This window comes from Mesorhizobium jarvisii, from assembly GCF_003601985.1.
GTDB lineage: Bacteria > Pseudomonadota > Alphaproteobacteria > Rhizobiales > Rhizobiaceae > Mesorhizobium > Mesorhizobium jarvisii.
On sequence record NZ_QZXA01000007.1, the window covers coordinates 279,442 to 392,958 of the forward strand.

111 protein-coding genes and 1 tRNA gene (2 of these 112 cut by a window edge) are annotated in these 113,517 nt (G+C 62.6%); 57 read left to right on the forward strand and 55 right to left on the reverse strand.

The features are described 5' to 3' along the window. From D3242_RS19610 to D3242_RS19630, 5 genes are all read left to right on the forward strand, one after another. Positions 1-2,281, forward strand: partial view of an LPS-assembly protein LptD gene (locus D3242_RS19610; RefSeq protein ID WP_064984958.1) — the 3' portion only. The gene continues 146 nt to the left of window position 1, outside the view; only the last 2,281 of its 2,427 coding nucleotides appear in the window; the start codon falls outside the window, past its left edge; its stop codon occupies positions 2,279-2,281. A gap of 90 nt (positions 2,282-2,371) precedes the next feature. Further along, positions 2,372-3,304 carry a peptidylprolyl isomerase gene (locus tag D3242_RS19615; RefSeq protein ID WP_064984960.1) on the forward strand — a complete coding sequence of 311 codons (933 nt, stop codon included), beginning with the start codon at positions 2,372-2,374 and terminating at the stop codon, positions 3,302-3,304. A gap of 13 nt (positions 3,305-3,317) precedes the next feature. Continuing rightward, complete coding sequence (gene pdxA, locus D3242_RS19620) at positions 3,318-4,334, forward strand: 4-hydroxythreonine-4-phosphate dehydrogenase PdxA (RefSeq protein WP_171880394.1); 1,017 nt, start codon at positions 3,318-3,320, stop codon at positions 4,332-4,334. A gap of 25 nt (positions 4,335-4,359) precedes the next feature. Beyond that, the gene (gene rsmA / locus D3242_RS19625) at positions 4,360-5,199 is read left to right on the forward strand and encodes a 16S rRNA (adenine(1518)-N(6)/adenine(1519)-N(6))-dimethyltransferase RsmA (protein ID WP_019857274.1); all 840 of its coding nucleotides are present in this window, start codon (positions 4,360-4,362) and stop codon (positions 5,197-5,199) included. A 64-nt stretch (positions 5,200-5,263) separates the two neighbouring features. Beyond that, complete coding sequence (locus D3242_RS19630; RefSeq protein WP_038645734.1) at positions 5,264-5,557, forward strand: DUF1330 domain-containing protein; 294 nt, start codon at positions 5,264-5,266, stop codon at positions 5,555-5,557. Between the two features lie 6 nt (positions 5,558-5,563). Here D3242_RS19630 and gmk read toward each other — a convergent pair whose 3' ends face one another. The 3 genes from gmk to mltG form a co-directional block, all read right to left on the reverse strand. Continuing rightward, a complete protein-coding gene (gene gmk, locus D3242_RS19635; RefSeq protein ID WP_027053294.1) occupies positions 5,564-6,220 on the reverse strand; it encodes a guanylate kinase in 657 nt (218 codons plus the stop codon). Positions 6,221-6,241: 21 nt separating this feature from the next. Continuing rightward, positions 6,242-7,132, reverse strand: a complete 891-nt coding sequence (locus tag D3242_RS19640; RefSeq protein ID WP_064984962.1) for a YicC/YloC family endoribonuclease — start codon at positions 7,130-7,132, stop codon at positions 6,242-6,244. Between the two features lie 155 nt (positions 7,133-7,287). Then, entirely contained in the window at positions 7,288-8,394 is a 1,107-nt protein-coding gene (mltG, locus tag D3242_RS19645; protein ID WP_223217758.1) for an endolytic transglycosylase MltG, read from the reverse strand. Between mltG and D3242_RS33990 the strand changes: the two genes are divergently transcribed. Next, positions 8,393-8,668, forward strand: coding sequence for a hypothetical protein (locus D3242_RS33990; protein WP_223217759.1), 276 nt, complete (start codon positions 8,393-8,395; stop codon positions 8,666-8,668). The two genes, mltG and D3242_RS33990, sit on opposite strands and share 2 nt — an antisense overlap. Here the strand turns inward: D3242_RS33990 and fabF are convergent. The 4 genes from fabF to fabD form a co-directional block, all read right to left on the reverse strand. Then, entirely contained in the window at positions 8,656-9,918 is a 1,263-nt protein-coding gene (gene fabF / locus D3242_RS19650; RefSeq protein WP_064984964.1) for a beta-ketoacyl-ACP synthase II, read from the reverse strand. The genes D3242_RS33990 and fabF overlap by 13 nt on opposite strands. Before the next feature lie 34 nt (positions 9,919-9,952). Beyond that, positions 9,953-10,189, reverse strand: coding sequence for an acyl carrier protein (locus D3242_RS19655; protein WP_006203723.1), 237 nt, complete (start codon positions 10,187-10,189; stop codon positions 9,953-9,955). A gap of 199 nt (positions 10,190-10,388) precedes the next feature. Continuing rightward, on the reverse strand, positions 10,389-11,126 hold the full coding sequence (gene fabG / locus D3242_RS19660; protein WP_064984966.1) for a 3-oxoacyl-[acyl-carrier-protein] reductase: 738 nt from the start codon (positions 11,124-11,126) through the stop codon (positions 10,389-10,391). A 59-nt stretch (positions 11,127-11,185) separates the two neighbouring features. After that, a complete protein-coding gene (gene fabD / locus D3242_RS19665) occupies positions 11,186-12,133 on the reverse strand; it encodes an ACP S-malonyltransferase (RefSeq protein ID WP_064984968.1) in 948 nt (315 codons plus the stop codon). 246 nt (positions 12,134-12,379) lie between these two features. Between fabD and D3242_RS19670 the strand changes: the two genes are divergently transcribed. After that, the gene (locus D3242_RS19670; protein WP_081296146.1) at positions 12,380-14,341 is read left to right on the forward strand and encodes an LTA synthase family protein; all 1,962 of its coding nucleotides are present in this window, start codon (positions 12,380-12,382) and stop codon (positions 14,339-14,341) included. A 45-nt stretch (positions 14,342-14,386) separates the two neighbouring features. Here the strand turns inward: D3242_RS19670 and D3242_RS19675 are convergent, their stop codons facing one another. Next, positions 14,387-16,033 (reverse strand): pilus assembly protein, encoded by a 1,647-nt coding sequence (locus D3242_RS19675; protein ID WP_064984971.1) that lies wholly within the window; start codon positions 16,031-16,033, stop codon positions 14,387-14,389. 464 nt (positions 16,034-16,497) lie between these two features. On the opposite strand from D3242_RS19675, the gene rpsF reads away from it, so the two are divergent. The 16 genes from rpsF to D3242_RS19755 all read left to right on the forward strand — a co-directional run bounded on the left by rpsF (position 16,498) and on the right by D3242_RS19755 (position 30,765). Further along, positions 16,498-16,998, forward strand: a complete 501-nt coding sequence (gene rpsF / locus D3242_RS19680; protein ID WP_010915168.1) for a 30S ribosomal protein S6 — start codon at positions 16,498-16,500, stop codon at positions 16,996-16,998. Further along, entirely contained in the window at positions 16,998-17,246 is a 249-nt protein-coding gene (gene rpsR, locus D3242_RS19685) for a 30S ribosomal protein S18 (RefSeq protein ID WP_006203718.1), read from the forward strand. Before rpsF ends, rpsR begins: the two co-directional genes overlap by 1 nt. A 217-nt stretch (positions 17,247-17,463) precedes the next feature. Beyond that, complete coding sequence (gene rplI, locus D3242_RS19690; RefSeq protein WP_010915167.1) at positions 17,464-18,048, forward strand: 50S ribosomal protein L9; 585 nt, start codon at positions 17,464-17,466, stop codon at positions 18,046-18,048. A 175-nt stretch (positions 18,049-18,223) separates the two neighbouring features. Continuing rightward, positions 18,224-19,516, forward strand: coding sequence for a cyclopropane fatty acid synthase (locus tag D3242_RS19695; protein WP_038645716.1), 1,293 nt, complete (start codon positions 18,224-18,226; stop codon positions 19,514-19,516). Between the two features lie 80 nt (positions 19,517-19,596). Continuing rightward, positions 19,597-19,920: a YnfA family protein gene (locus D3242_RS19700; RefSeq protein ID WP_064984973.1), complete on the forward strand. Its 324-nt coding sequence runs from the start codon at positions 19,597-19,599 to the stop codon at positions 19,918-19,920. Between the two features lies 1 nt (position 19,921). Then, a complete protein-coding gene (locus D3242_RS19705; protein WP_064984974.1) occupies positions 19,922-20,893 on the forward strand; it encodes a small ribosomal subunit Rsm22 family protein in 972 nt (323 codons plus the stop codon). A 142-nt stretch (positions 20,894-21,035) separates the two neighbouring features. After that, positions 21,036-21,749 carry a DUF1428 domain-containing protein gene (locus D3242_RS19710; protein WP_064984976.1) on the forward strand — a complete coding sequence of 238 codons (714 nt, stop codon included), beginning with the start codon at positions 21,036-21,038 and terminating at the stop codon, positions 21,747-21,749. 28 nt (positions 21,750-21,777) lie between these two features. Next, positions 21,778-22,143: a YciI family protein gene (locus tag D3242_RS19715; protein WP_027046676.1), complete on the forward strand. Its 366-nt coding sequence runs from the start codon at positions 21,778-21,780 to the stop codon at positions 22,141-22,143. Continuing rightward, the gene (locus D3242_RS19720; RefSeq protein WP_064984978.1) at positions 22,140-23,393 is read left to right on the forward strand and encodes an RNA polymerase sigma factor; all 1,254 of its coding nucleotides are present in this window, start codon (positions 22,140-22,142) and stop codon (positions 23,391-23,393) included. The genes D3242_RS19715 and D3242_RS19720 overlap by 4 nt, the downstream gene beginning before the upstream one ends. Before the next feature lie 199 nt (positions 23,394-23,592). Next, positions 23,593-25,083, forward strand: a complete 1,491-nt coding sequence (locus D3242_RS19725) for a replicative DNA helicase (protein ID WP_019857258.1) — start codon at positions 23,593-23,595, stop codon at positions 25,081-25,083. 66 nt (positions 25,084-25,149) lie between these two features. Next, positions 25,150-26,553, forward strand: coding sequence for a DNA repair protein RadA (radA, locus tag D3242_RS19730; RefSeq protein WP_019857257.1), 1,404 nt, complete (start codon positions 25,150-25,152; stop codon positions 26,551-26,553). 47 nt (positions 26,554-26,600) lie between these two features. Next, on the forward strand, positions 26,601-27,269 hold the full coding sequence (locus D3242_RS19735) for a CvpA family protein (protein ID WP_019857256.1): 669 nt from the start codon (positions 26,601-26,603) through the stop codon (positions 27,267-27,269). A 104-nt stretch (positions 27,270-27,373) separates the two neighbouring features. Then, complete coding sequence (gene purF / locus D3242_RS19740; protein WP_019857255.1) at positions 27,374-28,843, forward strand: amidophosphoribosyltransferase; 1,470 nt, start codon at positions 27,374-27,376, stop codon at positions 28,841-28,843. 24 nt (positions 28,844-28,867) lie between these two features. Beyond that, on the forward strand, positions 28,868-29,608 hold the full coding sequence (locus tag D3242_RS19745; RefSeq protein WP_064984980.1) for an SDR family NAD(P)-dependent oxidoreductase: 741 nt from the start codon (positions 28,868-28,870) through the stop codon (positions 29,606-29,608). Positions 29,609-29,732: 124 nt separating this feature from the next. Then, positions 29,733-30,374, forward strand: a complete 642-nt coding sequence (locus D3242_RS19750; protein ID WP_019857253.1) for a hypothetical protein — start codon at positions 29,733-29,735, stop codon at positions 30,372-30,374. 172 nt (positions 30,375-30,546) lie between these two features. After that, positions 30,547-30,765: a hypothetical protein gene (locus tag D3242_RS19755; RefSeq protein ID WP_015318519.1), complete on the forward strand. Its 219-nt coding sequence runs from the start codon at positions 30,547-30,549 to the stop codon at positions 30,763-30,765. Positions 30,766-30,815: 50 nt separating this feature from the next. Here D3242_RS19755 and D3242_RS19760 read toward each other — a convergent pair whose 3' ends face one another. Then, complete coding sequence (locus tag D3242_RS19760; RefSeq protein WP_027046675.1) at positions 30,816-31,322, reverse strand: OsmC family protein; 507 nt, start codon at positions 31,320-31,322, stop codon at positions 30,816-30,818. 147 nt (positions 31,323-31,469) lie between these two features. Here D3242_RS19760 and D3242_RS19765 point away from each other — a divergent pair, with 147 nt between their 5' ends. From D3242_RS19765 to D3242_RS19775, 3 genes are all read left to right on the forward strand, one after another. Next, positions 31,470-33,341, forward strand: a complete 1,872-nt coding sequence (locus D3242_RS19765) for a WG repeat-containing protein (RefSeq protein WP_081296147.1) — start codon at positions 31,470-31,472, stop codon at positions 33,339-33,341. Positions 33,342-33,551: 210 nt separating this feature from the next. Continuing rightward, positions 33,552-34,439 carry a DMT family transporter gene (locus D3242_RS19770; protein WP_064984982.1) on the forward strand — a complete coding sequence of 296 codons (888 nt, stop codon included), beginning with the start codon at positions 33,552-33,554 and terminating at the stop codon, positions 34,437-34,439. A 60-nt stretch (positions 34,440-34,499) separates the two neighbouring features. Continuing rightward, positions 34,500-35,408, forward strand: coding sequence for a DMT family transporter (locus tag D3242_RS19775; protein ID WP_064984985.1), 909 nt, complete (start codon positions 34,500-34,502; stop codon positions 35,406-35,408). Between the two features lie 217 nt (positions 35,409-35,625). Here D3242_RS19775 and D3242_RS19780 read toward each other — a convergent pair whose 3' ends face one another. Then, positions 35,626-36,489: a LysR substrate-binding domain-containing protein gene (locus D3242_RS19780; protein WP_064984987.1), complete on the reverse strand. Its 864-nt coding sequence runs from the start codon at positions 36,487-36,489 to the stop codon at positions 35,626-35,628. Between the two features lie 114 nt (positions 36,490-36,603). Between D3242_RS19780 and D3242_RS19785 the strand changes: the two genes are divergently transcribed. Beyond that, a complete protein-coding gene (locus tag D3242_RS19785; RefSeq protein ID WP_019857248.1) occupies positions 36,604-37,011 on the forward strand; it encodes a tautomerase family protein in 408 nt (135 codons plus the stop codon). Between the two features lie 138 nt (positions 37,012-37,149). Further along, the gene (locus tag D3242_RS19790; protein WP_064984989.1) at positions 37,150-39,372 is read left to right on the forward strand and encodes an AMP-binding protein; all 2,223 of its coding nucleotides are present in this window, start codon (positions 37,150-37,152) and stop codon (positions 39,370-39,372) included. 27 nt (positions 39,373-39,399) lie between these two features. Here D3242_RS19790 and D3242_RS19795 read toward each other — a convergent pair whose 3' ends face one another. After that, positions 39,400-40,218 (reverse strand): CDP-alcohol phosphatidyltransferase family protein, encoded by an 819-nt coding sequence (locus D3242_RS19795; RefSeq protein ID WP_019857246.1) that lies wholly within the window; start codon positions 40,216-40,218, stop codon positions 39,400-39,402. A 3-nt stretch (positions 40,219-40,221) separates the two neighbouring features. After that, positions 40,222-40,920 carry a phosphatidylserine decarboxylase gene (locus tag D3242_RS19800; protein ID WP_019857245.1) on the reverse strand — a complete coding sequence of 233 codons (699 nt, stop codon included), beginning with the start codon at positions 40,918-40,920 and terminating at the stop codon, positions 40,222-40,224. Between the two features lie 330 nt (positions 40,921-41,250). Here D3242_RS19800 and D3242_RS19805 point away from each other — a divergent pair, with 330 nt between their 5' ends. After that, positions 41,251-42,117, forward strand: coding sequence for an SMP-30/gluconolactonase/LRE family protein (locus D3242_RS19805; RefSeq protein WP_064984991.1), 867 nt, complete (start codon positions 41,251-41,253; stop codon positions 42,115-42,117). Here the strand turns inward: D3242_RS19805 and D3242_RS19810 are convergent. The 4 genes from D3242_RS19810 to D3242_RS19825 form a co-directional block, all read right to left on the reverse strand. Then, complete coding sequence (locus tag D3242_RS19810) at positions 42,114-42,461, reverse strand: antibiotic biosynthesis monooxygenase family protein (protein WP_064984993.1); 348 nt, start codon at positions 42,459-42,461, stop codon at positions 42,114-42,116. The two genes, D3242_RS19805 and D3242_RS19810, sit on opposite strands and share 4 nt — an antisense overlap. An 87-nt stretch (positions 42,462-42,548) precedes the next feature. Then, positions 42,549-44,432 carry an ABCB family ABC transporter ATP-binding protein/permease gene (locus D3242_RS19815; RefSeq protein ID WP_019857240.1) on the reverse strand — a complete coding sequence of 628 codons (1,884 nt, stop codon included), beginning with the start codon at positions 44,430-44,432 and terminating at the stop codon, positions 42,549-42,551. A gap of 25 nt (positions 44,433-44,457) precedes the next feature. Further along, positions 44,458-44,805: an ArsR/SmtB family transcription factor gene (locus D3242_RS19820; protein WP_038645685.1), complete on the reverse strand. Its 348-nt coding sequence runs from the start codon at positions 44,803-44,805 to the stop codon at positions 44,458-44,460. A gap of 67 nt (positions 44,806-44,872) precedes the next feature. Next, complete coding sequence (locus tag D3242_RS19825; RefSeq protein WP_038645683.1) at positions 44,873-45,805, reverse strand: LysR family transcriptional regulator; 933 nt, start codon at positions 45,803-45,805, stop codon at positions 44,873-44,875. 93 nt (positions 45,806-45,898) lie between these two features. Here D3242_RS19825 and D3242_RS19830 point away from each other — a divergent pair, with 93 nt between their 5' ends. Further along, the gene (locus D3242_RS19830) at positions 45,899-46,696 is read left to right on the forward strand and encodes an NAD(P)H-dependent oxidoreductase (RefSeq protein WP_064984994.1); all 798 of its coding nucleotides are present in this window, start codon (positions 45,899-45,901) and stop codon (positions 46,694-46,696) included. Positions 46,697-46,709: 13 nt separating this feature from the next. On the opposite strand, the gene D3242_RS19835 is transcribed toward D3242_RS19830, so the two are convergent. Continuing rightward, positions 46,710-48,185: a LysM peptidoglycan-binding domain-containing protein gene (locus D3242_RS19835; RefSeq protein WP_064984996.1), complete on the reverse strand. Its 1,476-nt coding sequence runs from the start codon at positions 48,183-48,185 to the stop codon at positions 46,710-46,712. Between the two features lie 142 nt (positions 48,186-48,327). Here D3242_RS19835 and D3242_RS19840 point away from each other — a divergent pair, with 142 nt between their 5' ends. Further along, a complete protein-coding gene (locus D3242_RS19840; protein WP_019857235.1) occupies positions 48,328-48,939 on the forward strand; it encodes an LOG family protein in 612 nt (203 codons plus the stop codon). 35 nt (positions 48,940-48,974) lie between these two features. On the opposite strand, the gene D3242_RS19845 is transcribed toward D3242_RS19840, so the two are convergent. Beyond that, entirely contained in the window at positions 48,975-49,865 is an 891-nt protein-coding gene (locus D3242_RS19845; RefSeq protein ID WP_019857233.1) for a LysR substrate-binding domain-containing protein, read from the reverse strand. Between the two features lie 107 nt (positions 49,866-49,972). Here D3242_RS19845 and D3242_RS19850 point away from each other — a divergent pair, with 107 nt between their 5' ends. Together D3242_RS19850 and D3242_RS19855 are read left to right on the forward strand one after the other, a co-directional pair. Then, on the forward strand, positions 49,973-50,263 hold the full coding sequence (locus D3242_RS19850) for a muconolactone Delta-isomerase family protein (RefSeq protein ID WP_019857232.1): 291 nt from the start codon (positions 49,973-49,975) through the stop codon (positions 50,261-50,263). Between the two features lie 174 nt (positions 50,264-50,437). Next, positions 50,438-51,433 (forward strand): transporter, encoded by a 996-nt coding sequence (locus D3242_RS19855; protein WP_064984998.1) that lies wholly within the window; start codon positions 50,438-50,440, stop codon positions 51,431-51,433. Here the strand turns inward: D3242_RS19855 and rarD are convergent. The 8 genes from rarD to cysS all read right to left on the reverse strand — a co-directional run bounded on the left by rarD (position 51,411) and on the right by cysS (position 58,465). Further along, positions 51,411-52,343: an EamA family transporter RarD gene (gene rarD / locus D3242_RS19860; protein ID WP_064985000.1), complete on the reverse strand. Its 933-nt coding sequence runs from the start codon at positions 52,341-52,343 to the stop codon at positions 51,411-51,413. The two genes, D3242_RS19855 and rarD, sit on opposite strands and share 23 nt — an antisense overlap. Positions 52,344-52,426: 83 nt before the next feature. Next, the gene (cimA, locus tag D3242_RS19865) at positions 52,427-54,049 is read right to left on the reverse strand and encodes a citramalate synthase (protein WP_171880395.1); all 1,623 of its coding nucleotides are present in this window, start codon (positions 54,047-54,049) and stop codon (positions 52,427-52,429) included. Then, positions 54,046-54,996, reverse strand: a complete 951-nt coding sequence (gene pip / locus D3242_RS19870; protein WP_019857228.1) for a prolyl aminopeptidase — start codon at positions 54,994-54,996, stop codon at positions 54,046-54,048. The genes cimA and pip overlap by 4 nt, the downstream gene beginning before the upstream one ends. Continuing rightward, a complete protein-coding gene (locus tag D3242_RS19875; protein ID WP_027046669.1) occupies positions 54,993-55,469 on the reverse strand; it encodes a GFA family protein in 477 nt (158 codons plus the stop codon). Before D3242_RS19875 ends, pip begins: the two co-directional genes overlap by 4 nt. After that, complete coding sequence (locus D3242_RS19880; RefSeq protein WP_019857226.1) at positions 55,466-55,957, reverse strand: GFA family protein; 492 nt, start codon at positions 55,955-55,957, stop codon at positions 55,466-55,468. Before D3242_RS19880 ends, D3242_RS19875 begins: the two co-directional genes overlap by 4 nt. Positions 55,958-55,960: 3 nt before the next feature. Then, a complete protein-coding gene (locus tag D3242_RS19885; protein WP_038645668.1) occupies positions 55,961-56,347 on the reverse strand; it encodes a VOC family protein in 387 nt (128 codons plus the stop codon). Further along, complete coding sequence (locus D3242_RS19890; protein ID WP_064985001.1) at positions 56,344-56,751, reverse strand: endonuclease domain-containing protein; 408 nt, start codon at positions 56,749-56,751, stop codon at positions 56,344-56,346. The genes D3242_RS19885 and D3242_RS19890 overlap by 4 nt, the downstream gene beginning before the upstream one ends. Positions 56,752-57,031: 280 nt before the next feature. Continuing rightward, on the reverse strand, positions 57,032-58,465 hold the full coding sequence (gene cysS, locus D3242_RS19895) for a cysteine--tRNA ligase (protein ID WP_064985003.1): 1,434 nt from the start codon (positions 58,463-58,465) through the stop codon (positions 57,032-57,034). A gap of 417 nt (positions 58,466-58,882) precedes the next feature. Between cysS and D3242_RS19900 the strand changes: the two genes are divergently transcribed. Beyond that, positions 58,883-59,038: a hypothetical protein gene (locus D3242_RS19900; RefSeq protein ID WP_019857222.1), complete on the forward strand. Its 156-nt coding sequence runs from the start codon at positions 58,883-58,885 to the stop codon at positions 59,036-59,038. A 71-nt stretch (positions 59,039-59,109) separates the two neighbouring features. Here D3242_RS19900 and D3242_RS19905 read toward each other — a convergent pair whose 3' ends face one another. Beyond that, a complete protein-coding gene (locus tag D3242_RS19905; RefSeq protein ID WP_038645664.1) occupies positions 59,110-59,871 on the reverse strand; it encodes an SOS response-associated peptidase in 762 nt (253 codons plus the stop codon). A 126-nt stretch (positions 59,872-59,997) separates the two neighbouring features. Between D3242_RS19905 and D3242_RS19910 the strand changes: the two genes are divergently transcribed. From D3242_RS19910 to D3242_RS19925, 4 genes are all read left to right on the forward strand, one after another. Continuing rightward, the gene (locus D3242_RS19910) at positions 59,998-60,423 is read left to right on the forward strand and encodes an NUDIX hydrolase (RefSeq protein ID WP_019857220.1); all 426 of its coding nucleotides are present in this window, start codon (positions 59,998-60,000) and stop codon (positions 60,421-60,423) included. Positions 60,424-60,495: 72 nt separating this feature from the next. Next, entirely contained in the window at positions 60,496-60,873 is a 378-nt protein-coding gene (locus tag D3242_RS19915) for a TIGR02301 family protein (protein ID WP_019857219.1), read from the forward strand. 350 nt (positions 60,874-61,223) lie between these two features. Further along, positions 61,224-61,481, forward strand: coding sequence for a hypothetical protein (locus D3242_RS19920; RefSeq protein ID WP_008874920.1), 258 nt, complete (start codon positions 61,224-61,226; stop codon positions 61,479-61,481). Between the two features lie 71 nt (positions 61,482-61,552). Then, positions 61,553-62,344: a hypothetical protein gene (locus tag D3242_RS19925; RefSeq protein WP_064985005.1), complete on the forward strand. Its 792-nt coding sequence runs from the start codon at positions 61,553-61,555 to the stop codon at positions 62,342-62,344. 34 nt (positions 62,345-62,378) lie between these two features. Here D3242_RS19925 and D3242_RS19930 read toward each other — a convergent pair whose 3' ends face one another. Further along, positions 62,379-63,710: a dihydroorotase gene (locus D3242_RS19930; protein ID WP_064985007.1), complete on the reverse strand. Its 1,332-nt coding sequence runs from the start codon at positions 63,708-63,710 to the stop codon at positions 62,379-62,381. A gap of 75 nt (positions 63,711-63,785) precedes the next feature. Between D3242_RS19930 and ygfZ the strand changes: the two genes are divergently transcribed. The 3 genes from ygfZ to D3242_RS19945 all read left to right on the forward strand — a co-directional run bounded on the left by ygfZ (position 63,786) and on the right by D3242_RS19945 (position 67,488). Continuing rightward, entirely contained in the window at positions 63,786-64,646 is an 861-nt protein-coding gene (gene ygfZ, locus D3242_RS19935) for a CAF17-like 4Fe-4S cluster assembly/insertion protein YgfZ (RefSeq protein ID WP_038645660.1), read from the forward strand. Then, entirely contained in the window at positions 64,646-65,281 is a 636-nt protein-coding gene (locus D3242_RS19940; RefSeq protein WP_019857215.1) for a YfbR-like 5'-deoxynucleotidase, read from the forward strand. Before ygfZ ends, D3242_RS19940 begins: the two co-directional genes overlap by 1 nt. Before the next feature lie 65 nt (positions 65,282-65,346). After that, on the forward strand, positions 65,347-67,488 hold the full coding sequence (locus D3242_RS19945; protein ID WP_064985101.1) for a putative bifunctional diguanylate cyclase/phosphodiesterase: 2,142 nt from the start codon (positions 65,347-65,349) through the stop codon (positions 67,486-67,488). 16 nt (positions 67,489-67,504) lie between these two features. On the opposite strand, the gene D3242_RS19950 is transcribed toward D3242_RS19945, so the two are convergent. Further along, positions 67,505-68,395 carry a fatty acid desaturase family protein gene (locus tag D3242_RS19950; RefSeq protein WP_038645658.1) on the reverse strand — a complete coding sequence of 297 codons (891 nt, stop codon included), beginning with the start codon at positions 68,393-68,395 and terminating at the stop codon, positions 67,505-67,507. Between the two features lie 113 nt (positions 68,396-68,508). Here D3242_RS19950 and D3242_RS19955 point away from each other — a divergent pair, with 113 nt between their 5' ends. Next, positions 68,509-69,426: a LysR substrate-binding domain-containing protein gene (locus tag D3242_RS19955; protein ID WP_027046664.1), complete on the forward strand. Its 918-nt coding sequence runs from the start codon at positions 68,509-68,511 to the stop codon at positions 69,424-69,426. An 18-nt stretch (positions 69,427-69,444) separates the two neighbouring features. Here the strand turns inward: D3242_RS19955 and D3242_RS19960 are convergent, their stop codons facing one another. From D3242_RS19960 to D3242_RS19995, 8 genes are all read right to left on the reverse strand, one after another. Next, positions 69,445-69,717, reverse strand: a complete 273-nt coding sequence (locus tag D3242_RS19960) for a DUF3303 domain-containing protein (RefSeq protein ID WP_064985009.1) — start codon at positions 69,715-69,717, stop codon at positions 69,445-69,447. Between the two features lie 21 nt (positions 69,718-69,738). Then, positions 69,739-71,202, reverse strand: coding sequence for a RimK family alpha-L-glutamate ligase (locus D3242_RS19965; protein ID WP_019857210.1), 1,464 nt, complete (start codon positions 71,200-71,202; stop codon positions 69,739-69,741). Beyond that, positions 71,199-72,305, reverse strand: a complete 1,107-nt coding sequence (locus D3242_RS19970; RefSeq protein ID WP_038645656.1) for a peptidase C39 family protein — start codon at positions 72,303-72,305, stop codon at positions 71,199-71,201. The genes D3242_RS19965 and D3242_RS19970 overlap by 4 nt, the downstream gene beginning before the upstream one ends. Positions 72,306-72,512: 207 nt before the next feature. Continuing rightward, positions 72,513-73,304 (reverse strand): anti-sigma factor family protein, encoded by a 792-nt coding sequence (locus tag D3242_RS19975; protein ID WP_038645654.1) that lies wholly within the window; start codon positions 73,302-73,304, stop codon positions 72,513-72,515. Beyond that, complete coding sequence (locus D3242_RS19980) at positions 73,301-73,819, reverse strand: RNA polymerase sigma factor (protein WP_038645651.1); 519 nt, start codon at positions 73,817-73,819, stop codon at positions 73,301-73,303. Before D3242_RS19980 ends, D3242_RS19975 begins: the two co-directional genes overlap by 4 nt. Before the next feature lie 161 nt (positions 73,820-73,980). Further along, positions 73,981-76,734: a DUF2339 domain-containing protein gene (locus D3242_RS19985; protein ID WP_064985011.1), complete on the reverse strand. Its 2,754-nt coding sequence runs from the start codon at positions 76,732-76,734 to the stop codon at positions 73,981-73,983. 184 nt (positions 76,735-76,918) lie between these two features. Beyond that, positions 76,919-77,680: a DNA repair protein RecO gene (gene recO / locus D3242_RS19990; protein ID WP_019857205.1), complete on the reverse strand. Its 762-nt coding sequence runs from the start codon at positions 77,678-77,680 to the stop codon at positions 76,919-76,921. Positions 77,681-77,813: 133 nt separating this feature from the next. Beyond that, positions 77,814-78,965, reverse strand: a complete 1,152-nt coding sequence (locus tag D3242_RS19995; protein WP_064985012.1) for a porin — start codon at positions 78,963-78,965, stop codon at positions 77,814-77,816. A gap of 715 nt (positions 78,966-79,680) precedes the next feature. On the opposite strand from D3242_RS19995, the gene D3242_RS20000 reads away from it, so the two are divergent. Then, the gene (locus D3242_RS20000; RefSeq protein WP_038645647.1) at positions 79,681-80,484 is read left to right on the forward strand and encodes a CPBP family intramembrane glutamic endopeptidase; all 804 of its coding nucleotides are present in this window, start codon (positions 79,681-79,683) and stop codon (positions 80,482-80,484) included. A 130-nt stretch (positions 80,485-80,614) separates the two neighbouring features. Continuing rightward, a complete protein-coding gene (locus tag D3242_RS20005) occupies positions 80,615-82,120 on the forward strand; it encodes a winged helix-turn-helix domain-containing protein (protein WP_019857201.1) in 1,506 nt (501 codons plus the stop codon). 184 nt (positions 82,121-82,304) lie between these two features. On the opposite strand, the gene era is transcribed toward D3242_RS20005, so the two are convergent. The 9 genes from era to rpoZ all read right to left on the reverse strand — a co-directional run bounded on the left by era (position 82,305) and on the right by rpoZ (position 89,856). Continuing rightward, the gene (gene era, locus D3242_RS20010) at positions 82,305-83,237 is read right to left on the reverse strand and encodes a GTPase Era (protein ID WP_010915105.1); all 933 of its coding nucleotides are present in this window, start codon (positions 83,235-83,237) and stop codon (positions 82,305-82,307) included. Further along, positions 83,222-83,935 (reverse strand): ribonuclease III, encoded by a 714-nt coding sequence (rnc, locus tag D3242_RS20015; protein ID WP_064985014.1) that lies wholly within the window; start codon positions 83,933-83,935, stop codon positions 83,222-83,224. The genes era and rnc overlap by 16 nt, the downstream gene beginning before the upstream one ends. Positions 83,936-83,939: 4 nt before the next feature. Beyond that, positions 83,940-84,689: a signal peptidase I gene (lepB, locus tag D3242_RS20020; protein ID WP_010915103.1), complete on the reverse strand. Its 750-nt coding sequence runs from the start codon at positions 84,687-84,689 to the stop codon at positions 83,940-83,942. A gap of 78 nt (positions 84,690-84,767) precedes the next feature. Next, positions 84,768-85,181, reverse strand: a complete 414-nt coding sequence (gene acpS, locus D3242_RS20025) for a holo-ACP synthase (RefSeq protein ID WP_064985015.1) — start codon at positions 85,179-85,181, stop codon at positions 84,768-84,770. Beyond that, on the reverse strand, positions 85,178-85,777 hold the full coding sequence (locus tag D3242_RS20030; protein WP_019857197.1) for a DUF2062 domain-containing protein: 600 nt from the start codon (positions 85,775-85,777) through the stop codon (positions 85,178-85,180). Before D3242_RS20030 ends, acpS begins: the two co-directional genes overlap by 4 nt. A 263-nt stretch (positions 85,778-86,040) precedes the next feature. Further along, positions 86,041-86,421, reverse strand: a complete 381-nt coding sequence (locus tag D3242_RS20035) for a VOC family protein (protein ID WP_019857196.1) — start codon at positions 86,419-86,421, stop codon at positions 86,041-86,043. A gap of 66 nt (positions 86,422-86,487) precedes the next feature. Beyond that, positions 86,488-87,066 carry an orotate phosphoribosyltransferase gene (gene pyrE, locus D3242_RS20040; protein ID WP_064985017.1) on the reverse strand — a complete coding sequence of 193 codons (579 nt, stop codon included), beginning with the start codon at positions 87,064-87,066 and terminating at the stop codon, positions 86,488-86,490. Between the two features lie 31 nt (positions 87,067-87,097). Further along, positions 87,098-89,326 carry a RelA/SpoT family protein gene (locus D3242_RS20045; RefSeq protein WP_019857194.1) on the reverse strand — a complete coding sequence of 743 codons (2,229 nt, stop codon included), beginning with the start codon at positions 89,324-89,326 and terminating at the stop codon, positions 87,098-87,100. A 128-nt stretch (positions 89,327-89,454) separates the two neighbouring features. Then, positions 89,455-89,856 carry a DNA-directed RNA polymerase subunit omega gene (gene rpoZ, locus D3242_RS20050; protein WP_019857193.1) on the reverse strand — a complete coding sequence of 134 codons (402 nt, stop codon included), beginning with the start codon at positions 89,854-89,856 and terminating at the stop codon, positions 89,455-89,457. Positions 89,857-90,176: 320 nt separating this feature from the next. Between rpoZ and D3242_RS20055 the strand changes: the two genes are divergently transcribed. Next, positions 90,177-90,758 carry a LabA-like NYN domain-containing protein gene (locus D3242_RS20055; RefSeq protein ID WP_010915096.1) on the forward strand — a complete coding sequence of 194 codons (582 nt, stop codon included), beginning with the start codon at positions 90,177-90,179 and terminating at the stop codon, positions 90,756-90,758. Between the two features lie 11 nt (positions 90,759-90,769). Then, the gene (locus D3242_RS20060; protein ID WP_064985018.1) at positions 90,770-91,426 is read left to right on the forward strand and encodes a uracil-DNA glycosylase; all 657 of its coding nucleotides are present in this window, start codon (positions 90,770-90,772) and stop codon (positions 91,424-91,426) included. 10 nt (positions 91,427-91,436) lie between these two features. Here the strand turns inward: D3242_RS20060 and D3242_RS20065 are convergent, their stop codons facing one another. Then, entirely contained in the window at positions 91,437-92,450 is a 1,014-nt protein-coding gene (locus D3242_RS20065) for a zinc-binding alcohol dehydrogenase family protein (protein WP_064985020.1), read from the reverse strand. A gap of 110 nt (positions 92,451-92,560) precedes the next feature. Between D3242_RS20065 and D3242_RS20070 the strand changes: the two genes are divergently transcribed. Then, a complete protein-coding gene (locus D3242_RS20070) occupies positions 92,561-92,923 on the forward strand; it encodes a winged helix-turn-helix transcriptional regulator (RefSeq protein ID WP_064985103.1) in 363 nt (120 codons plus the stop codon). 31 nt (positions 92,924-92,954) lie between these two features. Here the strand turns inward: D3242_RS20070 and D3242_RS20075 are convergent, their stop codons facing one another. The 3 genes from D3242_RS20075 to dapA all read right to left on the reverse strand — a co-directional run bounded on the left by D3242_RS20075 (position 92,955) and on the right by dapA (position 95,171). Then, a complete protein-coding gene (locus tag D3242_RS20075) occupies positions 92,955-93,698 on the reverse strand; it encodes a glycoside hydrolase family 25 protein (RefSeq protein WP_064985022.1) in 744 nt (247 codons plus the stop codon). 86 nt (positions 93,699-93,784) lie between these two features. Next, positions 93,785-94,264 (reverse strand): SsrA-binding protein SmpB, encoded by a 480-nt coding sequence (gene smpB, locus D3242_RS20080; RefSeq protein ID WP_006202221.1) that lies wholly within the window; start codon positions 94,262-94,264, stop codon positions 93,785-93,787. Positions 94,265-94,289: 25 nt separating this feature from the next. Next, positions 94,290-95,171 (reverse strand): 4-hydroxy-tetrahydrodipicolinate synthase, encoded by an 882-nt coding sequence (gene dapA / locus D3242_RS20085; protein ID WP_038652384.1) that lies wholly within the window; start codon positions 95,169-95,171, stop codon positions 94,290-94,292. Between the two features lie 303 nt (positions 95,172-95,474). On the opposite strand from dapA, the gene D3242_RS20090 reads away from it, so the two are divergent. Beyond that, a complete protein-coding gene (locus D3242_RS20090; RefSeq protein WP_064985023.1) occupies positions 95,475-97,505 on the forward strand; it encodes a lytic transglycosylase domain-containing protein in 2,031 nt (676 codons plus the stop codon). A 366-nt stretch (positions 97,506-97,871) separates the two neighbouring features. Continuing rightward, positions 97,872-98,771, forward strand: coding sequence for an alpha/beta fold hydrolase (locus D3242_RS20095; RefSeq protein WP_064985025.1), 900 nt, complete (start codon positions 97,872-97,874; stop codon positions 98,769-98,771). A 70-nt stretch (positions 98,772-98,841) separates the two neighbouring features. Here D3242_RS20095 and D3242_RS20100 read toward each other — a convergent pair whose 3' ends face one another. Both D3242_RS20100 and D3242_RS20105 read right to left on the reverse strand, forming a co-directional pair. After that, positions 98,842-99,918 carry a tyrosine-type recombinase/integrase gene (locus D3242_RS20100; protein WP_171880396.1) on the reverse strand — a complete coding sequence of 359 codons (1,077 nt, stop codon included), beginning with the start codon at positions 99,916-99,918 and terminating at the stop codon, positions 98,842-98,844. Positions 99,919-100,158: 240 nt separating this feature from the next. Continuing rightward, positions 100,159-101,247 (reverse strand): porin, encoded by a 1,089-nt coding sequence (locus D3242_RS20105; RefSeq protein WP_064985027.1) that lies wholly within the window; start codon positions 101,245-101,247, stop codon positions 100,159-100,161. A 471-nt stretch (positions 101,248-101,718) separates the two neighbouring features. Between D3242_RS20105 and D3242_RS20110 the strand changes: the two genes are divergently transcribed. Together D3242_RS20110 and D3242_RS20120 are read left to right on the forward strand one after the other, a co-directional pair. Beyond that, positions 101,719-101,809, forward strand: a tRNA-Ser gene (locus tag D3242_RS20110). A gap of 294 nt (positions 101,810-102,103) precedes the next feature. After that, positions 102,104-103,291, forward strand: a complete 1,188-nt coding sequence (locus D3242_RS20120; protein ID WP_120145514.1) for a porin — start codon at positions 102,104-102,106, stop codon at positions 103,289-103,291. A gap of 251 nt (positions 103,292-103,542) precedes the next feature. Here the strand turns inward: D3242_RS20120 and D3242_RS20125 are convergent, their stop codons facing one another. Both D3242_RS20125 and D3242_RS20130 read right to left on the reverse strand, forming a co-directional pair. Then, the gene (locus D3242_RS20125; protein ID WP_064985031.1) at positions 103,543-105,207 is read right to left on the reverse strand and encodes a tetratricopeptide repeat-containing sulfotransferase family protein; all 1,665 of its coding nucleotides are present in this window, start codon (positions 105,205-105,207) and stop codon (positions 103,543-103,545) included. A 691-nt stretch (positions 105,208-105,898) separates the two neighbouring features. After that, positions 105,899-107,578 carry a tetratricopeptide repeat-containing sulfotransferase family protein gene (locus tag D3242_RS20130; RefSeq protein ID WP_064985033.1) on the reverse strand — a complete coding sequence of 560 codons (1,680 nt, stop codon included), beginning with the start codon at positions 107,576-107,578 and terminating at the stop codon, positions 105,899-105,901. Positions 107,579-107,699: 121 nt separating this feature from the next. Between D3242_RS20130 and D3242_RS20135 the strand changes: the two genes are divergently transcribed. Further along, positions 107,700-108,812, forward strand: coding sequence for a pyridoxal phosphate-dependent aminotransferase (locus D3242_RS20135; protein ID WP_064985035.1), 1,113 nt, complete (start codon positions 107,700-107,702; stop codon positions 108,810-108,812). Here the strand turns inward: D3242_RS20135 and D3242_RS20140 are convergent. After that, entirely contained in the window at positions 108,809-109,339 is a 531-nt protein-coding gene (locus tag D3242_RS20140; RefSeq protein WP_064985036.1) for a MarR family winged helix-turn-helix transcriptional regulator, read from the reverse strand. The genes D3242_RS20135 and D3242_RS20140 overlap by 4 nt on opposite strands. A 181-nt stretch (positions 109,340-109,520) precedes the next feature. Between D3242_RS20140 and D3242_RS20145 the strand changes: the two genes are divergently transcribed. The 5 genes from D3242_RS20145 to D3242_RS20165 form a co-directional block, all read left to right on the forward strand. After that, on the forward strand, positions 109,521-109,805 hold the full coding sequence (locus D3242_RS20145) for an acylphosphatase (RefSeq protein WP_019857177.1): 285 nt from the start codon (positions 109,521-109,523) through the stop codon (positions 109,803-109,805). 83 nt (positions 109,806-109,888) lie between these two features. After that, a complete protein-coding gene (locus tag D3242_RS20150; protein ID WP_038645625.1) occupies positions 109,889-110,530 on the forward strand; it encodes a TetR/AcrR family transcriptional regulator in 642 nt (213 codons plus the stop codon). Between the two features lie 72 nt (positions 110,531-110,602). Further along, positions 110,603-111,766 carry an isovaleryl-CoA dehydrogenase gene (locus D3242_RS20155; RefSeq protein ID WP_019857175.1) on the forward strand — a complete coding sequence of 388 codons (1,164 nt, stop codon included), beginning with the start codon at positions 110,603-110,605 and terminating at the stop codon, positions 111,764-111,766. Positions 111,767-111,768: 2 nt separating this feature from the next. Then, on the forward strand, positions 111,769-113,376 hold the full coding sequence (locus D3242_RS20160; protein ID WP_064985038.1) for a carboxyl transferase domain-containing protein: 1,608 nt from the start codon (positions 111,769-111,771) through the stop codon (positions 113,374-113,376). 1 nt (position 113,377) lies between these two features. Then, a protein-coding gene (locus D3242_RS20165) for an O-acetyl-ADP-ribose deacetylase (protein ID WP_038645619.1) crosses the window boundary here: on the forward strand, positions 113,378-113,517 show its start. It continues 391 nt past the right edge of the window; the window shows 140 of its 531 coding nt (coding positions 1-140); its start codon is at positions 113,378-113,380; the stop codon falls past the right edge of the window.

Consider the following 113,517-nt stretch of genomic DNA (forward strand, 5'->3'; position numbering starts at 1 on the left):
CGGCTCGCAGATGCTGCTGGCGGCCGACACGCTGGTCTACAACAACGACAACCAGACGGTGACCGCCGTCGGTGGTGTGCAGATCGACTATGGCGGCAACCGCCTCGTCGCCCAGAAGGTCATATACGACCGCAACACCAAGCGGATGGTTGCCACCGGCAATGTTGAAATCGTCAACAGCGACGGCACCAAGATCAATTCGCAGCATATCGATATCACCGACGATTTCGCCGACGGTTTCGTCAATGCGCTGCGCGTCGAAACCATCGACAAGGCCTATTTCGCCGCTGAGAGCGCCGAGCGCATGGGCGGCGTGCTGACCACCTTCCACAATGGTGTCTACACCGCCTGCGAACCGTGCGAAGACAAGCCAGACAAGGCTCCGACCTGGCGCGTGAAAGCCAGGAAGATCATCTGGAATGGCGAGAAGAAGACGGTTCGCTTCGAGAATGCGAATTTCGAATTCTTCGGCTTTCCGCTGGCCTACCTGCCGGCTTTCGAGATCGCCGACCCGACGGTGAAGCGCAAGAGCGGCTTCCTGATCCCGAGCATCAGCTACAACAGCCATCTGGGATACAGCGTCAAGGTTCCCTACTATTTCGCGCTTTCGCCGACATATGACCTGACGGTGTCGGGAAGCGGCTATACCAAACAGGGTTTCCTCGGCGAGGCCGAGTGGCGCCAGCGCTTCAACAACGGCGAATACAGTTTGAAGATCGCCGGAATTCAGCAGCGCGATCCGGACGCCTTCCTTGATACCGCCGCTTTCCCGACCTCCGGTGGCCACAACGTCGATTCGGGAGCGGCGGGCGATCCGAACAAGTTCCGCGGCATGATGGGTACACAGGGGCAGTTCGCCATCAACGAACGCTGGAATTTCGGCTGGGACGTGCTGCTGCAGACCGATAAGAATTTCTCCAACACCTACAACATCGACAAATACAACGCCGCCGTCCACCAGTCGTCGGTTTATTTGACTGGTCTCAACGGGCGTAACTATTTTGACGTGCGCGCCATGCACTTCGATGTGCAGGAAGACACGCCGAACGACAATGCAGCCGCGCGAAGCGGCCAGCAGCCCTGGGTGCTGCCGTCGCTCGACTACGCGTATATTCCTGACGTGTCGGTCGCCGGCGGCCAACTGTCGCTCAATGTCAATACGCGAGTCATCCGCCGCGATGATCTGGATGACGGCTCGACTACGCCGACGGTGCGTGTGCCCGGCATCCAGGGCGAATCCGGCCGCCTCACCACCGAGGCCGAATGGAAGCGGACTTTCGTAACCGACGACGGGCTGGTGCTGACACCGCTGCTGGCGCTGCAAGGAGACGTCGACTACGTCAACGCGTCATCGGGTTCGCTCGCGGCCGTCAACCAGATGGCGACCAATCCGCTGATAAATGCCAACGACGATATGCGCTCGTCGTTCGCCCGCTACATGGCAACCGCCGGGCTCGAGATGCGTTGGCCGCTGCTGTTTTCCATGGCCAGCGGCTCCAGCCACGTCGTCGAGCCGATGGCGCAGCTGTTCCTGCGTCCGAACGAACAATATGTCGGCGGCCTCGCCATTCCGAATGAAGACGCCCAGAGCATGGTGTTCGACGCGACCACCCTGTTCGAGCGCGACAAATTCTCCGGTTATGACCGCATCGAAGGCGGCTCGCGCGCCAATGTCGGCTTCCGCTACTCGGGCTCCTATATCAACGGCTGGGGCACCAATGCGATTTTCGGCCAATCCTACCAGATCGGCGGCGAGAACTCCTTCGCTGCGCCGGATCTGGTCAATGTCGGCGCCTATTCGGGCCTTCAGGACACCAAGTCCGACTATGTCGGCCTGTTTGGCATCAGCAGCCCGAACGGGTTCGCGGCTTCCGTCAGCGGCCGCTTCGACGAACAGACTTTCGAGGTTCGCCGCGCCGAGGTGAAGGCAGCCTATTCAGGCCTGCCGGTGTCGCTCAGCGCCAAGTACGCTTTCATCCAGGCCCAGCCGCTCTACGGTTTCACGACCGACAGACATGAGGTGACACTCGGTGCGTCCACGCATCTTGCCGAAAACTGGCGCGTGTTCGGGACGGGAACCTATGATCTGCAGCAAAGCCTGCTGGTCAAGGACGGGGTCGGTTTCGCCTACAACGATTCCTGCTTCACCTATCTGATGACGTACTCGCAGTCGCGCGACCTGAATACCAGGGAAGTGACGCAGAGCATCGGCTTCAACCTGTCGTTCCGCACCCTTGGCGACTTCGGCTCGTCGACCAGCGCTATCGACACCATCCAGTAGCCGGCGAGACATCGTTTCGCCGCATAGGGCTGGCACGGATTCGCGCACCCGGAAGAGGACGAAATTGGGCGGAACCGGGATAGAATTGGGATGCTAACGATGAGGAAATACCTCTTTTCAGCAGGGTTTGCGCTGCTTGTGGCGGCGACATCCGTGTCGATGGCGGTCATGACGCCGCCTGCTTTCGCCAGCGCGATCAAATACGTCGTCAACGACGTACCAATCACGTCGGGCGATATCGCGCATCGCGCCGCCTTCCTGAAGCTGCAGCGCAAGAAGGGCGATGCCGCCCAGGAAATGATCGACCAGACGCTGCGCCTTGCCGAAGCCAAGCGACTTGGCATACGCATCAGCGACGCTCAGGTCGAGGCGGCCTACCAGCGCTTTGCCACCAACAACAAGATGCAGCTCAGCCAGCTTGATGGCGTGATGGAAAAATCCGGCGTCGGCAAGGATCATTTCAAGGAATTCATCCGTGCCCAGATGGCCTGGAACCAGGCTTTGAGCGCGCGTTACCGTTCCGGTGAAGGCGGCAGCGTGACCGAGCAGGATGCGGTCAGGCGCATGCTCGACAAGGGCGGGGCCAAACCGAGCGCCACCGAGTACATGCTGCAGCAGGTCATCTTCGTCGTCCCGGCATCTGAACGCAGCGCGACGCTGGCCAAGCGCAAGCGCGAGGCCGATGCCATGCGCGCCCGCTTCAACGGCTGCAACACGACGCGCGAATTCGCCAAGGGCCTGCTCGACGTCACCGTTCGCGATCTGGGCCGGGTGCTGGCGCCGCAGCTGCCGCCCGACTGGGCCGAGCAGATCAAGGCGACCAAGGTCGGTGGCGCGACCACCACGCGCGAGACCGAGCGTGGCGTCGAGTTCATCGGCATCTGCTCGTCGCGCGAAGTGTCCGACGACAAGACGGCCCAGATGGTGTTCCAGAGCGAAGGCTCCAGCGACAAGGCCGCCGACGAACTCAGCAAGAAATATGTCGACGAGCTGAAGGCGAAAGCCCGCATCGTCAAGCGCTGACGTGAAGAGCGCAATGACCGCGCTGGCGCTAAGCGTCGGCGATCCGTCCGGCATCGGCCCCGAAATCGCCATCGCCGCCTTCCTGGCGCGCGAGGCGGTCGCCCTGCCCGCCTTTTATCTTTTGGCCGATCCGGCGCTGATCGCCTCACGGGCAAGCCGGCTAGGCGTGTCGTTGCCGATCGTCGAGACGACACCGGCACAGGCGGCGCAGGCTTTCGCCCGCACCTTGCCGATCGTTCCACTGGCGGCCCGGTTCATCGACAGCCCCGGCCGGCCGGATCCGGCCAACGCGGCCGGAACCATCGAGGCGATCGATCGCGCTGTCGCCGCCTGCCTTGCCGGCGACGCCGCCGCCGTGGTCACCTGTCCGATCGCCAAGAAGCCGCTCTATGATGCCGGTTTCCGCTTTCCCGGCCATACCGAATATCTGGCGCATCTGGCGGCCCGGCACAGTGGTGTCCAGGCAATGCCGGTCATGATGCTGGCAGGCCCGGACCTGCGCACGGTTCCCGTCACCATCCACATCGCCCTGGCCGAGGTGCCGAAGGCCCTGACCACAGAACTGATCGTCGCGACAGCGCGCATCACCGCGGCCGACCTCGCCGGCCGCTTTGGCATCGCCAGGCCGAGGCTGGCCATTGCCGGCCTCAATCCGCATGCCGGCGAAGGCGGTTCGATGGGCCTGGAGGACGAGCATATCGTGCGGCCGGCGGTCGACATCCTGCGCGCCGAGGGCATCGATGCTTTCGGCCCCCTGGCGGCCGACACGCTGTTCCATGCGCGGGCGCGGGCAGGCTACGATGCTGCACTTTGCATGTATCACGACCAGGCGTTGATCCCGGCCAAGACGCTGGCCTTCGACGATGCGGTCAACGTCACGCTCGGCCTGCCTTTCATCCGCACGTCGCCAGACCATGGCACCGCCTTCGATATCGCCGGCAAGGGCATTGCACGGCCGGACAGCCTGATCGCCGCATTGAAGCTCGCCAGAACGCTCGCCGACACCGACAAAAAGGCCGCGGCCGCATGAGCGCCTCCGTTTGGGGTCCTAACGCATGAGCATCGACGGGCTGCCGCCGTTGCGCGATGTCATCGAGCGCCATGGGCTGCAGGCGAAAAAGGCGCTCGGCCAGAACTTCCTGCTCGACCTCAATTTGACCGGCAAGATCGCCCGCAGCGCGGGCGACCTGACAAACACCACGGTGATCGAGGTTGGTCCTGGCCCCGGCGGCCTGACAAGAGCGCTGCTTTCCAACGGCGCCCTCCGGGTTGTCGCCATCGAGCGCGACGAGCGCTGCCTGGCGGCATTGGCCGAAGTCTCCGCTCACTATCCCGGCCGGCTGGAGGTGGTTTCCGGCGATGCGCTGAAAACCGACTTCGCCGCCCTCGCCTCCGCGGCCGCCGGAGCCAGCGGTCAGGTACGGATCGTGGCCAATCTGCCCTACAACATCGGCACTGAATTGCTCGTGCGGTGGCTGACGGTCGTGGACTGGCCACCCTTCTACGCCTCGATGACGCTGATGTTCCAGCGTGAGGTTGCCCAGCGCATCGTCGCAGAGCCGGGCAGCGACGCCTATGGCAGGCTTGGGGTGCTGGCCGGCTGGCGCACTAAGGCCAGGATCGCCTTCGACGTGCCTCCCCAGGCCTTCACGCCGCCGCCCAAGGTGACCTCTTCGGTGGTGCATCTGGAGCCGCGCGTGACGCCCCTGCCCGCTGACGTCAAGAAACTCGGCCGCGTCACCGAAGCCGCCTTCGGCCAACGCCGCAAGATGCTGCGGCAGAGTGTGAAGAGCCTCGGCGGCGAGGCCTTGCTGGAGCGTGCGGGCATAGATCCGACCCGCCGCGCCGAAACGCTCAGCGTCGAGGAATTCGTCAGGCTGACCAATTCTGTTTAGCGCCGGTCTGGAATTGCGACGATGCAGGAATAGATAGTCCGGCGAGCATGCCGGAGAAACCTAAATGCCTGCCTATATCATTTCCGATGTCACCATCCGCGACCAAGAAGCATTCCAGACATACCGCTCGCGTGCCGCGGCTTCCATTGCCCATTATGGCGGGCGCTATCTCGTACGCGGCGGCCAAGTGGATACGCTGGAGGGCGAGTGGCATCCCACACCGCTGATCGTTGTCGAATTTCCTGACATTGAGCAGGCACGGCGCTGGTACGCATCCGCCGAGTATGCTGCAGCGCTGGATGTGCGCGACGCCGCGCTCAGCCGCCATCTGATCCTGGTCGACGGCATGGCGCCCTGACGCCAATCAGACGGTTTTCTCGTCCAGCAGCCCTGAGACGAAATCGAAGAGACCTGGCCGACGGTCGCGCCGCAATCGTTCGGCGACAACGATGCCGCGCACCTCGGCGAAGGCGCGGTCGAGATCGTCATTGACGATGACGAAATCATATTCCTTCCAGTGCTCGATCTCGTTGCGGGCATTCTTCAGCCGCGTCTCGATCACCGCTTCCTGGTCCTCGGCGCGTCGCTTCAGGCGGGCCTTCAATTCCTTCATCGATGGCGGCAGGATGAAGATCGAGACGATGTCGGCGCGCATCTTCTCCTTCAGCTGCTGTGCGCCTTGCCAGTCGATATCGAACAGCATATCGCGGCCCTGCGCCAGCGCCAGTTCCGCGGGCTCGCGCGGCGTCGCATAGCAATTGCCGTGCACCTCCGCCCACTCGAGCAGCGCATCGGAATCACGCAACCGTTCGAACTCGCGCATGGTGCGGAAATGATAATGGACACCCTCGATCTCTGAGCCGCGGCGCGGTCTGGTGGTGACCGAGACCGACAATTCGAGGCTGGAATCGCTTTCTAGGAGGTTGCGCGCGATCGTCGACTTGCCGGCACCGGATGGCGACGACAGGACGAGCATCAGCCCCCGGCGGCGGATGCGGGATCCCAAATCCCTGGGAACCATCGGTTCCTTGGCGACCATCGGCTACTCCAGATTCTGGACCTGTTCACGAAACTGGTCGACCACCGCCTTCAGCTCCAGCCCGATCGCGGTGACGGCTGCGGCGTTCGACTTCGAACACAGCGTATTCGATTCGCGGTTAAATTCCTGTGCCAGAAAATCGAGCTTCCGGCCGACGGCGCCGCCGCCCTCAAGCAGCGCCCGGCCAGATGCGACATGCGTCTTCAGCCGATCGATCTCTTCGCGAATATCAGCCTTGGTGGCGAGGAATGCCGCCTCCATGTGCAGCCGGCTCGCATCCAGATTGACGGACGCGTCGATCAACAGCCTGACCTGCTCGGCTAGGCGTTCACGGATCGCCGCCGTCTCGCGGGACGGATCCGCCTCCGCGCGCAGCGTCAGCACCTCGATGGCTTCGATGTGGCCAGACAGCAGCAAAGCCAGGGCCGCACCCTCGCTTTGCCGTGCCTGCTCGAGTCCTTTCAGCGCCACGTCGAGCGCAGCCATGATGGCGCTGTCGAGCGCGGCGCGCGCCTCTTCGGTTTCCACGGTTTCGGGAATGTCGAGCACGCCACGCAGCGACAGCAACCCGTCTGCCGTCGCGGGAGCAACGCCGAACTGTTCCTGCAGCCGCTTGGCGAGACCCGCAAGGTCCTTTAGGAACGCCTCGTTGACGACGGGTTGCGCCTGCGTGCCGGCGGCGCGGCCAATGGTCAGCGTCGCCTGGAAATTGCCGCGGGCAAAACGCTTCTGCAGCGTTTGCCTGACCGCCGGTTCCAGCCGCTCGAAACCTTGCGGCAGCCGCAGCCGCACCTCGACGCTCTTGCCGTTGACGGACTTGACCTCCCAGGCGATCGAGGTCCCGTCATGTTCGGCGACCGCACGCGCAAATCCGGTCATGCTCTGTAAATTCATGTCGCCTGCACATCCCTGGCGCATCACCCCGAAACCAGTTTCCGGACAGGGCAAGTGCTGCTTGAAAATAACCCCGCCGTAGGTGCGTCGAAATCGGACGCGTGGCGTTCCTTCAAATGTCAGGCTGTCGCCTTTCGGGCAATGCCTTTCTTCGCCTATTGGGCATCGCCCGCATCGCCGCCGGCGTCGCCATTGTCGCCACCAGTGCTGCCGTCGGCAGGTTTGTCGGTAGCAGGCTTGTCGGCGTTGCCGTTTGCACCAGCGGGAGCGGCGGCCTTGGCCGCGTCATCGGCCTGCTTCTTCTGCAACGCACGATATCGGGCGACGTTCTCATTGTGCTCGTCGAGCGTCGCCGCAAAGACGTGACCGCCCGTGCCGTCGGCGACAAAATAGAGATCGTCGGTCTTCGATGGATTGGCCACGGCCTCAAGCGCTGCGCGGCCCGGATTGGCAATGGGCGTCGGCGGCAGGCCGTTGATCATATAGGTATTGTAAGGCGTCTGCTTCTGGATGTCCGACTGGTAGATCGGGCGGTCAGCGGGCTTTCCCTTGCCGCCGAACAGACCATATATGATGGTCGGGTCGGATTGCAGGCGCATGCCCTTGGCCAAGCGGTTGAGGAAGACGGCGGCGACGCGCGAACGCTCGTCACCCTTACCGGTTTCCTTCTCGACGATCGAGGCCAGCGTGACGAAGTCCTCGATATTGGCCAGGGGCAGGTCCGGCGCGCGCCGCTGCCAGACCTCGTCGACCAGTTTCTTCTGGTCGGCCACCAGCTTGTCGATCATCTGCTGACGCGTCGCACCGCGCGTGAAGCGCAGCGTGTCGGTGGCAACGCTGCCCTCGGGAGGCGTTGTCGCCGGCATGTCGCCGCTCAAGGCGGGTTCATCGGCGATACGCTGCAGAGCCTGCTCAACCGTCAGCCCTTCCGGAATGGTCAGCGAGTACATCACCGACTTGCCGCTTTTCAAAAGCTCCATGATGTCGCGCATGGATGCCCGGGGCTTGATTTCGTATTCGCCGGCCTTGAGCGCGGAATCGTTGCCGAAAGCACGCACGCCAAGGCGGAAGACGCGGGCGTCACTGATCAGTCCACGGCGCTCAAGCTGGTCGGCGATGTCCTGGACGCCGGTGTTCGGCTTGACCAGGAAGGTGTCGCCATTGGCCGATGGACCGGGTTCAGTGAATTCCTGCTTGCCGAAGTAAAGTGCCGCGCCCGCGGCCAGAACCATCAGCATCACCAGGGAGATGACGAAGTTCATGAACACCACGACCTGGCTGCGCGAAGCGCGCGAGCGTTTCGGCGGCGGCGTTCCGGCTTCCGGCCGCAAGGCCTCGCTGGCTGTCTTCGGCACGATCGGTCCGGTATTGTTCGCCGGCCGTTGCCCGACTTCTCCATTGCCCGCCGGATTTGTGGTCATCTCGCCCTACCGTTTGATCTCTCAACGAATCCCCTGCGGCAGAGTAGGGGCGAATATGGCAAAATTGACGACATGCCGAAGCATCGCCCGGCAGCCGGACGATCAGCCATTGTAGCGCTGGAACACAAGCGAAGCGTTTGTACCGCCGAAGCCGAAGGAATTGGAGAGCGCCACGTCGATCTGGCGGGAGCGAGGCTTGTTCGGCACCAGGTCGATCGCGGTTTCGCGCTCCGGGTTGTCGAGATTGATGGTCGCGGGCGCGACATTGTCCCTGATCGCAAGGATCGAAAAGATCGCTTCGGCGGCACCCGCCGCTCCCAGGAGATGGCCGATCGACGACTTGGTCGACGACATCGAAATCTTCGACGCGGCATTACCGACAAGCCGCTCGACTGCGCCGAGTTCGATCGTGTCGGCCATGGTCGAGGTGCCATGCGCGTTGATGTAGTCGACATCGGCGGGCGCAAGCCTGGCCCGGTTCAGCGCCGCGGTCATGCAACGGAAAGCGCCATCGCCGTCTTCAGCCGGTGCGGTGATGTGATAGGCATCGCCGGTAAGGCCGTAGCCGGTCACCTCGGCATAGATCTTGGCGCCACGCGCCTTGGCATGCTCGAGTTCTTCCAGCACCACAACGCCGGCGCCCTCGCCCATGACGAAGCCGTCGCGGTCACGGTCATAGGGACGCGATGCCGTTTGCGGCGTGTCATTTCGCTCGGTCGACAGCGCCCGGCAAGCGGCGAAACCGGCGATTGACAGCCTTGTCACCGGCGCCTCGGCACCGCCGGCGACCATGACGTCGGCATCGCCCCACATGATCAGGCGGGCCGCATCGCCAATGGCGTGCGCACCGGTCGAGCAGGCCGTGACCACGGCATGGTTCGGACCTTTCAGCCCGTGCCGGATCGAAACCTGGCCGGAGACGAGATTGATGATCTGGCCGGGGATGAAGAAGGGGCTGATGCGGCGCGGACCGCGCTCCTTGAGGATTATCGCGTTCTCGGCAATGCCCTCGATGCCGCCGATGCCGGAACCGATGAGCACGCCTGTGGCGCATTGGTCTTCGTGGGTCTTGGGCTCCCAGCCGGAGTCCTTCAGCGCTTCGTCGGCGGCCGCAATCCCGTACAGGATGAAGTCGCCGATCTTGCGCAATTCCTTCGGCTCGAGCACGGCCTCGGGATTGAAGGTGGCATTGCTGCCGTCACCACGCGGAATGACGTGGGCGATCTTGCAGGCAAGATCCTCCACCTCGAACTCGGTGATGCGCTTGGCCGCGCTGCGGCCGGTCAGAAGTTCCTTCCAGCTGTGCTCGAAGCCCATGCCGAATGGCGACAACAACCCAAGGCCCGTGACGACGACACGCCTCATCGCAGGTCCTCCCCAGTGATGACTGCGGAAAGCGTCAGGCCGAAGCCTTGTCGATGTACTTCACCGCATCGCCGACGGTCAGGATGGTCTCGGCTGCGTCGTCGGGAATTTCCACGCCGAACTCTTCTTCGAACGCCATGACGAGTTCGACCGTGTCGAGGCTGTCAGCGCCCAGATCATCGATGAAGCTCGCCTGCTCCGTCACTTTGTCGGCATCGACGCCAAGGTGCTCGATGACGATCTTCTTGACGCGCTCTGCGGTGTCACTCATTTGGGGCATCCTCGTCTTTTGTTTGTCTGTCTTCGTTAGCGGGCAGAATGCCGCTAATCAAGCTGAAAGATGGTCCTGCCGGAAACGCAACGGCCACGAACCGGTTTTTGCCCGAACCGCCGGGTTGCGGGCCGCATTACACGAAAAATGGCTGAGGTCCAAGGTGAAATGGTCTCTTTTCACAGGCCCGCCATATCCGTCAAATCATGGCCATGCCGCCATTGACATGGATGGTCTGGCCGGTGACGTAGGCGGCTTCGTTGGAGGCGAGGTAGGCGACGGCGGACGCCACTTCAGCACCCGTGCCCATGCGGCGCGTCGGGATCGCTGCCATGATCGCCTCTTTCTGCTTGTCGTTGAGCTTGTCGGTCATGGCCGATTCGATGAAGCCCGGAGCAACGCAGTTGACGGTGATGTTGCGGGTAGCGATCTCCTGCGCCAGCGATTTGGAGAAGCCGATCATGCCGGCCTTTGAGGCGCAATAGTTGGCCTGGCCGGGATTGCCTGTCACGCCGACCACGGAGGTGATGTTGATGATGCGGCCATGGCGGCGGCGCATCATCGGATGGGTGAGTTCGCGCGTCAGCCGGAAAACGGCGGTCAGGTTGACGTCGAGCACTGAGTCCCAATCGGCGTCCGACATGCGCACGAACAGGCCGTCCTTGGTGATGCCGGCATTGTTGACCAGTATGTCGACGCCTTCGAGTTCGGCCTCCGCCTTCTGGCCGAGCGCCTTGACTTCGTCGCGGTTCGACAGATTGGCCGGAAACAGCTTGACCCGGTCGCCGAGTTCGCCTGCCAAGGCCTCCAGTTTCTCGATGCGGGTGCCGTGCAGGCCGACAATGGCGCCTTGCGCATGCAGCACGCGGGCAATCGCCTCACCGATGCCTCCGGATGCGCCGGTGACGAGCGCCTTGCGGCCGGTCAGTTCGAACATTTTCGTCTCCTGATCTGAGAAAACACCCTTCACACGGGTGGGGTCAAATCGCCAGTGGATTATGCGAATGTGGCCAGGGCGGCCTCGACATCGGCCGGCGTGCCGACGGCAGATGTCGCGATGTCGCGGTTGATGCGCCGTGCCAGGCCCGACAGCACCTTGCCGGCGCCGATCTCGTAAAGCGTGGTGACGCCGTTGGCGCCGAACCATTCTACCGTTTCGCGCCAGCGCACGCGGCCGGTGATCTGCTCGACCAGGCGCCGGGCGATCTCTTCGGGATCGCTGGTCGGGGTCACCGTGACGTTGGACAGCACAGGCACCGCCGGCGCATGCTTCGTCACACCGGCGAGCGCGTCGCGCATGATATTGGCCGCCGGCGCCATCAGCGCCGAATGGAAGGGTGCCGAGACCTGCAGCATCAGCGCCCGCTTGGCGCCCTTTTCGGTGCACAATTTGGCGGCCAGTTCGACCGCGGCCTTGGCGCCGGAAATGACCAGCTGGCCGCCGCCATTGTCGTTGGCGATCTGGCAGACCTTGCCGGAGCCTTGCGCAGCCTCGGTGCAAGTGGCTTCGACATCCGCCTGCTCCAGTCCGATGATGGCCGCCATGGCGCCTTCGCCGGCCGGCACAGCCGCCTGCATGGCATTGCCGCGAATGCGCAGCAACCGAGCCGCATCGGCGACGGAAACGAAACCGGCGGCGGCAAGGGCCGAATATTCGCCCAGCGAATGGCCGGCGACATAGGCGACCTTGTCCTTCAACGAGAAACCGCGCGCTTCCAGCGCCCTGATCGCCGCCAGCGAAACCGCCATCAGCGCCGGCTGCGCGTTGGCCGTCAGCGTCAAGGTCTCTTCCGGACCTTCCCATATCAGCTTCGACAGGTTTTCGCCGAGCGCGTCGTCGACTTCCTGGAAGACCCTGCGCGCCTCGGGAAAGGCGTCGGCGAGATCCTTGCCCATGCCGACAGCCTGGCTGCCTTGTCCCGGAAAGGTGAATGCGACGGCCATGCGTGGCTCCCGAAGACTGGTTTTACTTGACCTGATAACACGAATTTTCCCTGCCTGTGGCGCAAGGCAGGCCGCCAAGTCAAGCCCGGTTCAACCCGGCCCCAGTTCCGAACCGTACGCCGAGTGCCTGTTCCGAAAGGGCTTTTTGGCGATCACTCCTGATGAAAACCGCTCACGAATCGTTCGCTGGCTCTTCTTATTTCCGCCACAGGCGCTAGCTTTGCGTGACAATTATATGACAATCGCGTGACTTGGGTTGTCGCCGGGTGGGAAGTTAAAGTGGCAAAGAGTTCAAAACGCGCCAGCAAAGCTGCGCCTCAATTCCTGGAAGACGATCCGTCCACCGGCTATTTGCCGGGCCGGAGATGGCCGATCGTCCGTTACGGGCTGATAAGCTTGGCGATCTCCGCCATCCTGGTGTTCGCCATCGAATTGATCGTGCGCGGTGACGTCGCCGGCACCGTTTTATTCTTCCTGCAGCCGCTCAAGCCGGGCTGGACCACCATCGTCGTGTTCGCGCTGATCCTCATCGGTCTCGACGCCGTTCTGGGACGCAGCCATCAGAGCCTGATGATCGTCGCGCCCTTGACGCTGGCGCTGGCCTTTGTCGGCCATCAGAAATCGCATTATCTCGGCGATCCGCTCTACCCGACTGACTTTCTCTACGCTCGCCAGATCTTCGCGCTGCTGCCGCTTCTGGTGCGTGACCGGCCGATGACCGCGCTCGCCATGGTCGCCGGCATCATCGCCGGCCTGTCGCTGCTCGTCTATGGCTGGCGGCTGTGGCGCCGCAAGGTTCCAGCGCTCAGCCACAAGGGCCGCCTTGCCCGGCTGACGCTGGCGGTGCCGCTGCTCGCCTTCTTCGTCTCGATCATGGACTATGCCACCTTCTCCTGGACCAGGGATCGGCTGCAGATCATCCCGATCATGTGGGACCAGAAGGAAAACTACGCCTCCAACGGCTTTGCGCTCGCCTTCGCGCTCAACGTGCCGATGGCGCATGTCTCGGCACCGCCGGGCTATACGGACAAGGCGATCAAGGCGATCGACCGGCCGCAGACGACGGCCTCGGTGCCCGATGAAAAGCCCGACATCATTATCGTCATGAGCGAATCCTTCTGGGATCCGACCAGGCTGCCCGGCGTCACCATCACGCCGGATCCCATTCCCACCGTGCGGGCATTGCGTTCCGGTTCGATGTTCTCGCCTGAATTCGGCGGCATGACCGCCAACATCGAATTCGAGGCGCTGACCGGCTTTTCCAACGCTTTCCTGCCGGCTGGCAGCATCCCCTACCAGCAATATGTGCGCACGCCGACGCCTTCCATGGCGACCTTCCTGAAAAGCGAGGGCTACAGCGCGCGTGCCATACATCCCGGCACCAACTGGTTCTGGAACCGTGGCGCGGTGTACGCCGATTTCGGCTTCAACGATTTCAAGTCGGAAGAGACGCTGCCGCCCATGGAAAAGCGCGGTCCGCTGGCATCCGACGCGGCGATGACGGACGAGATCATCCGCGAAGCCGACGCCAGCAACGACCCGGTGTTCTTCTTCGCGGTCAGCCTGCAAAACCATGGCCCCTATGAACCGAACCGCTATTACAACCCGACCCACGCGGTTCAGGCGCCGATCAGCCAGTGGGCGCGCGACTCGCTGTTGAGCTATGCGGAGGGTTCAGCCGACGCGGACCGGGGCCTTGAACGGCTGATCGAATGGGCCAAGAAGCGGGAGCGGCCGACGATTGTCGCCTTCTTCGGCGACCATCTGCCGCCGCTCGGGCCGGTCTATGTCGAGACCGGCTTCCTCAAGGACAATGTCGCGCCGCGCAAGGAGCCGACGCCGCAGGCCGCCCTTGACCATCACGAAACGCCACTGATCATCTGGTCGAACCGGTCCGGTCCGGTCGCGAACCTCGGCACGGTGAGCCCGGCATTCCTGCCCTATCATATCCTGACTGCCGCCGGCATCACCCATCCCTACTATACGGGCTTCCTGGGCGAGATGCGGGAGCGCTACCGCGTCGTCGACCGCAACCTGCTTCTGACCCCGGCCGGCGAGGCCACGCCCGACTGGTCGCGCCAGAAGGAGATCGACCCGGCGATCCGCGATTTCCGGCTCATCCAGTACGACATGATGTTCGGCAAGCGCCACGCGGCGCCCGACTTCTTCCCCGAGACGGTCGACAAGGGTGTCGCCCACACGAGTTGATCAGCCGACCCATCGGGTTCAGCCTGGACCTGGCGGAGCGAACACTCAATTCGTCAGTTGCAGCCTTGAGAACTTGTTGGCGATCTGCTGGAAAACGTCCGGCAGTTTGGCCGGGTCGTTGACGGCATAGTAGCCGCTCGGGTCCGAGGCACACGCACTGTAAAGCGCGCGGTTGGCGGCAGTGTCGGATTGCAGCACCATGGTGTAGATTTGCACGCCCTCGTTCTTCAATTGCGTGCAGACGCTTTTGGTCCAGCCGTCGACATTGCGCGCCGCGGCGGCCTGGTCGTCCGATCCGAAACGGCCACCCGCCAGATAACCATAGGATGTGTAGTCGGACTTCGTCGGCTGTTCGCTGGCGCCATAGACGACGTTCTCGCCGTCGGTGAGCAACAGCACGATCTTGCTAATGCCGCTTGTCTTCCACGGCGCTGCATCGGTGTAGGGCGCGGCGGGCGACAGCACCCGCATGCCCCACGACAGGCCTTCGGAGACATTGGTTCCCGAACCGTTCCACTCGGTCATCTCGCTTGCTGCCTTGCGCAGCTTGTCGAAATCGTCGGTCAGGGGGACGATGGGTGTCGGGCAAGCGCGGTTCGGGCCGACGGTGATGGCGGAACCCGTCTCGGTGATGAGCTCCTTGGTCGGCGCAACGTATTTGGCCACCTTTTCCTTGGCACCCTTGTCGCCCGGTGGCACAGGGTCGGCCAGACTGCTGAGATCGATACCGAGACGGTTGCCTTTCAGTTTGGCGACCTTGGTGTTGTCGCTGACGTCGTCGAGATAGGAATTGTTGTAGTATTTGGCCGCATTGCCATAGGAGCTAGATGGCTTTTGGGCACCTTCCGGATCGTCCGGCGCAAAATACGGAACAAACAGCGTGTCGGGCTTGTCCGGGTCGGGTGGGGTATCGGAAATGTTATAAGCGCCCGGGCGCGCCTCGACACAGCCCTTCCATCCGGTGCCGTTCCATCCGGCCGCGGTCCATCCGGTGTCCTTGAGCTGCTTGAAAAGCGCCATATGATTGGGACGCTTGCCGTCGATGACGGGGAAATTGACGCCGTTGGTGGAAGACTTGCCGTCCATGTCGATCCAGGACGGGTCGAATTCATCGCCATTGACGTTGACGGCCGTGACGAACGGAACCAGGGAGGCGCGAATCTGGCGCGTCGGCGATTTTGTCGCCTCGAGTGTGTCCAGCAGGGACTTCGTTGCCGTCCTCAACGCCGTCATGCGGGCACCGGCCATCGAGCCGGTATTGTCCAGCACCAGCACGACTTCGAGCTGATTGTTCGATTCGACCGCCGAGGCATCGACGGCGATGTGTCTGTTCCGGCCGAACAGGAAACCGAAGTTCAAATTGACGTCGGCCGACGCAACCGCCTTGGTCTTGATGAAGTTGACGCCCCTGTCGACGGTCAGCGTCGCCTGCGCGTTGGCGAGTTCGCCATGCCCGGCGATGTTGGCCTGAAAATAGCGATCGAAGGCATCGGTGCGGCTAATGTCGAGGTCGCCGAGATGCGAGGAGGCAAGATTTGCGGCGTCGAGCGCGTTCTGCAGGTTGCTCTTGGCCCGCATGACGGTGGACACGTCGACCGCGAAGGCCACGGCCGACAGGATGGCCGGCGGCCCGAGCCCCATCAGCAGCGCGAAATTGCCGCTCTTCGAGCGCCAGAACCTGTTGAGAAGCATCCTTACCCCCGAAAATGCTTACCGCTTGATCTGCGCGGATCGCCCGGGTTTTTGCGCCTTCCATGATGAATCGACCGTTGACGGCGAGGGCGAAACCTGCACAACCTGACATTGTGGTTAAGGGCCGGTTGCCGGAAATCACCAGGCCATTCCGGCGCTGCCGCCTGATTTTCCGGCGCCCTGCGACATCGGGATCGCCGCCTGCCCTTGCCTTATCAGTGGATTGCTGTATAGACGCCGCCAATCTGCCGGTCCCAGCTGGGGGCTGAACGGAGGGCCGGAGGTTTTATCAAAGCCTTCGTGTGAAGCCAGAAGGGCTTCCGCCTCCCGTGTCTCCGCTCTCGACCGTCTCGTCATGCTCCTTTCTTCCCTGCCCCTTTAACCGGGACAAGCGGGTCAGAGAAGTTGCAGAGGCTTTTGCCGCCGGGAACCGGGAGAGAAACGAAGAAAGGCACGAAGACATAATGGCTCTTTACGAACATGTGTTTCTTGCCCGGCAGGACCTCTCGCAGCAGCAGGTCGATGCGCTTGTCGAACAGTACAAGGGCGTCATCTCCGCGAATGGCGGGTCCGTCGGCCGGGTCGAGAACTGGGGATTGAAGTCCCTCACCTACCGGGTCAACAAGAACCGGAAGGCCTACTACACGCTCATGGACCTCAATTGCCCGCCGGCAGCGCTCAACGAAATGGAGCGCCAGATGGGTCTGTCCGAGGACGTCCTGCGTTTCCTGACCATCAAGGTCGAGGCGCATGAGGAAGGTCCGTCGGCCATGATGCAGAAGCGCGAAGAGCGCTCCGAGCGCGGCAGCTTCGGCGACCGCGACCGTGGCGATCGTGGCCCGCGTTCGTTCGGCGACCGTGATCGCGGCGACCGTGGCGATCGTCCGCCGCGTTCGTTCGGCGACGCCGGTGGCGATCGTGGTCCGCGCCGTCCGCGCGAAGGCTTTGAAGGGGGTGCAGAATAATGGTCGACATCAACCAGATCCCGACCCGGCGCCCGTTCCATCGTCGCCGCAAGACCTGCCCGTTCTCCGGCGCCAACGCGCCCAAGATCGACTACAAGGACGTGCGTCTGCTGCAGCGCTACATTTCCGAGCGCGGCAAGATCGTGCCGTCGCGCATCACCGCCGTCAGCCAGAAGAAACAGCGTGAACTCGCCAAGGCGATCAAGCGCGCCCGCTTCCTCGGCCTGCTGCCCTACGTGGTCCGCTAATTCTCCCGAACGGGCGGTTCGCCGCCCGTTCCTCTCACCGGCCATGACGGGCATGACCGGTTCAGCCATCAAATCCCGAGTTGAGGTCAAGGCCTCTAACTGCCGCGACAGGCAGGACAGCGACACCGGCGCTCAAGGCGCTCAAGCTTCCTGACCTGTTCCCAGAGAATTCGGCGCCTGCCTTCATGGACGGACGCCAACCAAAAGGAACAAAACCATGGAAGTCATTCTTCTCGAACGCGTTTCCCGCCTCGGCCAGATGGGCGATACCGTCAAGGTCAAGGACGGCTTTGCCCGTAATTTCCTGCTGCCGCAAGGCAAGGCGCTGCGCGCCAACGAAGCCAACAAGAAGAAGTTCGAGGGCCAGCGCGCCCAGCTCGAAGCCCGCAATCTCGAGCGCAAGTCGGAAGCCAGCCAGGTCGCCGAAAAGCTCGACGGCAAGAGCTTCATCGCCGTGCGCTCCGCCGGTGAAACCGGCCAGCTCTACGGTTCGGTGTCGACGCGCGACATCGCCGAGCTGCTGACGGCGGAAGGTTTTTCGGTCAACCGCAACCAGATCCTGCTCAACCAGCCGATCAAGACCATCGGTCTCACCAATGTGGCGATCGCGCTGCATCCGGAAGTCGAAGTCACCGTCACGCTCAACATCGCCCGCACGGCCGACGAAGCCGAGCGCCAGGCCAAGGGCGAGACGCTGACCACCGCCGAAGCCATCTATGGCGACGACATCAACGACAATGCGCGGCCGGAAAACTTCTTCGATCCGAATGCCGAATTCGACGGCGGCGAAGACAACGCCTGATCGCGTACGGCAAGCGAGGGAGCAGCGCTCCGATCACTTTGTCTTAATCCAGCCGTTCTGGACCAATGCCCGGGCCTCTCGCCCGGGCATTTTTGTGCCAAAAGGAACTTTCCGAACCCCCATATATTGTTGCAGAATTAAGGCAGCCAGTCTGACCGTGAGGGGACATTTGGTTATGAACATTCTGCTGAAGCGCGTTCTCGACCGCCTGGTGCGCACGGGCAATCTCAAGGTAACCGGGCCAAAAGGCCTGACAGTCATCTTCGGCGACGGCACCGGCGAGCCGGTGCACATGCACATCAAGACCCGGCATGCCGAACGCGCCATCACCTTCGATCCGATGCTGGCGGTGCCTGAATCCTACATGGACGGCGAGCTCGACATTCTCGAAGGCGGCGTGCTCGGACTGATGCGCATCGCCTTCCAGAACATGGGCAGCGGCGGCATCGACGCGACCTGGTCGAAGGCCATCGAAGGCCTGCGCCACGCCTTCCGCCGCCTGCAGCAGATCAACACTGCCTCGCGCTCGCGCCGCAACGTGCAGCGTCACTACGATCTGTCGGGCGATCTCTACCGGCTCTTCCTCGACGAGGACATGCAGTATTCCTGCGCCTATTTCGAACAGCCAGATATGACGCTGGACGAAGCGCAGGCCGCCAAGAAGCGCCATATCGCCGCCAAGCTCAGGCTGAAGGCCGGCCAGACCGTGCTCGACATCGGCTCCGGCTGGGGCGGGCTCGGCCTCTATCTGGCCAAGGCGTTCGACGTCGACGTCCAGGGCGTGACGCTGTCGACCGAACAGCATGGCGTGGCCACCGATCGGGCGCATGCGCAAGGCCTGGAAAGCCACGTCCATTTCGAGCTGAAGGATTATCGCGAACTCAACGAACGCTTCGACCGCATCGTTTCGGTCGGCATGTTCGAACATGTCGGCGTCAACCACTTCCGCACCTTCTTCGACAAGGCGTCGACGCTGCTGAAGCCCGATGGCGTCATGCTGCTGCACACGATCGGCCGCTCCGGCGTGCCGTGGGCAACCAGCGCCTTCATCCGCAAGTATATTTTCCCGGGCGGCTACATACCCGCCATGTCGGAAGTGCTGCCGGCGATCGAGAAGTCCGGCCTCGTGGTTACCGACGTGGAGATTCTGCGGCTGCACTATGCCGACACGCTGAAGCACTGGGGCCAGCGCTTCGCCGCCAACCGCGACAAAGCCAAGGCCATCTACGACGAACGCTTCTGCCGCATGTGGGAATTCTATCTGGCCGCTTCGGAAGCCGCCTTCCGCTGGCAGGACCTGGTCATCTTCCAGTTCCAGATCGCCAAGAAGAACGACACGCTGCCGATGACCCGCGACTACATGGCCAAATGCGAAAAGGCCTTGGAGATGCGTGACTTGGGCCGCCGCGAGGCGGCTCCCGTCGAGAAGCCAGTCAAGCCCGCCCGCCGCCGCAAGGTGGCGGAGTAGACACGCCGTTCGCCATTGGCGCTTGCCATTCCCGGCCCATGCCCTGAAAAAGGCGTCGTGATCGTCGCGAGGCCTTTTTCATGACTTATCTCCTCTATGCCGCCACGGCGCTCGCCGAGATCGCCGGCTGTTTTTCGGTATGGGCCTGGTGGCGGCTGGAAAGATCGCCCTTGTGGCTGGCGCCAGGCTTCGTCTCGCTGCTTTTGTTCGCCTGGCTTCTGGCGCTGGTCGACACCAATGCCGCGGGCCGAGCCTATGCCGCTTATGGCGGCATCTACATCGCTGCCTCGCTGGCCTGGCTGTGGCTGGTGGAAGGCGTGCGGCCCGACCGCTGGGATCTTGCTGGCGCCGCACTGTGCATAGCCGGCGCGTCGCTCATCGTGCTCGCACCGCGAGGAGCATAGCGTGGAACTGCCGGCCCCTCTTCGACAAGCCGTCGATCGCATCCTGGAAGAAATCCCGCTGCCTGAACTGAAGCAAGCGGCGAAAACCCTGTCGGACCGCTACCGCGCTGAACTGCGCGACGGCCGCCTGCACATGGCGCAGGATATGGCGGTCAAAGCCTATCTGGCGACGCGGCTGCCGGCGACCTATGCCGCGGTCCGCGACAGTCTCGACGCACTGAACGCGACCCGGCCGGACTTCGAGCCGAAAGCCCTGCTCGATGTCGGCGCCGGTCCTGGTACGGTTCTTTGGGCCACCAACGATCTCTGGCCCGATCTCGAACAGGCTGTGCTGTTGGAAGCGAGTGCCGCGGTGCGCAAGGTCGGCGAGATGCTTGCCGCCGATGCCATCACAACCCGAACCGTCTGGCGTGCCGGCGACGTCACAACAGACCTTGCCGATCTTCGGCCGGCGGAGCTCGTCACCTGCGCCTATGTGCTGGACGAGATCGTGCCGGCATCGTTGCCCAAAATGGTCGACCGGCTGTGGCAACTGACGACAGATACGCTGCTGATCGTCGAGCCGGGCACGCCGGCGGGCTGGCAGCGCATTCTGGCGGTGCGCGCGCAGTTGATCGCCGCCGGGGCGCATCTGCTGGCGCCTTGTCCGCACGAGGCGCCCTGCCCGCTTACCCCACCCGACTGGTGCCACTTTTCCCGTCGCGTCGCCCGCTCGCGCCTGCACCGGCTGGCCAAGGACGCCGATGTTCCGTGGGAAGACGAGAAATTCATCTTTGTCGCCGCGTCGCGCCAGCCGGCCGCCTCGCACGCCGCGCGGGTCATCGCACCGCCGAAATCCGGTTCGGGCAAGGTTCTGCTCAAGCTTTGCCAGGAAGACGGCACGGCCACGGAGCAACTGTTCACCAAGCGTGACGGCGCCGACTTCAAGCTGGCCCGGCGGCTCGACTGGGGCGACAGACTGGTGTCCGAATAGAGCGCCACGGCACTCAGACAGCGCCGCCCAAGAAAAATTTCGCAGCCATGTCGAATCCGGGCTGGGCCGTTCGACCATTGGCGTTCTCGGAGCTTCCGGGAAGCCAAAGCGTCAAGCAGCATCAGCCAACAGGAGAAAGACAGTGAACTATATCGCAGGATTTGTCGCCGCCGTGCCCGCCGCCAGCAAGGAAGCCTATCGCAGGCATGTCACCGAGGCGGCGTCGGTGCTGAAGGAATTCGGCACGACCCGGATGGTTGAAGCCTGGGGTGACGACGTGCCCGGCGGCAAGACCACCGACTTCAGGCGCGCCGTGAAGGCAACGCCGGACGAGGTCGTCATCTTTTCGTGGCACGAATATCCCGACAAGGCAGCGGCGGACGCCGCCTACCACACGATGATGAGCGATCCGCGTCTGGCGAAGATCGTCGCAACGATGCCCTTCGACGGCCAGCGCATGATGATAGGCGGCTTCGCATCGATCATCGACGAAGGCGCTTCCGGCAAGCCCGGGTATATTGATGGCTCTCTGGTGCCAGTTCCCATCGCCAACAAGGCCGCCTACCTTGCCGTGGCGTCAAAGCATGCCGCCGTGATCGGGGAATTCGGCGCCACCCGCATCGTCGAAGCCTGGGGCGACGACATCTCCGACGGCGAGGTCACCGACTACAGGACAGCGGTGAAGGCGACGGACGGGGAAGCCATCGTCTATTCCTGGGTGGAATGGCCGTCGAAGCAGGTTCGTGACGAAGGCTGGAAGAAGGTGATTGCCGATCCGCGCATGTATGCCGACATCATGCCCTACGACAACCATCGAAGGGTCCATGGCGGCTTCGCGCCGATCCGCGACGCCTGACATCGCAAATCAAGACCAGGAAACCATCATGCGCTATGCCTGTCTCATCTACTACCATCCTCAGACACTCTTCGGCGGAAGTCCGCAGGCCAATGCGGCGCTTGCCGAGTGCGCTGGATACGACGAGGTGCTCAAGGCCAGCGGCCATTTCGTCGCCGCCGAGGCCCTGGTGCTGCCAGAAGAAGCGATGACCTTGCAGGTCCGCGACGGCAAGATGTCGGCGGTCGACGGCCCGTTCATGGAGACCAAGGAAATGCTGGGCGGGATCATCGTCATCGAGGCCCGCGACCTCAACGAGGCCGTGCGAGTGGCAAGCGGACATCCTTTGGCCACGATCGGCCACATTGAAGTCCGTCCGGTCGTCGACTTCAGCCAGCCCCGGCCGGTGCTGTGAGCGTCGCCGGCACGCATGCCTGCCTGGAGACGGTGTATCGCACCGAGGCGCGGCGCGTGCTGGCGACCTTGATCCGCCTGCTCGGCGGGTTCGACGCGGCGGAGGAGGCCCTACATGAGGCCTTTGCCGCCGCCGCCGAGCAATGGCCGCGCCAAGGCCTGCCGGCCAATCCCTATTCCTGGCTGGTCTCGGCCGGCCGCTTCAGAACCATCGATTGCTGGCGCCGGGAAGCGCGGCTGGCCGGCACTTTGCCGGAACTGTTGGCCTTGAGCGAACAGATAGCGGAACCGATCACGCCTGAAGACATAGCGGACGATGAACTGCGGCTCATCTTCGTCTGCTGCCATGCGGCGCTGGCGCCGGACGCACGCATTGCCTTGACCCTGCGCGAGGTGGGCGGCTTGACCACCGAAGAGATCGCCCGTGCCTATCTGACGCCGGCGCCGACCATCGCCCAGCGTATCGTTCGGGCCAAGGCAAAGATCCGCGACGAGGCCATCCCCTACGAAGTCCCCGACCGCAACCAGTTGCCGGCGCGCCTCGAAAGTGCGTTGCAGGTGATCTACCTGATCTTCAACGAGGGTTACGCGGCAACCCAGGGACCAAGCCTGACGCGGGCCGATCTGTGCGCCGAGGCGATCCGCCTCGGCCGGCTGGTGGTGGATTTGCTCGACCAGCCCGAAGCACATGGGCTGCTGGCGTTGATGTTGCTGCATGAGGCAAGGCGTGCGACGCGGGTCGATGCGAATGGCGACCTCGTCCTGCTCGAAGATCAGGACCGGTCGCTATGGGACCGCGGGCTGATCGGCGAAGCCAACGGCCTCATTGGGCGGGCGCTCGCTTCGCGACAGGTTGGACCCTACATCCTCCAGGCGGCCATTGCCTCCATCCACGCGGAAGCGGCGAGGACGGCGGACACCGACTGGACCCAGATCGTTGCACTTTATGATGTGCTGGGGCGCGTCGCCGCCTCCCCGGTGGTGACGCTGAACCGTGCCGCCGCCCTTGGCATGCGCGACGGGCCACAAGCCGGTCTAACGGCGATCGAAGACGTGATGGCACAAGGCAGCCTCGATGGCTACCATCTGGCACACGCGGCGCGGGCCGATATGTTGCGCAGGTTAGGCCTAGCCGAAGCTGCACGCGCCTCCTACCAGCGGGCGCTGGACCTGACCCGCCAGCCGGCAGAACGACGTTTCCTAGAGACTCGTCTCGATCAACTCGCCGAACATCGCACCCTGCGCGACTAGACTCGTCCGACCTTGTTGCAGTGTATTTTCCTGTTTTGTTCCTGATGCAGATTCGCTACGGTCGGCCGCCTGATTCGAGTCAATCGGGATTCTTTCCACCGATTTTTTTGTGCTGTGAACAAGCAGGAGAGGACGACGAATCTTCACCCGCCCTTAACGTGGTCTGCTACGGCAAGGTGGGATTGAAATCGGGGATGTCATGGCAGAGGCAGCGCGGAAATTCGGTGTGGCGGAGCAACCGCTCTATCGCGAGGCACCGAACAATATCGAGGCCGAGCAGGCGCTGCTCGGCGCGATCCTCGTCAACAACGATGCCTTCTACCGCGTCTCCGACTTCCTGAAGCCAGGCCACTTCTACGAACCCCTACATCGCAGGATCTTCGAGATCGCCGCCGAGCTCATCCGCATGGGCAAGGTGGCGACGCCGATCACCTTGAAGACCTTCCTGCCGGCCGACGAAAAGGTCGGCGACATGACGGTGGCGCAATATATCGTGCGCCTGGCGGTCGAAGCCGTCACCGTCGTCAACGCCACCGACTACGGCCGCGCCATCTATGATTTGGCGACGCGCCGCGCGCTGATCACGGTCGGCGAGGACATGGTCAACATCGCCTATGACGCGCCGGTCGACATGTCGCCGTCCGAGCAGATCGAGGACGCCGAGCGCCGCCTGTTCGAACTGGCCGAAACCGGCCGCTACGATGGCGGCTTCGAGAGCTTCACCGACGCGGTCAAGACGGCCGTCGACATGGCCAACGCGGCCTATATGCGCGACGGCCATCTGTCGGGTCTTGCCACCGGCATGCGCGATCTCGACCGCCGCATGGGCGGCCTGCAATCGTCCGATCTGATCGTGCTTGCCGGACGCCCGGGCATGGGCAAGACGTCGCTCGCCACCAACATCGCCTTCAACATCGCCGAGGCTTATGTGCCGGCGCAGCAGGCCGATGGCTCATTCAAGGCGGCCAATGGCGGCGTGGTCGGGTTCTTTTCGCTCGAAATGTCGTCCGAACAGCTGGCGACCCGTATTATTTCCGAGCAGACGGAAATCTCGTCGTCAAAAATCCGCCGCGGCGAGATCAGCGAAATGGACTTCGAAAAACTGGTCGCCTGTTCGCAGACCATGCAGAAGATCCCGCTTTTCATCGACCAGACCGGTGGTATTTCCATTGCGCAGTTGTCGGCCCGCGCGCGTCGCCTGAAGCGCCAGCGCGGCCTCGACCTGATCGTCATCGACTATATCCAGCTGATGCAGGGTTCATCCGCCAGGGCCTCGCAGAACCGCGTGCAGGAAATCACCGAGATCACCACGGGCCTGAAGGCGCTGGCCAAGGAACTCGCCGTGCCGATCATCGCCCTGTCGCAGCTGTCGCGTCAGGTCGAAAGCCGCGAGGACAAACGTCCACAGCTCTCCGACTTGCGTGAATCCGGCTCGATCGAGCAGGACGCCGACGTCGTGATGTTCGTCTATCGCGAGGAGTATTACCTCAAGAACCGCGAGCCGAAGCTTGGCACCGAGGAATACGTCAAGTGGGAAAACGAGATGAACGAGATGCGCGGCAAGGCCGAGGTGATCGTCGCCAAGCAGCGCCACGGCCCGACAGGCTCGGTAACGCTCGCCTTCCACGGCGAATTCACCCGCTTCTCCGATCTGGCGGAAGAGCATCATATTGCGGAGAGGTTTGAGTGACCTTTTGAGACAGGCCTCGACCCTTCCAGCACCTTTGTGCACGTATGTGACGGCAGGCCACGCCTGATGGCCAAATCGCGCGTCCAGTTCATCTGCCAGAATTGCGGATCGGTGCATCAGCGGTGGGCCGGCAAATGCGATGCCTGCGGCGAATGGAACACGCTGGTCGAGGAAGGCACCTCTGGCGGCATCGGCTCGGGGCCTGCCAATACGCGCAACGCCCGCAAGGGCCGCGCGGTGGTGCTGACCACCCTTTCCGGCGACATCGAGGACGCGCCGCGCATCATCTCGGGCATCGGCGAACTCGACCGCGCCACCGGCGGCGGTTTCGTGCGCGGCTCCGCACTTCTGGTCGGCGGCGATCCCGGCATCGGCAAGTCGACGCTGCTCACCCAGGCTGCCGCTGCGCTGGCGTCGCGAGGTCACCGCATCGTCTATGTCTCGGGCGAAGAAGCCGTCGCGCAGATCAGGCTGAGGGCGCAGCGGCTCGGCGTCGCCGACACGCCGGTGGAACTGGCGGCCGAGACCAATGTCGAGGACATTCTCGCCACGATCGCCGACGGCAAGCGGCCGGACCTGGTCATTCTCGATTCCATCCAGACGCTGTGGACCGACCTTGCCGATTCGGCGCCGGGTACGGTCACCCAGGTGCGCGCCTCCGCCCAGGCGATGATCCGCTATGCGAAATCCACCGGTGCCGCGATCGTGCTGGTCGGCCATGTCACCAAGGAAGGCCAGATCGCCGGCCCGCGCGTGGTCGAGCACATGGTCGACGGCGTGCTCTATTTCGAGGGCGAAGGCGGCCACCATTACCGCATCCTGCGCACGGTGAAGAACCGCTTCGGACCGACCGACGAAATCGGCGTCTTCGAAATGTCGGACAAGGGTTTGCGCGAAGTCTCCAACCCGTCGGAGCTGTTTCTCGGCGAGCGGCATGCCAAGTCTCCGGGTGCCGCCGTTTTCGCCGGTATGGAAGGCACGAGGCCGGTTCTGGTCGAGATCCAGGCGCTGGTAGCGCAATCCTCGCTCGGCACGCCGCGCCGGGCAGTGGTCGGCTGGGACGGCGCTCGACTGTCGATGGTGCTGGCGGTGCTGGAGGCGCATTGCGGCGTTCGCTTCGGCCAGCACGACGTCTATCTCAACGTCGCCGGCGGCTATCGCATCAGCGAGCCGGCGGCCGATCTCGCGGTCGCAGCCGCACTGGTTTCCTCGCTCACCGGTCTTGCCCTTCCCGCCGATTGCGTCTATTTCGGCGAAATCAGCCTTTCGGGTGCTGTGAGGCCGGTTGCGCATGCGCAGCAGCGCCTCAAGGAAGCCGAAAAGCTGGGTTTTGGTAGCGCGGTTCTGCCCTTGGGCAGCGAGGAACTTGCCGGAGGGATCGGGGCCGGTGCTTTCCAGCCCACCGAGCTTGCCGACCTCGTGGCACGCATAGCCGGCTCACGTCGAAGCCGCGTGGACGACGAAGAATGACGCGGCTCGCCGAGCCGTGAAAAAGAGATCGGAGTGGGGCGAAAGACATGCCGATTACGCTGCTTGACGGAATCCTGGTCGGCTTCACCCTGGTCTCGGCGATGCTCGCCATGGTTCGCGGCTTTTCGCGCGAGGTCCTGTCGGTCGTCTCATGGGCGGCAGCGGCGGCGGCGGCTTTCTTCTTCTACAAGCCCGTCCTGCCCTATCTGAAGCCCTACATCGAGAATGAGAAGATCGCCATGGCGGCCTCCGCCGGCGTCGTCTTCGTCGTCGCGCTGATTGTCGTCTCCGTCATCACCATGAAGCTCGCCGACTGGATCATCGATTCGCGGATAGGCGCACTCGACCGCACGCTCGGTTTCCTCTATGGCGCCGCGCGCGGCATCCTGGTCGTCGCGGTGGCGCTTTTGTTCTTCAACTGGCTGGCCGGCGCCAAGGCCCCGGCCTGGGTGACCGACGCCAAATCACGGCCATTGCTGGAATCGATCGGCGCCAAGATCGAGAACCTGCTGCCCGCCGACACCGAAAACGCAATCCTCAAGAAGCTCAGCCCGAAAGCGGGTGGCGAGACTCCGGCCGCCCCGGATGCGCCAGCGGCGGATGTGCCGGCAACAGGTGACGATGCAAATGCGCCGGCCCCGGACGACAATGACGCTGGCCCCGCGGACAACACAGCCAAGCCAGCACCGGCCGCACCAGCAGCACCGGCAAACTGACCCCCCGAAAGGGCGCCCGAGCAGACGATGGTGTGAACGACTTTACGGCGCGCGTTGCTTTCGACGCGAACCCGCATTATATGGCGATTTTAGCGGAGCTTAAGATGGCAGACGCAGACGACGTGCTTTCCGCCGAGGCCGACGACCATTTCCACGACGAATGCGGTGTCTTCGGCATTTTCGGCCGGCAGGACGCAGCGGCAATCGTCACACTCGGCCTGCATGCGCTGCAGCATCGGGGCCAGGAAGCGGCAGGCATCGTTTCCTATGACGGCAGCCAGTTCCATGTCGAACGCCATGTCGGCCTGATCGGCGACACTTTCACCAAGCAGCGCGTCATTGACAGCCTGCAAGGCAACCGCGCCATCGGCCATACGCGCTACGCCACGACAGGCGGCGCCGGCATGCGCAACATCCAGCCCTTCTTCGCCGAGTTGGCCGATGGCGGCTTCGCCGTCGCCCACAATGGCAATTTGACCAACGCCATGACGGTGCAGCGCGCGCTGCAGAAGCAGGGCGCGATCTTCTCCTCGACCTCCGACACCGAGACGCTTCTGCATCTGGTTGCGACCAGCAAGGAACGCGACCTCAACTCGCGCTTCATCGACGCCGTGCGGCAGGTTGAAGGTGCCTTCTCGCTGGTGGCGATGACGGCCAAGAAGATGATCGGCTGCCGCGATCCGCTCGGCATCCGCCCGCTGGTGCTGGGCGACCTCGACGGTGCCTGGATCCTCGCTTCCGAGACCTGCGCGCTCGATATCATCGGTGCGCGTTTCGTGCGCGACCTGAAGCCCGGCGAGATGGTCGTCGTCACCTCCAAGGGCATTGAAAGCCTGTTCCCGTTCGAGCCGCAGAAAACGCGCTTCTGCATCTTCGAATATGTTTATTTCGCCCGGCCGGATTCTTCGGTCGAGGGCCGCAACGTCTACGAGGTGCGCAAGCGCATCGGCGCAGAGCTGGCACAGGAAAACCCCGTCGAGGCCGACATCGTCGTGCCGGTGCCGGATTCGGGCACGCCCGCTGCGATCGGCTTCAGCCAGGCGGCCGGCATTCCCTTCGAGCTCGGCATCATCCGCAACCACTATGTCGGCCGTACCTTCATCCAGCCCGGCGATTCGATCCGCCACATGGGCGTCAAGCTGAAGCACAACGCCAACCGCCGTATGATCGAGGGCAAGCGTGTCGTGCTGGTCGACGATTCGATCGTGCGCGGCACCACCAGCCAGAAGATCGTGCAGATGGTGCGCGATGCCGGCGCCCGGGAAGTGCATATGCGCATTGCTTCGCCGCCGACTAGCGCCTCCTGCTTCTACGGCGTCGACACGCCGGAGAAATCGAAGCTCCTGGCTTCGCGCATGTCGGTGGAAGAGATGGCCGAATTCATCCGTGTCGATTCGCTGGGCTTCCTCTCCATCAACGGCCTCTACCGCGCGGTCGGCGAGGCCAGCCGCAACGATGAGCAACCGCAGTTCTGCGACGCCTGCTTCACCGGCCAATATCCCACCCGCCTGCTCGACTTCGAAGGCCACGACAATGTGCGCACGCTGTCGCTGCTGGCGAACAGTGGGGCGTAGGCCAGACCTTACGGAAATTCTCGCATGACCCTCGACCTTACCGGCCGCGTCGCGGTCGTCACCGGCGCCTCGCGCGGCATCGGCTATTTCATCGCCAGGGAATTGGCCGCCGCCGGGGCGCATGTCATCGCGGTCGCGCGTACGGTCGGCGGGCTGGAAGAACTCGACGACCAGATCAAGGCGGCCGGCGGCCAGGCGACACTGGTGCCGCTCGACCTCGCCGACATGGCCGGCATCGACCGGCTGGGCGGCGCCATCCATGAACGCTGGGGCAAGCTCGACATCCTGGTCGCCAATGCCGGTGTGCTGGGCGTCATCTCGCCAATCGGCCATGTCGAGGCCAAGACCTTCGAAAAGGTGATGACCATCAACGTCACCTCGACCTGGCGGCTGATCCGCTCGGTCGACCCGCTGCTCAGGCTTTCGGGTGCCGGCCGGGCCATCATCCTGTCGTCCAACGCGGCGCATTCGGCACGCGCTTTCTGGGCACCTTACGCGGCTTCGAAGGCGGCGGTCGAGACCATGATGCGCTCCTGGGCGCATGAGACGCAAAGCCTGCCGCTGCGCGTCAATGCCGCCGACCCAGGCGCCACCCGCACCGCCATGCGGGCCCAGGCCGTGCCAGGCGAGGATCCGGAGACGCTGCCGCACCCTTCCGAGATCGCCAAGCGTATCGTGCCGTTGGCCAGCCCGGAGCTGAAAGAGACCGGGCTGATCTTCCAGGCCAAGCACAACCGTTTCGTCGCCTACAGGCAGCCCGAATAAATTCGCGCCTAGGTTTTGACGGCTCCCGGAACCGCTGCCCGCATTTGGGTGGCCTATGTCAGGGATTAAAAGAGCCTCCGGCTACGTTCTTCGAACGTAGGACATTCGAAACCGGAGGATCGATATGCGCAGACTTCTTTTCGTTGCCGCCACCGCCTTTGCAGCCGCTCTCGGCGCGACATCAGGTGTGGCCGTCTCGCAAGATGCCAAGATGAGTTTCTTCGTCACCAGTGTCGGCTCCGGCAAGGGCGCCGATCTCGGCGGCCTGAAGGGAGCCGACGCGCATTGCGCTTCGCTGGCCGAAGCAGCCGGCGTCACCGGCAAGAGCTGGCATGCCTATCTCTCAACAAGCGCCGAGGATGCCCGCGACCGCATCGGCAAAGGCCCTTGGTTCAACGCCAAGGGTGAGAAAATCGCCGACGATGTCGCCTCGCTGCACGGCGACGCCAACGGCATCACCAAGCAGACGGCGCTGAATGAAAAGGGCGAAGTGGTGAATGGCCGCGGCGACACACCGAACCGGCATGACATGCTGACAGGGTCGAAACCCGACGGCACCAGGATTGCCGACCAGACCTGCGGCGACTGGACGATGAGCGGCGCCGAAGGGGCGGCAATGATGGGTCATCATGACCGCACCGGGCTCGACGATTCCGCGGCGGCAAAATCGTGGAATTCCTCGCATGCCTCACGCGGCGGCTGCAGCCAGGAAGCCCTGAAGGGCACCGGTGGCGACGGGTTGTTTTACTGCTTTGCAACCAACTGAGCAGCGTAGGTCGCAAACCCTACCCAGAGACCCGCCACATCATCACGCGGCTGTGATCTGAGGGGGAAAAGCTGCGCGGCGGTCATGCTTTCGTCATTTCCCCGGAGTTGTTAGGATCGTAGCGACTCCCACAACAGCGAGAGCCCACACTGGGCAGAACAAGGAAACTCCCATGGCTACGACCGCAGCATTGGTCTGGTATCTGGTAATCGCCGGTCCACAGGGCGGCATGGTGGTGCTGCCCAGCACCTTCGACAAGCGCGAACAGTGCACCGCAGCCATCACCGAATATCAGAAGCAGCCGACCCCCGCTGGCTGGTCCGTGCAGTGCGTGCCGAGCGCCTCGCCCTTCACCGATGAGGGCGATGCCGAGGAACCGGCCGCGCAGTAAGCATCCGTCGCAACAAGGCCCGCAGCCGTTGGCTGCGGGCCTTGTTGTTTTCAGTGCCGGGCACTCACCGTCAATTCCGGCTTCTGGCTGATGGTCTGGAACACCACGCAATAGCGTTCGGTCAGCTTCAGCAGTGAATCAATACGCTCCTGCGGTTCATCCGTGCCGAGAGCGAAATTGAGCCGGATGGCACGAAAACCGACCGGTGCATCCTTGGCGACACCAAGGGTGCCGCGAAAATCGAGATCGCCTTCGGCTTCCACCGTTGCGGCGCCGAGCTTGAACTCGAGCGCCGTCGCCACTGCCTTCAACGTCACCCCGGCGCAAGCCACGAGTGCTTCCAAGAGCATGTCGCCGGAGCAGAGCTCGAGGCCTGAGCCGCCGGTTGCCGGATGCAGACCAGCGACAGCGATCGCCCTGCCCGTCTCCACCTTGCAGGCCACCGACTGGTCGTCGATAGAGCCCTTCGCTCTCAGCGTGATCAGCGCCTGCGAGGCATCCTCGCGATAGGCCTGCTTCAGCGGCGCCTGCATCGCCTTAAGTTCGGTGGCGTCCATTTCGTTGCCTCTTTCGTCTGTTTGCTTAGCGTCGTGATCGAGACAGTTCCGGCAGATCTGCAGAATAGGATTTCTGCCACAACCCGAAGCTATGGTTGTCGCGTTCGGTCGGTTTGAGGGAGCTCGGCATTGGTTGGGAAATGTCTGATGCACGCGCTGGCGATGGGGTTTGGCGCCCTGGTGGTCTTTGCCCCGACCGACCAAGCGGCCTCATTCGTCCTCATGTCCTGTTCACCCGGCCAGTTTGCAGGAAAGCCGGCAGAGCCAAATGGCTTGACGGTCGCCTGTGGTGGCAGTTTCAACCTGTGCGGCTACGTTGACCAGTCAAAAAATCAGGTCATCCCATGGCGGTTCGAAGTCGCACTGCCTTTTTCCGACGGATTCGCCGGCGTCAGAATCAACGGAAAGTTTGGCTTCATCGACCGTGCGGGCAAGCTCGTGGTTCCCGCCAAATTCGACGTGGTTGCGGGCTTCACAAAAGGCCTTGCCGAGGTCGTGCTTGATGGCAAGGCGGGCGTCATAGATCGCTCGGGCAACTTCGTCGTCGAACCCAACTATGCGCGCGCGATGCCGTTCGGAGAAGATACGGTTCTTGTCAGCGAAGGTGCCTGGCAGGCGGCTGGTTTCAATGGCTGCGAAAGCCTGAGGGACGCTAAACGGACTTTGCAGCTCGACTTTGTCAAAAACCCCTCGCCGCAATATCGCCTCTGGCACGTTCGGACCCGATCCCTGAGTTCGGAAATCTACAGACTTCGATACTTCGACGACCCGGACCATCTGTTGCTTTGGGCCAGCACCGAAGACAACAATTTGGGCGAGTTCGGGCTCCTGCGATCGGATGGAACCTGGCAAATCACTCCCCGATATGAGGACGTGTCCCCACTCACCGATGGGTTCGCCACCGTGTGCAATATAAAGCCGACCCCGTCCGATCCGTCGAAGCGGAAGGTATGCGGCGCGGTAGACTCCAAAGGAGATCTCGTCGTGCCGATCAAGTTCGATGGCACCTTCTATTGGCGAAATGGCCTCAAGCTGGTTCGAAACGATGACAAAAAGGGAATCGTCGACATAAGCGGCCAACTCCTTGGCAGCCGTTATTTCGACGACGCCAGATTGGCTGAGAAAGGCGATGTCAGTATAGTTCGCATCGGCGATCAATGGGTTGGGCTCGACCGGCGCGGCCAGATTGTCGCGAACCCGGAAGACGGAGAAATCCTTTCCCAATGCCCTTCCGGCATCAAGGTGGAAAAACGGTCAGGCAAGTTTCGCTTCGTCGATGCGAATGGCAAGCCCACCGAATCCTATCTGTTTGAGCAGGCTTTTCTCAAGCTGGACTGCGACCGGCCAACCCCGGTTACCCTCAACGGCCAGTGGGGATTTGTCGACACAGGCGGCCATTTGCTGATGTCGAAGCCAAGCTTTGACAACGTCTACAATTTTCAGGACGGATATGCCGCTGTCGAGGAAGGTGGAAAGTGGGGCGTGATCGATGCCAAGGGCAGATACTCGGCAGCTCCGCAGTTTGACAATCTCCGGCCCGATGATGATGGCGTTTTCGTAATTGACGTCGATGGTCGGAAGTCATGGGTCAATGCTCAGGGACAGCAGGTACCCGAACCGACCCGCAAGAAGGATCGAGCAGCGGTACTTGCCTGCGGCGAGGATGGCGGTCACTTCTTCAGCACCGACACCACCGGCCAAACATTGTGGGGACTTGCCGCAGCCGACGGGACCGTTTTCGTTCCGCCAAAATATCGGGCGCTGCGGTGCTACGCGAACGGTCTTGCCTGGGTCGCTGACGACATGCGTCGGATGTGGTGCCAGATCGATACCCAAGGCGTCATCCGCAATCCGGCTGAATGCAGCCCGAACTTCAACGGCAGAATCATCTTTGACGCCAGTTTTGAGAAATTTTCCGATGATCGATACGAGAGCAGCGTGCTTTGGGAGCGCGCGCTTCTCGACTATGGCCGCGGGGTTCGCAAGGCACCGCCCAAGATTGTTGGCTCAGGGTTTTAAGTGACTTGTCAGCCGCTGCTGCAAGACCATGGCGGATGCGTCAGGCCGGCTCGCACTCATAAGGACGGTCGCGGTGGCCCCTGCGCCAATGCAAGCTCAGGGCTGGCGTAGCGCGGTGTCGGCTTTCACCCGTATAGCTGGGAGCCGAGGCATGATTTCGCAGAGTCCTCAAGCCATCCCTGTCGCTTCCCGCACCTTTGGTCCGCGCCTATGGCCGATGTCGCCATTCTCGAAACACGCGAAAGGGTTCTCGCTGGCATCCTGCTGACCGGTGCCGCCTATCTCTTGTTTTCGACGCAGGACGCCTCGATCAAGCTGCTGGTCACGGGAATGACGGTCTGGCAGATCATGTTCTACCGCAGCATCACCATTCTTGGCGCCTGCGCGGCAATTGGCGGGCGGCAGCTGTTTGCCGACACGGTGCGCTCGCCGATCGTGCGGCCCATGCTGGTGCGCAGCGCCTTCACCCTTGCCGCCTGGCTCTGTTACTATAGCGCCGCGCGCAGCCTGCAGCTCGCCGAGCTGACCACCGTCTACTACGCAGCGCCGATCATCGTCACCGTGTTTTCGGTGTTCCTGCTCGGCGAAAAGGTGCCGATGTTGCGCTGGCTGGCGGTTTTGATCGGTTTTGCCGGCGTCTTCGTCGCTTGCGACCCGACCCATCTCGGCCTGTCCGTGCCGGTGCTGCTGGTGCTTGCGGCCGCCCTCTTGTGGGCCATTGCCATCGTGCTCCTGCGCAAGACAGCGCTTGCCGAACGCTCGATGATCCAGCTTCTCCTCAATAACTTCTATTTCCTGCTGTTTTCGGCGGTGCCGGCGCTGTTGTGGTGGCATACGCCTGGTCTGGCCCAGTTGCTGCTTCTTGCCAGCGTCGGCGCGCTTGGCGGCCTGGCGCAATACCTCCTCTTCGAAGGCATGAAGCGTACGCCGACATCGATCCTCGCGCCTCTCGAATACAGCTCGCTGTTGTGGGCGTTCGCGCTCGGCTTCGCGATCTGGGGCGACGTGCCGCGCCGCGAAGTGTTCCTGGGTGCCGCCCTGATCATCGCCGCCGGGCTGCTGATTGTCGGCGGCGAGCATTTCCGCAAGCGGCTGTGATGCGGATGGCGCTCACTGCTGACCCTACGATGTCAGCACCGGACGGGGTAGGTTGCCGGCATGACTGAAGTCGCAGCCGCCACAACCGAAACCACCGAACGCACGCTTGGCATCATATTGGTGTCGTCATCGGCGGCGGTGTTCGGCCTGACCGGTGTCTTGACCAAGTCGATCCATGCCGATCCGCTGACCATCACCTGTTGGCGCGGCTTTGTCGGCTCGATCCTGATCAGCCTCTATGTGCTGTGGCGCCGCCATCGCTCGGGTAACCGCGGCACGCTGCGGCTTGGCTGGCGCGGTTGGCTGCTGGCGGTGGAAGGCGCGCTGGCCAGTATCGCCTTCATCTCGGCGTTCAAATTCACCTATGTCGCCAATGTCGCGGTTATCTACGCGACGTCGCCCTTCATTGCCGCCCTGCTGGCCTGGGTGCTGGTGCGCGAGCCTTTCCGCCTGCAGACGATGCTCGCGGCGGCCGTGTCGCTGTGCGGCGTAGGCATCATGGTCTGGTCGGGCTTCGGCACCGGCAATGTGTTCGGCGACGGGCTGGCGCTGCTGATGACCGCCGGCAGCGCGCTCTACATGATCATGGTGCGCGCCTTCCGCGACACGCCGGTGGTGTGGGCCGGCGCGGTTTCAGCCTTTCTGCTGTTCATATTCGGCTGGTTCGTCACCGATCCCCTGGCGGTTTCGGCGAGGGACGCTGTTCTGCTCGTCACCTTCGGCGCGTCCTTCGCATTGTCGTCGATCCTGTGGACGGAAGGCGCGCGGCTTATCCCGGCACCCGAATCCGGCCTGCTCGGCTCGGCGGAAGTGCCGTTCGCGATCCTGTTTGCCTTTTTGTTCCTGGCCGAGATACCGCCTGTCGCCAGTATGGTCGGCGGCGCCATCGTACTCTGCGCGGTGTTCGCCCATGCCGGCCGCGACTGGCTGGCAGCCCGCTCGCAGCAGGCAGCGTCAAATATTTCTTAAAAAAGTGACTCAGTCACGGAACCATCATCGGACTCAGACATTATTGGTGTGACGGGCCACCCCCGAGTCCCCCCAAACCCCTCGGCCCGTCCTACTCCCAAGCCGACCGCAAGGTCGGCTTTTTCTTTCTAAATAGGCCCCACCGCAAGGGCGGCCTTTTCTTTGCCAAGGGGGCCCGACCGCAGGTCGGGGTTTCTTGCGATAGGCTGGCGCCAAATCAGCGGGGCGGCTGGGACAGGGCCAAGTTGCCGCTGAGCAGCGCCGCCAGATCGCCCGCGGAAGCATCAGCACCGGCACGCAGCCGGATCGCGAATTCGGCCATCGGAACCGGCGGCAGGCCCAACTCGCGCGACGCTTCGACAATGCCTGAATGGGCAAAGCGCGGGGTTCGCAAGGTCAGCGCAACGCCGGCATTCACCGCGGTGCGCAGTCCGGCCAGGCTGGCGCTGCCGGCGGCGATGCGGTAGCGGCGGCCGGCAGCATCGAGCGCCGCCAGTGCAGCCTCGCGAAACCCGCAATAGGGATCGAGCAGCGCCAGCGGCAATTCTTCCTGCCGCGAGGCCAGCCCTTTCCCAGAACACATCCACATCATCGGTTCACGCAGGACGCCGACCTCGTCCGGCGCGGCCGCCTGGCGCATGACAATCGCCAGATCGAGGCTGCCGGCCTGCAATGCCTGCGCCAGTTCGGCGGAGCGGCCAACCCGCAATTCGATCCTGACGCGCGGATGGCTGGTGGCAAAGGCGCGCAAAAGGTCCGGCAGGCCGCTGTCGGCGAAATCCTGTGTCGTGCCGATGGCGACACGCCCGGCAGCCCGCGCGCCCTTCAGCGCCAGCCACGCCTCACGGTGCGCGGCAAGAATGCGCCTGGCGTGGCCGACGAGGTCCTCGCCGGCCGGCGTCAGGCCGCGCCCCCTGCCTTGCGGCGCCAGCAGCGGCTCGCCGACGATCTCCTCCAGCCGCTGCATCTGGGCGGTCACGGCCGAAGGCGAACGGCCGACCCTGATGGCCGCCTGCGCCAGCGAACCGCTGTCGACAAAAGCGAGGAAGGTTTTGAGCAGATCCGGATCGAGCGCTTCCATAGTTCGATAATATCGAATCTTTATTTCAAAACAATTCGATTTTTTTGACTAAATGACAGTGACATGATCTCTCCAACGGCGGTCAGATGCCGCCAGAATCCAAGGAGATGAAAAATGCCCATCATCAATATCAGCGTCACCGGCAAGCCAGATGCCGCTTTGTCCGCCAGCATCGCCAGGGAAATAACCGAGATCACCGCCACGCAATTGCGCAAGGATCCGACGATCACCGCCGTTGCCGTATCCTATATCGATCCGCAGCACTGGTTCGCCGGCGGCAAATCATTGGCCGAGCATGGCACCAACACGTTCTGGCTGGATATCAAGGTGGTCGACGGCACCAACACCAAACTCGAGTTGGAAGCCTATCTCAAGGCTCTCTTCGATGCCTTCGGTCGCCTGCTGGGCGGCGTGCACGAGGAAAGCTATGCCTTCGTGCATGAAGTGCCGGCAGCCGCCTATGGCTATGGCGGCAAGACGCAGGAGTTCCGCTTCATCAGCGGGCGGTTGAAGGCGGCGTAGGGGTCGTTCCTTCTCCCTCCGGAGGGAGAAGGAACACCGTCTCTTCCCACATTGACCTAGCGCCCACTTGCGCTAGGCTCTGCGCCGACGCGGCCGCGTAAGAGCCGCGATGACAAAGATCGTTGGGAGAGAAGCGGCATGATCCTGACACTGGCGCTGCTTGCGGGTCTCGTTCTGGCCTGGCTGCTGATCGGCGTGGTGGAAAAATTCCGCCTCGGCCTGCGTTTCAGCCAGGCGATGCTCTACGTGCCTTTCAAGCTCGCCTACCGGATCAGCGACAACCGCATCAGGATCGCGCGCAAGGCGCAGGCTCCTGTCATCTACGTCATCTCGCACCAGTCGCGCTTCGAACCGGCGTTGATGCTGTCGCTGCTGCCGGATGACACGCTGCACATTCTGGACGAGGTCTCGGCGCGCTCGCCGTGGCTAGAACCCTGGCGTGAGGTTGGCCGCACGATCGCCTTCAATGCCGAACATCTTTTCGTCAGCCGCCGGCTGGTGCGTGTGCTGAAGGGCAAGGGCCGGCTCGCCGTCTATCTGCCGGATGCGGTCGAGCCTGACGTCAAGACGTTTCGGCTGTTTCGCGCCGTCACTCGCATTGCCATGCAGGCCGACGCCCGCATCGTGCCGATCTTTGTCGCCGGCGCACGGAGCCTGCCGGTTTCCCTGACTCCGGCGGCCAAGGCCCCGCGGCACTGGTTTCCGCAGCTCGCGATGAGCGTGCTGGAGCCGATGACCATCGCCGAACTGGTGGCGCGCAATCCGGACCAGGCCTCGAACACCAATGCGCTGTTCGACCGCGTCGCAGAGGCGCGGCTTTTCGGCAACGACCTCGACCGCGGCCTGTTCCTGGCCATGCGCGATGCCGCGGCCAGGGTCGGCGCCTCGCATCCGATCATCGAGGACGTCATCTCGGGCGCGCTGAGCTACCGCAAGATGTTCATCGGCGCCCGCGTGCTGGGCAGGCGCTTCGAGGCGGTGACGGCGCCAGGCGAGGCGGTGGGAATGATGCTGCCCAACGCCAATGGCGTCGTGCTGTCATTCGTCGGTCTTCTCTCGGCGGGCCGGGTGGCGGCGATGATCAACTACACCGCCGGGCCGGCGAGCGTCACCGCCGCCGTGCGCACGGCCGTCATCCGCACCGTCATCTCCTCGCGCGCCTTCGTCGAGAAGGCCGATCTTGCCGATATCGTCGCCGCGGTCGAGAAGGGCGGCGCCAGGCTGCTGTGGCTGGAAGATGTTCGGGCCAGCGTCACCGCGCTGGACAAGCTTGCCGCCGCCTTGCTGTGGCGCTTGCCGCTGCAGAGGCAGGATGCGGCCAAGCCGGGCGTCATCCTGTTCACCTCGGGCTCGGAAGGTACGCCGAAGGCGGTTGTCCTGTCACAGAAGAACCTTCTCGCCAATGCCATGCAGGCCGAGGCGCGCATCACCATCTCGCCGGCCGATATTCTGCTCAACGTGCTGCCGGTGTTCCATTCCTTCGGCCTGACGGGCGGCACCATCCTGCCGCTGGTCACCGGCGTAAAACTGTTCCTCTACCCCTCGCCGCTCCACTACAAGATCATCCCCGAGATCGCCCGCAAGGTGAAGCCGACGATCATGTTCGGCACCGACACCTTCCTCGCCAACTATGCGCGCACCGCCAAGGATGGCGACTTCTCCAGCCTGCGCTTCGTCGTCGCCGGCGCCGAGGCGGTGAAGCCGGAAACCCGCCGCGTCTATCGCGAGCGCTTCCAGGCCGAGATCATCGAAGGTTTCGGGCTGACCGAGGCGGCACCCGTGGTCGCGGTCAACACCGCCATCCACGGCCGCGATGGTACGGTCGGCCGGCTGTTGCCGGCCATGCGCATGAAGCTGGAGCCGGTCGAGGGCATCTCGGATGCCGGCCAGTTGTGGCTCGACGGACCCAATCTGATGATGGGCTACATGACCTCGGACCGCCCCGGCGAGCTACAGCCGCTGAGCGGCTGGCATGACACCGGCGACATCGTCGCCGTCGACCGCGAAGGCTTCATCAGCATTCGCGGCCGCGCCAAGCGCTTCGCCAAGATCGCCGGCGAGATGGTGTCGCTGGGCGCGGTCGAGATGCTGGTGCAGTCGCTGTGGCCGGAAGAACGCCATGCGGCGGTGGCGGTGCCCGACAAGAGGCGCGGCGAGCGCATCGTGCTGGTCACCACCGCCGACGATGCCAATCCCGAAGAGCTGCGCCAGTTCGGCAAGAAAGCCGGGGCCGCCGAACTCATGGTGCCCAACGACATCGTCAAGGTGGAGGAAATCCCGGTGCTGGGCTCCGGCAAGACCGATTATGTCTCGACCAGAAAGCTGGCGATCGACAGGCTGGGGCGGGGCATTGCGGCCTGAGTCAGATCAAGGACTTCGGCGAACCTTCTAACCTATGTCCGAAGGCGGCACCTTCTCGCCTTCGAGCTTGGCGCGCTTGGAATAGGCGCGCACGGAAAACGGCAGGAAGATCAGATAACCCGCGACCGATGCGGTCAGCGTGTACCAGGGATAGGTCATCAGCAAGAGAATGTAGAGCACGACGGCCAGAATGACCGGCAGCACCCTGTCGCCCGGGATCTTGATGCTCTTGCCGGAATAGACCGGTAGCCGGCTGACCAGCAGGAAAGCGACCAGGACGGTGAAACCGGTGGCGACGAAGGCGACCGGCCGGCTTGGCTCCAGCCCGAGCCTCAGGAAAAACAGATAGAGCGGGAGCATCACCAGCACCGCGCCCGCCGGCGCCGGCACGCCGACGAAATATTCCGACTGCCACAGCGGACGCTCGGCCTTCTCGTCGTCGAGCACGTTGAAGCGCGCGAGCCTGAGCCCGCAGGCGATGGCGAACAGAAGGGCGGCGATCCACCCGGGCGAGCCGGCGCGGTCGAGCAGAAAGGCATAAAGCACCAAGGCCGGCGCGACTCCGAAATTGACGATGTCGGCGAGCGAATCCATCTGCGCGCCGAATTTGGAGGTCGCCTTCAGCATCCGCGCCAGGCGGCCGTCGATGCCATCGAGAAAGGCGGCCAGCAGCACCATCACAACCGCCGTCTCGAAGCGGTCCTCGAAGGCAAAACGGATGCCGGACAGGCCGGCGCAGATGGCCAGAACGGTGACCAGATTGGGCAGCACCATGCGCATCGGGATCTCGCGGATGCGCGGACCGCCGCTGGCATGGGCCTCGAACTTCTTGAACGGCGCGCCCAAGGCTCAGGAAATCCTGACCAGCGGGGTGCCGGCGACGCCGCCGAATTCGGCGAGCACGGTTTCACCGCCGACGGCCGTCTGGCCAACGGCGACGCGTGGCGTCGCGGTCAAAGGCAGGAACACGTCGACACGCGAGCCGAAGCGGATCAGGCCGAAACGCTCGCCAGTGCCGATCGAGCCGCCGGCCTCGGCCCAGCAGACGATGCGGCGCGCCACCAGGCCGGCGATCTGGACGGCCGCCACCGTGCCGTTGGGGCTTTCGATGACCAGGCCGTTGCGTTCGTTCTCGGTGCTGGCCTTGTCGAGTTCGGCGTTGAGGAATTTTCCCGGCCGATGCTCGATCTTGGCGATGCGGCCGCGCACGGGCGAGCGGTTCACATGGCAGGAAAAGACGTTCATGAACACCGAGATGCGGGTCATCTCGACATTGCCGAGGCCAAGCTCGCGCGGCGGCACGGCCGGCCCTACAGCCGAGATAATGCCATCGGCGGGGCTCACGACCAAGCGGTCATCGACCGGCGTGACGCGTTCGGGATCGCGGAAGAAATAGACGCACCAGGCGGTCAGGATCAGGCCGATCCAGAACAGGACCGAGGAGAAATAGCCAAGGAAAAGTGTGCCCGCGCCAAAGGCCGCGATGAAGGGATAGCCCTCGCGATGGATCGGTACGAACGCGTTCTTGACCGTATCGACAAGGCTCATCGGGCTAGGCCGGGCTCCGTTTCAGGTCGGGCCTCAATAGCTGAAAGCCCCCTTCGCCGCAACGCAACAATCGGCGACGCCGCATTCGTTGCGGCTGGCGGGCGTGACGATGGGCTACAGTACCTGCAAAATACTGGCGGCGCGGTCAACACCCGCCGGCGCCGATACCGATGACAACGAACAAGCCACCGTGATGCGGTGCCAGCGCCCTATCGGCAACTTTTCCTAAACGAAATAACAAAGCGGCTGTCGGAAAGAAGCCCCCTCGCCCGTCCTTGGTGAGACATCCAAGGCTTTCAGCCATGATGACGCGCAACAAGGAGTTCCGTAATGCGGATACAATCGGTCACCCCGGCGCGTCTCGTTAGTGCTGGCCTCGCCTTCGGGGAATCGCCGCGCTGGCATGACGGACGCCTGTGGGTCTGCAACTGGGGCACCGGCGAGATCATGGCGATCGATGCCGACGGCAATCGCGAAATCATGCTCACTGTGCCGGCCGTCCTGCCCTATTCCATCGACTGGCTGCCGGATGGGCGGCTGCTGGTCGTCTCAGGCCGGGAAGGCTTGCTGCTGCGACAGGAGGTCGATGGCAGGCTCGTCACCCATGCCGATCTGCGCGGCCTGTCGAAAAGCCCGTGGAACGAGATCGTCGTCGATGGGCGCGGCAACATCTATGTCAATGGCGGCGGGCCGGCGCCGGCTGCCGGTGAGTATTTCGGCCCGGGCACCATCGTGCTGATCATGCCGGACGGCGCGGTCCGGCAAGTGGCTGACAACATCGCCTTTGCCAACGGCATGGCGGTGACGCCGGACAACAAGACGCTGATCCTTGCCGAATCCCATGGCAACCGGCTGACCGCCTTCGATATCGCCGCCGACGGCAGCCTGTCCAACCGGCGCGTGTGGGCCGACCTCGACGGCTATCCCGACGGCATCTGCCTCGATGCCGAAGGCGCGGTCTGGTACGCGGATGTTCCCAACAAGCACTGCGTACGGGTGCGTGAAGGCGGCGAGGTGCTGCAGACCGTCACCGTCGATCGCGGCTGCTTTGCCTGCATGCTGGGCGGCGCGGACAGGAGGACGCTGTTCATCGTCGCCGCCGAGTGGCGCGGCTTCGAGCACATGGTCAGCGACGCCCGCACCGGCCAGGTGCTGAGCTTGGAGGCGCCGGCACCTGGCGTGGGCTGGCCGGGCTAGAGCCCGGGAATCCGCTGATAGGTGGCGATGTCGGCCCGCACGCCGAGGCGCGCGATCGTCTCCTGCGGACTGAAGGCGATGCGCTCATGCGCGGCCTTGACGATCGGAACGACCTTGTCGACGGCCGCCTGGCTTTCCCATTCGACGATCGTCACCAGGTTGAATTCGCCTGGCCCCGAAAATTGCTCGAGCAGGAAATCCTGCACGAACCCCTGCTGCTGGCGCAGCAATTCATGCGTCGTCTTGACCTTGACGAGGATCTCCTTGCGGGCGGCGGCCGGGACGACGAACTTGTCCACCCTGAACACGCTGCCGCCGTTAACGTTCTGATTTATGCCGTTCATTTCGATTGTTCCGTTCCTGGATAATGGCGTTTTCGGGCTCCACGAAAGGCGTACAATCTCAACTTAAGTTGAGGTCAAGCGAAAAAATCAATTGACCTCCGACGTCCGCCGGCGAACGACAACACCGAGCTCGTCGCCCTCGCGGGCAAGGCGCAGGCGCTCCTCGGCTTCGGTCGCCTCGCGCTGGCGGTCCCACATCGAGGCATAGAGGCCATGCTTGCGCATCAGCTCGACATGGGTGCCGCGTTCGGCGATCTGGCCGTCCTTGAGCACGATGATCTCATCGGCGGAAATCACCGTCGACAGGCGGTGGGCAATGACAATGGTGGTGCGGCCCTTGCTGACAAGATCGAGCGCGGCCTGGATCTCCTGCTCGGTGTGGCTGTCCAACGCCGAAGTCGCTTCGTCGAGCATCAGGATCGGCGGCGCCTTCAGGATGGTGCGGGCGATCGCCACGCGCTGCTTTTCGCCGCCGGAAAGCTTCAGCCCGCGTTCGCCGACCATCGATTTGTAGCCGTCTGGCAGCTTTTCGATGAACGGCCCGATCTGGGCGAGTTCGGCGGCCTTGCGCACTTCCTCCTCGCTCGCGCCGACGCGGCCGTAGCGGATGTTGTAGGCGATGGTGTCGTTGAACAGCACCGTGTCCTGCGGCACCATGCCGAGCACCGCGCGCAGGCTGTCCTGGGTGACATCCCGGATGTCCTGGCCGTCGATCAGCACCTGGCCGGCCTGCACGTCGTAGAAACGGAACAGCAGTCGCGAGATGGTCGACTTGCCGGCGCCCGAAGGCCCGACAATGGCGACCGTCTTGCCGGCCGGCACCTCGAAGGAAACACCCTTCAGGATCTTGCGGTTCGGATCATAGGAAAAATGCACGTCGCGGAACTCGACCTTGCCCGCGCCGACGGTGAGCGGCTTGGCGTCCGGCTTGTCGACGATCTCCTGCGGCACGTCGAGCAGGTCGAACATGTGCTCGATATCGGTAAGGCCCTGGCGAATTTCACGGTAGATGAAGCCGATGAAGTTGAGCGGCACGGAAAGCTGCACCAGCATGGCGTTGATGAAGACGAAATCGCCGACGGTTTGCGTATGGGCCTGCACCTCCAGCGCCGACATGCACATGACGACGACCGTGCCGAGGCCGAAGATGACGCCCTGGCCAAAATTCAGCCAGCCGAGCGAGGTCCAGGTCTTGGTGGCGGCGACCTCGTAGCGCGCCATCGAACGGTCGAAGCGGTCGGCTTCCATGCGCTCATTGGTGAAGTACTTGACCGTCTCGAAATTGAGCAGAGAGTCGATCGCCTTGGTGTTGGCGTCGGTGTCGCTGTCATTCATGTCGCGGCGAATCGAGATGCGCCAGTCGCTGGCCTTGACCGTGAACCAGACGTAGAGCCAGACGGTGATTGCCACGACGGCCACATATTTCCAGCCATAGGTGAAACCGAATATGCCTGCGGTCAGCGCGAATTCGAGGATGGTCGGCGCGGTGTTGAGCATGATGAAGCGCACGATCGTCTCGATGCCCTTGGTGCCGCGCTCGATGATGCGCGACAGACCGCCGGTGCGGCGCTCCAGATGGAAGCGAAGCGACAGCTGGTGCATGTGAACGAAGGTGCGGAACGCAAGCTGGCGCACCGCATGCTGGCCGACGCGGGCAAACAGCGCGTCGCGCAACTGGTTGAAGCCAAGCTGAACCAGCCTCAGCACATTGTAGGCGACGACCAGCATCACCGGGGCAAGCATGAAAGATGGCAGCGGCGGCGGCGTCTTGAAGCCGCCCGCCAGCGCATCGGTTGCCCATTTAAAGAAATAGGGACCGGCGACCAGCGTTAGCTTGGCGACGACCAGCAGCAGCGTCGCCCAAGTCACGCGCGCCCTGAGATCGGCGCGCTCGGCTGGCCACATATAGGGCCACAAATTGCGCAATGTCGTCAGCGTTGAGGTGTCGGCGGAGACGGTTTTTTCGACCACTTTTCTTGCCTTTTGGGTGAGAGGGTCAGCGGCCGGAGCAGCAGGAATTGACGAGGGCGTTCAACGATGCCGATACATCGGCAAGGGCTGCGCGATCAACGGCATAGCGCGAGCGCTGACGGTCGGACTCGAAGCGGACCAGACCGGCCTCGACCAGAATTTTCAGATGCTGGGACACGGTGGACTGCGCCAGATCGAAACGGTCGACGACCTCGCGGCAGCAGCAGGAATTGCTGGCCGAGAGATGTTTCAGTATCTCGATCCGGGCCGGATGCGACAACGCCGAAAATCGCGCCGCGACGGCGTGGCTATCCGAGCCGCGGTTGGGTAGAGCGCCGGCAGCGCGGTCTGTTTCAAGGGCGGATTCGGTCATCGTTCATCGGCGATAAACGATGGACGGCACCGCCGCAAGCTACTCTTCCGGGCAGATCGGACGGCAGCTAATGCTCCGGGAGGGATTTCTCGATCCCTGGAATAGCGGCAATCTGTTCAACCAGAAACTCAACCAGCAAGCGGACCCTTGCGACGCCTGCGCGCTCCGGGACGATCAACATGTTCAACGGAACGGACGGCAGCGAATAATCCGCCAGTATCGTCTCGAGCAAGCCCGCAGCCAGAAGATCGTCCACAAGCCATCGATGCGCCGGCGCGATCCCCCGAGCGGCGATCATGGCCTGCCGCGCGGCAAGTCCATGATCGATCCGCAGCCGCCCGGCGAAAGGCACCGTGTGGCGTTCGCCGCCGGCGCCTTGCAAAACAAGCGTTTCGCTGCCCGCCACGTTCGACATCCGGATGCCCTCATGGCGGGACAGATCCGAAGGGACGGTCGGTCTTCCCCGCGCCGCCAGATAGTCAGGAGAGGCCACGAGCAGACGCCGCGACTGGCCGAGGGTCCTCAGCTTCAACGAACTGTCCGTGAGCGGCCCCAGCCGAAGTGCGATATCGACACCCTCGCGGACGAGGTCCACCCGTTCATCGGTGAGGCTGAGGTCCACTCCAATGTCGGGATGACGGTCCTGAAAAGCGAAGATCAGGCGGCTGACGTGCAAGACACCGAAAGCCGCCGTACAGCTTATCCGGATCGTGCCGGCGGGCGCGCCGCGCGTGCCCCGGGCCTCATCGCTGGCCTGTTCGACGAGGCGCAGGATCTGAACGCTATTGGCATAATAGCGGCTGCCTTCGGCGGTCATCGTGACCCGCCGGGTCGTTCGGCTGAGCAAAGGCACGCCGACCGCTTCTTCGAGCTCCCGAACGTGCCGCGTGATCGTTGACTGCCCGACACCAAGCTCCCGCGCGACGGCCGACAGGCTGCCACGCTCGGCGACGCGAACGAAGCTGCGCATGCGCTCGAATGTAATGTCTGATTTATCCATTATTCGGCACAATGTTATGCATTACCTGCATATAGTGGATCATATCACCGTTGGCTACGTTTGCGTCAGTTTCCTCAATACCGGATCTGACCCATGAAAGTTCTGCTTGTCTTCGCCCATCCTGAATCACGCTCGCTGAGCGGCGCCCTTCGTGATGTCGCTATCAGGGAACTCGAGGCTCAAGGGCATGAGGTTCGCGTATCGGACCTGTACGCCGAAGGCTGGAAATCCGAAATCGATCGCGCCGACTTCCCGTCGCTGGAACCCGATGCGCGGCTCATCCCGGTCGTGGCTTCCAAGAAGGGTTTCGAGGCCAACACGCTAACCGCAGATGTAAAGGCGGAGATCGAGAAGCTGCTGTGGGCCGACACCTTGATCCTGCAGTTCCCGCTCTGGTGGTTCGCCATGCCGGCAATCCTCAAGGGTTGGGTCGACCGTGTGGTCGCCTATGGATTCGCCTATGGCGTTGGTGAGCATAGCGATCGGCGCTGGGGCGATCGCTATGGCGAGGGCACCCTTGTCGGGAAACGCGCCATGTTGATGGTGACCGCAGGAGGCTGGGAGGAGCACTACGCGCCACGCGGGATCAACGGCCCCATCGACGATCTGCTGTTCCCGATCAATCACGGGATCCTCTACTACCCCGGATACGACGTACTTCCGCCGTTCGTCGTCTACCAGGTCGATCGTCTCGACGAGACCGGCTTCGAACCCGTGGCTGAACGGCTGCGTGAGAGGATGCGGACGCTGGCGACGACGGCGCCCATCCCATACCGTCGGCAAAATGGCGGAGATTATCTCATTCCGAGCATGAATCTCCGCCCTGAACTGGGCGATCCCGGGGCAAACGGTTTCGCGCTTCACTCCAACCAAGCAGGCGATGTCAGCTGATCGATGCGGGCTCCTACTGCTTCTTAGTCGGCGCCGTCGTCGCCTGCTCGCCCATTGCCTTGAGGTCGGCGGCTTCGCCTTCCTTGGACTTTTCCGGGACCTTGAACACCTGGCCGGGCCAGATGTGGTCGGGATCCCTGATCTGGTCCTGGTTGGCGAGATAGATGGTGGAATAGCGCACGCCGTGGCCGTAGACGCGTCGCGAAATCCGCCACAGCGTGTCGTTGCGGCGGATAATCACGGCGCCGTCGGCATGTTCGAGCTTGGGCGCTACGGCCTCCGGCACGTCGCTTGGCGGCGTGGTGGCAGCGACAACGGCCGGAGCCTCCGCAGCGGGCGCTGCCGGTGCGGCAGGTGCTTCGGCGGCTGCCGGTGCGGCTGGCTTGGTCTCAGCTGGCTTGGCATCCGCCGGCTTGGTCCCGGCAGGCGCCACGGCGGCAACCGCTTCGCCCGGCTCGCGCTCGAACGGCACCGCGGCGCGGGCCACGACCTTTACGCCGTCGGCATCGAGGCCGTCGACATGGATGGTGTAGCTGCCGACTGGAATGTCGCGCGTCGCTTCGATGAGGAAATGACCGTCCGGCGATGTCAGCGCGTCACCGAGCAGGATGTCGTTGGCATAGGCGCGCACCTTGCGGCCCGGATCGGCGAGACCGGCGACGAAGATCTTGTTGCCGTCGATCTCGACCGCCTCGACGACGATCTTGGGTCCGGCCACGGCGGCGGGCGGTGTCGCCGGCGCGGCGGGCGCCGGAGCGGCAGTTGCGGGCGCTTGAGCGGCCGGAGCTGGCGCCGGTGCAGCCGGAGCGGCAGCCTGGTCGCCGGTGGCAGGTGCTGCCGGTTTGGTCTCGGGCGCGGGAACCGTCAGCAGTTCGGCCGGCTTGCCCGGCTCCTCGACCATGGCCAGCACCTGGCCGGCGGCATTCTTGGGAACCGAAACGACAGCGGTCTGCACCGAGACGGTTACGACCGTGCCGACGGTCGAATGCAGGGTAATCGTATAGTCGCCAGGCTTCAGCGGATCGTCGAGCACGATGACAAAGGCGCCATCGGGACCCGCCATAGTCGAGCCAAGCACCGTCGTGCCGCTCAGGATCTCGACCTTTGAATTGGGCGCTGCATTGCCGGCAATGACGATCGAGCCATTGCCCTCGACGCGCACGACATCGAAAGTCGGCGCGGTCGGGCCGGCCGCTGCGGGTGCGGCCGGTGCAGGCGCTGCCGGAGCTGTAGCCTCTGTCGCGGGCGCGGCTGGAGCAGTCGCCTGAGGCGCCGCGGCGGGAGCGGCCGGCACAGCCGGCGCCGGCAGTCGCCCTTCCGTGCCGGTATCAGCCGGTTTCGGCGCCTCGGGCGGCGTCGAGGCCGCGACCTTCGCCGGCGGCGTTGGATGAAGATACGGGTCGAGTGCGCCCGATATGTAGGCAGTTCCCGCGGCCGCGACGGTCCCACCCGCCGCGAACAGGAACGCCTTCAATGGATTAATTGCCATATTTCCCTACCCCTTAGCCACCTAATGCCGGTCTAGCGTGTTTTGCCAATGCCGACAAGAAAAACGGGCAGTCAAGAAAAAGCTCAGCTTGTCAACCCTTAGGGCTTGACCACGCTTTCAGACCCAATCACCAATCATCAGCATGAACACGATTCGATCCGTCTGCGTCTATTGCGGCTCGTCTCCGGGCCGCAATGAAATCTATGCCAAGGCCGGGCACCTGCTTGGACGCTCGATTGCCAAAGCGGGCCTGCGGCTGATCTATGGCGGCGGCACCAAAGGCATTATGGGCGCCGTCGCAGAAGGCGCGCTCAAGGCCGGCGGCAAGGTGACCGGCATCATTCCCCGCTTCCTGATCAACAGAGAAGCAACCGAAACCGCGCTCGACCGGCTCGACGAGTTGCTGGTCACCGACAACATGCACGAGCGCAAGCATAAGATGTTCGAGAAATCCGACGCCTTTGTGGCGCTGCCTGGCGGCATCGGCACAGTCGAGGAAATCGTCGAGATCATGACCTGGGCGCAACTCGGCCATCACCGCAAGCCGATCGTCTTCGCCAATATCAACGGATTCTGGGACCCGATGACGGCGTTGCTTGATCACATGACGGCAGAGGGCTTCATCCACACCGCGCAACGGGTCAAGCCGCTGGTCGTCAACGATCCGGAGGCCATCGTCGCCGCCATCATGGTGGCAGGCTCCTCCGTCGACGCCCCGACCGAGGGTGTGCAGTCGGTGATAGACAAGATGTAGGGAATAGGCAGTGGGGAATAGGGCCTGCCTACTGCCTACTGCCTACTGCCTACTGCCTTCCGCAAATCCCCAATCACCGGGCGCTCATCCTGCCGGCGCCAGGCGAGGTAAATCGCCACGCTGCGCTTGAACCAGGGAAGGTCGCGGAAGACTATTCCCGGCGGCGCGGCGCTTCGCAGGCTTTCCTGCACCGTCGCCAGGCCCAGTCCGGCGCTGACCAGGCCGAGCGAGGTCAAGGGATCGGCGGTCTCATAGGCGATGTCGGGCACGAAGCCGGCCTCGATGCAAGCGGCCAGGAACTGGCCGCGGTTGGTGTCGGCGGGCTGGCGCACCACCGTGATCCACGGGCGTCCGTCGAGATGATGCGGGCCGATGTCGGCGACATCCGTAAGCGCATCGCCCTCGGGTATCGCCAGCACCAGCGGCTCGCGGCGGACCAGCATCGAGGCAATTTCAGGATAGTCGGCCGGCGGCGGTGAATAGACCAGGCCGAGATCGAGCGTGCGCTGGCGCAGCCCTTCCAGTTGCGCGGCAGAGCGCAGGCTCATCAGGCTGAGATGCAATTGCGGCCGCTCGCGGCGGAATTGCCTGAGCATATCGGCGACCAGCCTGGCATGCACTGCGCCCTCGACATAGCCGATGGCGAGACGGCCGACCGCGCCGCTGGCAAGGCTGCGGCCGAACTCCTCCACGCGCCGCGCATTGGCAATCAGAGCGCGGGCCTCGGCGAGGAAGGCTCGGCCCTCGGCGTTGAGATGAACCCGCTGCTTTGCCCGTTCGAACAGAGTGACGCCCAGTTGCTCCTCGAGCTGCATGATCCGCCGGCTGAGTGGCGATTGCGAGATGTGCAGGATCTCGGCGGCGCGACCGACATTGCCGGTTTCGGCGACGGTGATGAAGTAGCGGAGCTGGCGCAGGTCGAACACTTTTTCTCCGACGATTTAGTCCTTTCAGGTCTGAACTCTATCCTAATCAGTCTTGGACAGTCTGACCAGCCGCAGGGATAGTCGGCCACCAACCAAAGGAGACCCACATGCAGTTCTTCGCCCTTCTCACCCGCAACACCGCAAAGTTCAGTGACGCTGACTTTGCACCGCTTCTGCCCGGCGAAGCCGAACAGCGCCGCACGCTCTACGCCGAAGGTGCCGTGCGCCAGGTCTGGAACCGTGGCGACATCCCCGGCAGCGGCATGATGTTCGAGGCGGCCGACGACACCGAAGTGCGCGGCTACCTCGCCACCTTGCCGCTGATCAAGGCCGGCATGATGGACGTCACCGCGATCGTGCCCCTCAACCCCTATCCCGGGTTTGGGCCGAAGCGCTGAGTTACCCCCAATCGCAATGCGGTGGCGGTGAAGGTGCCGCCATCGCGCTTCCCTGCTCGACACACTGTGATCGACTGTCAAGAAACTGTCACACGAAACCGGCTTCCCGCATGCTAAGACCTTGCAGTGAGCCGGTTGCGCGGTTCGTTGCTTGGACCATCTGGAGAAGCGACAGTGAACATCGCCCTCCCCGCCGAAGGCACCGACCTTTCGCCCTATTTGCCCGATGAGCACGGGCTGTTCTTCATCTACCATTTCACCGCTGAAGGCGTGCGCACCAAGGATCCCGCGCAAGCCCACTGGACCTGGCGCAGCTACCAGATCACCGACCTCCACGCGCGCCAGGAGATCGGCGCCGAGCAGGCCCTGCCGGCCCGGGCGCGTGACGCATTCCTCGCCCCCAGCCATGGCTGCCACATCGATTATGAGGATGGTTGGCTCTATGGCGATCTGCCGGACCTCAAGCACGATTTCTCGGAGGCGCGCGGGCTCGTCCATTTCCGCTTCGCTTTCAACGACACGATGCTGATCGGCGCCCGCAAACAGCCGCTGGAGTCGGTCGACGCCATCCGCAAGGCGGTGGAGAATGGATCGCGGAAATTCCGCTCGCCGTCGGACCTGATCGAGGCGGTCATGGGCCAGTCGCTCGATGGCATGTCGGGTGAACTCGGCAAGCTTGGCGATGCGCTTGACGGCATAGAGGACCGCGTCGTGCGCGATGCATGGCACAATGAACGCCAGGCGCTGGTCGAGGCGCGCCGGCAACTGGTGGTGATTCACCGGCAGATGGCGACGCTCACCAACCTGTTCCGGCATCTCGACCATTCGCATCGCGACGAGCTGCCTGATCTGATCAATGATATGGCGGCCAGACTCTCGCACCGGGCACTCACCCTCTATAATGACGGCGAGCAGTTGCAGGCACGCACGAGGTTGTTGCAGGACGAGCTGATGGCGAAACTGACCATGCAGTCGAACCAGCTTCTCTACGTTCTCTCCGTCATGACGGCGGTGCTGTTGCCGATGACCATCATCTCGGGCCTGTTCGGCATGAATGTCGGCGGTTTGCCCCTGGTCGACACGCCGATGGGTTTCTGGGTGGTGACCGCGGTCTCGCTGCTGATCGCCGGCGTGACCTATCTCTTCGTCAGGCGGCTCGGACAGATGTAGCCGCCGCCCGTCGCGCGCTGACCAGCATCGACCAGGAATACATCGCCAGCGCCGTCCAGATCAGGGCAAAGGCTATGGCTTGTGCCGTGCCGAACGGCTCGTCGAAGATCAGAACCGCGATCAGGAAAACCATGGTCGGCGCGATGTACTGCATGATGCCGATGGTGGAGAGGCGCAAAAGCTTGGCGCCGAACGCGAACAAAAGCAGCGGCACCGACGTGACCGGACCGCAGCCGATCAGCAGCGCCGTGTCGGTGCCGGTGCTCGACACGATGTGGTCCTGTCCGGTCGCGATCAGGTAGACGATATAGCTAAGAGCCGGCACGGACAGCAAAAGCACTTCGAGCAGAAAGCCCTGGCTTGGCCCGATCGGCAGCGTCTTGCGGAAGAAGCCGTAGGCGGCGAAGGAAAACGCCAGCGCCAGCGACACCCAGGGCAGCTTGCCGCCCTCGATTGTCAGCACCGTGACGGCAACCGTCGCCAACGCGACCGCCGCGATCTGCAACCGGTCGAGCTTTTCGCCCAGCAGCACGGCTCCGACCACGACCACCACCAGCGGGTTGATGTAATAGCCAAGCGCGGTCTCGACGGTGCGATCGACGGCGATCGCCCAGACATAGATGCCCCAGTTGACCGAGATCAGCGCCGCCGTCAGCGCCGCCATGGCGATGGTGCGAGGCGAACGAATGGCCGCCTTGAAGTCCGCCGTGCGGCCGGCCCAGACCAGGACCGCCGCGGCGATCGGCACGGACCAGACGATGCGGTGGGCGATCACCTCGGCAAGAGGCAGATGCGCCACCGCTTTCATGTAGAAAGGCAGCACACCCCACAAGAGATAGGCGCCCAGCGCCAGCAGGAAGCCGCGACGGGCCTTTGACTCTGCGTCCAGGGCAATTGCTTCAGTGACCATGGCCCAACCCTATGGCCCAGTAACCTTGGCAAGACCATCACAAAGTTCTGATGGATCAATGGACTTCCGCTGATGGTTCAACCTTATTCGGCAGCAACAAGTCCGGCCATCTCGCGGTTCTTCATCAGCTTGTAGATGATCGAATCCATCAGCGCCTGGAACGAGGCGTCGATGATGTTTTCGGAAACCCCGACGGTCCACCAGCGCGCGCCGGTGCCATCATGCGATTCGATCAGGACGCGGGTGATGGCCTCGGTGCCGCCATTGAGGATACGCACCTTGAAGTCGGCGAGTTCGAGGTCGACGATCTCGCTCTGATATTTGCCGAGATCCTTGCGCAGCGCGATGTCGAGCGCGTTGACCGGACCATGGCCTTCCGCCACCGACATCTTCTCCTCGCCGTCGACCTCGACCTTCACGATCGCCTCGGAGACCGTCTTCAGCTGGCCATTCGCGTCGAAGCGGCGCTCGACCATGCAGCGGAATGAGGTGACATTGAAGAACTCCGGCAGGCCGTGCAGCATCTTGCGCGCCAGGAGCTCGAAGGATGCGTCGGCGCCCTCATAGGCGTAGCCCTCGGCCTCGCGCTCCTTGACGACTGATATCAGCGCGTCGAGCCGGTGATCGTCCCTGGGCACCTCGATGCCGCGCCGCTTCAGCTCGGCGAGGAAATTGGCCTTGCCGCCCTGGTCGGAGACCATGACGCGGCGGCGGTTGCCGACGGATTCGGGCGGCACATGCTCATAGGTCGCCGGTTCCTTGGCCAGGGCGGAGGCATGGATGCCGGCCTTGGTGGCGAAAGCCGAGGCGCCGACATAGGGCGCCTGGGCTTCCGGCGCGCGGTTCAGCAACTCATCGAATGCGCGCGACAGACGCGAAATGCCGGTCAGCGCTTCGGCCGAAATGCCTGATACAAAGCGATCCGCGAAGGCCGGCTTCAGCGCCACCGTCGGCACGATCGAGATCAGATTGGCGTTGCCGCAGCGCTCGCCTATGCCATTCAGCGTGCCCTGGATCTGGCGCACACCGGCCTCGACCGCGGCCAGCGAATTGGCGACCGCCTGGCCCGTGTCGTCATGGGCGTGGATGCCCAGATGATCACCGGGAATGCCTGATGCGATGACCTTGGCGACGATGGTACGCACTTCCGAAGGCTGCGTGCCGCCATTGGTGTCGCACAACACCACCCAGCGTGCGCCGGCATCGTAGGCCGTCCTGGCGCAGGCCAGCGCATAGTCCGGATTGGCCTTGAAGCCGTCGAAGAAGTGCTCGCAATCGACCATCGCCTCCTTGCCCGAAGCCACAGCGGTTTCGACCGAAGTCTTGATCGACTCCAGATTCTCCTCGTTGGTGCAGCCGAGCGCTACGCGGACATGATAGTCCCAGCTCTTGGCGACGAAGCAGATGGCGTCGGATTTCGATTGCACAAGCGCTGCAAGGCCGGGGTCGTTGGATGCCGACACCCCTGCCCGCTTGGTCATGCCGAAGGCAACGAATTTGGCGCTTGCCGTGCGTTTCTGCTGAAAGAACGCCGTGTCGGTCGGATTGGCGCCAGGATAGCCGCCCTCGACATAGTCCATGCCGAAATCGTCGAGCAGTTTTGCAATCGCGATCTTGTCCTCGACGGAAAAGTCGATGCCCGGCGTCTGCTGGCCATCGCGCAATGTGGTGTCGAAGAGATAGAGACGCTCGCGGGTCATGGTCATTTGCCTGCAAATTTGTCCGTCGCGCGGATCAGCCGATCGAGGATGCCCGGCTCCGAATAGGCATGGCCGGCGCCCTCGATCAGGTGGAAGTCGGCCTTCGGCCAGACCTTGTGCAGCGCCCAGGCATAACGCGCCGGACACGGCATGTCGTAACGGCCATGGACGATGGTGCCGGGGATATCCTTGAGCTTCCAGGCATCGCGCAGCAGCTGCCCCTCGTCGAGCCAGCCGGCATGGACGAAATAATGGTTCTCGATGCGGGCGAAGGCGATGGCATAGTCGTCCTCGCCAAACTTGTCGCTGGTTTCCGGCTCGGGCAGCAGCGTGATGGTTTCGCCTTCCCACAGGCTCCACGCGCGGGCTGCTTCCAGCTGCGCCTTGCGGTCCGAGCCGACCAGCCGCTTGCGGTAGGCGGCCATCATGTCGCCGCGCTCAGCCTCGGGGATCGGCGCCACGAAACGCTCCCACTTGTCGGGAAACATCTCGGAGACGCCGAACTGATAGTACCATTCGAGCTCGGCGCGGGTCAGCGTGTAAATGCCGCGCACCACGAGTTCGCTGACACGATCGGGATGCGTCTCGGCATAGGCGAGCGCCAGCGTCGAGCCCCAGGAGCCGCCGAACACCAGCCATGTGTCGAAGCCGGCCATTTCGCGCAGCCGCTCGATGTCGGCGACGAGATGCCATGTGGTGTTGGCCTCCAGCGAGGCGTTCGGCGTCGACTTTCCGCAGCCGCGCTGATCGAACAGGATGACGTCGTAGAGTTTTGGGTCGAACAGCCGCCGGTGTTTGGGCGAGATGGTGCCGCCAGGTCCGCCATGCAGGAACACGGCCGGTTTGGCGCCCTTGGTGCCGGAACGCTCCCAATAGACCTCATGGCCATCGCCGACATCGAGCATGCCGCTGTCGAACGGTTCGATCTCCGGGTAGAGGGTGCGCAAGCTCATAGTTTCAGGCCCTGTTGCGGCCAGTTGGCCGTTTCGTGATCGGGATGCTGGAAGGAGATGATCTGCTCCTGCCTTGCGTAAAAGTCGGGATCGTCATGAACCGGCGCCTCGAAGATTTTTTCCACCCAGGGCAGCCGGGACGCGTAATTGACCTGAATTTGCGGCGCCAGGTCCGAGCGGTCGTCGAAGGCGCCGATGGCGATCTCCAGCCCGCCGGGCTGGCGGTAGGTCAGCGGCGTGCCGCAACGGGCGCAGAAGCCGCGATCGATGTTGACCGAAGACTGGAAATAGCTCGGTTCCTCATGGGTCCATTCGATACCGTCCCTGGGCGCCGTCACCAGCGCGCCGAAGAACGAGCCGAACTGTTTCTGGCACATGCGGCAATGGCAGATGGACGGGCGCCCAAGCGCCCCCTTGACGCGGAAGCGCACGGCGCCGCACTGGCAACCGCCGGTTCGGACAGTCTCGGTCATGGTCTTTCCTCCGGCGGCCATTGGTCGGTGTCGTGATCGGGATGCTGATAGGACACAAGCTCGGCGAGATAGGGAGCCGAACCCATGTCCGCCATCGTATCCTCGCCCGGCAGTTGCGGGATCGAATCCACATAAGGCAGTTTTGCCTCGGTGCCCCACTGGATGGTCGGCGCGATGTCAGCCGGATCGTCGAAGGCGGCGATCGCCAGCGCCATGCCGTCGGGCGCCTCGAAGGTCAGCGGCGTGCCGCATTCGGCGCAGAAGCCGCGCCAGGCAGCATTGGAGGAACGAAAGCGCTTGGGCTCGCCGCGCGTCCAGTCAACCCTGGCGCCGCGCACCGAGACCAACGGCAGGTAGAAATTGCCGCTCGCCTTCTGGCACATGCGGCAGTGGCAGATCGAGGCGTCGCCAAGCGTGCCTTCGACGCGGAAGCGCACCGCGCCGCATTGGCAGCCGCCTGTGTAGACCGGCCGGTTGTCAAGGCTCATGGCTCACTCCGGCTCATGGCAGACGGCCTCGACATTGTTGCCGTCGGGGTCGAAGACGAAGGCGCCATAATAGTTCGGATGATAGTGCGGGCGCAGGCCCGGCGCGCCATTGTCCTTGCCGCCGGCTGCCAGGGCCGCGGCATGGAAGGCATCGACCTCGGCGCGACTGCGCGCGGTGAAGGCAACGTGTTGATGGGCCTTTTGACCACCCTTGCCTTCCTGCAGCCAGAACACGGGCCGATCACGGCCATAGCCACCGACCTTGGCACCGCCGGTGTATTCCAGCGGCACCATATAGAGCAGCGAAGCGCCAAGCGGCGCCATCGCCTTGTCGAAGAAAGCCTTCGAAGCCTCGAAGTCGGCAACATCGATGCCGAGATGGTCGATCATGGAAATGCCTCCCTTGCTGGCTCACGTGCTGGCACTTCGGCACCGGCCAAACCGGCCTCGATCACGATGTGCTGGCAGACATTGTCGATATCGCGAATGACGTCGTCGTTCCAAAAACGCAGGATGGTCCAGCCGCTGGCCTTCAGATAGACGCTTCGCGCCTCGTCGTACTGGAGATGTTCCGCGTCAGCATGCTGGCTGCCATCGACCTCGACAATGAGGCGATGAGCCGAACACGCAAAGTCCACGATATAGGGCCCAATCGGCACTTGCCGCCGAAAGCTCATCTCCATCAGCCGGTGAGCACGTAACTCGTTCCAGAGTTTCAACTCTGCATCGGTCATGACGCGATGCATGGATTTGGCGTTTCTTCGCTGACGGGATGGAACGAGGTCGTGCCCCATCAAACACTCCTTCGCCGGCAACTAGCGAAATCGGCCACGAGGGCTGATCTCCCCCCTTGCGGGGGAGATGCCCGGCAGGGCAGAGGGGGGTGCTGTCCCGCCGGCCTGTCAGCTTGCGACCGCTGCCTTCTCAAGAAGTGATTGGAATAAGGGGGGACAAACGGAAACGTTGGCGTTCCTTCACACCCCCCTCTGTCCTGCCGGACATCTCCCCCGCAAGGGGGGAGATCGGCTGTCACCGGCGCCTCCGCCAAACTTGCAAAGGTGCTTGGCGCTACCCTCACCGCTTGACCTCCCAAGTCGTCACACGTTCGCCGGTGGCCGGATCCTTGCCGTCCTTCAACTGTACACCCTGCGCCAAAAGCTCGTCGCGGATGCGGTCGGCTTCGGCCCAGTTCTTGGCGGCGATGAGAGCGAGGCGATTGGCGATTGCCTTGGCAATCTTGTCCTCGTCGACCTTTGCCGAGGCGACATCGAAGCCGAGGAACAGCAGTGACGCCTTCAGAGCGGCGGCGGCTTCGTTGCCTTCCGCGGCCTCGCCGGCCAACTGCGTCAGCACCTGGAAGGCGGTATAGGTGGCGAGATCGTCCGACAAGGCACTGATGACCTCCACCGGCAACTGCCCTGCCGCAGGCGCCAGATCCGCGGCGCGTTTCCATTTGCGCAGCGTGTTCTCCGCCTCCTCCAGCTTGCGCACGGAAAAGTCGATCGGCTCGCGGTAGTGCGTCATCAGCATCGCCAGCCGCAGCACCTCGCCCGGCCAGTTGCGGCCGCCGAAGGTCTTCGTCTCCAGCAGTTCGTGGATCGAGTAGAAATTGCCGAGGCTCTTCGACATCTTCTGCCCCTCGACCTGCAGGAAGCCGTTGTGCATCCAGACATTGGCCATGACTGACGTGCCGTGGGCGCAGCGCGACTGGGCGATCTCGTTCTCATGATGCGGGAAGATGAGATCGAGGCCGCCGCCATGGATGTCGAACACCTCGCCGAGATAAGCCGCCGACATCGCCGAGCATTCGATGTGCCAGCCGGGCCGACCCCTGCCCCATGGGCTCTGCCAGCCCGGCTCTTCCGGTGAGGACAGCTTCCACAGCACGAAATCGCCGGGGTTCTTCTTGTGGGCATCGACGGCGACGCGGGCGCCGGCCTGCTGCTCGTCGAGATTGCGCTTCGACAATTGGCCGTAGTCCGGCATCGACGCCGTGTCGAACAGAACTTCACCTGCCGCGACATAGGCATGGCCCCGTTTGATCAGGCTTTGAATCAAGGTGATCATGTCGGCCTTGCCATCGGCGCGGGGCTCGACGAATTCGGTGGCGCGCGGTTCAACCGTTGGCTCCAGGCAGCCAAGCGTGGCGACATCCCTGTGGAACTGGTCGGCGGTCTTTTCGGTCACCCGCCGGATGGCTTCGTTGAGCGACAGCTTTCCGGCCGATATCTCGCTGCCGAAATCGCGCAGTGCACGCGCGTTGATCTTGTCGTCGACGTCGGTGATGTTGCGCACATAGGTGACATGCGCCTGCCCATAGAGATGGCGCAGCAGGCGAAACAGCACGTCGAAGACGATAACCGGCCTGGCATTGCCGATATGGGCGAAGTCGTAGACGGTCGGGCCGCAGACATACATGCGCACATTAAGCGCATCGATCGGAACGAAATTCTCCTTCGTTCGCGTCAGCGTGTTGTAGAGGCGCAGGCCCTGCGATGCGTCGGACATTCCATGCCTTCCCGGTTCAGAACTTTTTATCTGGATGGAGCCAGTCCCGCGCCGAGGCGCAAATCAGACTCCAGCCTGCTGGCCGGGGCGTTTGTCCAATCTGGGGAAAGATGAGGCGAAAACGTCCGGACCAGCGCGAGGCTAGCCAATAATGCAAATGCCACAAATGGCGAAAGACGTTTTCATGGGCGGCTTTATCGCCTTGGTCAGTGTTGCCGTCAAGCCGCTGCTTCCAAGAAAAACGCCGTAAAGATTGGCAAACGCGTCGCACGATCACGCGGAATCAGGCAGTGAAACATTTTATTAAACATGTCGGCACAGTCATGAAACATTCGCCGGCTAGATCACCAAACGTCACGATTTGGTCGGATTCAACGGTCAAACGCGAACACGAAAACGTTACCTGGGAAGAGAAACATGCCTCGAAGCAAGCAGGAAGCCAACCGCGCCAAGCAACCGGCGCTGGCCAGCCACTATCGCGCCATCGGCCCGGCCGCGATCGTCGCCGCCCTTCTTCATACCGCGAAGAAAAAGAAGCCGGCGCCGAAGATCGTATCACCCCGCGCTGCCTGAAGCAGTGTGCGGCCGGCGCCAAAGGCGCCGGGCATGAGGCGCTCACATACGCCTCGAAATAGCGGTATCCCTTAGAACAATGTCATCTGACTGTCGTCCGCGCCAGGCTTCTGGCGCCTGGTCTTCTCGGGCTCCGGCCCGACCTCGCCCCTCTGCTGAATCTCCGGGCCGGTGTTGGCGACCTTGTTGACGAGGTCGGAGACAGGGATAGCCTCGAAGAAATCGGGCTGCGCCGGCCGCAGCAGGTCGGCAACATCGCGCGGCTCCAACGTGCGGCAATCCAGCCAGCGGGCGAAATCCCCGGGATCGATCACCACCGGCATCCGGTCGTGGATATGAGCGATGTCGGCATTGGCATTGACCGTCAGGATGGCGCCGGTGTCCATTTCCGAGCCCCCAGGCTCGGCATAGGTCTCGATCAGGCCGGCAAAGGCGACCAGGCCGCCATGCCTGGGCCGAATCCAGTAGGGTTGCCCCTTCTTGCCCCCGCTCTGCCGCCATTCGTAGAAGCCAGACGCCGGCACCAGCGCGCGGCGATGACGCATGGCGGCCTTGAACGAGGCCTTTTCGATTGCGCCTTCCGAGCGCGCGTTGAACAGCAGCGGAAACTCCCTTGTGTCCTTGACCCAGGTGGGAATGAGGCCCCAGCGCACCAGCATCGGTTGCCGATCCGGCAAATTGGAGCCCGGTGCACGCGGCGCGCCGGCGGTCGCCATCAGCACGGGTTGCGTCGGCGCGATGTTGTAGCGCGCCGGGAAATCCTCCAGCTCGGCCAGGCCGAGAAAGGCGGCGGTCTGATTCGGTGTGGCGGCCAAGGCAAAACGTCCGCACATGATCGATTGCTCCTGCCTTCGAATGGTTCCAGAAAGTGGCGATGGAACAGCTGCACTGCAACCGCTAAAGCTGTCCGGCGCTGACCCGTCCACAGCGGGCTGCGGCGGTCGAACGGTTGGGAAGCCATGAGCGATACACGAAAGATACTGCCGGCGGTCTCGGTAGCCGTGGTGCGTGGCGACACCGTGCTCTTGGTCAAGCGGGCGCGGCAACCTTCGCAGGGTCTCTATGCCTTTCCCGGCGGCAAGGCCGAGGCCGGCGAGACGCTGGAGGATGCCGCCAAGCGCGAGTTGCACGAAGAGACCGGTTTGCGTGCCACCGGTTTTCGCCCGCTTCGGGTAATTCATATCGACGGCAGGGACGATTCTCACCCGGTCGATTACCGCCTCACGGTCTTCGGCGCCGCCTATGCCGGCGGCGAGGCCGTGGCGAGCGACGATGCCGAGACAGCAGCCTTCTACACACTCCGCGAGATGGCGGCGCTGCCGCTTGCCGGCTCGGTGTTCGCGGTGGCGGAAGATCTGCTTGGCCGACTTGCTGGTTCCCCCTGAAAGCCGCTGAATTCCCCAACCGCCGGGCCGGAAACGCCTTGCAGGCGACAAATTGTTTGGTCACATAGACTTATGAGCCGTGCTCGTTTTCTTGTCGCTTTATGCCTTGCCGTCAGTACGGCCGTGGCCGTGCGGCCGGCGTTCAGCGTCGAGTCGCCGTTCGAGCCGGGGCTGATGCGGTTGGCGGAGGTGCTGGGGTCGCTGCATTTCCTGCGCAATCTGTGCGGCGAGAAGGGCGACCAGTGGCGTGGCGAAATGGAAAAACTGCTCGAATCGGAAAATCCGGATCCGGAGCGTCGCGCCCGCTTCATCGCCAGCTTCAATCGCGGCTATCGTTCCTTCGGCGGCACCTATACGCAGTGCACCGCTTCAGCCACGGAAGCCATTAGCCGTTACATGAAGGAAGGCGAGACGCTGTCGCGCGATATCGCCTCGCGCTATGGCAATTAGGCGTCCATCAACAGATATCCGAGCCGTCGCCGGTCCTATCAGACAAATCTGGCTTGTAGCGGTCTGTGTCTTGGTGCAATCCTGATGTTGTACTTCTGCAACAGCGTTAATCAAACGTTACCGCAAGAATGCGAAATTAACTCAAACTGAAGGTTTTCACCCCGCAGGCAGGCCTAATCGGCTAAGTTTGATCCGGGTTGAAACGCAGCTTCGCCAAACACAGCCGTCTGCTGTAAAGACGATCAAAAAAATGTCGTATTTACAGATACTTACTTAGGGCTGCGTGTAAACGGAACAGATCAAGCCTGATCCGCACTGATGGATCGCAGCTTGAAAGGGTGGACATCGCTATGGAACATGGTGTCAACGACATCGATGCGCTGGTCAGGGAAGAAAAACGCCTGACGGCGGTGGAAAGCCACAGCGAAGCCTGGGCCGAGGGCCTTTCGGCCGGCATCGAGCCCGAGATCATTGCCGAGGCGGCGCTTGAGACCGCGTTCGGTGAAATGCTGCGCGCCAACGGCGAGACATCGGCCCTTGCCCTGCTCGACCGCATGCGTGAAAAGGTGATTGCTGGCGCCTTCGAACCCGAGCGGCTGCGGCACTGAACCGACATCCGGTTCTTTGACGATCGAGTGCCGTTTGGGCATCATGCCCGGGAGCCAAGGAGATACGGGCAGTGAATTTTCCGATGTCAGGCAGGCCGAAGGGCTTGGTCCTCTACATCCGTCTCGCCGCTTGCTGTGCCGCGATTGCCTTTGTGACGTGCCTGGCAAGCAGCCCGGCCTATGCGCTGAGCGAGATCCAACGCGAAGACCTTCCCTCACCTGTCACCCCGTCAGCGGATGATGACGTCTCGTCGCCCGGCGGCGCGATTCCCATGCCCGACCCGGTGGGAACGCCGCCTTCGACCGGCCAGCAGCCTGCCGCTCCGGACGCGGCAGAGCCCGACAGTCCAGCGGATGGCGGCAGCAACAGGCCGCGTGTCGATCCCGAGGCGCCCTTGCCTGAAGTCGTCTACGACCTTGGCAAGCTGCCCGAGCCCGTGCGGCGCATGCATGATCTGATCATCGAGGCCTGCAAGAGCGGCGACATCGAAAAGCTCCGGCCCCTGATCGGCAAGGGCGACAGCATGACCCAGCTGTCACTGGCCGACATCGACGGCGACGCCATTGCCTTCCTCAAAGGGCTGTCCGGCGACCCTGACGGCCAGGAGATCCTGGCCATACTGGAGGAAGTGCTCAGCGCCGGCTATGTCCATGTCGACGCCGGAACAGCGCAGGAACTCTATGTCTGGCCGTATTTCTTCGCGCTGCCGCTGGACAAGCTCGACGCCAAGCAGCGGGTCGAGCTGTTCAAGATCGTCACCGCCGGCGATTTCGACGACATGAAGCAGTTCGGCGCTTATATCTTCTATCGCGTCGGCATCACGCCTGCCGGGCAATGGACATTTTTCGTCGCCGGGGACTGAGCGGCTTGCTCCTGCTTGTAGGGGATAGGGAAGCTCAGACGACAAGGGCCTCGGAAAACTCCACCGCCCTGCCCTGGCCCGGTGTGACGATTTCGCCTTCCCACATAACGCGGCGGCCGCGAATGACGGTGCCGACCGGCCAGCCGGTGACTTCCTTGCCGTCATAGGGCGTCCAGCCCGCCTTGGAGCCGGCCTGCGCATTGGTGATGGTCTCGCGCCGCTTCATATCGACAACCGTGAAGTCGGCGTCGTAGCCGGCGGCGATGCGGCCTTTTCTGGCCATGCCGAAAATGCGCTGCGGGCCGTGGCTGGACAGGTCGACGAACCGCTGCAAGGTCAGCCGGCCCGCGTTGACGTGGTCGAGCATGATCGGCACCAGCGTCTGCACGCCGGTCATGCCCGAGGGCGAGGCTGGATAGGGTTTTGCCTTTTCGGCCAGCGTGTGCGGTGCGTGGTCGGAGCCGAGCACGTCGACGATGCCTTGCGCGATGCCGTGCCAGACGCCATCGCGGTGGCGGGAGTCACGCACGGGTGGGTTCATCTGGATCAGTGTGCCGAGCCTGAGATAGTCGTCGGCGCTGAGCGTCAGATGATGCGGCGTCGCCTCGCAGGTCGCGACGTCCTTGTGCTGTTCGAGGAACAAGATCTCTTCGGCGGTAGAGATGTGCAGGACATGGATGCAGGCGCGAACGTCGCGCGCGATGCGCACCAGCCGTTCGGTGCAACGCAAGGCGGCGGTCTCGTCGCGCCAGACCGGATGCGATGACGGGTCGCCCTCGATGCGTTCGCCAAGGCGCTCGCGCAGCCGGAACTCGTCCTCCGAATGAAAGGCGGCACGGCGGCGAGTGTTCCGCAGGATCGAGGCGACGCCTTCGTCGTCCTCGACCAGCAGGTCGCCGGTGGACGAACCCATGAAAACCTTTATTCCCGCGGCGCCCGGCAGCCGCTCGAGCTCGCCGACATCCCTGGCGTTGTCGCGGGTACCGCCGACCCAGAACGCGAAATCGCAATGCATACGGTGGCTGCCTCGCCGAACCTTGTCGGCCAGCGTTGCCTCGCTGGTGGTCAACGGGTTGGTGTTGGGCATCTCGAACACGGCGGTGACGCCGCCAAGCACCGCCGCCCGCGAGCCGGTTTCCAGATCTTCCTTGTGCTCCAGTCCCGGCTCGCGAAAATGCACCTGACTGTCGATGACGCCCGGCAGGATGTGCAGGCCGCGACAGTCGATCGTCTCGCCGGCCGAGGCCTGGCGGAGATCGCCTATTGCGGCGATGCGTCCGTTCTTCACGCCAACGTCACGTGCCCCCTCGCCATCATGGTTGACCACTGTGCCGCCTGTCAGGATGAGGTCGTAGGTCATGGCCATGCTCTCTTGCGGGGGGAGTGTCAGCGGCTTACGTAATGGCCAACCGTTTTGCAAGATCAGGCTTTTATCCTCCCCATGCCCTTTGCCCTGCTGAAAGACCGCGCGCTCATCTCCGTCTCCGGCCAGGATGCCGAGCACTTTCTGCAAAACATCCTGACCACCGATCTCGATACGCTCGGCGCCGGCGAAGCAAAGCCGGGCGCGCTGTTGACGCCGCAAGGCAAGATCCTGTTCGACTTCCTGATCTCGCGTGCCGGCGAAAACGCCTTCCGGCTGGAATGCCGAGCCGACATTGCAGATGATTTCGTGCGCCGGCTCATACTCTACAAGCTTCGCGCCAAGGTCGAGATTGCCAAGTCGGAACAGTCGCTTGTCGCTGTTGCGTGGGGAAAAGAGTCAATCGCCTCAGAAAATGATTCAACCGCGTTTGCCGACAGGCGCTTTGCCAGGGAAAGCGTCACACGCACCTATGCCGGCATTGCGGATGCCGGCGAAATCGCCGCATGGAAGGCCTTCCGCATCGCCCACGGCATCGCGGAGAGCGGTGCCGACTATGCGTTGGGCGACGCCTTCCCGCATGACGTGCTTCTCGACGAGACCGGCGGCGTCGGCTTCAGGAAGGGCTGCTATGTCGGCCAGGAAGTGGTCTCGCGCATGCAGCATCGCGGCACCGCCAGGCGACGTGTGCTGATCGTGCAGGCTGGGCTTGCCCTGCCCGCCTCCGGCACCGAACTCACCGTCGAGGGCCGGCCGGTCGGCACGCTCGGCTCGACCGCCGGCGACATCGGGCTTGCCATTGCCCGCATCGACAGGGTCAAGGCGGCGCTGGACGCTGGCCAGCCGATCCTGGCCGGCGATGTTCCGGTGAGGCTCGCCATTCCCGCCTGGGCCAAATTCAGTTTTCCGCAGGAAACCGTCAGCGCGGAGGAAGCCTGATGGCGGCGGACCGCACCGGTGCGCCGCCGCGCGCCTGGCAGCGCATGCTGTCCGGCCGTCGGCTCGACCTGCTCGACCCCTCGCCGCTCGACATCGAGATTTCCGACATTGCCCATGGGCTCGCCCGCGTCGCCCGCTGGAACGGCCAGACCAGCGGCGAGCATGCGTTTTCGGTCGCCCAGCATTCGCTGCTGGTAGAAGCCCTGTTCAATCATCTGGTGCCTCAGGCTTCTGCCACCGACCGGCTCGCCGCGCTGCTGCACGATGCGCCTGAATATGTCATCGGCGACATGATCTCGCCGTTCAAGTCGGTGATGGGCGGCAGCTACAAGGACTGCGAATTGCGCCTGCAGCGCGCCATCCATCAGCGCTTTTCGCTGCCTCCCGAACCGGCCGCGGCACTGCGCAGGGACATCAAACGCGCCGACCAGATCGCCGCCTATTTCGAGGCAACGCTGCTGGCCGGCTTCTCGACCGCCGAGGCGACCGAATTCTTCGGCCGTCCGCGCGGTTTCTCCGCCGAGCGCTTCGATTTCACACCACGCTCGGTGACCTGGGCGCAAGATGCCTTCCTGAGGCGGTTTTCGGCGCTTGAGAAGTCGCGGCATCCAGTTGCAACGTCGGCGGTAGGGTAGAGAACGCTAAATTAACCGGAAACGGCAACAGTGTGGTGTTCGATCACGCACCGCAGGCGCGCCTCATGCCCGTCGTGGACGTCAAGGATGGTTCGATCGTCCCGCAACGGGCGCCCGAAGGCGTGGAGCGCTCTCGCCGCATGGAAGACGAGCTGCGCGAACAGAACGAACGCTTTTCAGCCGCTGTCGAGAACATGTCGCACGGGCTGTGCATGTTCGATGCCGACGAACGCATGATCATCTGCAACGGCAACTACCTCAACATCTTCTGCCTCGACGCCAAGCTGGTACGACCAGGCATCCGCTTCATCGACATTCTGCGCCACAGCGTCGACATCGGCATCGCCTCGCAAAGCGCCGACGAGCTCTATGCCATCCGCAAACCCTACATCGACCAGGCGAAACCCTCGACCTACGAAGAGACGCTGTCGGACGGTCGCATCATAAACATCTCGCACCGCCCGCTGGCCGTGGGCGGTTGGGTCTCGATCTACGAGGACATCACCGAACAGCGGCGCGCCGAGCAGGACCTCAAGGAGCAGCATCGCCGTTTCGACGCGGCACTCGCCAACATGTCGCAAGGCCTGCTGATGTACGACGCCGACGGCAGGATGATCGTGCGCAACCGGCGTTTTCTGGAGCTCTACAACGTCACCGCGGGGGACTTTCCGCTCGGGACGACGCATCGCGACGCGCTCGAAAAACTGCTGGAACTCGGCATCTACCAGAAGATCGACGTCGACAGCGAAGTCGCCAAGACCGAGGCCTGCCTGGCGGCGGCAAAAATGCACTCGGCCTATCGTTATCTAACCGACGGCAGGACGGTCCTGGTCACGCGCCAGCCGATGAGCGGCGGCGGCTGGGTGGTGACCTTCGACGACGTCACCGAACGTCGACGCACCGAAGAGCGCATGATCCATCTTGCGCATCACGACACGCTGACCGGACTGCCCAACCGCTCGATGTTTCGCGAGCGGCTCGACCAGGCGCTGGAGGATGCGGCGGCACCGCCGTTGGCGATCTTCTCGCTCGATCTCGACCGCTTCAAGGCGATCAACGACACCTGGGGACATCCCGCCGACGACTGGCTCTTGAAAAGCGTCGCCGAAAGGCTGCAGCGTTGCCTGCGCAATGAGACTGACGTCGTCGCCCGCTTCGGCGGCGACGAGTTCGTCGTCATGCAGTTCAACTCAAGGGGCGTCGCCGATGCTGAAAAACTGGCGAAGCGCATCGCCGAGGCCATCGCAAAACCGTTTCGCGACAGGAGCCGAGATATGCACATCGGCATCAGCCTGGGTATCGCTGTTTTCCCTGAAGATGGCAGGGACGCCGACACGCTGCTGAAAAACGCCGATACGGCGCTCTATCGGGCCAAGAGCGAAGGGAGAAACCTCTATCGCTTCTTCGAGCCCGCGATGGACGCCATAGTGCAGGCCCGGCGGGCTCTCGAGGTCGACCTCGAGGCCGCACAGCCGCGTCAGGAGTTCGATCTCGATTTCCAGCCCATCATGAACATCGCCTCCGGCGAGATCATCGGCGCGGAGGCCTTGATGCGCTGGCATTCCCCGGCGCGCGGCACCGTCGCGCCGGACGCGTTCATTCCCGTCGCCGAAGAGACCGGCCTGATCGTGCCGCTCGGCGAATGGGCGCTGAGGAAGGCCTGCGCGGCGGCGGCCAGCTGGCCGCCCGGCTTGCGCATCGCGGTCAATGTCTCGGCCGTGCAGCTCAAAAGCGGCGGGTTTGCCCGCAGTGTCATCTCGGCGTTGGCCTTTTCAGGCGTGCCGGCCGGACAGCTGGAGCTGGAAATCACAGAAACCGTGTTGATGGACGAGAGCAAAACCGTGCTGAAGACGCTGCGCCAATTGCGCGATCTCGGCATCCGCATCGCGCTGGATGATTTCGGCACCGGCTATTCCTCGCTCGGTTATCTCAGGCGTTTCCCGGTCGACAAGATCAAGATCGACCGCTCCTTCATCCGCGACATGAGCAATCGCGACACGGCGGCGATCGTCCGCACCATTATCGGGCTCGGCAACGAGCTTGGCATTGTCGTCACCGCCGAGGGCGTCGAGACCGAGGCGCAACTCGACATGCTGCGCGACAATGGCTGTGAAGAGGCGCAAGGCTATCTGATCGGTATCCCCTCGAAGGCGGCGGACATCCAGCGTCTGTTGAAGGCGCGTGCGCTACGCAGCCAGACCGGCTGATAGCGTAGGCGCAAGGTCAGATCAGCGTTTCCACGTATTTCTCGTGGAAGCTGACATAGCCCGGCTCGACCACCTTCAGATGCCGCTCGATCAGCGCGTGAAACTGCGGCAATTGGTGAAACGGCACGCCCGGATAGGCATGATGCTCGGCATGGAACGGCATGTTCCAGGCCAGCTTGCGCACCACCCAGTTGGTCAGCGTGGTTCGCGTATTCTCCAGCATGTTGGCCACGAACGGACAGCGGCCGTGCTCGGCGAGCAGATAGAGGCGCAGAAAGGGCTGCCCCAGCAGAGCCGGAATGATCCAGACATAGAGAAGCACGGAGAGACGGAAATAGACGGCGAACAGAAGAACGACGGCGTAAAAGGCAATCGTGGCGCGCGCTTCGGCCCGCACCTTGGGTCGGCCTTTCGGCGGCACATAGCTTTCCTGGCTGCCGCCAACCGCATTGGCGTAGAGCGTCTTGAGATGGCCCCACCACAGCGGGATGCCGGAAACATGCACGAGGTACTGCCGCAGCGTTTCCGGCTTGGGAAAGGCGAGCTCCGGATCGTTTTCAGGGTCCTGCGTGAAGCGGTGATGGGCGAAATGGAAATAACGGAACCAGTCGGCCGGCAGCGCCAGCGCCAGGCTGCACACCCGCGCCACGGCATCGTTCAGCCACTGCGTGTCGAAGGCCGTGCGATGAACCGTCTCGTGCAGCAGCGTGAACAGGAAGACGATCAGGATGCCTTGCGGCAGCATCAGCAGCGGCCAGAATGGCACTTTCGCGGCGATCAGCGATCCAATGATCACTATCGCTCCCCAATGGGCGCCGAGCTGAACGAGACCCACAGCATTGGACTTGGCGGTCAGGCGACTACGCTCCTCCGGGGTAAGTGACGCGATGATGTCGCGATGGTCCATCGATTTCGATCCAGGCTGGCGATTTGATAAGACCCACTCTAGTTGGTGAAAAAGCTTTCCAAAAACGACGATTCCTGCGATTTGGATAAGTTCATCTTATCTATATGGCGATCATGGTCACATCTCCATCGCTCAAAGGACTTCAGGCCTTCGAGGCCGCGGCGCGTACGGGCAGTTTTGCTGCGGCGGCGGAAGAGCTTTCGGTCTCGGCGGCCGCCGTCAGCCAGCTTATCCGCACCGTCGAGGAACAGATGGGGCGCAAGCTGTTTCATCGGGTCAACCGCAAGGTTGTGCTCACCGAGGCCGGCGTGGAGATGCTGCCTCGGTTGACCATGGCCTTCCACGAAATCGGCAGTGTCTCGCGCGAATTGGGCGGCGATGCCTTCCGCCCGCGCTTGGTGGTGTCGGTGCCGCCTTCCATGGCGATGGGCTGGCTTTCGCAGCGTCTGTCGGGCTTCGTCGCAAGCCACGGCGCCGCCGACATCTCGCTGCGCGGCGACGACGACCCGGTGCCGTTCGACCGCGAACTGATCGACATCAGGCTCTCCTACGGTCCGCATTATCGCGAGCACCCGACCGAGGACATCACCCGGGACGCCGTCTATCCGGTCTGCGCACCGAGGCTTGCCAGCGCGATCAAGGCGGACGCCGGTCCGCTCGCCGGGCTGTCGCTGATCCACACCGACTGGGGACCAACCGGCGCCTCGTTTCCGTCCTGGCGCAACTGGTTCGAGGCTGAAGGTGTCCAACCTGGCCGGGCGGCGCAGCGGGGCCTGTCGGCCAACTCGTCGCGCGCCGCCCTCGACCTCGCCATTTCGGGGCTGGGTGTGGCACTGGCGCAAGGGGTCTATTGTGCCGAGGCGGTGGAGGACGGCAGGCTGGTTCGGCCCGCCGCCAGGGCGATCGCACTGCGCCAGCCCTATTGCCTGACCATTCCCGAGCGCAGCGCCAGGCGCGATGTCGTGGCGGCATTCCGCGATTGGCTGATCGAGGAATGCCGTCGCGCCGTGGGCTCGCCGGCGCTGCGTTGACCCGTCGGGCTCGCGTGGTCACAGGTGCCCGCTCAAGGCCGCCACCATTTCCTTGCTCGTCGCCACCGGAATGATCTCGAACTCGACCAGATCGGCCCATTCGATCACCCAGCGTTGCAGCAGCGTGACGCCGTCCGTCTCCACCAGCAGGAAGCAGCGGCTCATGTCCGCGGCGATCCAGCTGTGGTGAACGACAAGCTCCTCCGGCTTCAGGCGGCCCCGATCGCGGAAACGGCGGTAGATATCCTTGCGGTCGCAGCCGGTGAAATCCTCGATCACGATGAACTGCATGTTTTCCCCTTGGTGGACTTGTTACCGCCCCGGCCGGTCGAGCCGCTCCAGGAACCACTGCGTCAGCCGCACCCAGACCTCGTCCTTTTCGCCGGAATCCTCCCAGCCATGGTCGAGATTGGGGTTGTCGTTGACCTCGATGACGAAGACGCCGTCCTTGGTCTCCTTGAGGTCGACGCCATAGAGGCCGTCGCCGATGCAGCGCGCCGCCTTGACCGCCGTCTCGACGACATGGGCCGGCGTCTCCTTCAGCGTGAAGGTCTTGATGCCACCTTGGTCGGGCTTGCCATTGGCCTTGTGGTTGACGATCTGCCAGTGCTTCTTGGCCATCAGATAGTGCACGGCAAACAGCGGCTGGCCGCCGAGCACGCCGACGCGCCAGTCATATTCGGTCGGAATGAATTTCTGCGCGATGAGGAGGTCGGAATCCTCCAGCCACTCGGTCGCAAGCCGTGTCAGTTCCTCAAGATTCTCGCATTTCTTGACGCCGCGCGAGAAGGACGAATCCGGGATCTTCAGCACGAGCGGGAAGCCCAGCGTCTGCGCGGCCAGTTCGAAGTCGGAGGTGCCGGCGATCATCACGGTCGGCGGCACCGGCACCTTGTTGTAGGCCATCAGCTCGTTAAGATAGACCTTGTTGGTGCAACGGATCATCGACAGCGGATCGTCGATGACGGGCATGCCTTCCTGCTGGGCGCGGCGGGCGAAACGATAGGTGTGGTTGGAGATCGAAGTGGTCTCGCGGATGAACAGCGCATCGTAGTTCGCGAGCTTGGCAAGATCCTTCCTGGTGATAGGCTCGATTTCGACGCCCATCTTTTCGGCGATCTTGGCCCAGTAGCGCAGCGACGAGATTTCCGACGGCGGCAGTTCCTCGTGCGGATCGACCAGCGTGGCGAAGGTGTAGCGCGCCGGCGTGCGCCCCTTGGTGTCGCGCCATTCACGGTTGGTGTAGGTCTCCAGGCACTGGATGAAGCTTTTTTCCTCGTCCTCGGTCATACGCGCCAACGGATGGAAGCCGATCTTGCGGATCGAAGCCCATTCGGCGCTGTCCTTGATGTGAACCTCGAGCGCCGGCGCCCGGAACCAGTCGAACAACAGCTTGGCGAAGCGGTCCCAGACTTTCGACGGGCCGATGCCGAAAAAGATGCACACCTTGGCTGGAAAGGCGCCGCCGAGATCCTTGCGGCATTTGTTGAGCGCCAGTTCCAGTTCCGGCAGCGCATGTTCGTAGAGCTTGCGTTCGGACAGGTCGATCATCGTCTCAACGGTCGGAATGACCTTGTGGCCGCGCGAACTCGCCAGCAGCGAGGCATAGTAGCCGCGGCTCTGGTAGCCGTAATTGTTGGACAGGTTGATGACCTTCGGCCGCTGGCCGCGGAACAGCGACGGATGCGCGAGATAGTCGCGATTGGTGATGATCTTATGCGGTGTCGCCACCTGGTCGAGATCGCTCTGCCGGCCGGTAAGGATGACCCAGGTCATTGTGTGTCGCGCTTCCCCAGAGTGATGGCGGCACGCAGTCCGTCGCGGCCGAACTGCGCCATGTTCATGAAGATGCCGTAGGGCACGGGAATGTTGGCGGCATCAAGGATGGTTTCCTGCCTTTCGTCCTCGACCCAGGGATCGTGGATAAGAATATGATCGCCATCGTCGCCGATGGCCAGCACCCAGTGCGGCACCTTCTTGCCGAACATCAGGAAACCGCTGATCAGCACCAGCACCAGTTTTCCCTCTGATATCGCGGTTCTGATGTCATCGATGGTGAAGGAGCGGTAATTCACCGGGATGCCGTAAAGTTCCGCGCGGCGGCGAAAGTCGACCTGGGCCAGTTCCATCACGCGGCGCTTGTCCTCGCTGCGCACCGATTGCAGAAACAGCGCGCCGTAGAAGGAAACAAAGATCTCCGCCGCGAGCCCGCTTTCATAACCCGAGACAGCCAGGCCGAATGGTTCGCAGCCGCCCGGCCCCGACATCATGAAGACGGTCGTGGCCTCGCGCCAGAGGCGGATTTCCATCACCGGATCGGGCACGAAGTCGCGGTCGAAATTGGCCATGGCCATCATCAGGCAGCATGGGCCGCAGGTGAACTCGCAGGTCTGCTGGTAGAACGGCACCCTTGTGGCGACCGGAAGGTCGCCGCGCAGGGTTTTCTCATAACGAAGCGCGGTCGCGCCGTCCTCGTAATAGCCAGGCTCGCGGCCAATCTTGCGGTAGCCGGCCCGCTCGTAGATGCGGATGGCGCGGTCGTTGTCCTCGCGCACTTCGAGACGCAGCATCATGCGATCGTGCCCGAAGGCCGCCTCCTCCGCCGCAGTCAAAAGCTGGCGCCCGATGCCAAGCGCGCCGAAAAATGGACCGACGGCTATGGAATAGAGCCGCGCCACCCCACTGCCCTTGCGGAACAGCACGATCGCGTAGCCGGCGACGCGGCCGTCGAGCTCGGCGACCAGCGTCTCAGCGGTCTCGCGCTCGATGAAAAGGCGAAAGGAGCGACGGGAAATGCGATCGCTCGAAAAAACGGCTTTCTCGATGGCGGCGAGATCATCGACGTCAGACGCGCGGGCCGTACGGATCTCGGCAGGCATGCGACTTGAGAAAACCTCGATTGCGTTGCGGAAACGGCCCCGATCAAAAGCGTCGCAAACACCGGCCGAAGCGCCAGTATTCATCAAGCGCTATCGCTCCTTGATTAGGGCCGAATTGTGACAGTTTCGGCGGTGGCAAGGAAGCTCGCGGGCTTTGAGCAGGATCCCTGTTTGATAGGCCACCGGCTGCGAACAATTGCGGCCAACTCAGCTTGCGAGACCCGCCAGAAGCTGGCCATAGGCATTCTTGGCCACGACTGCCAATTGCTCGCGCGGCAGCGAGCCGACGACGGCGCAGCCATAGCCCTTGTCCAGCCAGTAGACGGCCTGCGGGCCGTCCTGCGCCGAAGCATAGGTGCCCTTGGCATTCTCCACCGATTCCGCGGTGACGAAGAGGGATATGCGCTCGCCCTTGTCGTCCTCGTAGAGCAGCATCGCGGCCTTGCTGTCGCCGGCCGGCAGCAAGCGGCCGCCAACCAGTTGGAAGCCGTTCGCGGTCAGGTCCGGCGCCACCAGCTTCAGCCCGACCCGGTTGGACAGCCAGGTCTGCAAATGATCCTTGTCGCTGGCCGGCACTTCCACGGCATGCCGCTTCTCGGCGGCGTAGATGACATGGGCGGCAATCGCCTGTTCGGCGAGCCGATCTTCCGCCGGGTCCTCCTGTCCGATGCCGTCCATGCCGGCAAAGTAGCCGCCAAATCCACCCGTGGCCAAAAGCACCGCCGCGGCAGCGGCAAGCCACCAGCGCGAGCGCGGCACCGCAGTCTTAACCGGCGCTTCGCCGAGCACCACCTTGCGCAAGCGCGCGGGAACAGGTTCATCCAGCACGCCGGCAAAGGCCGAGCGCAACGCCTCCCGGTCGGCTGTGAAGCGGGCGCTCCTGGCCTTCATCTCGGGGTTGGCGTCCAGCCAGGCATCATAGGCGGCGCGCTCGTCGGCCGGCAGTTCGCCGTCGAGCGCCATATGGATGTCACGTTCTGAAAAATCGCGGCGGATCATTTCTCGACGATCCTTATCGCGCGGCGACGCGCCGTGTCATCCAGCAAGCCGCGCAGCTCCTCACGCCCGCGCGCAATGCGCGACATCAGCGTGCCCGCGGGCACGCCCAGCATGTTGGCGGCCTCGGCATAGGAGAAGCCTTCGATGGCGACCATGACAAGAGCCGCACGGCGATCGGGGCTGATTGCCTGCAGCGCGTTGATGATCTCACGCGAGGCGATGCCGTCCAACTGCTCTGCCGGCTGGGCCACCGCCTCGCCCGCTTCCAGGGGCAGCATCGCCGCTTCGCCGCGACGGTTCACCTTGCGCATCTGGTCGATGAACAAATGATGCATGATCGTAAACAGCCACCTCCTGGGGCTTTCTCCCGTCTGCCAGTTGTCGAGCCGCACGAGTGCGCGCTCGAGGCAGTCCTGGACGAGGTCGTCGGCAGAATCCCGGTCGCGCAACAGCGAGCGTGCGTAGCGGCGCAGGCGCGGTATTTCGCCAAGGATTGCTGCCTTCTTTTCGTCCATGACCGCTGGTTCTGAAATCGCCCTTGTTGATCCCGATTCAACGCGCCTTCCCGGCGCGACGCAAGCGGCCAGCGCGAAGCGGTCCACCGCCCCGGTCACCCAAGCAATGAGATAACGCTGGCGGGTACCGGTTTATTCCCGGCTTGATTGAACGCCTGCCGTCATTGCTCGACGACCGGTATCTCCTCCCTCGCCGCCCTGGTCAAAAGCCGCTGGTAGAACAGGCCAATGCCGATCAGCACGCCGCCGAGGCCGATGAAGGACAGCGCCCTGAGTACGCCCTCCAGCTCCGACATGTCGAAGAGGAAGACCTTCAGCACGGCAATTGCGATCAACGCGGCCGAGGCAATGCGCAGCACCTGCGACTTCAGCCAGACGCCGGCGGTGAGCAGCGCCACGCCGATCACCAGCCAGAGCGCCGAATAGGTGTAGGTTTCCAACTGGCCGAGCCCGCTCCACAGGCCGATGAACTCACCCTTGAACAGCCGCCTGACCGACAGGGTGGCATAGGCAAAGGCAAGCAGCGCCGCGACCAGTGCCAGCATTGCCGAATACCATGTTGGCCGCTTGCCCCTGACATAGAGCGCCAGTCCGCCGGCGGCGACGGCCGGCAGGAGATAGGCAAGGAACAACAGGTTGAAGACCGGGATCCGGCCGGTCGATTCGTCCGTAAACAGCGGATTGAGCACCACGAAGTGCCGGATGACGATCAGGGCGACCGAAACCACGCCCGCTGCCATCGAACCATAGCGCAGCACCGAACTTGGCGAGCGCATGTCGATGGCGACCAGGATGGCGCCGGCGCCGATGGCAATCAGCGTGTAGATCGCCTGTTCGGCGAGCGTCATCGGACCCGTGTCGATGACACCGCCATGCATGGCGTGACGCACCAGCATGGCGACGGCAAGCAGCGCAAACAGCGCCGCCGCGGCTTCCATGACGAGGCGCGGCCGGCCATTGGTGGTGCGGGCGAGTTGCCAGGCGGCGAAGCCAAAGGCGAGCGCCGGGACGCCATAGCCCGGCAGCAGCCAGTTGAACACCGGTGTCGTCGACAGGAACTCGGCGCCGACGATGGTCGGATCGAAGGCGACGCGGCCAAGCACGGCGATCACCGCGCCAACCGAAATCCAGCCTAGCACCGGGTAGGAGCGCCAACGCGTGGCCAGCGCCGGCACTATGACTGCTGCACCAAGCAGAATGGTGGTCCAGCCGGAATTGAAAGCCATGTGCAGCATCAAGAGGCCGGCGATCGCCGCGCCTCCGAGGGCAAACGACACCGCTATGCCGCCCTTGAGCGGCGGCTCTTCGGCGCGCGCGATCCACTCGCCACCGGCGGCGAAAACCACGACCAGCAGTGCTGCGGCGGCGGCGTAGACAAAGTCGCGGTCGAGATTGCCGAAGGTGAACCAGAGCGCCAGCAGGATGACCAACGGCACGATGACACCCGATGCCGCCCATGAGGCGGATCGAAGCGAGGAAGATGCCGCGAATTTGCGGGCGGCCCAAAGGCCCGCGCCGATGAAGACCAGGCCGAGCGCAATGCCGATGCGCAAGGTCAGGGCATTGGACGTCGCCACGGGCAAACCATCGACACCGAGTGCGCCGGCCGAAAAGTCGGACACGATCGAGGTTGGCGGGATGATGCCGAGATAGATCATGACCGTCGCCAGTCCGGCGGCGTAAAGCAGCGGTAGCGCCAGCGGGCGATAAAGCGCGACGGCCACCATCGCCGCGAGGATCGCAGCGCCCGGCAAGGCATAGCCGGCCGCGGCGAAGGCTGGGTCGACCGACAGGCCCAGCGCCGAGAAGGCAACGAACAGGGCAGGCACGATGGACGGCCAGTCGAAGGCCCTGGCGGCGACGATTTCATCACGGCGACCGAGCCAGACAAAAGCGAGGACGGCCAGGGTGACGGCGTCGATGAACAGGATGGAGGAGAGGTTCGCAGCCGGCGCGTCGGTCATATAGAGAATGGTCCAGATGCCGGTGCCGAAAAAGGCCGCCGCCACCAGCGCTTTCCAGTCGCGCATGCGGGCGATGACGCTGGTGGCGGCGAGCACGATGGCGAGGTAGCCGAACAACGCCCAGGGGTTGGGCGCCTGGGAGGCGATCAGCATCGGCGTCACCATGGCGCCGACAAGACCGATGCCGGCCAGGGCCAGGCCATGGACCAGGGCAGCCGCGATCGTCGCCACACCGATGGCCCCAAGCAGCGTGAAGGCAAGCGCCGGGCCAATGAAGCCGTAAATGCCATGGGCGGCATAGACAGTGCCGAACAGGATGAAGGCACCGGCCGCCGTCAGGATCGCCGGAACATAGGCGCCGGCAACGCCTTGCACCGGCACCTTGAAGCCGGTGCGGCGTATGAACTCGCCGCCGGCAACCAGCACCAGCCCAAGCACCGCCGCCATGGTGAGCCGCACGCCGGGGCCGAAAATGCCAGCCTCGATTGTGTAGCGGATCAGGAACAGGCCACCCAGTGCCAGCGCGATGCCGCCGACCCAGACCGCCCAGCGCGTGCCGAGTGCCGTCTCGATATCCGGCTTGCCGGGGGCCTTGGAGGCTGCAACCGGCTCGACAGGTTCTGCTGCCTTCGGAGCCTCGCTCGTGGACCAGGGGCCGGACACAGCCTCGCCAGCCGGAGCTTCCGTTTCTGTAGCCGGCGCCTGTACGACCGGTCCACTCACCGCCGGCGAGGCAATATCGGCCGTGGCCGCGAGCACCGGCGCCGCTTCGGCCTTGCCATCGGCCGCCATCTGTTCTGCCGGCTTGGCCACCGGCGGCACGGCGCCTGAAAGGACGAGACTGCGCAGCGCGCCAAGTTCGCGTTCGATCAGACCGATGCGGCTCTGCTGACGCGAAATAATGACGAACAAGGCGATGATGGCGACAAGCCCGATCAGGCTTTCAAACATGGCGGTTCCCCCAAACCAGGCCAGTTTTCACTGACGTTTCATCTCACTGACATCCAAATACGGCGGCTAAACGGCTGAAAAACTCAACGCGCCGCCAGATTGGCGGCTGGAACATGTCTCGGTACCGAAAGCCAAGAGCTTGCCGCCGAGCGACGAATCCGACCCCGATAAAGTTCGACCTCCATCATGCGGCATTGTCTCCGGCAATGGCCTTGCGCGTCGCATGATGCTTGCGCAAGGCGGCGAGAAAGCCGGCGCGGGCATCGGGCTGTTCGATACCGCGCGGCTCATAGACGTGGCGCGTGAAGAAAAACCCGGTGAGCCGGAAGGCGTCCTCGATCGCGGCTGGATCTCCGCGCAGGCCGGAGCCGCGTTGCAGAAAGGCGGGCAGCGCCAGCATCTTGTCGCGCCATGGCGCGCCAGCTTCGCGCGACACCGCGCGGCCCGACTTCGGCGAGACATAGGCCAGATCCTGCCTTGTGCCGGTGGCGGCGCATTGGCTGAGGTCGAGGCCGAAGCCAAGTTCGTCAAGGATCAGAAGTTCGAAGCGCGCCACCAGTTCGCCGGCAGCATCGGGATCGTCGAGATGGACGATCATCACGGAAAGCGCCTCGTAAAGGCCGCCATGGGCGTCACGCTCGGGCAAGAGTCGCAGATGCGCGGCCATGGTCTGCAGGCCGTAGACGGCAACGGCGCTGTCCATCAGCCTGGCAGCGTTCATCTCGATCGCCTCGGCCTGGAACGTGCCGAGATGCTCGTCAAGGCGCGCCCGCCATAAGAGATCGACGCGATTGCCGGGCTGGAGAACAGGTTGCTGCTTGCGCGAGCGACCGCCGCGCACGAGGCCGAGATGGCGGCCATGCACACGGGTCATCACCTCGAGTATGGCGCTGGTTTCGCCATGCTTGCGAGTGCCGAGAATGATTCCCTCGTCGCGCCATTCCATGCCCAGAGCTTTTCACCGATCGGGTGGCGAAATCAAGGTATGGGCTTGGCGCCTGGGCCGGCTCTCGCACCCACGCATAAAAAACCGCCCGCAGCGATACGCTGCGGGCGGCCTGGTAAGGTCAGTCGATCGGTTAGAACGAGCGCTGGAAGCGAACGATGCCGCCGACGCTGTCCTTCTTGTTGGCCTTGCTCCAGTTGCCGTAGAGGGACGGGTTGCCATAGTTGCCGTAGTGATCCCAGTCGACTTCGGTCGTGATCGTGAAGCCGGGGACGATGGTGTAAGCGACGTTCGCCGCAAGAGCGTAGTTCTTGTCGTCGTCAGCCGAAGCCTGGACGTTGAACGCGGTCTTGTCGTTGAATTTGTAGGTGCCGCCACCCCAGACGGCCCAGTTGCCGCCCCACGGCTTGTACTGGCCACGGCCCTTGGAGAAGTCGCGGAGATTATCGTCAGTGCCATAGCCGCCCATGACGAAAAGGGCCAGTTCCTTGGTGACGTTGACATCCAAGCGAACCTTGCCGGCCACTTCCTCGTAGTTGCTGTCATAGGCGACGACACCGGTGATCGCACCCCAGTCACCCTTGTACTTCAAGCCACCGACGACATGCGGAACGTAGCTGTCGATCGTGTCGCTGATGCCCGAAGCATCGGTGCCTTCTTCGAGCGAGACGACGCCCGAGAAGCCGCTGCCGGCGTCAAAATAGTAGCTGATAAGGTTGGTGTCCTTGATACCATACGGGATGATGGTGTCCTGGATGACATTGCCGGCGTAGCCGATGAACGAGTCATACGTCGTCTCGTCCTTACCGACGCGCAGGCCGCCGAGCTGGATCCAGGCGAAGTTCAGCGTTACCGCCTTGTTAACAGCCTGCCAGTCGGTGGCGCCGCCAGTATAGTCACCAGACTTGTTGCCGAACTGGAAGCGGGTCTCGGTGAAGGTCTTCAACGTACCGAGCTCGGTTTCCTGACCGGTGTAGGTCCTCAGCGCGAAGCGCATGTTCTTGTAGTAGGTGTCGTGCCTACCGTCGCCCATGTGATCGGCAACGTTGTTGACACCATCCAGCGTGCCCGAATCGCCGACGCCGATGTCATAGCGGAGATAGCCGCCGATGCGCAGGCAGGTCTCGGTGCCGGGGATGTAGAAGTAGCCGGCGCCGTAGACGTCGCAGATCTTGACGTATTCGGCGGGTTCCGGTTCGGCGACGACGACCGCGTCGGCGGCGCGAGCGCCGGAGACCGCGATCAGGGCCGCGGCTGAGCCGAGAAGGAGGCTCTTGATGTTCATTTTCTGACCTCTCCAGTCATAGTTTAAATGGCTTCGGATTTGTGGCTGGCGGATATGTTTTCCCGCCTCACCTCCACAACGAAAAAGGCGCGCACCGCGTCCCCTTTTCGCGGCGAACATACCCATCAATCTTCCGCCTTCAATGACGGTTTTGAAAATAACGGCGATTCACGGAACAGTTTTATGCCGTGTTGCACAAATAACACTAGCTGCGGCACAATCGGAACAACGTCATAAAATAAATATATATGCCGAAAATTTCTCGGCTAACCATATTCTCGAGGCAATGTATTTTGGCACGTCCGCTGCAGTCGCCAATATAACATCGACTTTTCGAAGATATCCTTATTGCTTTTCGCAGAAATGACCATGGCAATTCATCATCGTTTGAGGGCACGCCAGTGCTGCGACGATGCCGGCGCAGCCGATCGGCTTTGCCGAGGCAAACCAGCATCGCCTGGAATGCTGCCCCATTGATAATCGCGTGACGGAGCAGACTGGACACGGCGCAAACAGGCTCGGCCCGCCATAAAATCGGAAATCTTTCAGAAAGCGCTCGGGATTCTTGGCTGCAAAAGCGCCAAAAATCCTGGGTCGGCCGATGTGGCCAACACGGCCTGCTGAACAATTCGGCTGGGTTGTTTCCAGAAGCATGTCGACCGATCGGGCAGTCCGGCGACCTCTCATAGATCCCTGCCCGCTGAGAGGACCTGCGATGACTTCCTTGTTGAGCCTGGTGCGAAGGCACCAGCTGACTGCCTTCTTTTCATTGACGATTGGCCTCACCTGGCTGGCCTTCATTCCGTTCTACATGTCGAATGGCGACAGCATTCCCTGGTTCACGTTCGGTCCGATGGTCTCAGGCTTTGTCGTCGCGGCTGTCTCCGGCGGCTGGAGTTCGGTCAAGGCCATCCTCAGCGCGATGGTGAGGTGGCGGGTTCGTCCGATATGGTATCTGGTGGCGTTCGGCCTGCCGTTCGGAACGCAGTTGGCCTCGATCCTGATCAATCCGATGCTTGGCGCAGCGGCGCCGGCCTGGAGCAACGTCCCGGCGCTGTCCGAGATGCTGCCGATCATTGCGCTCTACGCTCTCTTCAGCGGCCCGCTCGGCGAAGAGCCGGGGTGGCGCGGTTTTGCAACGCCACGTCTGCTAGCCAGTCAGCCGGCACTCGCCGGCAGCCTGATCCTCGGTGTGATCTGGGCTATCTGGCACTTCCCGCTCGGGCTTGTCGGCGACCTCAGCCTTTACGGCACGATCAACGTCGTCCTGGCGGGCGTGGTGTTCACCTGGCTCTATCAGAACACCGGCAGCGTGCTTCTTGCCATCATCATGCACGTCACGCACCAGAACAGCGTCCGTTTCCTAGGCAAGGTGTTCATCGGCGGTGACTATGTGCAGCAGCAGTGGATCGCCGTGGCGATCTGGGCAATCATCGCGGTGGCCATCGTTGCTTACTACGGCACCGAAAGCTTCGTCCGGCGGCCAAGGACGCAACTCGCCGTGGCTGGCGCGGTCTAGGCCGTATTGAGCGCGGTGTCCGAAGCCGGGCGCCGCGCCTCTTCGTCCGCCGCTGGACACGTATGGGTCTTGACCCAGCCCGTCAGCCATAGCCCAATGCCGGCATGGCTTCCACGGAGCAGGCCTTTTGATGGCGGTCTTGGCCACCGACCAGATTTTTCAGTTCGGCGGTTTCACGCTCGATCTGGGCAAGGGCACGCTCAGCCGGGCCGACCAGCCGGCCTTTCTGCGGCCGAAGGCCTATGCGTTGCTGACGCACCTCGCCCGCAACATCGGCCGCGTGGTGCCGAAATCAGAACTGATGGACACGGTCTGGCCAGGCGTTTTCGTCACCGAGGATTCGCTGACGCAATCGGTGCGCGAAATCCGTAAGGTACTCGGCGAAGAGTTGGTGCGAACGGTGTCGAAGCGTGGCTACATGCTGGTGGCCGAGACTGAAGCGGTGCGCGAACCTGGCGCACAGCCGATCGTGGCGGTGCTTAGATTCCGCAATGACAGCGCCGATCCGGCCGACGACGCAATCGTCGACGGATTTGCAGAAGACATTATCAACAGCCTCGCCCGCTTCGGCACGGTGACGGTGCTGGCGCGCAACTCAAGCTTTTCGTTTGCGTCCCATTCGCCCGCCGAATGGCCGGCCATCCGCTCGCGCATCGGCGCCGACTATCTTGTCGAGGGCTCGGTGCGGCGGCAGGCGGACCGCATCGTCGCCGCGGTCAATCTTGTCGATGCAGCCAGCGCCACCCAGATCTGGGGCGATCGCTATCAGGCCGAGGCTGCCGGGCTGTTCGCCATCCAGCAGGATATTGTCGAGGAAATCGTCGGCCGGCTGGTGGTGCGGGTCACCAATGCCGGGCTGCAGCGCGCCGCACGACGACCGGTAACCAGCCTGGCCGCCTATGAGCTGGTGCTGCGCGGCGTCGCCTTGCTGCGCGACCCGGCGCAGAGCGACCTGCAAGGAGCGGCAGAGCTGTTCGAGGCCGCGATAGCCAAAGATCCGGGCTATGGCCTCGCCCATACCTATCTGGCGCTGTCGTATGTGCTGAACAGCGAATTCGGACCCACCAGCGATGCCCTGCTGGCGAAGGCCCGCGACCTTGCCGACAAGGGTATTGCGCTGTCCCCCGATCAGGCAACCGCACACCGCATTCAGTCACTGGTGCGGCTCAGCCTGCGCGACCACGAGGCGGCCGAGCATCATTTGCGGATCGCGCTTCAGCTCAATCCAGGCGACGCCGAATGCATCGGGCAGATGGGGCATCTGCTAACCATGCGCGGGCGGGCGCTCGAGGCGCTTGCCTGGCTGGCGCGCGCGATCAGGATCGATCCGCTCAATCCGCACTGGTACCAGTACGATCGATCGCTGGCGCTCTACATGCTGGGTGAGTACAGGCCGGCCGCCGAGGCGCTGGAACTGGCGACGCGGCCGACGCCATGGATCCGAACGCGACTTGCCGCATGCTATGCGCAGCTCGGCAACATGGAAGCGGCAAGGCGCCAGGCCGCGCTGGTCAACGCCGATGGCTCCGATTTCTCGTCGGTCGAGTATGCGAGGTCTGTCGTTCCGTTCGAAAACAGGGCTGACGCGGAGCATCTCGCCAATGGCGTGTTGCTGGCGCTTGGACAGCCGCGGTAGTCCGATGTTCCTTTCCACTTGCGGGGAACAGGCCCCCGGCGGACCAAAGCCGTGTCAATGGTAAGCTTGCTATCCAAAGGCCGCTAGAGCGTTTCACCGTTTCATGGAAACGGCGAACCACTCTAACTCTTTGTTTTGACGCAATTCCGGACGGAAAACCGCTCACACTTTTCCTGGAATTGCTCTAGTGCGGGAATTCGAGCCCCATCTCGCGGTAACGCTCGGGATCATCGCCCCAGTTCTCGCGCACCTTGACGAACAGGAAGAGGTGCACCTTCTGCTCGAGGATGCCCGCGATCTCCATGCGCGCCGCCTGGCCGATGGCGCGGATGGTCTCGCCCTTGTGGCCGAGCACGATCTTCTTCTGGCTGTCGCGCTCGACATAGATGGTCTGGTCGATGCGCACCGAGCCGTCCGGCTTCTCTTCCCATTTCTCTGTTTCGATATGCGAGGAATAGGGCAGTTCCTGATGCAGCCGCAGATAGAGTTTTTCGCGGGTGATCTCGGCCGCGAGCTGGCGCATCGGCAGGTCGGAAATCTGGTCTTCAGGATAGTACCAGGGGCCGGCCGGCAGCGCCTGCGCCAGATAGTCGAGCAGGTCCTTGCAGCCGGAGCCGGTCAGTGCGGAAACCATGAAGGTGCGCTTGAACGGCACTTTCTCGTTCGCCGCCGCGGACAGGGCCAGAAGCGTCTCGTGCTTCACCCGATCGACCTTGTTGAGGATCAGCGCCATCGGCTGGCGCACATCCTTCAGCCGTTCGAGGATGGCGTCGGCATCACCGCGGATGCCGCGTTCGGCATCGATCAGTAAAAGCACGATATCGGCATCCTTGGCGCCGCCCCAGGCGGTGGTCACCATCGCCGTATCGAGACGCCGCTTGGGCTTGAAGATACCGGGCGTGTCGACGAAGACGATCTGCGCATTGTCATGCGTGGCGATACCGCGCACGATGGCACGCGTCGTCTGCACCTTGTGGGTGACGATCGACACCTTGGCGCCGACCAACTGGTTGACCAGCGTCGACTTGCCGGCATTCGGCGCGCCGATCAGCGCGACGAAGCCGGAATGCGTGGCGGGGGTTTCAGCAGTTTCAATATCGGTCATGCCGCGTTCCATACACCTTCGCGCAACAGAAGGGCAGCCGCGGCTGCCTGCTCCGCTTCACGTTTGGAACGACCGCTGCCGGTCGCCGGCTGAAATGCACCGACCCTGACACTGACGGTGAACAACGGATCGTGGTCCGGCCCCTCGCGGCTGTCGATCTGATAGGCCGGAACGGCACTTGCCGCCTGATGCGCCCATTCCTGCAATTCGGTCTTGGCGTCGCGGCGCGCGGCACCGGAAGCCTGCGAACGCGGGCGCCAGTATTTGTGAATGAAGGCGCGTGCCGCCTCGAGGCCACCGTCGAGATAGAGCACGGCGATCAGCGATTCCAAGGCATCGGCGCGCAGATTGACGCGCTTGCGCCCCTTGAGCCCGCGCACATCCGATCCGGCGCGGATCAGGTCCGGCAGCCCGATATGTTCGGCTATCTCGGAAAGCGCCTCGGCGTTGACCAGCGCATTGAGCCGCAGCGACAATTCGCCTTCCGCCGCATCGGGAAACGCCGCCAGCAACATATCGGCAACGACGAGGCCCAGAACCCGGTCGCCGAGAAACTCGAAACGCTCGTAATCGGTGCCGGCATTGACGCCGCGGGCGCTGGCATGGGTCAGCGCGCGCTGCAGGCGCTGGCGGTCGGCAAAGGCGTGGCCCGTGCGTTCCACCAGCGCTTCGGCGAGCGCATCGGCGGTCAACCGTCTTGTTGCCGCCATGACCCTAGTTGACGAAATGGAACAGGCGCGAAACGCGCATCAGCGACGGCCATTTCCAGATTTCGAGAGGGCTCGCCTTGCCGGCGATCGAGAAGAAGACAAGGTTGGCGCGACCAACCAGGTTCTCAGCCGGAACGTAGCCGACGGTGAACCGGCTGTCGGCGGAATTGTCCCTGTTGTCTCCCATCATGAAATAGTGGCCGGGCGGCACGTCGAATTCGCGCGTGTTGTCGCCGATCGAATTCGGATTGAGGTCGAGCGTGTCGTAGCTGACGCCGTTGGGCAGGGTTTCCCGGTAGACGTCGATCGGCTGAGGCATTTCGGTGATATCGGGATTGTCGATCTGGCCGGTCTTTACGCGCGGCACGCCGACACCGTTGATGAACAACTGGCCATTCTTCATCTGGATCTTGTCGCCGGGCAGGCCGACCACGCGCTTGATGTAGTCGACGGACGGATCCGGCGGGAACTTGAACACCACAACGTCGCCGCGCTTGGGCTCGGAGCCCCAGATGCGGCCCGAGAAGAGGTCAGGCCCGAACGGCAGCGAATAGCGCGAATAGCCGTAGGACCATTTGGTGACGAACAGATAGTCGCCCTCCAGAAGCGTCGGCCGCATCGATCCCGACGGGATCGAAAAGGGCTGGAACAACAGCGTGCGGATGACCAGCGCGAGCAAAAGCGCCTGGACGATGACGCTGACGGTTTCGCCAAGCCCGCCGGATTTCTTCTGGGATTTTTCAGCCACGCTCATGTCGTCCTCGATTGTGCGTTGGATGGTATAGAGTCTCGGCGCGCGCTGGGCAACGTCAATGCCGGTCGTCAGATGCAATCAATGTGGCGCTTGTTCGACGGGCAACGCCTCGATGATCACAAAGGCTTGAGCGAGCGGGAAATCATCGGTGATGGTGAGGTGGATCGCCGCCCTGTGCCCTGGGGGCAGGATTTTTTCGAGCCGGGCCAGCGCGCCGCCGGTCAGCGCCATGGTCGGCGCGCCGCTGGGCAGGTTGACGACACCCATGTCGCGCCAGAACACGCCTTGCGCCATGCCCGTACCCAGTGCCTTGGCGCAGGCCTCCTTGGCGGCGAAGCGCTTGGCGTAGGAGGCAGCGCGGGCTCGTCGGTTTTCCGAACGCGCCTGTTCGACCTCGGTGTAGATCCTCTGGACGAAGCGCTGGCCGTGATGTTCCAGCGATTTCTCGATGCGCCTGATATCGATCAGATCACTGCCTACACCGATGATCATCGCGTAGCGGAACCAATGCTTGCTCCAGGATGAGGCGGTTGCTGGCGGCGGCTTGCGCGCTCGGCCAGCCGCTTGCGCCTCTGCTCGCGAAAGACATTCATGCCCCAGCGCGTGACGCCGTAGAACAGGAGGCCAAACACCAGCCCGAGCGGCACCGCGCCGATCAGCATGGGTTCCAGCACGGGATGCCACAGTTTCGCGAAAGAAAGCGTGTGCAGCATCTCGCCCAGATGCGCCGGCGGACCATGTGCCGGCAGGCGATCGTGCAGGATGAGCTTGCCGGTTTCCCAGGACGCGCCCCACAGAATGGGAAAAGTCAGCGGATTGCCGAAGAAAACAGCGCCCAGTGCCGCCGCCACCAGATTGCCGGCGATCACCCAACACAGAACGGCGGCAATGATGAAATGGAAGCCCACGGGAAAGAATGAAGCGAAGACACCAGCCGCCACACCGGCTGCCACCGCGTGCGGCGTGGCCTTCAGCCGCAGGATGCGCTTGGAGAAATACTGCAGCGAGCGCGAGAACGAGCGGCGCGGCCACAGATAGGTGCGCACCCGCTCCAAAAGACCATCAGGCTTGCGGCGACGAAAAAGCACTCTCTTCCTATTCCCGATACGTTACAGCTTGCGTTCCGGCTGTCTTCAGCCGGACTTCAACCGCCACATCTTGCGCTTTACGGTCACCCGAAGGCAATCGCGACTTTGATATAGCGATCCGCAACCCCGACAACAACCGAAGGCTACCTGTGCAGCGGCCGCGCCACCATAATCTTTGGTAAGGTTCACGTCTCCAACACCTGACAATCGCGGCGAATTTGAGAATGGCTTCGGCCTATTGTCGCAGCCGGATGTCTGAGACACTACCGCAAGTACTGGCTGACTTCGACAAGATTGCCGTCCGGATCGCGGAAATAGACAGACATCATCGGACCGCGCGCCCCGATGCGTTCGACCGGCCCCAGTTCGAGCACGACGCCATTGGCTTCGAGACGGGCGCGGATTTCGTCGAGCGGCCGTTCGGTGATCAGGCAGAAATCGCCTGACCCTGGCGTCGGCGCCTTCGCCTTCGGCTCGAAAGTGCGGCTGATCTCGTGGACATTGATCTTCTGGCCGCCAAAAGCCAGCGCTGTCGGCCGGCCCGGCGTGTCGATGCGCTCGAAACCCAGCACGCGCTGGTAAAAGGCGCAGGTCGCTTCGAGCGACGCCACCGTCAGCACGAAATGGTCGATCCCGACGATCATTTCGAATTGCCTTCACGCATGTCGTCACTCCCAAAACCGCCGCAGACTTTTGGGCGACATGCATGGTCAGATATTGCGACTGCCAGGCTTGACCGCCGGTATCGCGGCAAGCTCCGGCGGCAGCCGGTCCGGCGGATAGGCCGGAACCTCGTATTCGGCGAGCGCGATCAGCGGCACGCCGACATGGGTCTTGCCGGCGGAACGGTCGATGATGCAGGCGGCCGCCACCACCTCGGCGCCAAGCTCGCGCAGGCACTCGATGGTTTCGCGGATCGACAGGCCGGTGGTGACGATATCCTCGACGATGACGACGCGCGCACCCCTGGCGATCTCGAAGCGGCGCAGGCGGAACTCGCCCCCTTCCCGCTCGACCCAGATCGCCGGCACGCCGAGATGGCGCGAGGTTTCGTAGGCCGGGATCAGGCCGCCGATCGCCGGGCCGACGACATAGTCGATCTTGTCTGGCACCGCTGCCCGGATCTTTTCGGCCAGCGCCTTGCAAAGCCGCTCGGTCTTGTCGGCATGCATGAACACCCGCGCCTTCTGCAGGAAGACCGGGCTGCGCAGGCCCGACGTCAGGATGAAATGCCCCTCCAGAACAGCACCCGCCTCGCGGAAAATGCCCAGCACTTCATCGGTCTTCATCTGCGCCTGCCCCCCAGATAGATCAGCCATGTCAGCCATTCACACGCCGTGCGTCGCTGACGCTCGAATTGTCCTTGAGCTGCGACAGCAGCCGGTTGAGGTGCTTCAGATCCCAGACTTCGAGATCGATCAGCATTTCGGTGAAGTCGGGCGCCGTGCGCACCATCGACAGCGTATGGATGTTGGCGTCATTGGACGCAACGACCTGGGCGATATCGGCGAGCGAGCCCGGCGCATTGATGGCGGTGACCGAGACACGCGCGGGGAAGCGCTCCTTGGTGCGCTCGTCAATGTCCCAGCGCACGTCGATCCAGCGCTCGGGCTGGTCATCGAAAGCCTGCAGCGCCGGCGACTGGATCGGATAGATGGTGATGCCGGTGCCCGGCTGGACGATGCCAACGATGCGATCGCCGGGCACAGCACCCTCCGGCGCGAAGCGCACCGGCAGGTCGCCGCGTACGCCGCGGATCGGCACGGCGCCGTCACGCGGCTGGTCCTTGTCCTTGCGCGCGGCCCGGCCCGGAATCTGGAACAGCATGCCAGCGGCGTTGCGGATCTTCGACCAGCCCTCCTCGCGCTGCTTGGGCGCGGCCGGCGTGACGCGTTCGTCCTTGTAGTCTGGGAAGACCGCCTTCATGACGTCGGTGGAGGCAAGTTCGCCACGACCGACGGACGCCAGCACGTCCTCGATGTCCTTGCGCGCCAGCCGGTGCAGCACCGGCTTCAGGCTTTCCTTGGTGAAATTCTTGCCGGCGCGTTCGAAGGCGCGTTCGAGAATACGCGCGCCGAGGCCGGAATACTGCTTGCGAATGGCGTTCTTGGTGGCCCGGCGGATGGCGGCGCGCGCCTTGCCGGTGACGACGACCGATTCCCACGCCGCCGGCGGCACTTGCGCCTTGGAGCGGATGATCTCGACCTCGTCGCCATTCTTCAGTTCCGTCATCAGCGGCATGATGCGGCCGTTGACCTTGGCACCGACGCAGGTGTCGCCGACATCGGTGTGCACCGCATAGGCGAAATCGATGGGCGTGGCGCCGCGCGGCAAGGCAATCAGCATGCCCTTTGGCGTGAAGCAGAACACCTGGTCCTGGAACAGTTCCAGCTTGGTGTTCTCGAGGAAATCCTCGGGATTGTCGCCTTCGGCAAGCTGCTCGATGGTGCGCCGCAGCCAGGCATAGGCATTGGTCTCCTTCGAGATCGCATGGCCGGCACCGTTCGTCTTGCCGCCGGTGTCCTTATAGATCGAGTGCGCCGCGACGCCGTATTCGGCGATCTTGTTCATCTCGCGGGTGCGAATCTGCAGCTCGACGCGCTGACGCGACGGCCCGACGATGGTGGTGTGGATCGAGCGATAGTCGTTCTGCTTCGGCGTCGAGATGTAGTCCTTGAAGCGGCCGGGCACCATCGACCATGTGGTGTGGATGGCGCCAAGCGCGCGGTAGCAGTCCTCGACCGTATCGACCACGACGCGAAAGCCGAAAATGTCGGACAGCTGCTCGAAGGACAGCGCCTTGGCCTCCATCTTGCGGAACACCGACCAGGGCTTCTTCTGGCGGCTCTTCACGCCGGCGTTGATGGCATGCTTTTCAAACAGCCCCGACAGCGCCTTTTCAATGTCGGTCAGCACGCCCTTGTTGCGCTCGAATATCTCGGCAAGCCGCGCGGTGACGGCGCGATAGGCTTCCGGATTGATGTAGCGGAAGGCGATCTCCTCCAGCTCTTCGCGCATGCCTTGCATTCCCATGCGCCCGGCCAGCGGCGCATAGATGTCCATCGTCTCCTCGGCAATGCGCAGGCGCTTGGCCTCCGGCATGTGGTCGAGGGTGCGCATGTTGTGGAGGCGGTCGGCAAGCTTGACCAACAGCACGCGGACGTCTTCCGAGATCGCCAGAAGCAGCTTGCGCAGGTTCTCCGCCTGCTCGGCCTTCTTGGAGACGAGATCGAGCTTCTTCAGCTTGGTCAGGCCCTCGACCAGCTTGCCCATTTCGGGGCCGAACAGATCGTCGATCTCGGCCCGCGTCGCCGTGGTGTCTTCGATGGTGTCGTGCAACAGGGCGACGGCGATCGTTGCCTCGTCCATGTGCATTTCAGTGAGGATGGCGGCGACTTCGAGCGGATGCGAGAAATACGGATCGCCGGAAGCGCGCTTCTGGTGGCCATGCTTCTGCATGGCATAGACATAGGCCTTGTTGAGCAGCGCCTCGTTGACGTCAGGCTTGTAGCGCTGGACGCGCTCGACAAGCTCATACTGACGCATCATGGGCGGAATCTCTCAGCGATGAAATGAATCATGCGCCGCACTGCTGTACGGCGCATGTCATAGATAGCCACGAAACTGCCGGGACGGAAGTGCCGGAAACGCGTTCCGGGCAGGTCCAGGAAACTCTCTTAGTAGTCGTCGCTCTTTTCCGGCGGTACCAGACCTTCGATGCCGGCCAGCAGGTCTTCCTCGGTCATGCGATCGAAGGTGATGTTGTCCTCGGCATCGTCGGTTTCAGCGGCCGCGACAGCGCCGCCGGTCTGATCGGCGATCACCTCGCCTTCAGCCTCGGGCTCGTCGACCTCGACATGCTTCTGCAGCGAATGGATCAGATCTTCCTTGAGGTCGTCGGGCGACAGCGTCTCGTCGGCGATCTCGCGCAGGGCGATGACCGGGTTCTTGTCGTTGTCGCGAGGAACGGTGATCTGCGCGCCCTGGCTGATCTGGCGGGCACGGTGGCCGGCCAAAAGCACCAGCTCGAAGCGGTTGTCGACCTTGTCGATGCAATCTTCAACGGTTACGCGGGCCATGGACTGCCCCTTTCATGCCTGGATTTGATGGAAAACAGGGGCGGTCCATAACCCGAACGCCGCCAAAATACAAGCATCATGGCATTGGCGGGACTATTGGGTGCTCAATCCCTGCCCAAACACCGGATCTGGCAAACAGCCCGCGTCGTTCGTTCGACGCCGCGATCACAATTGCTTGCATTGCCGCATCACGCCTTGGATTGCCACCAAACTGGCGTTATCTCGAATGGACAAGGTCAGCCGGTTTATTATGAGCCTGACCGATAGTCGCTACCGCATTTCGTTTAGACGGCCGCATTTTTCGAAAAGGAACATTTTCCATGTTCGACCCCCGTGAAAAAATCGCCTTGTTCATCGACGGTGCCAATCTCTACGCTACGTCGCGGGCGCTCGGCTTCGACATCGACTATCGCAAGCTGTTGTCGAGTTTCCAGAAGCGCGGCTATCTCTTGCGCGCCTATTATTACACGGCACTGGTCGAGGATCAGGAATACTCCTCGATCCGCCCGCTGATCGACTGGCTCGACTATAACGGCTTCAAGGTGGTGACCAAGCCCGCCAAGGAGTTCACCGACTCGACCGGCCGCCGCAAGATCAAGGGCAATATGGACATCGAACTGACGGTCGATGCGCTGGAGCTCGCCGATGTCGTCGACCACTATGTCATTTTCTCCGGCGATGGCGACTTCCGCACGCTGGTCGAGGCGCTGCAGCGGCGCGGCCGCAAGGTGTCGATCGTCTCGACCATGGCCTCGCAACCGCCGATGATCTCGGACGATCTGCGCCGCCAGGCCGACCATTTCATCGACCTGACGACGCTGAAGAACGAAGTCGGCCGCGATCCTTCCGAGCGGCCCGTGCGACGGCCCGAACCGGCTGAAGTCGATGAGGACGACTACTGAGGCCGGTTGCCTTGACCGCCCTCTCCCAAGCCGAACCGGGTCGCGACTGCCCGCTCTGCCCGCGGCTGCATGATTTCATTGCGCAGTGGCGGCAGCGCGAGCCGTCCTGGTTCAACGCGCCGGTGCCGACCTTCCTGCCGCCGCAGGGCGAGGACAGCGTCCAGCTTCTGATCGTCGGGCTGGCGCCCGGCCTGCGCGGTGCCAACCGCACCGGCCGCCCCTTCACCGGCGACTATGCCGGCGACCTGCTCTACTCGACGCTGATCGCGCACGGCTTAGCACGCGGTGAGTTCAAGGCGCGGCCCGATGACGGGCTGGAGCTTGTCGGCACCGCGATCACCAATGCAGTGCGCTGCGTGCCGCCGGAGAACAAGCCGGTGGGCGCCGAAATCTCGACCTGTCGCAGCTTCCTGGTGCCGACGATCGCACGCTTTCCCAAGCTACGCGCGGTGCTGGCGCTTGGGTCCATCGCGCACCAGTCGACCGTGCGCGCGCTGGGCGGGCGCGTCGCCGCCTATCCGTTCAAGCATGGCGGGCAGCTGCCGGCCGGCGGCGTCACGCTGTTTTCGAGCTATCACTGCTCGCGCTACAACACCAACACCGGCGTTTTGACGGAGGCGATGTTCGTCAGCGTGTTCAGCGAGATCGCGGCGTTCCTGCAGAAATAACCGCCGCCCTTCAAAACCCCTCCAGCACAATCTTGCCCTTGGCCTTGCCGGTTTCGATCAGCGCATGAGCGCGCTTCAGATTGGCGGCATTGATAGGACCGAAGGTTTCACCCAAGGTGGTGCGGATGATGCTCGCGTCGACCAGGCGCGACAGCTCGTTCAGATGTTCGCCCTGTGCGGCCATGTCCTGCGTCTCGAACAGCGAGCGGGTGAACATCAGTTCCCAATGCACCGAAACGCTTTTGCGTTTGAACGGATTGATATCGAGCGTCTGGGGATCGTCGATCAACCCGAACCGGCCTTGCGGTGCGATCAATTCGGCAATCTCGGCCAGGTGCCGGTCGGTGTTGGTTGTCGAGAATACGAAGGCTGGTGCGCCGATACCGAGTGCCGCGACTTCGGCAGCCAACGGCTTGGAATGATCGATGGCATGATGGGCGCCAAGCCCAAGCACCCAGTCGCGTGTCTCTGGCCTCGATGCGGTGGCGATCACCGTCAGATCGGTCAGTTGGCGCGCAAGCTGCACCGCGATCGAGCCGACGCCGCCAGCGCCGCCGATGATCACGATGGCATTCGCGGCACCCACGACAGGCTTCTTCACGTCAAGGCGATCGAACAGCGCCTCAAAGGCGGTGATCGCCGTCAGCGGCAGCGCCGCGGCCTGCGCATACTCGAGCGAGCCGGGCTTGCGGCCGACGAGGCGCTCATCGACAAGGTGGAACTCGGCATTGGTACCTTGCGGCGCGAGCGCACCGGAATAGAAGACGTCGTCTCCGGGCTTGAACAGGGTGGCATCCGGCCCCGTTGCAACGACCCGGCCGGCGGCGTCCCAGCCAAGCACACGCCAGCTTCCGGCTTCGGGTTTGGCACTCCGCCGTATCTTGGTGTCGACCGGATTGACCGAGATCGCCTTTACCTCGACCAGCAATTGACGGCCTTTCGGCTCCGGCTTGGGCAGGTCGATGTCGACAAGGGACGCCTGATCGGTGATGGGGGCTGGGACTTGATAGCCGACGGCGCGCATTTCGATCTCCGCAATTGCTGTTGAGCTTTGTATGCGGCAGAGATGCGGATTATGTGCGCAAGGCGCAAGAATGCACATATAAAGCACATAGTGTCGAAAAGGATACCGTCATGCCGCGTATTCGCCATGAACGACTCGATTGCAGCCCTGGCTGCAGCGTGGAGGGAACGCTGCGCTATATCGACGGAAAATGGAAAGGCGTCGTGCTCTACCATCTGTTCGAAGGGACGCTGCGCTTCAACGAGATCCGCCGGCGCATTCCCAACTGCACACAGCGCATGCTGACCAACCAGCTGCGCGAACTGGAAGCCGATGGGCTGATTGCTCGCAAGATCTATCCGGAAGTGCCGCCGAAGGTGGAATACAGCCTGACGCCGCGTGGCAGAAGCCTGGGGCCGGTGATCACAGCCCTGAAAGAGTGGGGCGATGCGAATGTGACGCTGGCGCCGCAGGTTCCGCAGGTTGCAGCATAAAGCGGCAGTGAGCGCTGTCCCCTGAATGAGTTCATGGGGATGGCGGAGCTTCCGGAAGGATCGATCCCGGTGATGTTGTGGACAGCGCGGCCAGCACGGCCGGCCCGCCCTGCAGAACGTTCAGGTCGACGTCACCCTCGATGCCATCCACGCGGCCCCGGTTGTGGTACTGCCAATAGACCCAGTCGTGGCGGTCCGGTTCCACCAGCAGCGAGCGAAGCCAGAGCGGGCGAGCAGCGATCTGCCCGGCATAGGCAGCCTCAGCCTCATCGGTCAGATAGACGATCGCCGTCTTGCCGAACGCCGCCTCGACAGGTCCGAGGAAAGCCTGGAGTTCGGCATTCAACTGTTCGGGCGATGGGCGCTGCGGACAGTTGCCGCCGAACTCAACATCGACCACCGGCGGCAGCAAGGGCTGATCGTGCGGTACCACCGAGATGAAATTCTTCGCCTGGTCGGCGCCGGGCCGGCAGAAGGTGAAGAAATGATAGGCGCCTACGGCGATGCCGGCCGCACGGGCCTCACGTAGATTGGTGGCAAAAGCGCGATCGACATGATCGCCCCCCTCGGTCGCCTTGATGATGGCGAAGGCGACATCGTCGGCGGCAGCCCGCCGCCAGTCGATCTGGCCTTGATGATGCGAGACGTCGATGCCCCTGACCGGATATTTGTTACGGTCGGGAGAATAGGTGTGGAAGTAAACGAAGCCGCCGGCCACGGCCATCGCTGCAAAAACCAGGCCCATCGATCCCCAGAGGATGATCCGGTTCTTCAAAGCGATCCCCTCTGGTATCTGTCGGTCGCTCTTGCCCGAAATTTGGAAGCCAACCTGGCTTTTCGAGGGCTACCGCCTGATGTTTCTCACCCACGCTCCTTCAAGAGCCGGCCCTTCTCGCGCGACCAGTCGCGCTGTTTCTCGGTCTCGCGCTTGTCGTGCAGTTTCTTGCCGCGGCCGACGGCGAGCAGCAGCTTGGCGCGGCCCTGGTCGTTGAAATAGATTTTCAGCGGCACCAGCGTCATGCCTTCGCGGTCGACGCTTTGCGACAGCTTGGCCATCTCGCGCTTGTTGAGCAGGAGTTTGCGCCGCCGCCTGGGCTCGTGGTTGAAGCGGTTGGCCTGCAGATATTCGGGCAGATAGGAATTGATCAGCCAGATCTCGCCGCCTTCGACCGAGGCATAGCTGTCCTGGATATTGGCCTGGCCCTGGCGCAGCGACTTGACCTCGGTGCCGGTCAGCACCAAGCCGGCCTCGATCGTGTCGAGCACCTCATAGGAAAACCGCGCCTTGCGGTTTTCCGCAACGGTCTTGTTGTTGGGATCGGCTTTTCTGACTTGATTCATGATGTGGAGAGGTGGCGCCTCATCCTCAATTAATCAAGCCGGCGTGCTTCATGGCCGCATCGATCTTCGCCGCGGTCGACTCCTCCACCGTGACCAGTGGCGAGCGCAGCACATTCTCGACCTTGCCCAGCTTCGACAGCGCGTATTTGGCGCCGGACACGCCGGGCTCCAGGAAGATCGCCTTGTGCAGCGGCAAGAGACGGTCCTGCAATTCAAGCGCCTTGGCGCTGTCGCCGGAAAGCGTCGCCTCCTGGAATTCGGCGCACAGCCGCGGTGCGACGTTCGAGGTCACCGAGATGCAGCCGACGCCGCCATGGGCGTTGAAGCCGAGCGCCGAGGCATCCTCGCCGGAAAGCTGGATGAAATCCTTGCCGCAGGTCATGCGCTGCTCGGACACACGCTCGACCTTACCGGTCGCGTCCTTGACGCCGACGATGTTCTTGAAGTCGTGCGCCAGCCGGCCCATCGTCTCCGGCATCATGTCGATCACCGAACGCGGTGGGATATTGTAGATGATGATCGGCAGCTTGGTCGCCTTGGCGACGGCGGCGAAATGCTCGTAGAGGCCGCGCTGCGTCGGCTTGTTGTAGTAGGGCGTGACGACGAGCGCAGCGTCGGCGCCAACCTTTTCGGCATATTGCACGAGGCCGACGGCTTCCGCCGTGTTGTTGGAACCGGCGCCGGCGACGACCGGAGCGCGGCCCTTGGCCACCTCGATGCAGACCTTGACGACATGGCGATGCTCGTCATGCGACAGCGTCGGCGACTCGCCGGTGGTGCCAACCGGAACCAAGCCTGTCGTGCCTTCCCCGAGCTGCCATTCGACAAAGGCGCGAAAGGCTTTCTCGTCGAAACGCCCGCTCTTTTCGAACGGTGTCACGAGCGCAGTAAGCGAGCCTCTCAGCATGTCGTCCAACTCCTTGGGACTAGTTTGTTTATGCATGTAATTGTCCCAAAACCGGTATCCACTTTTGGGCGACATGCATCGGTGTTTTGTCGATCAGTTTATCGTGCGCGCCTTCTAACCGAAAGCGAAGCGGCGCACCATAGTCTCGACATGGTTGCGCGGCAAGCATCGCCATGGTGCCAGCAAGCGCAATTCGAACGGCCTCGATAACTCTTTGTTTACGAGCCCTTCACGACCTAAGTTTAGGCTTCGAGGCATCTTCGCCTGCTGGTAGAATGCTGGGATAAGGAAAGACACGAGACCATGCCGACCCGTCGGCCTCACCTCTTCGCACTGCTAGGCGCCATCGCCGCGCTGATGCCCGGCGTGGCGATCAGCGGCAGCGTGGATGCGCGGGTCACCTCGGCGATCCCGATGCCGAGCCCGCAGGACAGTGCGCAGCAGGCCCCCTCACCCAGCGTCGCCCCGTTGAAAACTGGGCTCGACGCACTGGCCGCCGGCGATATCCCCGGCGCTCGCGGTGTGCGCGATGCGCTTCCCGCCCAATCGCTCGACCAGCACATTCTGGCCTGGGCGATCGCACTTTACGGTGGCGACAAGGTTCCGAGCGGCGACATCGCCGCCGCCGCGAAGATGCTGCCCAACTGGCCGGGCACCATTGCCTTGCGCAAGAACAGCGAGCGGGCGCTCTATCGAGAAAACCCCGCTCCCGACATCGTCATTGCGGCGTTCGATGGCAGCCAGCCGCAAACATTCGAGGGCGTCATGGTTCTCGCCCGCGCCTATGTGGCGACGGGCAATGTCAAGGCGGCGCGCTCGGTGCTGTCGCCGTTCTGGCGCACCACGGTCCTGGAAGCCAAGGACGAGACGGCGCTGATCAAGGAATTCGGCAGTCTGATCCCTGCTGCCGACCACCGTTTTCGCATGGACCGTATGTTCTATGCCGACCGGGTGAATTCCGCGCTGCGCATTGCCGGTCTTGCCGGCGCCCAGCAGTTTGCCGAGGCCTGGGCCGCGGCCGACAGAGGCGACAAGAATGCGTTGAAACTGCTGACGGCCGTCCCGGCATCCCAGCGTTCTGCCGGCTATTTCTTCGCGCAGGCCGAATATCTGCGCAAGCAGGAGGATTTTGCCGGCGCCGCTGCCGTGGTGATGATGGCGCCGACGGACCGCGAGGCTCTGGTCGACCCGGACGCCTGGTGGGTCGAGCGCCGGGTGCTGTCGCGCGAACTGGTCGACCAGGGCGACATGAAGACGGCGTACAAGATTGTCGCCACGCATGCCGCTGAAAGTGCAGCCAATGCGGCCGAGGCCGAGTTCCATGCCGGCTGGTATGCGCTGCGTGGCCTCAACGACCCCAAGCTTGCCGCGACGCATTTTTCGCGCATCGCCGACCTTGCCCAAGGGCCGATGACCCTGTCGCGCGCCTATTACTGGCTCGGCCGTGCCGCGGAAGTCGGCGGTCCCGGCAACGCCAAGGACTATTTTGGGCGCGCCGCCAACTACGGCACGACCTTTTACGGGCAGCTTGCCGCCGAACGTGTCGGCCGGCAGGCGCTCAACATCGTCTATCCCACGCCCAGTGCCGCCGACCGGCAGAATTTTGCCGGCCGCGAGGCGGTCAGCGCGATCAAGCGGCTGCAGGAGGCAGGCTATGATCGCTATGCCGAAACACTCTATCGCGACCTTGCCGGCCAATTGACCAGCCCGGGCGAACTGGCGCTGCTTGCTGTCCTTGCCGAGAAGCAGGGCAACCATTTCATGGCGCTGAAGGTCGGCAAGATCGCCGGCGCGCGCGGCATCGATGTCGGCGCGTTGTCGCATCCGCTCGGCGTCATTCCTGATTCGGCCAATATTTCCGGTTCGGGCAAGGCGCTGGCCTATGCGATTGCCCGCCAGGAGAGCGAATTCAACATCGGTGCCGTATCCAGCGCCGGCGCGCGCGGGCTGCTGCAGCTGATGCCGGGAACCGCCAAGCAACTGGCGAAGAAGGCCGGATTGCAGTTTTCGCAGGCGCGGCTGACCACCGACGCCGGCTACAACGCCACACTCGGCTCGGCCTTCCTCGGCGAGCAGCTCGATCGCTTCAACGGCTCCTACGTGCTGACCTTCGCCGGCTACAATGCCGGCCCCAACCGGGCCAGCCAGTGGGTGGCGAAGTACGGCGACCCGCGCGGCAAGGACATCGATGCGGTGGTGGACTGGATCGAGCGGATTCCCTACACGGAAACAAGAAGTTACGTGCAGCGCGTGATGGAGAATTACGAAGTCTACAAGATGCGTATTTCCGGCAAATACGACATCGTCGGCGACCTCGTGAACGGGCGGAGTTGAGGCTTCTCGGTGCCTCTCCGCTTGTGGGGTGAGCAGCCGGCTCGCGTAAGCGAATTCATCGCGCCGGTGGCACGATGACAGACCAGCGAACGCCGGGACGCAACAAGCAGCGGGGAAATCCAGTGGACCTTTTGAAGGGGTTCAACGCCCGAAGGCTGGGAGTCTGCGAAGGGCCGGATGGTGGCCGATCCGCCCGACGGCGAATCGGGTCTTCACAGTTCGAAGCTCGAAAAGCCAACGAATTGGCTTTTCGTCGGCTACGCGCCCCCTCCCACCTGACAAGGGGAGAAGGAAAGGCCTTCATTTGACCGATCCTGCACTCGTCTGTAGCAGTCGAAAACAATCCGGCCAGGGAATCTTTTTCAGATGTCGAGCACCGAAGAATTTGGCGACTTCTTCTACGCCGCGCCTGACGGGCTGAGACTTCATGCCCGCGTCTATGGCGAAGCGAAGTCCGGACATTGGCCGGTCATCTGCCTGCCTGGCTTGACCCGCAACGCACGGGATTTTCATGAGCTGGCACTTTATCTTTCGATGCGATCGCCGGTACCGCGCCAAGTGGTTGCGTTCGACTATCGCGGACGCGGACAGTCGGCCTACGATCCCGATGTCAGCCACTACAATGTCGGCGTCGAGGCCAGCGACATCCTTGCCGGGCTGGCCGCGCTTGGCATTGAAGGGGCGGTCTTCATCGGCACCTCCCGCGGCGGACTGATCATCCATGTGCTTGGCGCGCTGCGGCCGGCCGTGCTGAAAGCCATTGTTCTCAACGACATCGGGCCGGTGATCGAGCCGGCCGGCCTCGCCCACATCCAGTCCTATCTCGAACGCGCACCGAGGCCGAAAACCTTCCCCGAGGCGATGGATGCCCAGCGCAGCGTTCACGGCAAGGATTTTTCCAAGCTCAGCGACGCCGACTGGAGGCGGATGGTGGGAGCGCTCTACCGCGAGACGGCTCAAGGGCTGTTGCCGGATTTTGATCCGAAACTGGTCGATACGGTCGCCAATCTCGACCTGTCACAGCCATTGCCGGCGCTGTGGCCGCAGTTCGAGGCGTTGGCCGCCATTCCCCTGCTCGCCATACGTGGCGCCAATTCGAAATTGCTGTCGGCTGAAACGCTGGACGGGATGCGAAAGCGTCATCCGATGATGGAAGCGATGACGATCGACGGCCAGGGCCACGCGCCGTTCCTTGAAACCGGCAGCCTCCCCAGCGATATAGCGACCTTCCTTGATCGGGCCGAGCGCGGGCGTCAAACGAAGTAGACCCCAAGACCAGACCTGGTCCTGGGGCCGCCATGACAGTATATGCAGGCCTTAGGAACTGTTTGGGGAACTATTTGACCTTCGAGCTTTTCCCGGACGCTTTGGCTGGCTTCGCTGCGCCCGCCTCGCTCGTCTTGCCCCGCTTTGGCGCGGAAGCCGCGGTCAATGGTGACGAGAACACAGAGCTTTCGGCGTCGCGCGCCGACTCTTCGCTTCGCGGCGTTTCGAGCACCACAACGCAGCCGTCGAGATCATTGGTGGCCAGATGCGCGTAGCGCATGGTCATCGACAAGGTCTGATGGCCGAGCCACATCTGCACGCGCCTGATGTCTATGCCGCCCTGGACAAGACGCGAAGCACAGGTGTGGCGCAGGATGTGCGGCACGACCTGATCGTCGGCACCAAGACCGACTTCAGCCTTAGCCTCGTTCCAAATGGCACGATATTGCGCCTGGCTAAGCTTGGTGAACGGACCTTTGGGCCGGCGGCCCTCGGTCGGAGGCAGCTTGATCACTTCCTTGACACGCTCGGTCATCGGAATGGTGCGGCTGCGGCCGGATTTGGTGATCCAGAAGGAGACGCGATGTTCCTGGATGTCGTTCCAGATCAGTCCGAGCGCCTCGCCAAGACGGCATCCAGTGTCGACCAGGAAGACGGAAAGCCTGTAGGCATCCTCGCTGCGGCTTCTGATGGCAGCAAACAGCCTTGCCTCTTCCTCCCTCTCGAGGAAGCGAATCCGTCCCGCCCGCTCCTTCTGGCGGCGGAACTCGGGCAGACTGTGGATATCTCCCATCTTGTAAGCCTTGCGCAGCAGTTTGCTAAGGGCAGCCATCTTTCGATTGATGGTTGCGTTGCTGTTGCCGCGCTGGCGCAATGTGCCGATAAGGTTGTCAAGGGTACTCTGGTCAAAGGCGCTGAAACACTCCCCAAGGAGGATCTCGTCTATCTCGCCGATGAAAGAGCTGACATTGTATTTATGCCGCCCATCATCCCACAGTATGTCTCGATAGGCTGAAAAAAGCTCTCCGACTCGGTACGACTTTACTTCTCTTATCTTGTTGTAAGTGTACTTAATCTTTGAATTCTGAGAAGAAAACATCGAAAACGGATCCGGGGGGCTACCCTCTTGAATCGCTTCGTTGGTCATAATTCGTCTCACCCCCGAGTGGATAGATCAGCCCTATCCGCTTGGAAGCGTCCTTTCAAGAGATTTAATCACGCGGTTGTGATCTCATCCGCCCATCTGCGAATCCCACGAAATCACTCTGCGGACTTGTTCAGCTACCGATTCCCCCTCTTCCTTCGTTTGCGTTGACCCAGTCACGAAACAAAAACAGCCCGGGCGTTTGTGCGCCCGGGCTGGATTTCACCTGTAAGGAACCAGCCCTTAGAACGAGCGCTGGAAGCGGAGCATACCGCCGATGCCATCGAACTTGCCATGCCAGTCGCTGGCGGACGCGTTGATGTAGTCAACTTCGCCGGTAACCGTGAAGCCGGGAACGATGTCATATGCAATGTTGGCTGCGAGGCCGAACTTCTTGCCATCGTCATAGGAGGCCTGCACGTTGAACGAGGTTTTCTCGTTGAACTTGTAGCTACCACCACCCCAGACTGCCCAGCTGCCGTCCCACAGCTTGAAGAAGTTGTGGCCCGTGTTCAGCTCCGTGACGTCGTCCTTGTTTCCGAAGCCAGCCATCAAGAACAGCGACAGTTCGTTGGTGGCGTTCACGTCCAAGCGAGCCTTGCCGGCCCATGCTTCGTAGTTGCTGTCGTAAGCGGCAACCGCGGTGATCGCACCCCAGCCCTGCGTCCACTTCACGCCACCGACGACGTGCGGAACATAGCTGTCGATCGTGTTGGCGCCAGCGCCTTCTTCGAGCGAGACAACGGCCGAGAAGCCGTTGCCAGCGTCGAAATAGTACTGGACGACGTTGGTGTCGAACGAGCCGTACGGGACAAGCGTATCCTGGATGACGTTGCCGGCGTAGCCGATGAACGTATCGAAGGCCGATTCGTCCTTACCGACGCGGAGACCACCGAGCTGGATCCAGGCGAAGTTCAGAGAGACGCCCTTGTTGAAGGCCTCATTGCTCAAGGCGGTGTTGCCGAAGTTGAAACGGGTCTCGGTGTAGGTCTTCAACGTGCCGAGTTCGGTTTCCTGGCCGGTCCAGGTCTTCAGCGTGAAGCGCGCGTTCTTCTGCCAAGTGTGATTGATGCTGCCGTCCTGATGATCAACGGCGAGCGCACCATCGAACGATTCGACGTCGCCGCCGCCGATGTCATAGCGCACATAGCCGCCGATGCGCAGGCAGGTTTCGGTGCCGGGGATGTAGAAGTAGCCAGCGCCGTAGACGTCGCAAATCTTGACGTATTCAGCGGGTTCCGGCTCGGCGACGACGACGGCGTCGGCGGCGCGCGCACCGGAAACTGCGATCAGGGCCGCAGCGGAGCCGAGAAGAAGGCTCTTGATGTTCATTTTCTGACCTCCAGTCAAAAGTTAAAAAACGGGTCTGGGTATTCTTTGCTGAAGGACAGCGTTCCCTGCCCCATCCCCACTACCGAAAAAGATGCGCACCGCGCCGCTCCTTCGAACCCGACATTACCCATGAGGCGGCGGCGTTCAACAACGATCGTACCGGCGAAAGGGCAGTTTGGCTGCTATCCCCCAGCGTTGTTGCACAAATGACACGATTTGGCCTCACTCAGAAAGCTCTCGTTAACCATCAGGCCCGCCGCAAGCGCTTATTTCCAGCCGAATCCGACGACCGGCTGGCGGAATCAAGGCAAGGCCGCGAGTCATTAGCCAGGGATTTGCCGCAGAACCGCCTAAACCAGGAAAGGCGGGCTTCGGTGCGCCTCTTATTTTCCATATTATGATTTCTTTTTCGGAGATAATGGCTGGGGCTTGTTGATTGTGCCGGCGCTTTTCTTTATCCAGCGGCGCAACGGAGAGGTGGCCGAGTGGTCGAAGGCGCTCCCCTGCTAAGGGAGTAGAGGTCAAAAGCTTCTCGTGGGTTCGAATCCCATCCTCTCCGCCATCCTGCTTCGCGCTGTGCGCTTCGAATCGCATCAACCAGGCCATGTGACGTCGACCAAGGGTCATCTGCCTGTCGTCTTGAAGGCGTGTATTGCGGTCGAAGCGGAGGCCAATGCACGGCAGCTGAAGCGGCATTTCAAGACCGGATCAGGCAAGGCTTTTGCGAGCAAGCGATTTTGGCGAACTGCGTCCCACCGACGGCCCATGATGCTATCTATCTGAGATAAAAAGAAAAACGGCCATTCGATCCGTTTTTCGCCGACCTCTACTCCCGATTCTGACTGGAGGTCAGAAAATGAACATCAAGAGCCTTCTTCTCGGCTCCGCTGCGGCCCTGATCGCAGTTTCCGGTGCGCGCGCCGCCGACGCCGTCGTCGTCGCCGAGCCGGAACCCGCTGAATACGTCAAGATTTGCGACGTCTACGGCGCTGGCTACTTCTACATCCCCGGCACCGAAACCTGCCTGCGCATCGGCGGCTATGTCCGCGAAGACATCGGAGGCGGCGACGTCGAATCGTTCGATGGTGCGCTCGCCGTTGATCATCAGGACGGCAGCATCAATCACACTTGGCAGAAGAACGCGCGCTTCACGCTGAAGACCTGGACCGGTCAGGAAACCGAACTCGGTACGTTGAAGACCTACACCGAGTATCGCATGAACTTCGGCAACAACTATGGCGACTATGGCAGCTCAACGCTCGCGGGCGGAACTGAGCCAAATCCCAACGCCGGCACCGCCGGCTGGCGGGCTGGTAACAAGAGCAGCGCCCTTGAATTCGCCTGGATCCAGCTCGGCGGTCTGCGCGTCGGTGCTGACGAATCGGCCTTCGATACGTTCATCGGCTACGCCGGCAACGTCATCAACGACACGATCGTCCCCTATGGCGGTTTCCAGACCAACGTCATCCAGTACTACTTCGACGCCGGCAATGGCCTGTCGGCCGTGGTCTCGCTCGAAGAAGGCTCAGGTTCCGATACAATCGACAGCTATGTTCCGCATGTCGTCGGCGGCTTGAAGTGGACGCAGGGCTGGGGCGCCATCACCGGCGTTGTCGCCTATGACAGCAACTACGAAGAAGTCGCCGGCAAGGTTCGCCTGGACGTCAACGTGTCCAACGAACTGTCGCTGTTCGCCATGGTCGGCTACGGTTCGGACAACAACCTCAACGACCCAACCAATAACATCGACGCGCTCGGCCGCGGCTTCTACAAGCTGTGGGGCGGCAACTGGGCAGTGTGGGGCGGCGGCACCTACAAGTTCAACGAGAAGACCTCGTTCAACCTTCAGGCCTCGTATGACGACTGGAAAGACATCGGCCTCGCGGCAAACGTCGCCTACACCGTCGTTCCCGGCTTCACGATCACAGCGGAAGCCGACTGGCAGCGTGTTGGCCAGGGCGCCATCGACAACGACTCGGTTTGGGTCAGCGCGACCAAGAAGAACAACGTTGGCGGCATCCTCCGCTTCCAGCGCGACTTCTAACCAATTTCGCCTTGTCGAAATCGAACCCGGCGGGCAACCGCCGGGTTTTTTGTCAGCTCGTCAAAAATGCAGCCTTACTGTCACCAGGCTGAGTGCCTGTCTTTTTTGAAAGTTTGCGGGCGGCAGGAGCGGGCGGACGAAACCGGGGCAGCTCTGACAGTTTCGTTCGATGCCTCAGCCATCTCCGTCACATGGTCGCGCTACGAGAGTCCATGTCAGTTCGGCAGCACCCGGAGAGCTTTCGTGCCCAATCAAACCCCAGCCAGGTCCCCCAACGCATCGACCAGCGGCTGGATTGCGCTTCCATAAGCCTTCCAGCGATTGACGGACGAGGTGTAGATTGGCTGGCGAACCTGCCAGCGGCTGAACGTGTTCACCGAACCGCCCTTGTCAAAGAACCGCAAGCAGGCGTCGTCCCATGGCAGGCCCAGATGGTCTATCAGGCGGCGCGATTGCCCTTCCTGGTCGGAGACCATGTCCTCATAGCGACTGTGCAGGATTTGCCCTGGAAAAACCGTATCCCAATGACGCATAAGCCGGTGATACTCGCGATAATACAGGCCGAGTGTGTGGAGATCGGCGGCATAGCTATTGTCCTCGTTGAAACTCAGGAAATAGCATGAGAGGCAATTGTCGATGGCATCGCGGCGGCAGTGAATGATGCGCGCCTTGGGAAAAAGGAGCCTTATGAGGCCGATGAGCTCGAAATTATGAGGCAACTTGTCGACGATTCGTGAAGCTTCCGGCGATTTTTGCCTGATGTGAGTGAGATACTCTTCGGCCAGGGACTTCGACTGGTCGACAGTCATATTGAGGATCGATCCGCGCAACTCCTCCGGCGAGCGCGTCTTGGGCGCGAGCCTGTTGGTGATGCGCCGGAGTTTTGTCAGCTCGCCGGCGCCATAAGCATCGGGGTGGCTGGCACAGATCTGCTCGGTCAAAGTGGTGCCCGAACGCGGCATGCCAAGCACGAAGACCGGCACTTCGGAAGAGCTGCCATATCCTGCCTTGGCCGCCAGCATCTGCGGGCTGAACAGTTCGATCATGAAATCGACGCTGCGGCGGTAACCCTCCATGTCGAAGCGACGGGCCGAGCGTTTTGCCTGCCCGAAGTGGTCCATCGCCTCGTCATAGCGCCTGAGGTCGTTGAGCACCTTGCCAGCCGCGTAGTGGATCTGCTGTATGCTTTTCGCATCAAGCGCCGGATTGTTCAGCTCAGCCAGAATGGATTTGAATTCCGCCGGCTCTTCCGTGAATTTTCGGATGCTAACCAAGCCGTTGTAGGCAGCGGCGACATCCTGACGATGGCTGATCGCCTCGTTCATGTAACCTGTCGCATCGTCCATACGGCCGAGGCTTACTAGCGCATTGGCCAGCCCCATTCGGACAAGAGGATGGCCACCATTGATTCTGAGCGCCTTCTCATAAAGCGGGACCGCCATATCGGCCTTGCCGAATTCGGTGTAGGCACGGCCCAGCGTGCAGAGCGCCTCGACCCAGTCGGCTTTCAAGCCGCACGCACGCTCAAAATGCCTGATCGCATCCGCATGCTCGCCGACTTTCAAATAGGTTTCGCCCAATGCCATATGGTAGTTTGGGTTCTGAGGCGCCGCCTCCACCGCTCGCTCAAAACACCGAATGGCCATCTCGTCGTCCAGGCCGAGCGCAAAGGTTCCCAATAGATACAAAGCGAGAGGATGCCTCGGGTTATGAGCCAATACGCGCTGACAAAGTGCCTCCGCATCCAGCAACCGATTTGCCCGATGAAGTTCGACAGCCTGCCTGAGCAGTGCGTCATCGGCCTGCGCTTGGGATCGCGAGCTTGCTTTCAGTTGGGCGATTTTCGGCTGCGGGTTTTTCGGTCCAGACGGAGTTTTCAGATGCCTCGACCAGGCGGGCGGCAGACGATTGTTCATGGTCCTTCGCTAGCAAAAAAGGCCAACCAAATCTATAATTCTAAGCCCATTCGAAGCTTTTTTAGGTACCCAACCTTACAGGCTAGCGGCGAAGAATTCAGTCAAGAGTCGCATCGTCCGCTCAGGCGAGGCAGCGAGTTCACTCTTGCTGCATTGGACAGATTTGGCTTCGGCAATTTAGGTTTCATAGCCGGGCCAGCTTTCAGGCGCTGGCAACCAAGTTGGAAGCGGACGATTGTCATGTTGTTTCCAGCAAAAAGCCGTTGAGGAACGTTAGATGCGCTCCGGCAAGCAAAGCGAATTCGGACGCCGCCTCTGCCAAGTGCCTGCTCGCAACTCGATCCGTAGGGACCCTTCCGTCGTGTGGATTAGGCCGCAGGCCTTCCGCGACCGCATCGATGCTATCGCTGTCGCGGGGATGCAAAGGAGATTCCTCAACAAGACTAAAGCACGGCCGCTCGAAGCGTTCAGACACTCGAACAGGCGTTAGGCATCCTGTTTTTTGGTTGCCTGCCAGAAAATCGGTCCGCGAAATTCACAACGACTATGGGCGAGATAACTTAAAGAAAACGCGACTGTCTATTCTCAAACATTTCGTAAAAGAGACTAGGCGATGAAGATCCAAAGTCCCAAGTTTCACCGTAAGATTGAGGGGGTAATGGCATTCTCGCCACATCGCCCGCTATTGAGGTCAAACGTCAGCCAAGTCGCCTAAGGCTTCGATCAACGGCTGGATCTTGCCTTCATAGTTCTTCCACCGCTTAACGGACGACGAGTAAATGGGCTGGCGGACCTGCCAGTGGCTAAGTGTTTTGACGGACCCCTCTTTTTCAAAGAAGCGGAGACATGCGTTATCCCAGGCTAACCCAAGGTGATTTATCAGACGCCGAGACTGCCCTTCCTGATCCACAATAAGATCTTCATAGCTATTATCGAATATTCTCCCTGGCATAATAGACTTCCAATGACACATGAGACGATGATACTCACGGTAATAAAGTCCAAGGGTCGTGAGGTCCGATGTATAAGTATGAGTACCCTTCAGGCTCGATACAAAGCACGACAAGCAACTGTCAATTGGGCTTCGCCTACAATGAATTATGCGAGCGTTGGGAAAAAGAATACCAATGAGCCCTATTATTTCAAAATTATGCGGCATCTTATCAACAATTCGAGATGCGAGCGGCGAATAAATTCGCAAGTTGGATAGATATTCTTCAGCGAAAATCTGAGATCGCTCGGCGGTCATCAATTTGACCATTTGTCCAAAAGCTGGTCCCAACTCCATCTTCAAATTTGTGGAGACAGCAATTCGGCCCAGTTTGGTGAGTTCTCCGGCGCTGTGTACGTCTGGATGGCTTGAGCAGATTTGCTCAGTCAAGGTTGTGCCAGAGCGCGGCATCCCGAGCACAAATACAGGCACCTCAGATGGATCGCCATATCCGGCCTTGGTCGCTAGCAACTCCGTATCGAACAAGGCGATCATGGAATCGACCCACCTGCGGTAGGACTCAATGTCACAAGTTTGAGCCCTGAACTCCTTTGCTTTCAGGTAATGCTCTATCGCTTCGTCATAACGCTCAAGATCGTTCAAAACCTTGCCCGCGGCCTGATGGAGGTTATATGCTTCGTCAGCTGAGTTGGGCGAATTGCTAAGTTCGGTTAGAATGGAATCGAGCTCCGGCGGCGCGGTCGAAAATCTTCGAATGTTCACAAGAGCCATGTAGGCAGCGGACACGTTTTCGCGCCGGGCGATTGTTTCTTCCAAATATGCTGTCGCCTCCTCCATTCTTCCCAAATCTATCAGAATACGCGCCAATCCTATTCGGACCAGGGGGTGATCTCGGTTTAGCTCAAGCGCTTTTTGGTAGACTGGCAAAGCCATCTCGCCCTTGTCAAAATCGACATAGGCCCGCCCTAAAGCACACAGGGCTTCGACCATATCGGGCTTTAATTCACAGGCTCGCTGCAAATGCGCTATCGCCGGCAAATAATCACCGAGTTTCAAATAGCATTCGCCCAATGTGAATTGAAAGTATGGATTACCGGGCATTTCAGAGCACGCCTGGCTCAGGTATTCCAGGGCCAACTCGTCATCAAAATTCAGCCCTATCGTGCCAAGTACATACAGAGCTAACGCATGGTTGGGTTTTCTTGTCAGAATGCGGTGGCATAATTCCTCAGCCTCCGGCAATCGGTTGGCCCTCTGCAACTCTATGGCCCGACGCAGCAGCGTGTCATCGTCCTGCGCGCCTGACATTTTAGGCATCGGCGACGGTGTTGGCAGGCCGGTTTTCATCGGCCCAGCCTTTTTGGGCAGGATTTGGACCTTAAGATGCCTGGACCAGGCGGGCGGCAGACGATTGTTCATCGTCCTTCGCTAGCAAAAAGGGGTGACGGAATCCAGCGCTACGGCTGGAAACCGCAGGGTGCTTGCACGGTTAGGCCGGCCACGCTAGCAAGAAGTCCCCTTTTCCAAGCGAGCTTCCACCATGCGTTTGCGCCCTCCCCTTTCGCCGCTTATCGCAGCACTTCCCTCGACCGTGCCTTTTGTCGGCCCGGAAGCGCAGGAGCGGGAGCGCGGGCGGGCTTTTCGTGCCCGCATCGGCGCCAATGAGAGCAGTTTTGGCCCGTCGCCACGCGTCATCGCCCGCATAGAGCGCGTCGCGCGCGACCAGTGGATGTATTGCGATCCCGACAATTACGAGCTGAAGGTCGCGGCTGCCGCGCATCACGACGTAGCGGTCGAGAACGTCGTTGTCGGCGAAGGCATAGACGGCCTGCTCAGTCTTGTGGCGCGCATGTATGTGGCACCTGGCGATGCCGTGGTCACCTCGCTCGGCGCCTATCCGACCTTCAACTTCCATATTGCCGGCGTCGGCGGGCGGCTGGTGACAGTCCCTTACGAGAACGACCGCGAAAGTCTGAACGGTCTGCTCACGGCGGTCGTCAAGGAGAAGGCTCCGCTGGTCTATCTGTCCAACCCGGACAATCCGATGGGCAGTTGGTGGGAAGCGGACGAGGTGATCCGCTTCATCGAGGCGCTGCCGGAGACCACCATGCTGGTGCTCGACGAGGCCTATGGCGAATTGGGGCCCGCCTCGGCCCTGCCACCGATCGATATCTCGCGACCGAATGTCATCCGCATGCGAACCTTTTCAAAGGCTTATGGGCTTGCCGGGATACGCTGCGGCTATGCGATTGCGGAGGCCCAGGTGATCCGCGACTTCGAGAAGATCCGCAACCACTATGGCGTCAGCCGCATGGCGCAGATCGCCGGCGTCGAAGCGCTCGCCGACCAGGCCTATCTCGAGACGGTGGTGGCGCGCGTGGCTGCCGGGCGCCGGCGCATCGCGGCGATCGCCGAGCAGAACGGGTTGAAGCCGCTGGCCTCGGCGACCAATTTCGTCACCATCGATTGCGGTCATGACGGTCCCTTCGCGCTGAAGGTGCTGCAAGGTCTGCTGTCACGTGATGTGTTCATCCGCAAGCCGATGGCGCCAGGGTTAGACCGCTGCATTCGCGTCAGCGTCGGCCTCGACCACGAACTGGATATCTTTGCCGAGGAATTGCCGGGCGCGCTGGCGGCAGCGCGGGGGAACTAGGCGCTTTCGCGGCGTTCGGATGCTGGCGCTGCGCTTAGCAGATGCCTGACGCGTGCCAATATATCCGACAACTCGGCGGCTTCCTCGTCGCCCAGGTCCACGGTCAGGCGGGTGAGATCGCGATCCGCAGCCGACTGAAGTGCAGCGAGCGCGACCTGGCCGCGCATGGTGAGCGAGAGGACGCGCCGGCGCAGAGCATCGGGGCCGGCACGCGTTTCGGTGAGGCCGGCGGCAGAGAATTTTCGAAGGATTCTCGTGACATAGGCCGGATCCAGCTGGAGGTCCCTGGCAATGTCGGACGCTGCTGGTTCGAAGTCGATTTGAAGCACCCGTGCCAGAAAGCCTGCCTTGCCGCCGGAATTGGCTGCAATGCGGCCGGGTCGACGACCCAGTTCGAACAGCACCCGCGCCTCGGTCAGCGTAAAGGCGCTGTGCGTCAAGGTTTCGTCGAGCAGCCCGATCAGGCCGGTATAAAACCGGTTGAAGCATCTGAGATCGCGGACCAAGGCACTGCGATCGGCTGGCATGTCATGCGCCTTCCCTGAGATTCCACTTCGGTGGATCATTGCGCAAAAGTTGACCAAGTCAACTATTTATTGGATGGGGTCATCCACCTTGCGAGCAAGCCTCGGCTTCTGTTCGATAGTCCCCTTCAAGCCAGTTGCCTTCGCTCGATCCTGCGCCAGACTCTAAGGAAGGGAGCGCACGATGAACGATCGGAAAAGGGCCGTCCAGGCCCGCGTACACGGCAGGGTGCAAGGCGTCGGCTATAGGATCTGGGCGAGAGGCGAAGCGGCAAGGCTTGGGCTGGTGGGCTGGGTGCGCAACGAAAGAGATGGCTCGGTAACGGCATGGCTTGCCGGCGCCGACATGGCGGTTTCGTCCATGATCGAACGGCTTCGCCAGGGCCCGGCGGGCGCTTCAGTCTCGCGGGTAGATGTCGAGGAGATCGAGACCTGGACCGCGCCTGGAGATTTCAGGATCGTCGCATAGGCCCATGCGCATCGATTTACTAGTTTGGCACTCTTGAATTAATTGAACGTTCGTTTTATTATCGTCGAATTAACGAGGCGATCATGGCGCGCACCACGGGATCGGACGGCGAGCGAACCGAGGCGGCAGTCCGCGAAGCGGCGGTCAACCTGATCGCACGCTACGGCTACGAGGCGATGTCGATGCGCCAGCTGGCGGCCGAGGTCGGCGTGCAGGCGGCCGCGCTCTATCGCTACTTTCCGACCAAGGAAGACCTGCTGTTCACGCTGATGCGCGAGCACATGGAGGGGCTTCGGGAGGCCTGGGAACGCGCGAGGCCATTCGATGCGGATCCGGCGGAGCAGCTTGCGGCCTATGTGCGCAACCACATCGCTTTCCACATCGGGCGCCGGCATGCCACGCATGTGTCGAACATGGAACTGCGCAGCCTGTCGCCCGACAGGCTGACACAGATCCTCAAGCAGCGCACAGCCTACGAAAAGGAACTGCGCACCATCCTGCGCGAAGGCGCCGAGGCGGGCGACTTCAGCATCGAGGACACCGGCCTGACGGCCATGGCGCTGATCCAGATGATGACCGGCGTCATCGTCTGGTTTCGCCCAGGCGAGCGGCTGTCGGTCACTGAAGTAACGGCGACATATCTTTCAATGACAATGCGCCTGGTTGGCGCGAGGATGGACACCTACAGCGCCGCACGTCCCTTGGACGGGCAAAGGACGCAGTAGCACTTGAATTTGCGCATGATCCTTTCCGAAAATCGAAGTCGATTTTCGGGGTCATGCGGGAGGAGGAACGGCATGTACACGAACACGCTCAGCTTCGGGCATGACGAGGATATCGAGGCGCTGCGCGACCTGGTACGCCGTTTTGCCCAGGACAGGATAGCGCCGATCGCCGGCGATATCGACCGCCAGAACGAATTTCCGGCGCATCTGTGGCGCGAGCTCGGCGACCTCGGCCTGCTCGGCATCACCGCCGATCCCGATTTCGGCGGCAGCGGCATGGGGTATCTCGCCCATGTGATTGCGGTGGAAGAAATCTCCCGCGCCTCGGCTTCGGTCGGTCTTTCCTACGGCGCCCATTCCAACCTCTGCGTCAACCAGATCAACCGCTGGGCGACGCCGGTGCAGAAGGAAAAATTCCTGCCGCCGCTGTGTTCGGGCGAGCGCGTCGGCGCGCTGGCGATGTCTGAATCCGGCGCCGGCTCCGATGTCGTCTCGCTCAAGCTGCGCGCCGAAAAGCGCAATGACCGCTATGTGCTCAACGGTACCAAGATGTGGATCACCAACGGCCCGGACGCCGACACGCTGGTCGTCTATGCCAAGACCGATCCTGAGCGGAAATCGCGCGGCATCACCGCCTTCATCGTCGAAAAGGCTTTTGCCGGGTTTTCCGTGGCGCAGAAACTCGACAAGCTCGGCATGCGCGGCTCCAATACCGGGGAGTTGGTGTTCGAGAATGTCGAGGTGCCATTCGACAATGTGCTGCATGAGGAAGGACGCGGCGTCGAGGTGCTGATGTCGGGCCTCGACTATGAACGCACCGTGCTTGCCGGCGGCCCGATCGGCCTGATGGCAGCCTGTCTCGACGTGGCGATCCCCTATGTGCACGAACGCAAGCAGTTCGGCCAACCGATCGGCGAGTTCCAGCTGGTGCAAGGCAAGCTCGCCGACATGTACACGGTGATGAACGCCGCGCGCGCTTACGTCTATGCCGTCGCGGCGGCCTGCGATCGCGGCCAGACCACCCGCAAGGATGCTGCCGGCTGCGTTTTGTTCGCGGCCGAAAAGGCGACGCAGATGGCGCTCGACGCCATCCAGCTGCTGGGCGGCAACGGCTATATCAACGACTATCCGACCGGCCGGCTGCTGCGCGACGCCAAACTCTACGAGATCGGCGCCGGCACCAGCGAAATCCGGCGCTGGCTGATCGGTCGCGAGATCATGGCGGAGGGGGTGTGAGCATGGCCGTCCTGCAAACCCAGATCTCCCCTTCCTCCGACAGCTTCCGCGCCAATGCCGAACGCATGCGCGCGCTGGTCGCCGACATCGCCGACAAGGCCGCGATCGTCGAGCGCGGCGGCTCCGAAGAGGCGCGCGAGCGCCATATTTCACGCGGCAAGCTGCTGCCGCGCGAGCGCCTCGCGCAATTGCTCGACACCGGTTCGCCCTTCCTCGAGATCGGCCAGTTCGCAGCGTGGTCAATGTATGGCGAGGAGATTTCCTCGGCCGGCATGATCGCCGGCGTCGGCCGGGTCGAGGGCGCCGAGGTGATGGTCGTCGTCAACGATGCCACGGTGAAGGGCGGCACCTACTATCCGCTGACGGTGAAAAAGCACCTTCGCGCGCAGGAGATCGCGCTGCAGAACAATCTGCCCTGCATCTATCTGGTCGACAGCGGCGGCGCCAATCTGCCCAACCAGGACGAGGTCTTTCCCGACCGCGAGCATTTCGGCCGCATCTTCTACAACCAGGCCAACATGTCGGCTGCCGGCATCCCGCAGATCGCCTGCGTCATGGGGTCCTGTACCGCAGGCGGCGCCTATGTGCCGGCGATGTCGGACGAGACGATCATGGTGCGCAACCAGGCGACCATTTTTCTCGGCGGCCCGCCGCTGGTGAAGGCGGCCACCGGCGAGGATGTCAGCGCCGAGGATCTGGGGGGCGCGGATGTGCATACGCGGCTTTCCGGCGTTGCCGATCATTATGCGATGGACGACGAACATGCGCTCGCCATCTGCCGGCGCATCGTCAAAAACCTGAATCGGAACAAGACCGTAAGCCTGAACTTACAGAGATCGATTCCACCGCTTCATCCGGCGGATGAACTCTACGGCGTCGTGCCGACCGATCTGCGCCAGCCCTATGACGTGCGCGAGGTGATCGCGCGTCTTGTCGACGGCTCCGAGTTCGACGAGTTCAAGCAGAACTACGGCACGACGCTGATCACCGGTTTTGCCCATCTCCACGGCATGCCGGTCGGCATCATCGCCAACAATGGCGTGCTGTTTTCCGAAAGCGCGCTGAAGGGCGCGCATTTCATCGAGTTGTGCTGCCAGCGCGGGATCCCGCTGGTCTTTCTGCAGAACATCACCGGCTTCATGGTCGGCCGGAAATACGAGGCCGGCGGTATTGCCAAGGATGGCGCCAAGCTGGTGATGGCGGTTGCCACCGCCAGGGTGCCAAAGGTGACCGTCATCATCGGCGGTTCGTTCGGCGCCGGCAATTACGGCATGTGTGGCCGCGCCTATTCCCCACGCTTCCTGTGGATGTGGCCGAACGCCCGCATCTCAGTGATGGGCGGCGAACAGGCGGCAACCGTGCTCGCCATGGTCAAGCGCGAAGGCATCGAGCGCAAGGGCGGCGAGTGGAGCGCCGAAGAGGAGGCGAAATTCAAGAAGCCTATCCTGATGAAATACGAGCATGAGGGCCATCCGCTCTACTCGTCCGCCCGCCTCTGGGACGACGGCATCATCGACCCGGCGAAGACACGCGAGGTGCTGGCACTCAGCCTTTCGGCCGCACTCAACGCCGAGATCGAGGACACGCGGTTCGGCGTGTTCAGGATGTGAGATGAGCAAGGCGCTGGACAGGATTCGCATCCACACCGGCGACATCACGAAGCTGGATGTCGACGCCATCGTCAATGCCGCCAACACCTCGCTTCTCGGCGGTGGCGGGGTCGATGGCGCCATCCATCGCGCCGCCGGCCG

Coding starts and splice junctions, on each gene's coding strand:
- D3242_RS19615 (WP_064984960.1), top strand. CDS start 2,372: ATGCTAACGATGAGGAAATACCTCTTTTCAGCAGGGTTTGCGCTGCTT.
- pdxA (WP_171880394.1), top strand. CDS start 3,318: ATGACCGCGCTGGCGCTAAGCGTCGGCGATCCGTCCGGCATCGGCCCC.
- rsmA (WP_019857274.1), top strand. CDS start 4,360: ATGAGCATCGACGGGCTGCCGCCGTTGCGCGATGTCATCGAGCGCCAT.
- D3242_RS19630 (WP_038645734.1), top strand. CDS start 5,264: ATGCCTGCCTATATCATTTCCGATGTCACCATCCGCGACCAAGAAGCA.
- gmk (WP_027053294.1), bottom strand. CDS start 6,220: ATGGTTCCCAGGGATTTGGGATCCCGCATCCGCCGCCGGGGGCTGATG.
- D3242_RS19640 (WP_064984962.1), bottom strand. CDS start 7,132: ATGAATTTACAGAGCATGACCGGATTTGCGCGTGCGGTCGCCGAACAT.
- D3242_RS33990 (WP_223217759.1), top strand. CDS start 8,393: ATGAACACCACGACCTGGCTGCGCGAAGCGCGCGAGCGTTTCGGCGGC.
- mltG (WP_223217758.1), bottom strand. CDS start 8,394: ATGAACTTCGTCATCTCCCTGGTGATGCTGATGGTTCTGGCCGCGGGC.
- fabF (WP_064984964.1), bottom strand. CDS start 9,918: ATGAGGCGTGTCGTCGTCACGGGCCTTGGGTTGTTGTCGCCATTCGGC.
- D3242_RS19655 (WP_006203723.1), bottom strand. CDS start 10,189: ATGAGTGACACCGCAGAGCGCGTCAAGAAGATCGTCATCGAGCACCTT.
- fabG (WP_064984966.1), bottom strand. CDS start 11,126: ATGTTCGAACTGACCGGCCGCAAGGCGCTCGTCACCGGCGCATCCGGA.
- fabD (WP_064984968.1), bottom strand. CDS start 12,133: ATGGCCGTCGCATTCACCTTTCCGGGACAAGGCAGCCAGGCTGTCGGC.
- D3242_RS19675 (WP_064984971.1), bottom strand. CDS start 16,033: ATGCTTCTCAACAGGTTCTGGCGCTCGAAGAGCGGCAATTTCGCGCTG.
- rpsF (WP_010915168.1), top strand. CDS start 16,498: ATGGCTCTTTACGAACATGTGTTTCTTGCCCGGCAGGACCTCTCGCAG.
- rpsR (WP_006203718.1), top strand. CDS start 16,998: ATGGTCGACATCAACCAGATCCCGACCCGGCGCCCGTTCCATCGTCGC.
- rplI (WP_010915167.1), top strand. CDS start 17,464: ATGGAAGTCATTCTTCTCGAACGCGTTTCCCGCCTCGGCCAGATGGGC.
- D3242_RS19695 (WP_038645716.1), top strand. CDS start 18,224: ATGAACATTCTGCTGAAGCGCGTTCTCGACCGCCTGGTGCGCACGGGC.
- D3242_RS19700 (WP_064984973.1), top strand. CDS start 19,597: ATGACTTATCTCCTCTATGCCGCCACGGCGCTCGCCGAGATCGCCGGC.
- D3242_RS19715 (WP_027046676.1), top strand. CDS start 21,778: ATGCGCTATGCCTGTCTCATCTACTACCATCCTCAGACACTCTTCGGC.
- D3242_RS19725 (WP_019857258.1), top strand. CDS start 23,593: ATGGCAGAGGCAGCGCGGAAATTCGGTGTGGCGGAGCAACCGCTCTAT.
- radA (WP_019857257.1), top strand. CDS start 25,150: ATGGCCAAATCGCGCGTCCAGTTCATCTGCCAGAATTGCGGATCGGTG.
- D3242_RS19735 (WP_019857256.1), top strand. CDS start 26,601: ATGCCGATTACGCTGCTTGACGGAATCCTGGTCGGCTTCACCCTGGTC.
- purF (WP_019857255.1), top strand. CDS start 27,374: ATGGCAGACGCAGACGACGTGCTTTCCGCCGAGGCCGACGACCATTTC.
- D3242_RS19745 (WP_064984980.1), top strand. CDS start 28,868: ATGACCCTCGACCTTACCGGCCGCGTCGCGGTCGTCACCGGCGCCTCG.
- D3242_RS19750 (WP_019857253.1), top strand. CDS start 29,733: ATGCGCAGACTTCTTTTCGTTGCCGCCACCGCCTTTGCAGCCGCTCTC.
- D3242_RS19755 (WP_015318519.1), top strand. CDS start 30,547: ATGGCTACGACCGCAGCATTGGTCTGGTATCTGGTAATCGCCGGTCCA.
- D3242_RS19760 (WP_027046675.1), bottom strand. CDS start 31,322: ATGGACGCCACCGAACTTAAGGCGATGCAGGCGCCGCTGAAGCAGGCC.
- D3242_RS19765 (WP_081296147.1), top strand. CDS start 31,470: ATGCACGCGCTGGCGATGGGGTTTGGCGCCCTGGTGGTCTTTGCCCCG.
- D3242_RS19770 (WP_064984982.1), top strand. CDS start 33,552: ATGGCCGATGTCGCCATTCTCGAAACACGCGAAAGGGTTCTCGCTGGC.
- D3242_RS19775 (WP_064984985.1), top strand. CDS start 34,500: ATGACTGAAGTCGCAGCCGCCACAACCGAAACCACCGAACGCACGCTT.
- D3242_RS19780 (WP_064984987.1), bottom strand. CDS start 36,489: ATGGAAGCGCTCGATCCGGATCTGCTCAAAACCTTCCTCGCTTTTGTC.
- D3242_RS19785 (WP_019857248.1), top strand. CDS start 36,604: ATGCCCATCATCAATATCAGCGTCACCGGCAAGCCAGATGCCGCTTTG.
- D3242_RS19790 (WP_064984989.1), top strand. CDS start 37,150: ATGATCCTGACACTGGCGCTGCTTGCGGGTCTCGTTCTGGCCTGGCTG.
- D3242_RS19800 (WP_019857245.1), bottom strand. CDS start 40,920: ATGAGCCTTGTCGATACGGTCAAGAACGCGTTCGTACCGATCCATCGC.
- D3242_RS19805 (WP_064984991.1), top strand. CDS start 41,251: ATGCGGATACAATCGGTCACCCCGGCGCGTCTCGTTAGTGCTGGCCTC.
- D3242_RS19810 (WP_064984993.1), bottom strand. CDS start 42,461: ATGAACGGCATAAATCAGAACGTTAACGGCGGCAGCGTGTTCAGGGTG.
- D3242_RS19820 (WP_038645685.1), bottom strand. CDS start 44,805: ATGACCGAATCCGCCCTTGAAACAGACCGCGCTGCCGGCGCTCTACCC.
- D3242_RS19825 (WP_038645683.1), bottom strand. CDS start 45,805: ATGGATAAATCAGACATTACATTCGAGCGCATGCGCAGCTTCGTTCGC.
- D3242_RS19830 (WP_064984994.1), top strand. CDS start 45,899: ATGAAAGTTCTGCTTGTCTTCGCCCATCCTGAATCACGCTCGCTGAGC.
- D3242_RS19835 (WP_064984996.1), bottom strand. CDS start 48,185: ATGGCAATTAATCCATTGAAGGCGTTCCTGTTCGCGGCGGGTGGGACC.
- D3242_RS19840 (WP_019857235.1), top strand. CDS start 48,328: ATGAACACGATTCGATCCGTCTGCGTCTATTGCGGCTCGTCTCCGGGC.
- D3242_RS19850 (WP_019857232.1), top strand. CDS start 49,973: ATGCAGTTCTTCGCCCTTCTCACCCGCAACACCGCAAAGTTCAGTGAC.
- rarD (WP_064985000.1), bottom strand. CDS start 52,343: ATGGTCACTGAAGCAATTGCCCTGGACGCAGAGTCAAAGGCCCGTCGC.
- cimA (WP_171880395.1), bottom strand. CDS start 54,049: ATGACCATGACCCGCGAGCGTCTCTATCTCTTCGACACCACATTGCGC.
- pip (WP_019857228.1), bottom strand. CDS start 54,996: ATGAGCTTGCGCACCCTCTACCCGGAGATCGAACCGTTCGACAGCGGC.
- D3242_RS19875 (WP_027046669.1), bottom strand. CDS start 55,469: ATGACCGAGACTGTCCGAACCGGCGGTTGCCAGTGCGGCGCCGTGCGC.
- D3242_RS19880 (WP_019857226.1), bottom strand. CDS start 55,957: ATGAGCCTTGACAACCGGCCGGTCTACACAGGCGGCTGCCAATGCGGC.
- D3242_RS19885 (WP_038645668.1), bottom strand. CDS start 56,347: ATGATCGACCATCTCGGCATCGATGTTGCCGACTTCGAGGCTTCGAAG.
- D3242_RS19890 (WP_064985001.1), bottom strand. CDS start 56,751: ATGGGGCACGACCTCGTTCCATCCCGTCAGCGAAGAAACGCCAAATCC.
- cysS (WP_064985003.1), bottom strand. CDS start 58,465: ATGTCCGACGCATCGCAGGGCCTGCGCCTCTACAACACGCTGACGCGA.
- D3242_RS19900 (WP_019857222.1), top strand. CDS start 58,883: ATGCCTCGAAGCAAGCAGGAAGCCAACCGCGCCAAGCAACCGGCGCTG.
- D3242_RS19905 (WP_038645664.1), bottom strand. CDS start 59,871: ATGTGCGGACGTTTTGCCTTGGCCGCCACACCGAATCAGACCGCCGCC.
- D3242_RS19910 (WP_019857220.1), top strand. CDS start 59,998: ATGAGCGATACACGAAAGATACTGCCGGCGGTCTCGGTAGCCGTGGTG.
- D3242_RS19915 (WP_019857219.1), top strand. CDS start 60,496: ATGAGCCGTGCTCGTTTTCTTGTCGCTTTATGCCTTGCCGTCAGTACG.
- D3242_RS19920 (WP_008874920.1), top strand. CDS start 61,224: ATGGAACATGGTGTCAACGACATCGATGCGCTGGTCAGGGAAGAAAAA.
- D3242_RS19930 (WP_064985007.1), bottom strand. CDS start 63,710: ATGGCCATGACCTACGACCTCATCCTGACAGGCGGCACAGTGGTCAAC.
- ygfZ (WP_038645660.1), top strand. CDS start 63,786: ATGCCCTTTGCCCTGCTGAAAGACCGCGCGCTCATCTCCGTCTCCGGC.
- D3242_RS19940 (WP_019857215.1), top strand. CDS start 64,646: ATGGCGGCGGACCGCACCGGTGCGCCGCCGCGCGCCTGGCAGCGCATG.
- D3242_RS19945 (WP_064985101.1), top strand. CDS start 65,347: ATGCCCGTCGTGGACGTCAAGGATGGTTCGATCGTCCCGCAACGGGCG.
- D3242_RS19950 (WP_038645658.1), bottom strand. CDS start 68,395: ATGGACCATCGCGACATCATCGCGTCACTTACCCCGGAGGAGCGTAGT.
- D3242_RS19955 (WP_027046664.1), top strand. CDS start 68,509: ATGGTCACATCTCCATCGCTCAAAGGACTTCAGGCCTTCGAGGCCGCG.
- D3242_RS19960 (WP_064985009.1), bottom strand. CDS start 69,717: ATGCAGTTCATCGTGATCGAGGATTTCACCGGCTGCGACCGCAAGGAT.
- D3242_RS19965 (WP_019857210.1), bottom strand. CDS start 71,202: ATGACCTGGGTCATCCTTACCGGCCGGCAGAGCGATCTCGACCAGGTG.
- D3242_RS19970 (WP_038645656.1), bottom strand. CDS start 72,305: ATGCCTGCCGAGATCCGTACGGCCCGCGCGTCTGACGTCGATGATCTC.
- D3242_RS19975 (WP_038645654.1), bottom strand. CDS start 73,304: ATGATCCGCCGCGATTTTTCAGAACGTGACATCCATATGGCGCTCGAC.
- D3242_RS19980 (WP_038645651.1), bottom strand. CDS start 73,819: ATGGACGAAAAGAAGGCAGCAATCCTTGGCGAAATACCGCGCCTGCGC.
- D3242_RS19985 (WP_064985011.1), bottom strand. CDS start 76,734: ATGTTTGAAAGCCTGATCGGGCTTGTCGCCATCATCGCCTTGTTCGTC.
- recO (WP_019857205.1), bottom strand. CDS start 77,680: ATGGAATGGCGCGACGAGGGAATCATTCTCGGCACTCGCAAGCATGGC.
- D3242_RS19995 (WP_064985012.1), bottom strand. CDS start 78,965: ATGAACATCAAGAGCCTCCTTCTCGGCTCAGCCGCGGCCCTGATCGCG.
- D3242_RS20000 (WP_038645647.1), top strand. CDS start 79,681: ATGACTTCCTTGTTGAGCCTGGTGCGAAGGCACCAGCTGACTGCCTTC.
- D3242_RS20005 (WP_019857201.1), top strand. CDS start 80,615: ATGGCGGTCTTGGCCACCGACCAGATTTTTCAGTTCGGCGGTTTCACG.
- era (WP_010915105.1), bottom strand. CDS start 83,237: ATGGAACGCGGCATGACCGATATTGAAACTGCTGAAACCCCCGCCACG.
- rnc (WP_064985014.1), bottom strand. CDS start 83,935: ATGGCGGCAACAAGACGGTTGACCGCCGATGCGCTCGCCGAAGCGCTG.
- lepB (WP_010915103.1), bottom strand. CDS start 84,689: ATGAGCGTGGCTGAAAAATCCCAGAAGAAATCCGGCGGGCTTGGCGAA.
- acpS (WP_064985015.1), bottom strand. CDS start 85,181: ATGATCATCGGTGTAGGCAGTGATCTGATCGATATCAGGCGCATCGAG.
- D3242_RS20035 (WP_019857196.1), bottom strand. CDS start 86,421: ATGATCGTCGGGATCGACCATTTCGTGCTGACGGTGGCGTCGCTCGAA.
- pyrE (WP_064985017.1), bottom strand. CDS start 87,066: ATGAAGACCGATGAAGTGCTGGGCATTTTCCGCGAGGCGGGTGCTGTT.
- D3242_RS20045 (WP_019857194.1), bottom strand. CDS start 89,326: ATGATGCGTCAGTATGAGCTTGTCGAGCGCGTCCAGCGCTACAAGCCT.
- rpoZ (WP_019857193.1), bottom strand. CDS start 89,856: ATGGCCCGCGTAACCGTTGAAGATTGCATCGACAAGGTCGACAACCGC.
- D3242_RS20055 (WP_010915096.1), top strand. CDS start 90,177: ATGTTCGACCCCCGTGAAAAAATCGCCTTGTTCATCGACGGTGCCAAT.
- D3242_RS20065 (WP_064985020.1), bottom strand. CDS start 92,450: ATGCGCGCCGTCGGCTATCAAGTCCCAGCCCCCATCACCGATCAGGCG.
- D3242_RS20070 (WP_064985103.1), top strand. CDS start 92,561: ATGCCGCGTATTCGCCATGAACGACTCGATTGCAGCCCTGGCTGCAGC.
- smpB (WP_006202221.1), bottom strand. CDS start 94,264: ATGAATCAAGTCAGAAAAGCCGATCCCAACAACAAGACCGTTGCGGAA.
- dapA (WP_038652384.1), bottom strand. CDS start 95,171: ATGCTGAGAGGCTCGCTTACTGCGCTCGTGACACCGTTCGAAAAGAGC.
- D3242_RS20090 (WP_064985023.1), top strand. CDS start 95,475: ATGCCGACCCGTCGGCCTCACCTCTTCGCACTGCTAGGCGCCATCGCC.
- D3242_RS20095 (WP_064985025.1), top strand. CDS start 97,872: ATGTCGAGCACCGAAGAATTTGGCGACTTCTTCTACGCCGCGCCTGAC.
- D3242_RS20100 (WP_171880396.1), bottom strand. CDS start 99,918: ATGACCAACGAAGCGATTCAAGAGGGTAGCCCCCCGGATCCGTTTTCG.
- D3242_RS20105 (WP_064985027.1), bottom strand. CDS start 101,247: ATGAACATCAAGAGCCTTCTTCTCGGCTCCGCTGCGGCCCTGATCGCA.
- D3242_RS20120 (WP_120145514.1), top strand. CDS start 102,104: ATGAACATCAAGAGCCTTCTTCTCGGCTCCGCTGCGGCCCTGATCGCA.
- D3242_RS20125 (WP_064985031.1), bottom strand. CDS start 105,207: ATGAACAATCGTCTGCCGCCCGCCTGGTCGAGGCATCTGAAAACTCCG.
- D3242_RS20130 (WP_064985033.1), bottom strand. CDS start 107,578: ATGAACAATCGTCTGCCGCCCGCCTGGTCCAGGCATCTTAAGGTCCAA.
- D3242_RS20135 (WP_064985035.1), top strand. CDS start 107,700: ATGCGTTTGCGCCCTCCCCTTTCGCCGCTTATCGCAGCACTTCCCTCG.
- D3242_RS20140 (WP_064985036.1), bottom strand. CDS start 109,339: ATGCCAGCCGATCGCAGTGCCTTGGTCCGCGATCTCAGATGCTTCAAC.
- D3242_RS20145 (WP_019857177.1), top strand. CDS start 109,521: ATGAACGATCGGAAAAGGGCCGTCCAGGCCCGCGTACACGGCAGGGTG.
- D3242_RS20150 (WP_038645625.1), top strand. CDS start 109,889: ATGGCGCGCACCACGGGATCGGACGGCGAGCGAACCGAGGCGGCAGTC.
- D3242_RS20155 (WP_019857175.1), top strand. CDS start 110,603: ATGTACACGAACACGCTCAGCTTCGGGCATGACGAGGATATCGAGGCG.
- D3242_RS20160 (WP_064985038.1), top strand. CDS start 111,769: ATGGCCGTCCTGCAAACCCAGATCTCCCCTTCCTCCGACAGCTTCCGC.